Genomic DNA, 115,343 nt, shown 5'->3' with positions numbered 1-115,343 from the left:
ATGTATAGATTGATACAATAGGTTTAGTATACATTGCGTAATGTTCAAGCGAGGATAGGAGATAGGCACCTGTAACAGCGCCTATGATACCGGGAACAACCAATAGTTTAAATAACTTCCAGTTGATATTACCCATGCGGTAATGCATCCAGCCGGCTATGCCGCAGCTCATAATTTCTGAAAGGTGTACCCCCATACTGGCCGAAGCCGGCGGTATCCCCATAGTTAACGAAAACGTGGTTGACGTTACACCGTACGACATGCCTATGGCGCCGTCAATCATAGCAAATACAAAACCGGCCCCTAAAAAGTAATAAAAGATAGGATCAATACCGGTTACAAAGTTTTTAAAGTTGGGCTCTTTAAGATAAAGCGCGGTTATGCCAATGGCCAACGATAAAATAATAGTAGACCAGATCAGCCAGATGAAATTTTTCCGGTTGGGGGCTTTTGGCTCAACCAGTACAGATGTTACGCTGTTTAGTTTTTTTACCTTGTCGGCAAAATCACCTTCAAGGGTATTTCTTAGTTCGCTCATTTGCTGCAAAGTGATATCAAGCTCAGCAGGCAGGCTTTCATTTAATACTTCTTTTAGTCGTTTTGCCACAGTAGGTGATTTTCCGTTGGTAGATATAGCCAGTTTCAAGTCGCCTTTTTGCACTATAGATCCTAAGTAAAAATCGCATAATGCAGGTTTGTCGGCTACATTGATCAGCAGTTTCCTGTCGTGAGCGGCAGTGCGGATATAGTTATTAAGCTCGCTGTCGTTAGTTGCGGCAATAACAATGTCGGCATCATTCAGGTCATCATCCGTAAATGATTTTTGAATAACACGAATGCCTGTATATTGAGATGCAAGATTGTGGATCTCGGGTAAAAACTCACGCGAGATAATAGTTACGCGAGCCTGATTACTGTTGTTGAGTACCGCGGTAAGTTTTTCCAAACCAACATTACCGCCACCGATAAGCACGGTATGCAGGTCATTCAGTTTCAAAAAAACAGGAAAAAGCTGATTGCCTTCCTGTTTTTCGTCCTGAATGTTGGTAAAACTTTTATCCCCTGGCAACAACGTCATAAACCTCTTTTATCAATTGGAATTTTGGATGAAGCGATACAACCTCGCCAAATACAATAAGTGCAGGTGAGGATATCTTATTTTCTTCAACGGCATTAACAATGGTATCAACTGTAGCAACAGCTATTTTTTCTTCTGCTGTTGATCCGTTTTGAATAACGGCAACCGGCAGTTTGTTCTTGCCTTGTAACTTAAATATTTCAGTAATCTCGGCCAGTTTATGGATCCCCATCAAAACTACAACGGTAGCATTTGAACGTGAAGCATCTATAAGATCGTTCGAGATTTTACCATTTGCAGTGGTACCTGTAACTACCCAGAAGCTTTCGCTCAGGCCACGATGTGTAACAGGGATTTGCTGTAATTCGGGCACGGCTATAGAACTTGAAATGCCCGGAATAACCGACGCAGATATTCCATGCTCAGCTGCAATGAGCAGCTCCTCATACCCGCGACCAAATACAAAGGGATCGCCACCTTTTAATCTAACCACGTGTCCGTAGTTTTTAGCATAATCAACCATCAAGTTATTAATGGCTTCCTGCGAAAAGGTATGATCGCCGGAACGTTTACCTACATAAACTTTAGTTGAGCTTTCGGGAGCGTATTCCAATAACTCTTCGTTAACCAAAGCATCATACAAAACAACATCTGCTGTTTTTAAAGCTTTAATGGCTTTAAGTGTTATCAGATCGGCATCACCGGGGCCAGCGCCCACAAGTGTAATGCGCGGTTCTTTTATAGTTTTATTAGTATCGGTCATTATTGTACAAGCGCCTCTCTCTTATCCTTGCTTCTGCTTAAAAATTCGGTTGCCTGGGCTATATAGGCTGTCGCAAACTCTTGTGAAGGTTCGTTTTGATTGATCTGCAACACCAGGTCGTTAAAAGTACCATCCAACTCAAATTCACCTTTTTCAACGTATTGAGCATCAAACTCACGGATAACACCGGCTTGAGTACTGCTGTTAACGCCTTTATCAAGCAACAAAGCTTTTGCCGAACTTACAAATACGTTATAAGCATGGTAGATAGCATCAGCCCAGCGGCCGTCAGCATAAGCGTCATTAGCCCAACCCAGTTTTTCTTCTGATTCAAACAATAGGGTGGCTACCAGATCTATGATAACACCGGCACACTCACCTACACCTATGGCGGTAACAAATGTTTCCTGGTGGCCCCAGTCTATATATTCGTCGTCGGTAAGGGTGGTCAGATCTGCAAGTGGTTTCAACAAGCGGTAAAAATAATCTTTACCCTGCCTGTCGTAATATTCGTGGTAAGTTTCACCCTCTGGCGAAAACTCTTTGTAGTCATTTAATAAATACCTCAATACGTCAGTGGCACGTTTGGTAGGTACTTTGATAACCCTTTCTGCAGCACGGCCAACGCCGTCGCCAACTGTACCACCGCCTAACATCACCTGTACAGATGGCAATACTTTGGTACCCGCTTTCAGTGAGCTGCCGTGGAAACCAATATGCGCCAAACCATGCTGACCGCATGAGTTCATACAGCCGCTTATTTTGATCTTGATTTCGCGGTTATAAATAAAATCTTCGTACTCGGTATAGATCAAGTCTTCCAATACACGAGCCATGGTCATGCTATTCGAGATACCAAGGTTACAGGTATCTGTACCCGGGCAAGTAGTAACATCAGCCAAACTATCAAAGCCCGGTGCTGCCAGTTCAAGCTTAGCCAAGCCTTCGTAAAGCGCAGGCAAAGCTTCTTTTTGAACGTATTTTAATAGCAAGCCTTGATTTTGGGTAATACGGATCTCGTTGCCAACCAACGGCTCTAAAGTTTTAACCAGTGCACGTGCAGTATCAGAAGAGATATCGCCTACGGGTACTTTTATATATACGCCGTAAAAGCCTTCTTGCTTTTGTTCAAAAACGTTGGTTGCCAGCCATTGCTCGTAACGGAGCGGGTTGCTGATAGCTACTTCAGGGTAGCTATCGGTTGGCGGTAAAGCCGGGGCATCAACCGCGTCGCGGTTAATAGGATATGATTTTACCTTGTTGGCCGTACGTTCAATTTTGGTTAAACGCAATACTTCATCCAAGCCTAATTTTTGGATAAGGTATTTCATGCGGGCCTTGTTACGGTTGTTGCGTTCGCCGTAACGGTCAAAAACGCGGATTACCGATTCGATATAAGGGATCAGCTGATCTTCGGGTAAAAATTCTTCTACAATATTTGCCAGTAAAGGTTGCGCGCCCAAGCCACCACCAAGCAGGATTTTAAAACCACGCTCACCATTAGCGTTTATTTTAGGTATAGCACCAATATCATGAATGTAAGAAAAAGCAGTATCCTCGTCGCTTGATGAAAAAGAGATCTTGAATTTACGACCCATTTCCTGGCATATCGGGTTACGCAGAAAATAATCAAATGTAGCGTAAGCGTATGGAGAAACGTCAAAAGGCTCTTTCGGATCAATACCGGCAGCAGGAGAGGCGGTAACATTACGCACGGTATTACCGCAGGCTTCACGCAGTGTAATATCGTCTTGTTCGAGTTTAGCCCAAAGTTGCGGCGTACGGTCAAGACTTACATAATGGATCTGGATATCCTGACGGGTAGTCAGGTGCAGGTTGCTGCTTCCAAACTCATCAGAAATCTCGGCTATTTTCAGTAATTGCTTAAAGCTAACTTTACCAAATGGAAGTTTAATGCGTACCATTTGTACCCCGGGCTGACGCTGGCCATATACACCGCGCGCTAAACGTAAGCTCCTGAACTTTTCATCGTGAATTTTACCTTCACGAAAAGCACGGATCTTTTTTTCAAGATCTATAATATCCTTCTCAATAATCGGGTTCTCCAGTTCCGTTCTGAAGCTCTGCATATTTTATGTATTAATCTTTTATAAAAAAGCCTCTTTAGCTGTGGCGAAAGAGGCAAATATGGTTAAATATTACGTTTACAGCCTCGCTTTACCGTTGCACATGTAGCAACAGTTCTGTTGGTTAAAGGTTGTAGTAATAATGCTCTCACGATTCATTTCCCAAATATATATATAGTATACGGAAAAGGTAGCATTTAATTAAAAAAAACTGCGTTATGACAGTTTTATGAAATTTTGAAATTTAAACGCTGATGAGGGTAGTTTCGCGTTTGATAATATCAGCGATACTGGTTTCGCTTAATATTTTAAGTGTGGCATCTCTTACATCAACAAACACATCCCTTATGCCGCAAGTGCTTTCCTGGTGGCACTCATCACATTTGTGGTAAAAATTTAAGCTTGCGCAAGGCACCATGGCGATAGGGCCATCAGTGATACGCATGATACTTACCAGGAAAATTTCTTTCGGATCCCGGTTGAGGCTGTAGCCGCCACCAGCACCTTTTTTACTGTATAAGAAACCCGCGTTACGCAGATCGAGCAGGATTTGCTCAAGGAATTTTTTCGGAATTCGCTCAAGCTCGGCGATTTTTGATATTTGCATAGGTGGCTGATCCATGTTTTTGCCCAGCACAACCAATGCTTTTATAGCATACTTAGTTTTTTTCGAAAGCATTTTCTATAATAAAACTTACAAAGTTAAATAAAGATATTACTAAATTAACTATTTTTTCGAGTAATATTATAGATTATATAGAAAGGATATTTTATACAGACTTTATTTTATTAAAATCGCAATTGCTAACGATCTGAATGACCGAGGCTTTTCTCAGGATTTACCTTGTCGCGAACAGCTTTTTTTAGCTCTTTAATTTCAGGAAAATGGCCGTCCCGCTTGCGGTCAAACAAGGTTTCTTCATCAACGCTTATGGTGTATCGCCCGCTCACTTCACTTGGCTTGAGGGTAACGCCGTTTAAATCATCGGTAAAAGTAGTAAGCAGTTCCTGCGCCATATAAGCCGCGCGCATCATCCAGTTACATTTGGGGCAGTATTCGATAGTTATAGTTGGCTTCATGTAGTTAAGCTTGGTTTTTGAGGAATAATAAAGCGCTCATCCTGGTGAATGCTCAATACTTTAAGTTCATCGCCAACGGCGATTGTCCCGGTGTTTTCGTGTACCAGGTTTTGCCCGAACATGATCTTGTTGTTTTTCATACGATATGATGCCAGGGTTTTAAGCGGCTCTTTCGCTTTTACAGCAGTTTGCTGATCTATGGTAGTGAGCACACAACGGGCACAAAGCTTGGCGCCGTAAAAAGTAATGCCGGCTATATTGATTTGGTTCATCAAATCTTCGCTGTAAGCATTACCGCCGGTAAAAACGATATTGGGCCGGAAACGGTTCATGGGCAGTGGCTGTGCCATCCGGGTATTAAGATCATCCAAAGACGACTGGCCGATCAATAAAAAAGGATAAGCATCAGCAAATGAGGTGATCATGCCTGGTTTGGCATAGCGTTGATCAACTTCACGCTCGCTGTCGTCGGGCATATAAACCAGGCGGCATTTCATATTCAACGCGTCGCTAAACCATTGGTCAAATTCATCGCTCACATACTGGCCCATGCATGTATCGTCCCAAACGGCAAATTGCTGTAATGGCTTTCGCTCACAATCAAAGGGGATCAATAATGTTGATTTTGAATGATGATCAACGGCGATACCATTGGGCTCAACCCTCGCCTTTAATAAAGCCATTTGCGGAAACTCTCGCTGGGTTATAAAAAGGCCGTGTTCATTAACCAGCATCCAGCGCCTGTCATGCTGTAAACCACGTGTGGTAACTACGGCGCTTTGTACAGAAATACCGCCAAGGGATTTGATGGGGTAGATAAATAGTTCACTTACCTGGAGCATGGTGTAAAAATAAATAAAAGAACCATGATTTTTAGGATTTGAGGATTTCATGATACTTTAATTGGATACCTCCATCAAGGTAATCCATCAATCTTGAAAATCATGATTCATAAATTTCACAATCGATTGCAATAATTGATTTTAATTGATATACTTGTTTCATCCAATTTCAAACCAATTTATAAACTATGCCATTAAGTAACATAAACGGCAAGGCCAAAGCTGGCAATACTTATGATGCCATTGTAATAGGCTCGGGTATCAGCGGTGGCTGGGCAGCTAAAGAATTAAGCGAACTCGGTTTAAAAACTATCATGCTTGAACGCGGCCGCAACTTTGAGCACATCAAAGATTATAAAACCGCCAGTAAGGATCCCTGGGACTTTCATCATGCCGGAAGGCCAACCCAGGCCGAACGTAAACAACGCCCGGTAATTTCCCGTGGTTGGGGCGCTACTGAACCTATCATGGATTACTGGACCGACGAGCAGGCCGCTCCATATACCGAGATCAAGCCTTTTAACTGGTGGCGTTCATACCAGCTTGGCGGCCGTTCTATTTTGTGGGGAAGGCAGAGTTACCGCTGGAGTGATTTTGATTTTGAAGCTAACGCTAAAGATGGCTGGGCTATTGACTGGCCTATCCGTTATAAAGATCTTGCCCCATGGTATGATCATGTAGAGAAGTTTGCAGGCATCAGCGGCTCTTTAGAAGGCTTGCCACAATTGCCCGACGGTCATTATTTACCGCCGATGGATATGAACGTGGTTGAAAAGGATGTAGCTGCACGCATCAAAAAGAACTATAACGGCACCAGGCATATGATCATCGGTCGTTCGGCTAATTTAACAGCCGCCATTCCCGGCCGTACGGCTTGCCAGTTCAGAAACAGGTGCTGGGAGGGTTGTCCTTTTGGTGGATATTTCAGTACGCAATCATCAACACTGCCTGCTGCTTTAGCTACCGGGAACTTAACGGTAAGGCCATATTCTATAGTTACTAAAATACTATATGATAAAGACACGAAAAAGGCCAAAGGAGTTGAGGTGCTTGATGCGGAAACCAATCAAACCTATGAGTATTATTCAAAAATAGTTTTCGTTAATGCCTCTGCCCTCAATAGTGCCTGGGTATTGATGAATTCGGCTACAGATATCTGGCCTGATGGCTTAGGTAGCAGTAGCGGCGAGCTTGGTCACAACATTATGGATCATCACTATAACCTTGGTGCAAGCGGACTGGTTGATGGCTTTGAGGATAAATATTATTACGGTCGCCGGGCAAATGGTATTTATGTAGTCCGTTTTGCCAACCTCTTTGGTGATAAACGTGATTATCTTCGTGGCTTCGGTTACCAGGGCGCGGCAAGCCGTATGGGCTGGAACCGTGAAATTGCCGAATACAATATTGGAGCCCAATACAAGGACGCGCTTACAGAACCAGGGCCATGGACAATTGGTATTGGTGGTTTTGGCGAGTTGCTGCCTTATCACGAAAATAAAATCACCCTTGATAAAACACGTAAGGATAAATGGGGGTTACCAATATTAGCGATGGACGCGGAGATAAAGGATAACGAAAAGAAAATGCGGGTTGATATCATTAAAGAAGCCAAAGCTATGCTGGAAAGTGCCGGTGTGAAAAACATTGAAACGCACGACCGAGGTCATCATGTTGGCGATGGCATCCACGAGATGGGTACAGCACGTATGGGCCGTGATCCTAAAAGCTCAGTGCTTAATGGCAATAACCAGGTTTGGGATGCCAAAAACGTTTTCGTTACGGATGGTGCCGCCATGACCTCGTCGGCTTGTCAAAATCCGTCGTTAACTTATATGGCTATGACGGCCCGTGCCGCTCATTTTGCTGTTGATGAATTAAAGAAGGGGAATATATAATTTGGTGGGTGGTGAGTAGTTGATTCAGTGAGTGTTTTTTTTCCATGCCCTTACCCCAATTAACTACTCACTTAATCAACCATTCACCGTAAAAAATACAAAAAATGAAAAAACTAATCACCATATGCCTGTTGATAGGCGCATCGATAAGCCAGGTAATTGCAAAGGACAAAGTACTTGTATTTTGCAAAACGGCCGGTTTTCATCATAACTCTATAGCGGTAGGGGTACCTGCCATTATGAAATTAGGTCAGGAAAACAATTTTGACGTGGATAGCACCACCGATGCCACAAAATTTACTGCAAGCAACCTGAAGCAGTACACGGCTGTGATATTTTTAAGTACCACCGGCGATGTCTTGAACGATACGCAACAAACAGCTTTTGAACAATACATTAAAGGCGGTGGAGGCTTTGTTGGCGTACATGCCGCTACAGATACTGAATATGACTGGCCATGGTATGGTAAACTGGTCGGCGCTTATTTTAAGAGTCACCCCAAACAACAGGATGCTACTTTAAACGTTGTCGACCGTAATTTTATCGCTACCAAACATTTGCCGCAGACCTGGAAACGCTGGGACGAATGGTATAACTATAAGTGGATAGGTGACGACCTACACGTATTGATCAAGATAGATGAAAAAAGCTACACCGGCGGCGAGAACGGCGACAACCACCCAATGGCATGGTATCATAACTTTGACGGGGGAAGGGCCTTTTATACAGAATTAGGCCACACAGATGAATCATACGCCGATCCTTTATATTTGAAACATTTGCTTGGCGGAATTAAGTACGCGATGGGATGGAAAAAGTAATTGTCTGAATCAGGATTTTAAGGATTCAAGAATTAACAGCATAAAAAAACGCCTTACGGATTTAGCCCGTAAGGCGTTTTTATTACCGCTCCTTATTAATATCCATCATTCTGGATCAATGCCGGAGCGTTTCTGTCGACTTCTGATTGTGGCAGCGGCCAAAAATCAAAATTGTCTTTATAGATGGTTTTTGTTGCCGGGATCAGCGGATTCTGAATGAACCCGTTCAACTTATCTTTGGCTATGCCCCAGCGGCGCATATCAAAATAACGGAAGCCTTCCAATGCCAATTCTACACGGCGCTCATGCCTGATCTTCGCTCTCATATCAGCCTGAGATAAACCGATAGCAAGCGCAGGCATATTTACACCCGGACGCGCCCTCACCTCGTTAATCTGTTTATAAACACTTGCATCAGGGCCTACAGCCTCGTTCTGAGCTTCGGCATACATCAGTTTAATATCGGCAAACCTTATCCATACATAGTCCTGATCATCAAGCAAGCCCGGCTGCGGGTTAACGATCTTAGGATCGAGCCATTTTTTTGATGGATAGAAACCGGCAGTCCAGTTATTAACACCGGGTTTGCCAACGGTACCCGGATAAGGCCATCCCTGCGCCGGGGTATCACCCGGAAAAAAGAAGGTCATTTTTTTGCGCGGATCATTAGCCTCGTACTCATTGATCATATCCTGTGTGCCTTGCAGATCAACATATCCCGGCAATATCAATATCATGGTAAGCGCGTCGGGGTGCGGAACGGTAGGGGCGCTATACTGCACCGAGAACATAATTTCGGGACTGGTTTGCTGATCGGGCTTGTAAAAGTTTGAAGGATAGTTACTGTTAAGAGAGAACAGGCCGCCATCTATAATAGATTTAGCCATCGCTGCGGCATCGGCATATTTCTTTTCAAATAGTAAAACACGTGTCATCAGCCCCTGGGCAGAGCCTTTAACTGCATGCCCAGTGTTGAATTTCTGATTAGGTAATCCAGAGATAGCGTTGTTAAGATCACTCTCAATCAGTTTTAAAACATCAGCCCTCGATGACTTGCTTACCTTTTGCTTAAAATCCGAGGTTATAGGATCGGCCGTCAATAATGGTACGTTTCCATAAGTTTCGGCTAATAAAAAGTAATTGAAGGCGCGGATAAAGTAAACTTCACCTTTGTATTGTGTGAGCTTATCGCCTGTAAGTACTTTATCAACGTTGGCTAAAAACGTGTTGCAGGCTGCTATGCTTTTGTAAGCGTTGATATAAAGACTGTTGCTGCCATCGGCCACAAAGCCACCGCTTGATGGATTAAGACCAGCAACTAATGCCTGTTGCGCGCCGGCCTGGTTGTTTTGTGTGTAGGTGTTATCGCTGAAATTCTCGTACCACATTGGGGCATAGGTAGAGATTTGCCCGCTTCTTGCGTAAAGGGTACCGTATACGCCGGTGAGCGCCAGATCTGCATCGGCAGGAGTTTTCCAGAAAGTGAGGTTTGATAACTTATCGGGAGGCGTTACATCAAGTTTTTTACATGAAGTAAAACCTGCTAACGCTGCTATAAATATGATGATATATTTTTTCATTGCTAACAAATTAAAATTGAACAGATGCGCCAAATGTGAAAGTTCTGTTTTGCGGATAACCTGCAAAGCCATACCAGGCATCGGGCCTGTAGTTGATGTCCTGCCTTTCCGGGTCAGCCCCTTGTTTTAATGGGGTAAACAGGGCAAGGTTATCAACCGAACCAAAAACACGAAGCGTTTTTACGCCTTTGATCATGTTTTGCGGAAAGGTATAACCCACCTGCACATTCTTGATCCGCATGAAGCTTGCCGCATAAAGGTGATAAGTTGATTGTACACTGGTGATTTTAGGATAGCCGTAAAAGCCCATATAAATTTTAGGCATTGTGGTTGATGGATTTTGCGGAGTCCAGCGGTTTAGCCAATCGGTAGTTGGCATAGCACCTTGTGCAAAAGGATCAACGCCCCATTTGTACAGGTAAAGCTTATTGCCGTACGAGCCATAAAGCTGAACGCTCGCGTCAAAATTACCCCATGTAGCGCCCATGGTATAAGAATACTCAAACTTAGGGTACTGACCGGGGATAATGCTGCGATCATTAGCATCTACCTTACCATCGCCATTGATATCCTTGTACCTGATGTCGCCAGGAGTAGGCACACCGCCAAGGCTTGACTGATCGGGCGCGCTGTTGATCTCGGCCTGGCTTTGGAAAATACCCTGCATGGTATACAGGTAAAACGAGTTGATAGGGTATCCGTTCTGCATAATAGTTTGCTGATCCGGGCCGCCAACTTCAGGAGCTCCAAAAGAAAGTACCTTGTTACGATATAACTGGAAGTTGGCAGTAGCGTAATAGCTGAACTTTTCGGACGGGCGATCCTGGTAATGCAGGCTAAACTCAATACCCTTATTGCTTACCGCGCCATTGTTTACCGTAGGCGCGTTTACACCTAAAGCTAACGGCACCTGCGAATTCCTTAGGATGTCGTAAGTGTATTTATTAAACCAGTCGAAGGTGAACGTAAGTTTATTGTTTAAAGCAACGAGATCAAGACCGATATCTGTCATGCGGGTTGATTCCCAGGTAAGTGCAGGGTCGATGAGCTGATTAGCCTGGAAACCATTGGATATGGTACCGTTGAAAGCATATACACTTTGTACCAATGTGGGTTGATAAGGATAATTGCCGATGTTTTGGTTACCAAGCCTTCCCCATGATCCCCTGATCTTCAGATCGTTTAACCATGATACATCTTTTAAGAAGTTTTCCTTTGAGATCCTCCATCCGGCAGAGAACGATTCGTATAAACCCCATCGACTATTGCTTGGCAGGCGCGAAGTACCGTCATAGCGCATGCTGGCGCCTAAAAGGTATTTATCATCATAGTTGTAGTTGGCGTTACCATAAAACGAGCTGATAGCCCATTGTCCTGATGTACCGTTGTTCTTTAGGCCATTTAATGACCCTGCATCTATTTCTTCCAAATCATTTGTTGGATAATTGGTGCGGAAGGCGCCGAGATTACTGAAGTGATCAACTTCCTGCTGCGCGCCACCTAATATAGTAAGGTCATGCTTGCCAAACAGCTTATGAAAGTTCAACTGGCTATAAATGGTTGAATGCGATTCATCCTGCTCTGTCGCGGTAAGTCCTGGTGTACCCACATCGGCGTTACGATAGTATGACAGGTCACTATATAGGTATTGAGGAATAACAGGAGCAAAGGTTTTATACTTTTGAAGGTTGAAGCTTACGCCGGCACGGTTTTCCCATTTTAAGGCATCAAAGATTTGTACATCAAGCGAGATATTGCCCTGACCATAATAGTTAGGATTATGGGTTAATATAGTAGACGACAACACCGGGTTTTTATTGCCAAGTTCCTTATCATAAGCTTTGGTGATCCATAAGCCATCCTGTGTTTGAGCCGGGTATAGCGGCGATTGGGCAAGCGTTGAAATATAAAGGTCTGTCGCATTATCAAACGGGTAACTACGATCGCCATAGCGGAACTGGAAATTGGTTCCTAATGTTACGCGTTTATTAACCTTTGAGTTTAAACCCACATCAAGCGTGTACTTTTTATAATCGAAACCACGCATAGTTCCGGGTTGATTGGTCAAACCTAAACCGATACTGTAAGTAGTATTGTCATTACCGCCACCCAGGTTAAGGTAATGGTTTTGCACAGTAGCTGTCCTGAACATATCCTTTAGCCAATCGTGATTTGGATATTTGACCCGGTCGGTAGCATTTTTATACAGGTCGATTTGTGCCTGGGTATAAATAGGCGCGTTACCTGAATTTGCTTCAGCTTCGTTTAACAATTCCATATAGGTAGCAGAATTGGTGATCAGTTTGGGAAGCCGTGTGGGTGTAGCAAACCCGATATTGTAATTATAGCTTAATGCAAGACCACCGGAGCCTTTGCCTTTTTTGGTTTTAATCACCAATACACCATTTGCTCCACGCGAACCATAAATAGTTGCTGCCGCAGCATCTTTAAGGACAGTTGCCGATTCGATGTCATTAGGGTTAATAACGCCAAGATCGCCTGGGATACCATCCACTATTACTAATGGATTATTACTGGCGGCACTAAATGTACCCAAACCGCGAATCCGTAACTGTACGTTTTCGTTGCCCGGCTCTGCCGAGTTTTGTATCACCGAGAGGCCCGGTAATTGCCCCTGCAAAAGCGATGTAGGGTCAGTCGCGACCCGTTTAGTCATTTCTTCGCCTTTTACGGATACGATGGCACTGGTTAAGGTATGTTTGCTTTGCGTGCTATAACCGGTAACAACCACTTCGGTAAGAGCCTTTTTATCTTCAACAAGGGTAACATTAATATCGGTTTTATTGCCAACTGATATTTCCTGTTTTACGAAACCTACGAAGCTGAAAATTAATACAGCATTGCCATCGGGAACATTGATGCTATAAGAACCATCGCTTTTACTGGTGGTACCCGTAGTGGTACCCTTTATCTGTATGTTGACTCCCGGTATCGGCAAGCCCTTTTCATCAACAGTTTTACCTTTTACGGGAATAGCCACTGGAGCTTCGGGCTCGGGCCTTATTTTTATAGTTATTGTCTTTTTGTTGATGAGGTACATCAGCGGCAAATCAGCAAAAAGCTTATCCAGCGCTTTATCAATACTGGTGTTTTTGATTGAGAGTGATACTGGAGCCGTATTTTTCAGAAGGTCGGCGCTGTAAATAAAATCGTAACCGCTTTGTTGCTGTAAATTAAAAAGCACATCTTCAAGCGGCACTCGTTTTACGTCTACGCTTACCTTCTGCGCGTAAGTAGTGGCACTCACCTGCATTATGACCAGCATAATCAGGGCACACGATAATTTCATAATCCGGATAATTTTGAGCAGGGCATAGTGATGCCGCCTGAACTTTGATTCAGTAAATATTTTATACATTTGAATGTTAGGTTTTAATTAATAATTGGTTGTCGCTCAATTGATCGTTGATTACCTGGCACTACACCGGAGGCGGGCCAACGCCTCCGGTCTTTTACCTGATAATCGTAAGTACTTGTTAATTCATTACGATTATCCTCCTTTCTTCAATTTTAAAGTGTATTAATCCAGTTAATTCAAGCCCCTTCAATAATTCATTGATATCTTTATTCATGGAGTATATACCACCGAAGGTTTTGCGTGTAATATTGCCTTGGTATTCAACCTCAACATCGTACCAGCGTGAGATCTTTCTCATGATGCTCTGGATATCATCGTCCCTGAAAATAAAATAACCAGTTTTCCAGGCAATAACCTGGTTTACATTTACCGTTTTAGTGGTAATCTGTTGATCGGGCCCGGCAATACCCTGCTGGCCCGGTATCAACAATGTGGATGTTTTATTATTAGATAGGCTTACCGAACCTTCAAGCAAAGTTGCTTTGATGTCTTTTTCATCTTCGTACGCTGTAACATTAAAATGAGTACCCAGCACTTTCACGTCAGCACCATTGGCATGCACAATAAAAGGAAGATGTTTATTTTTAGTTACCTCAAAATAGGCTTCCCCCGTTAGGGTTACGCTTCTGTCAGCCCCGGTAAATGCCACGGGATATGATAAAGACGATGATGAATTAAGCCAAACCATCGTACCATCGGGTAGCTGAATGGAGTATTTTCCGCCCCTTGGTACTGTTACCACATTTTTTGCCGGTTCGCCAGCAGGCTGTGCAGAGCCATCATTGCTGTAAGCTATGAGTCCGTTGGTCAGCTTTTTAACCGATGTCTTGCCCGATTTGGCTAAAACACCATTCTTGGCATCGTCCAACGTTATGTTTGATCCGTTGGCCAGCGTGAGGATAGCAGTATTTCTGCCGGGCTTTATTGGTTTAACATGTGGCTTGCTGGCCGCAATATTATTTTGCGGCTGTTTGGCCTGAAAAATAAAGATGGCTGAAACCAGCAGGATAACCGCAGCTGCAGCCGCCCAACCCCACATCCTGCGATAGTTTCTGTTTTGAGCTTTAGGATTTAATGTTGCACGGATGCGCGCATATATTGCCGAACGTTTCTGCCTGTTTTCAGTATTAAGAGGTAAGTTGCTTTCAGTTTCATGAAACCTGAAGTCATCCTCAAATTCCATAAGGCGTTTTTCCTCCTCAGGGGTACATTGGCCGGCATTAAACTTTTCGTACAGTTTGATGTATTCTTCGGTTGTCATTATTGGTTAGGCCGTATGAGATTGAGGCCGTTGTATATATAGTGTGCTTCTGAAAACGCTAACACACATACTTTAGAAAAAAAAGTATCAATTTAAATTTATGTAACAGCTGCGGTTACAAATCGCAAATAATTTTTATTTTTAACGCACCAATCATGACCAATAAACTTACTGACAACGAATTATGGGAGGCTGTTGTCTCAGATAGTTCCAGGGCTTTTGTAGTCCTGTACAATAGGTATTGGCATAAACTTTATCAAACGGCCAAAAAGTATTTGAAGGATGATACCGCTGCCGAGGAGATTGTTCACGATGTTTTTGTGGCACTGTGGCAAAAAAGACATAGCTCAAAGATTATTGATTTTCAGAAGTATATACTGGTGACCGCAAGGTATCACGTATACAAACAGCTTCGGGCAATAGCTGCTGAAAAGGTTGAATTTTATGAGCAAATACCGGAACAACCTGCACTTGCTTTAGTTAGTGAGGCCGATGTTAAGCTTGGATATGAAGACCTGCAAACCGAGTTAACTAACGTACTTAAACAATTGCCGCGCCGCTGCCAGGAAATTTTTTGGCTTAGCCGGGTAGAGAACCTGAGCAACGACGAAATAGCGGACAGACTGAATATTTCCAAGCGTACGGTAGAAAACCAGATTACCATCGCGCTGAAGTTCCTGAGATCGTTGTACCCTCACTTCAGTGGCGCAGCGGTATCCCTTCTTTTTATTTTTATCCTGTAGGCAACTAAACCACATTTTTATTTTGTGAAAGCTGTGTGTAAATGTTATGACATCTACACTATATATTAGTAACCTGATATATACCATGAGAAACTTAACAGCAAAATACTTGTTGCTTTCGGGCTTGTTAATGATATGCCATTTGTTAAAAGCTCAGGATAAGCCTGTTGAATATTTGGCATTATCGGCCAGGCATATTTCTCCTGGTCATAAAACCTATTACATCGACCCTGTTAAGGGTAATGACAACAATGCAGGCCTTACCGCTACAAAACCATGGAAAACGTTTAATGGCGTTAATAAGCTTATTTTATCGGCAGGGGACAATGTAAAAGTATTGGCACCCGGTCAATTTCACGAAACACTGTCAATTGTAGCGCGTGGAACAAAAGAGAATCCGGTTACCATCACTTTCGCTACCGGTAAATATGATTTTTTTCCTGACGGCGCTTTCAAAACACAGCTTCAGATCTCCAATACCAATGATGTTCCGTATGGATTAAAAGCAATTGCACTCATGGTTGATAGCAGTCGGTTTATAAATATAACAGGCAATAACTCACTGATTAATTTAAGGGGAAAAATGATCGAAACCTTTATTGATCATAGTAACAATATCAGGTTGAGTGGGTTGAATTTCGATTATCACCGGCCAACGGTCTCAGAATTCAAGATCAAGGCGTTAACGGAAAACCATGCGGATGCAATAGTTAATGCCGAATCAGAATATAGTATTAAGGATAGCACATTAACCTGGATAGGCGAGGGCTGGCGTTATCAGCCCGATTCATACTGGCAGCAATATGATCCCGCAACACGCATGCTGGAAAGGCTGGATATCCCGCAGCAAAACCTGAAATATGCCGCTCTGAATGCACACCAGATCCGGATATTTTTTAAACAGAACCCCGGTTTTAAAAAAGGAATGGTATATCAAAACCGCAATGTTACGCGTGATTGTGCCGGCTTATTTATACAAAAAAGCGCCAATATTAATTTAGATCATATCCGTATTTACTTTATGCATGGCATGGGTGTGGTAAGTCAGTTTAGTAAAGATTTAAATTTTAATCACGTTATAGTGAAAGCCAGAGATGGCCGTACCTGTGCCGCATGGGCGGATATTTTGCACTTTTCGGGCTGTAGCGGTAAAATAGAGATTGCTAATTCATACCTGTCGGGAGCCAATGATGATGCCATTAATGTACACGGCACTTTTTTAAAAATAACAGAAAAGCTTTCGTCAACACAGGTTAAAGTTAAGTTCATGCACGATCAAACTTATGGCTTCGACGCTTTTTCGACCGGTGACAGCATTGGCCTTGTACATCCGGCAAGTTTGCTTACTTATCAGAGTAATAAATTGACCAATGTCAAAAAATTGAACAATAAAGAGTTTCTGCTAACCCTGAGTAAGCCATTACCGGCCGCCATGGAAACCGGTGATGTAGTTGAAAATATTACGGCCACGCCCGAAGTTTGGATTCATAATAACATGATTGAAAAAATCCCGACAAGGGGAATCCTGGTAACCACAAGAAAAAAAGTACTTATTGAAAATAATATAGTTAACCGAACTCATAATAGTGCCATCATGATTAATGATGATGCTTCAAGCTGGTACGAATCTGGCGCGGTGAAGGACGTTACCATCAGGTACAATACCTTTTTTGAGTGTGGTGGGCCTGTGATTGGTTTATTGCCGGAAAATAAGGTAACATCACCGAAGCCTGTTCATACTGGTATTAAAATTATCGAGAATAAAGCCACATTGAAAGGTACCCACTTTTTTGATGCTTCAAGTACCGGTGGAATAACAATTATTGGTAATCAGATAACTTCATCCGGCAATATTAAAGACATCAATAAGTTGATAAGTTTAAAGGATTGTAAGGACGTTAAAATCAATAACAACCGGGTCACAAATCGATAACATCTTATCGCAAAGAAGTTCCTATTTGAAAGCAAGTGCAGAATAAATTACGCCTCCAAATCTTGAGGGCATTTCTGCCAACTTATCTACTCTATATCCCAACAGACTAAATTCGTGATTTAGTTTTTGATAGGATATAGGATACGGAACCCATGGATTGGCTTTAGTGGCATCATATTCTACAATCAGGAACCTGGGATTACCTTTAAAAGTATGTTCTAACTGGTTGATCAATTTCGTCTTGCTGGCTACAAAATGAAAAGAGTTTGCCATCAGGATAGTATCTAACGGGCTGACAACTATTGGTTCATCTACAAAATTAGCTTTAATAAAATCTATTTTGATGCCATCACTAAGGGCCGGTAAACGTTGGTTGTTTTTGTCGATAGCAGTAATGCGACTTTTCGGAGGAAGGAGGCTTGCGAGGGCAATGGTAAACGTACCGCTACCGCAGCCCAGATCGGCCCAATGCTGAGGAAGATCGCTTGTTATGCCTTTTTGAATCAGCGCTATGGCTTCAGCTTGTTGCATGCAACTAAAATTCGTCGGCAGTTGAACGGCTATCGATGTATGGCGAACTGAAGAAACTTGCGATTGATAGCTTATGATCAATAAGAAAAGTCCACTCCGAGGTTTGATCTTTTTTGTAGGTTACAACATCTTCGCAGCCAAAGGAGTAATTGACATCCAATACGATACGAAAACTTCCATGGCCTGCCTGTTGATCAAATTTGATCCGGTCAAAATTTAAACGGAGTACCTCGGGCGACCCCTCTGGTCTGAACTCACGCTCAAGCGCATATTTAAGCTGTTCGTAATTTGCTGAAAAAGGCTCAAATAAAACATTCAGGAACTTTAATAAGCTCGCAGGTTCATCCCTTAGCTCTTCAAGCTGCCCGTTAAGAAGTTTAAATTGTAAGCTGTTCATCATTGATACAAAATTAAAAACAAAAAATTGATTAAATCAAGTAAGAAATGCGGTAGCTTTTCTTCAGTTTTTGTCAAATCAAAAACTACAAATCAAATATCAAATAAGTGCTGTTAAATAAAACGTAATTAAGATAGATTTGAATTACCCATAGTTTATTTACCTTTTAAAATGTACAGACTTTTCACCATCTGGTTTATCGGCCTTTTATGTTTTCAGTTTGTGTCCCAGGCACAGGTGAGCAAATTAAAAATGGGCTTTCTTAATCCGCCCGATAGCGCAAAACCAGGTGTATATTGGTATTTTATGGATGGAAATATGTCGGCGAAATCAATTACGGCCGATCTCGAATCCATGAGAAAAGCAGGCATTAGCAATCTTATCTTTTTAGAGGTAAACGTTGGCATCCCGCGCGGTTCCGTTGATTTTTTAAGCGAAGAGTGGCAAAATATGTTTGCTCACGCGGTAAAGGAAGCCAAACGCCTGGGTATTGAAATAACCCTTGGCGTAGGACCTGGGTGGACTGGTAGCGGTGGCCCCTGGGTACCCGTATCGCAATCCATGCAGCATTTGGTAAGCGATACAGTTAACATTACAGGCGGAACAGCGCAACAAATAAAATTGCCTGTTCCGCAACCAAAAGCCCCGTATTTTGGCGAAGGTGCATTTACACCTGAATTAAAAAAGCAATGGAATGATTTTTACGAGGACGTTGCCGTAATAGCTTATCCAACACCGGCTGCAACCCCCGGCCAAAATAACTGATATAGATGAAAAAGCCTTGTATTACCGCGCTCCTTATTCATCAGTAAAAGGTGTAAAACAATATCTTCCATATATGACCACATATCCGGAAGCGGCCAAGAATGCTGTAATCGACAAAAGTAAGATCATTGATTTAACAGATAAGCTCCGTGCAGATGGCTCACTTGATTGGAACGCTCCAAACGGAAATTGGACAATTATGCGTTTCGGTAAACGGAACAACGGCGCTATCACGCGTCCGGCACCTGTACCCGGCCTTGGCTTTGAAGCCGACAAATTTGACACTGTGGCGTTGCATGCGCATCTGGAAAATTACATTGGTAAACTCCTGCATAAAACCGGAAAGCCTGATGCTGCTTTACAAGGAGGTTTAAAAAGACTGCCTATAGACAGCTGGGAAATGGGTGCACAAAATTGGACGGGAAATTTCAGGGCCGAATTTATAAAAAGAAGAGGTTATGATCCTTTACCTTATTACCCGGTTTATGCGGGCAATATAGTTGAAAGTAATGAAGTAAGCGAACGTTTTTTGTGGGACCTGCGGCAAACCGCGCAGGAACTGGTTTTGGAAAATCATGCTGGTTACGTGAAACGCTATGCACATAAACTCGGGCTTAAATTATCAATCGAACCTTATGATATGAACCCGACGGCAGATCTTGAATTGGGTAATATCGCGGATGTGCCAATGTGCGAGTTTTGGAGCAAGGGATATGGCTTTAACTCATCGTTCAGCTGCACAGAAGCTACTTCTATAGGGCATGTAAATGGAAAATCATTAATTCCAGCCGAGGCTTTTACAGCTCAGGATGATATGTGGAAACAATACCCTGGGTCGATGAAAAATCAGGGGGACTGGGCTTTTGCTACCGGCATTAACCGTTTTGTTTACCATACTTTTCAAAACCAGTTTCTGGCAGATTCCTTGAAGCCGGGTGCCACCATGGGGCCTTACGGCGTGCATTGGGACAGAAACCAAACCTGGTGGCCCATGGTAAGCGGATATCATGACTATGTATCGCGCTGCCAATATCTGCTGCAGCAGGGAAGGGCAGTGGCCGATGTACTCTATCTTACTCCCGAAGGTTCTCCGCACGTATTCAGGCCGCCATCATCAGCAATGGATGGAGATGTGGTAATTCCTGACAGAAAAGGTTATAATTTTGATGGCTGTTCGCCAGGTCAACTGTATAAGGCTACTGTCCGAAAAGGACAGATTATGTTTCCGGGAGGTGCAAGTTATAGGTTACTTGTTTTACCGGCTGTGAAAACCATGACGCCGGCGCTGTTGCAAAAAATTACCAAATTGGTAAATGAAGGTGCGGTGGTTGTTGGTTCGCCTCCTTTAAAATCTCCGGGCCTTTCCAACTATCCTACGTGTGATGAACAACTTACGGGTATGGCCAAAAAACTGTGGGGTACTTTGCAGGAACAAGATCACCAGACCGAACATCGTTTTGGAAAAGGAATAGTTATATGGGGAGGTGATTTGAATAAAAATATTGACGATCTCTACCCGGCATATGACCTTACTGCCAGCATTCTGGAGAAAATGAATATTCAACAGGATTTCACTGCCAACGGGCAATTGAGATATACTCATCGTGTTGTTGGCGATGATGATGTATATTTTGTATCTAACAGAACTGATCAGCAGGTTGCTACCACTGCAACATTCCGAAGTACTAACAGCACTATACAACTTTGGGACCCTATGACAGCTAAGCTTAGGGTACTTCCTGACTACTCAAGAAATGGTGAACTGATTACCGTGCCGTTGAAATTTGAGCCATTCCAAAGTTATTTTTTAGTGTTCTCCAAAGCTGTTTCTGCTATAGCAAACCATAAAAATTTTGCCGAATACAAGACGATAAAAGCGTTAAGCGGACCGTGGCAGGTAAGTTTCGATCCTAAATGGGGAGGGCCTAAATCTGTAAAGTTTGACAAGCTAAAAGATTGGACCAAGCGTCCGGAAGATGGCATCAAATACTATTCGGGTATCGCGCTGTATCGTAAAACCTTTGAGTTGTCTGCAAGCATATCTCAGCAAAAAAACAAAAAGATCAGCCTTGATCTGGGCGAAGTAAATAATATGGCAAGGGTAAAGGTAAATGGAAAGATTGTAGGCATATTATGGACTGCACCCTGGCGCATCGACATTAGCGCCGCTGATTTAAAAAGATATAACCAATTGGAAATAGAAGTGGCAAACCTCTGGCCTAACAGGTTAATTGGCGACGAAAAACTACCTGACGACGGGATTCAGAACGATAATACATGGCCAGAATGGTTAATAAAGGACACGCGCAGGAAAAGCAAACGGTTTACATTTACTACTCATAAATTCTACACAAAAGACGCTCCATTATTAAAATCGGGTTTAATTGGCCCGGTTACCCTTCAGCAAAGCGACTTCTGATAATTAAATAAAATGCGCTCGTTAGCATTGATACTCTTCTTTCAAATCTGAGAGCGCTTGAGAACCGTTTTTATGTATTTAATTGTTTTTATTACATTAATTATAGATGTAATCGATTGCTTTTTATGTATTCCATTCTAAACGGGTGTTATTTTATAAGCGTAAGTTTTTGACTTCGTTTACTCTATAGACGTACATTGATCGAGGGCAAAAAGTAACTAAGTTGATCCACCAGCTGCTTCCGTTTTTTATAAAAATGAGATTTCTAATAATTTTTTAATAATTGTTGTTTTGACAATAAAAGTTTTTACATTTAGCTTTCTTTAGATAGCCCAACCTATTTAGTTATAAACCGATTAAGACCAATTCATGGAAATTTTGAACGATTCTCAACTTATTGAGCAATTAAAGGCAGGGGACAAGGAGGCCTTTGAAGCAGTATTTAAAAAATACTACAAGTTGCTTAATATATCAGCCTTTTACATTTTGCAGGATGAAATCGAAGCTGAAGACACTGTTCAGGGTTTTTTTGTTGATCTTTGGGAAAAGCAATTATTTACCAATATCAATTCGTCATTAAAAGCCTATTTAACTACAGCAATACGTAACCGTTGCCTGAAAAAAGTTGAAAGCGAAACACGCACGCAAAAGAAATTGGCTGACTATAAATATACGCTTACTGAGGTAGAGGAGGAAGAAACGCCTGCACCCGAAATTTATCCTGAGAAAATGCTGGCTGATCTGTCAATACAGCGGATGCAGGCTTTTACCCTGGTGCACTATGAAAATAAAAAATATAAGGATGCAGCCCTTGAAATGGGAATCAGCATAAATTCATTGAAAACTCACTTGAAACTGGCCATAAAAACTTTAAAAGAGGGGTTAAAAAGTGCCAAATAAGTTCACCCATTTATCCATAATGAGGTCTTACAAATAATGACATACAATAAAGCGTATTTTCAGGAACTAATAATTGAGCAAATAGCGGGCACGATAGACGAGGAAGAAAGCCATTTGCTTAACGAGGCTATACAAAATGATCCCCAGGTTAAACAGCTTTGGGATGAAATGCAGCGGAAGTTATCTTCAGATAAAGCTCAAAACTTTTTTGATAACATAGATGAAAACAAAGCCTGGGATAAAATTGAGCTCGAAATAAAACAAGTTAGGCCTATCAATACCCGTCGCATACAGATCACAAAATGGCTGTCTATGGCTGCTTTGTTATGTATTGCTTTTACTGCCGGGTATTACTGGCGAAAAATGCCCGTTAATGAGACCGTTGCTGCAAAAAAGCATAACAAAGCTCCAGCCATCGAACTCCGGATGGCTAACGGACAACATATCGATCTTTCGGATACAAGCAAAAAGATGATCAATGTACCTTTCGCGCATTTAAAGAAAGGCGCTAACGGGCTAAGTTATCAGCTTGATAACAATAAAACGGCTGAATGGAGTACGCTTGTTATTCCTTCAAAATTAAATTACCGGATAGTACTATCAGATGGTACCGAAGTTTGGTTAAATTCGGTATCAAGCCTGCGCTTTCCTTTTGCATTTTCAGGTAAAACGAGGGAGGTATATTTAACCGGCGAAGCCTTTTTTAAAGTAGCTAAAAACGCCGCCCGACCATTCATTGTACATACAGACCAAACTGATGTAAGGGTTTTAGGTACCGAGTTTAATGTAAACACTTATCAGACCGATAAAACAGTGACTTCATTGGTGGAGGGTTCGGTATCAACAAGCGGCCAGGATAAGCGAAAAATGCTTTTAAAGCCGGGTTATCAGGCTGTTTACACACCGGCCTTGGGGTTTACCTCGCAAACGTTTGATCCCGCGATTGAACTGGCCTGGATGAATGATATCTATTATTTCCACGATACTAAACTTCATGATATAAGCGATGTACTGCTTCGATGGTTTGATGTCAAAGTTGTTTTTGATGATCCGGCCAAAGCCGATGAAGCATTTAGCGGTGCTATTCAAAAGAATAAATCGGTTGATGTTTTCATTCAAAATATCAAGGCATCTGCAGGTGTCAACGCCGTTTTGAGGGAAGGAGTTTTGCACATCAGATAGTGTAACATACTCAATCAATTCACCTCATATTTTCTGTAGTGCTTAATGCCTGGTTTATGACCAGATCGGGAAACCCTTGCCTAAATAATTGAATTTCACTTAACTACAACTCATTGAATTATTGCTAATTGACGCCTATGTAATAAAAAAAATACATTTTTTTCCTGTTCCCGTTCACCCGTTTCGTCAGGATGCGGTCTTAAAGAAAACCAAATCATAAACCCAATAATATGGAGAGAATTTTATTCAGCCGGCGGCTTATACTGCCCTTTATTTTTATTTTATTGGTAACCCGGTACAGTGCTGTACAGGCACAGGCAACGGGGCCAATAACACTCAAAAAGTCTAACATCAGTTTAGCCGAAGTATTTAAATCAATCAAAAAGCAAACTGGCCTGACTGTTTTTTACAGTAACAATTTGTTGAATGACAAAGAGCTTGTTTCCGTAGATTTTAAGAAAGCCGAGTTAAAAGAAGTATTCGGCGTGCTTTTAAAAGGGAAAGACCTCAACTATGTAGTGCGCGACCAGCTCATCGTAATTGAAAAAAACGAACCCGCACCTGTTATAGCCCCACAGAAAAAAGAACCGGCAAAAGCTGTTGTACCCAAAAAAGTGCAGGGCGTTGTTACCGATGATAAGGGTCTCACCTTACCGGGCGTAAGTGTTAAAGTTAAAGGAACCATGAACGGCACACAATCAGACATGGATGGCCGGTACACGCTTAATTTAAAAGAAGGAGGGATTTCAATCATCGTTTTTTCATTTGTAGGCTCAAAATCGCAGGAGTTTGATCTTTCAAATTATCCATTATCCGCAGCAGGCACATACAAAATTGACGTACAAATGGGGGCCGACAAAAATGCGCTTGAAGAAGTTGCCGTGGTTGCCTATGGTACGCAAAAAAAGACAAGCCTTGTTAGTTCCATTACTACTATAAACCCAAAACAGTTAAAAGGTCCGTCAAGTAACCTTACAACCATGTTGGCGGGTGTTGTACCCGGCATGATCTCATACCAGCGAAGCGGTGAGCCTGGTGCTGATAACGCCCAGTTCTTTATCAGGGGTGTGGGTACTTTCGGCGCAGGTAAGGTTGATCCCTTGATACTGATCGATGGTATAGAATCAGGTACTACTGATCTGGCAAGACTTCAGCCGGATGATATTTCGGGTTTTTCGGTACTAAAAGATGCTACTGCTTCATCGCTATACGGCGCAAGGGGTGCTAATGGTGTAATCCTGGTAACTACCAAACGTGGCGATGTTGGTGCTGTAAAATTCAATATTCGCGGTGAAAATTCAACATCGTCAAACATCAGGAACATTGATCTGGCCGATAATATAACTTATATGACGCTGGCCAATGAAGCGGTACTTACCCGCAACCCGCTGGGCATCTTACCTTACTCGCAAAACAAAATAGATCATACCGCAAAAGGCGATGACCCGCTACTGTACCCAAGTAATAACTGGATCAAACAGTTGATAAAGAACAAAACCAGCAATCAACGCTTCAACATGAACGCCAGTGGTGGGTCTGAGAAAGCTAAGTACTATTTGGCCATGACCTACAATATTGACAACGGCAACCTGGCAGAAAACAGCCTTAACAATTTCAGCAATAACATTAAGCTGCAATCATACTCTATTTTATCAAACACCACCTTAAACCTCACTAAAACCACCGAAGCGGTAGTGAGTTTAAAAGGTCAGTTCGACAGTTATCATGGCCCTGTAGGTGGTGGCGGTTACACTTTCTTAAACGCCTTATGGAGTAATCCGGTAGCTTTTCCGGCTATTTACCCTGGTAACCTGTTACCTTATGTAAATCATCCACTTTTCGGTAACGCTATTATACCAGGTGGCGGCTTATACATGAACCCATACGCGCAATCGTTATCTGGTTTTCAAAGCTCAAATACCAGTACACTAACCGCGCAATTAAACTTAAGTCAAAAGCTTGATTTTATTACCCAGGGGTTATCCGCAAGGGCAATGGCCTATACTACACGTTATTCATACTTTACCGTTTCGCGTCAGTATAGTCCTTATTACTATCAATCAGACGTACTTAACGGAACGTTTAACGGTTTAACATTGCTTAACAACGGGTTAGTGGGCAGCAGCGTTGGCAATACCCCAACCGAGTATTTAACTTATAATCAAGATCCCGGATCAAATATTTCTAACGCGATAACTTATATTGAAACAGCGGTAACCTACAATCGCACCTTCGCCCAAAAACATGCAGTTAGCGGGTTGTTGATCGGTACTCTGCGCAATTACCTTACCGGCAACGCCAAAACACTACAATTATCGCTGCCCTCGCGCAACCAGGGAGTATCGGGCAGGTTTACTTACGGTTATGATAACCGCTACCTGTTTGAGTTTAATTTTGGCTACAATGGGTCCGAGCGTTTTGCAAGCAATCACCGCTTTGGTTTTTTTCCGTCAGTAGGCGCCGGCTGGGTAGTATCAAACGAAAAGTTTTTTGAACCACTGCTGTCAACTATTGATAACCTTAAATTCAGGTTTACCTATGGTTTAGTTGGTAACGATCAAATTGGAAAAGCAACAGACCGTTTCTTTTATCTCTCTGATGTTAATTTAAATAACGGCTCTTACGGCCAGTTTGGCACCAACTATCTGTATAGCAGGCCGGGCGTAGTTACCAATCGTTATGAAAATCAAAATATTACCTGGGAGCAATCAAGGCAAACCAACATAGGTATGGATTTAACAGTTGCCAAAAACTTTACCTTAACGGTTGATGCCTATCAACAAAAGCGTGATAATATTTTGATGGTGCGCAGTACCATTCCTACCTCTATGGGTTTACAGGCTGATATATCCTCAAACGCGGGCAAGTCATCCAGTAAAGGGGTGGATATTGCTATGGATTATAAGAAAAGCTTCAACAACTCTTTCTGGATCCAATCGCGCGGTACGCTTACTTATGCTAAAAGCAAGTTGCTAAAAAATGAAGAACCGGTATATCCAGGCAACCTGCAGTATTTGAGTAAAGTAGGTAACTCTCTGAGCCAGATATATGGCCTTATTGCCGAGCGGTTATTTATTGACAATGTGGATGTAGCCAACTCGCCCGTACAAAGTTTTGGTGATTACAAAGCCGGCGACATTAAATACCGCGATATGAATGGCGACGGAAAAATAACCAGCTCGGATGTTGTGCCGATTGGCTACCCGCAGGTTCCGGAAATTATATACGGATTTGGTTTTTCTGTTGGCTATAAAAACTTTGATATCAGTGCATTCTTCCAGGGATCGGCAAGGTCTTCTTTTGTGATCAATTCGGCGGATATTTCCCCTTTTACCTTAGTGAGTGGCTTGCAGGATAACGGCCTCAATACCGGCAACCAAAGTGGCTTGTTAAAGTCAATTGCCGATGATCACTGGTCTGAAGATAATCGTAACCCTTACGCGTTCTGGCCGCGTTTAAGCAACACTGTACAAGCAAACAACAGCCAGACCCTAACATCGCCAACATCAACTTGGTGGTTAAGAAACGGCTCGTTCCTGCGCCTGAAGTCGGCAGAGTTTGGATACAATTTCACGAAAAGCCAACTTAAAAGTATCCATCTGAATAGTGCACGCATCTATATAAACGGCTTAAACCTATTAACTGTAAGCAGTTTTAAGCTGTGGGATCCTGAAATGGGAACTTCTGGTTTGGGCTATCCAATTCAAAAAGTATTTAACATAGGGCTGAGGGTAGAATTTTAAAGCTTTCAAATTAATTATATGAAAAGTAATTTTATACAAAAAATTAATCATTCCGTATTAAGTCGCGTACCTAAAGGGAACATCTTCCTGGTAACAATGATCTTAATATTGATTGTGCCGGTATCATCCTGTAAAAAGTCTTTTTTGGATGTTGTCCCCGATAACGTATCAACGATAGCTAATGCTTTTGTTTCGCAAACAGAGGCCGAAAAGTATTTGTTTACCTGTTATTCTTACCTGCCTACAGAAACAGATCCTACTTATAACGTCGGGCTTACAGCAGGCGACGAAGTTTGGGTTGAAGACCCTGCAAATCACATACGGTCAACCAACGTACTGCAGTTGCCAAGAGGCTTCCAAACCTCGTCAGATCCTATTGCTAATTATATGAATGGCACCAGGGATGCGGCTGCAAATTATAAAGCCATACGTGATTGTAATGTTTTTATTGAAAATGTAAGCGACCAAACCAAAGTACGCGACCTTAATATCGATACACGTGAACGCTGGATAGCCGAAGCGCAGTTTTTAAAAGCTTTTTATCATTTTCAATTGTTCAGGGCCTATGGGCCGATACCTATTATTGATAAAAATCTGCCTATCGATGCATCAATTGATGATATAAGGGTAAAACGCCGTCCTGTTGATGAAGTAGTGAGTTATATAGCCGGGTTATATGATCAGGCAGCAGCAAAACTACCTCTAACAATCCGGAACGAAGGAAGTGAGCTTGGACGCGTTACCAAAGCAGCAGCTTTGAGTATGAAAGCTAAATTATTGGTAACAGCGGCAAGCCCCTTGTTTAATGGTAACCCGGATTATAGCTCATTTAAAAATAAAGATGGAGAACAACTGTTTAACCTGGCTTTTAGTGCCGAAAAATGGCAGCGTGCGGCCGATGCCTGTAAAGAGGCAATAGATTTTTGCGAATCGCAAAATATACGGTTGTATACTTTTCCTACGCCAACAAACCCGCTTAGCCAAACTACCATGACGCAAATGGGCATCAGGAACGCGATGAGTGAAAAATGGAATGAAGAGTTGATCTGGGGTTTAACTGCTAATAATAACATCAACTTCAATTCATTTTTCCAGTCGATGTGCGCGGGGCAGTATGATTTTAACAATGCAGATGCTGCTAAATCAGCCAATCGCCCATTGCTTGGCCCTACTATAAAAATGGCCAAAATGTTCTATACTAAAAACGGCGTGCCTATTAATGAAGATAAAACGCTCGATTTTAGTGATATAGCTCAATTAAGGGTTGGTACTCATGATGAGCGTTTTAACATCAAAGAAGGCGAAACAACAGCAAGGCTTAATTTTGACCGTGAACCTCGTTATTATGCCGATCTTGGATTTGACCGAGGTGTGTGGTATATGGCTAATAGCGCAACCAAAACCGATGAAGATACCTGGTGGATGAAGGCCCGTGGTGCTGAAGTTGGTCAATCGTCGCCGATACCAATTGCTGGTTTCTATATGAAAAAAGCCCTTAACTGGCATTACGAGTGGGCCACGGTTACCTATATCAATTACCCTTGGCCAGAAATGCGTTTATCCGATCTGTATTTGCTTTATTCTGAAGCATTAAATGAAGCACAAGGGCCTGTGGCAGATGTATACACCTACATAAACCGGGTAAGGGCCGGCCTGCCTACAGTCCAAGATTCATGGTCTAAATACAGCATTAATCCAACCAAGTACACTACAAAAGAAGGGATGCGCTCAATCATTCAGCGAGAGCGTAGTCTTGAGCTTTGTTTTGAAGGTCACCGTTTTTGGGATCTTTTACGCTGGAAAACAGCCGGTATTGAACTCAATGGCAACGTAACAGGATGGACAATAAGTGAAAATTCACCAGAATTGTATTACCGCGAAAGGTTAATTTTTTCAAGACATTTTGTGATTCCGCGCGATTACTTATGGCCAATTAAAGAAAGTGATTTACTGGTTAACCAAAATCTGGTTCAAAACCCTAACTGGTAAATATATAGCAATAACATGTTTGACAATAAAAACATTCACATGGAAACAATAAAACTACGAATTGCTTTCTGGCTCTGGTTGTTAGCAATAATAATAACAGGCTGTAAGCAGGAAACACTTAATAAACCCACTATAACCAATAATAACGCCCCCGGGGTTGTTACCAATGTGCAAATACAAAACGAACACGGTAAAGCCAGCTTAACATATACGCTTCCCGGCGATAATGATGTATTTTACGTAAAAGCTGTTTACGAAACATCTCCAGGTAAAACACGCGAAGTAATAGCATCGCGCTATACCAATACCTTAACGGTTGATGGTTTTGGTGATACACTGGCACACGTGATAAAGCTTTACGCAGTAAATTCAAGCGAAAAAGTTTCGGCACCCGTTAGTGTTACAGCCAACCCATTAACTCCACCGTATCTTCTTGCTTACCGGTCACTTAAAATAACCGCTACTTTTGGTGGTTTTAATATTGCCTGTGATAATATCAGTCAGGATAACCTGGTTATTGTGCCAATGGTTGATACTGCCAGCAACGGATTATATGTGCAGACAAAAGGAATGGACAATGTGTACAGCAACAGCCTCTCAATAAAGGCTGCTGTTAGAGGCCAGCCGGCTATTGAGCGCAAGTACGCGTTTCTTGTACGGGATAGGTTTTTAAATAAATCGGACACTTTATTTTTAAAGCTTACGCCGTTTTATGAGGAACAATTTTCAAAGTCAGATTGGTCGGCCTATGTGTTGCCTGGTGATGCTACCAACCTGTATTCATATACCGATGTAACTAAAATTTTTGACGGAAACTTTACCGGGGGATGGCCAAATTGCCTCTTTACAGTTGAGAGTGCCGGTAGCCCGCAAATGGTAACCATCGATCTTGGTAAGCAGCGGGTACTTAGTCGTTTTATCCTCAATCCTTTCATTGAGATTGGTAATGTGTACTATGTAAGGGGCAATCTGCGTGATTTTGAAATATGGGGATCAAACTCACCAAACGTGAATGGTGCACTTGATGCTTCGTGGACAAAACTGTTAACCTGTAATATAGTAAAACCATCTGGTTCACCGTCGGGTACAGAAACGGCCGCCGATTACAAATATGCACATGATGGTTGGGGCTTTGATTTTCCGGCCGGATTAAGTGGTTACAGGTACATCAGGATCAGGAGCTTACGTAACTGGACAGGTTCGTACTTCATGAGTATCAGTGAGTTTACCCTGTTTGGAAAGTAGTAGAATCAATGCATTCATCAATTTAATTACCATCATGAAATTATATAAAATAACATCATATTATCTGTTGATGCTGGCTGCTTTCATTCTAAGCTCCTGCACTAAAATGGATGACTATAAAAAGAAATATGAGCCTAACGGACCAATTATATATCCTGGCAAACTGGATTCGGTACAAGTATTTTCGGGCAAGAACCGGGTTTTTTTGACGGGACTTTTTACGTCAGATCCAAAAATTGTAAAATACAGGGTTTATTGGAACAGTAAGCAGGATTCTATAGAAACACTGGTTACCCGCAGTTCCGGAATTGATACCGCGAAATTGTTCATTCCCAATTTACCAGAAGGTACCATGACTTTCGAGGTCCGCACTTTCGATAATGGTGGGCATATTTCGGTGCCGGTTACATTGGCTGCCAACGTATATGGCAGCCTTTATCAAAGTTCGCTTATTAACAGGGGTATCGCCAAGGCAGAACTGCAATCAGATGGTTCGGCTCTGATTAACTGGGCTGATGTAAATGTCGATGACGGTTTAATTTCCATGGAGATTAAGTACACTGATGTTTCAAACAAACAGCACGATACGCTGATCACTTCTTTGGCAACCGGGTTAAGCACATCATTGCCAAAGTTTAAAGCAGGAAGCATGATCAGCTACCGTACGGCTTTTAAACCTAACCCAACAGCCATCGATACTTTTTATGTAGACTATCAGGATCATAATGTTAAGGCAGATGTAACCAGTATTTACCTCACCAACACCGGGCCTTTCCAAAGAAACACCTTTGACGGGCGCTGGGGAACGCTCGCCGCACCATGGATAACAAATGCGGCAGCTAAGAATAAGGACGGCGGCACTAATGGCGGTTACAGTTCTGATGGTGGTGGTACACTTAACTGGGAAACATGGAATAATACGCCTGTGGTTAACGGTATTGTTTATCAGTCCACTTCGTCACCATTGCCGGCCGGAAATTATATTGTTTCCTTTGACGCATATTCGGAAGTGCAATCAAATTCATCGGTTTATTGCATCGCAGCTGCTGGAGGTAATGGCATACCGGTGCTTGCAAACCTTTCAACAGCCTTAGGATATGTGAATTTGTTTAACGGTGCTAACGTAGGCAGCACAAGTCCAAATTCAAGAGAGGTGAAGACTTTTACCTTTACGCTTGCTTCGCCACAGGTAGTATCAATTGGATTTTTAGGAAATATTGTAGGGAACGGCAATCCGGGCAGTTACTTTACGGTGTTTAATATTAAACTCTTCAAAAATTAAAGAAAAAAAAGTCCCTGGTTAATGCCAGGGACTTTTTTGCTTTTATAGGCAACATTTTACTCTTATTCACAAATAGCTACTTGTACGGGTTCGGGCTCTTGTATTTCTTCAATAGCTGCGAATGTTACTTTTTGTGTAACGTTTGATTTTATAAAGCTCATACCAAATGCAAGCAAAAGCAACGGTACTGTCATCCAGATTACCTGGTGAATACCATAATGAGCAATCACAAAACCACCCAGTAAAGTACCCAGCGTTATACCGGCATTAAAAAAGGAGGGGAGCAGGCTGTTTACAAAGTCGAGCGCAGGTTCTTCAATACCGTGTGTAAGTTGTATGTTGGCTGCAAGGAATCCCCCGGTATGTATAAAACCCCAAACCGAAAGGATAACGACCATGGGAATAAAATATCCGCCAAACTGATAGGCCAGTATATGGGTTGCTACCAATGAAAGTAAAAACAGGCGAACAGTAAGCGTTACGTTTTTACTTAGCGCAATGCCCATTAACCAGTTCCCGGCTATACCTGTACCACCAAACACCAGCAGCATAATACTGATCTGCGCTCCGCTCATACGTGATACCTTATCCAGGTATTCGGCAAGGTAACCATAAGTGGCAAACATACCTGCCAGTATAATAGTTGAAGCCAATAGCTTAACCCATAAATGAACATTTCGCAATAATTGCAGTTGGCTTTTAGGGCTTGCTTGTTCTTCGTTAACCGGCATTGAAGGAGCAAATAGTGTTAAAGCGCCAAACGCCAACAAGTTGACAATCGCTGATACAATAAATGAAGCTCTCCAGCTAAACAGATCGGCCATGTAGGTAGTCAGGGGAACGCCAAGCACTGTGGCAACACTCAGCCCGGCCATAACTATCGAAATAGCCTTAGGCGCATCTTTCGGGCCTGCCTGCTTTGCTGCCGCTGTCATAGACACCGCCCAGAATACCGGGTGCAAAAAGGCGGGCAATATGCGGGCTATCATCAGTACGGTAAAGTTTGGCGCCACTGCCGATAACAGGTTGGAGATAACGAAGATTCCCAATACAAGGCACATTACAAATTTGCGGTTAAGGCGTGCGGTAAGCATATTGGTAAAAGGCCCGGCAAGTGCCACTGTTAACGCAAAAGCACTTAGTAGCCAACCTGCCGTGTCAATTGATATATGAAATTCTTTTACCAGGTCGGGGAGGATGCCGATAACTCCAAACTCGGTAGTTATGATGCCAAAAGCACCCAGGGCCATAATATAAATTGATTTATTCATGAGTAGAAATATTTAAATATTTAAAAGTTTCGATATTTTAAATCTGCAAAATCATGCTTGCTTCAGAAAACTAATACTTAATTTTTCAATTCGTTCAGGCAGGCAATGTACTCGTCAAGTACTTCCTGGTTCAGTACGTATTTAAGATTACGGCCTTCTTTTTGGGGCAAAAGCAAATCGGCATCAACCAGTTGTTTTAAGTGATGCGATACAGAAGGCTGTGTAAGATCAAGTAAATCATTTACCTCTGCGCAGTAAAGGCAATCCTTCTTCTTTTTAAACTGCTGTAAAATAGCTATCCTGTTCGCATCGCTTAACGCCCTGGATATTTTCTCTATTTTTTTGTTGTCCATTATTTTGTTTTGCTGATTACTTAATCAGCTTTAATAATACAAAGGTATAATAATATTAACACATAGAAATGTTTCTATCTATTTTAAACATAGAAATGACAATGAAAAACAGCACTGCTCGAAAATTAATACGTGGGAGGACTATTGCTGGTTATAATATGGCGCAAATCCCCCTGTTTGTTGGCACATTTGCCTGTTTTGTACTTATGGTATATGCTTTAGCTTTATGATATGAAAGTAGTAAGAGTACAATACACCACACGCCCGGAGTTCGCGGCCACCAATCAACGTAACATCGCTGCCATTGTTGAAGAATTAAAAACTTTAAACCACCCCGGCATCAAATATACAGCCTGGTTATTACCCGACGGCAAAACATTCATGCATTTTGATCAGCTGGAGAATGAGGAAGCGCACCTGGTTTTACAAAGCTTGGCATCATTCCATAAATTCGCAACTGAGCTTGAAGCCAGCGATTTAGAAGTAGAGCCAAAGCTCGAGCTACTTACACTTGTTGCATCAACAGAGGGCTATTTTTGATAATTTGATCTTAATGCTTTCTGATGGGTAACGCGGTTTCCGTTTTTGCCGCTTTCATCACCAATTTGGTTTCTACTTTGCCAATAGCAATGATGGCAAAAAGCCGGTTCATCAAAAAATCGTGATATTCTTTACGATCTTTCACCGTTACCTTTAAAATAAAGTCAAAATCACCTGTAAGGTGATAACATTCTAATACCTCCGGAAGTTTAATGATCTCACTTTCAAAATGACTTAGGCTGTGCTGGCTATGGTCTTTCAATTGTACGTGGGTAAAGGTCATGAAATCAAGCTCCAGTTTTTCATGATCAAGTACGGCTACATATTTTTTAATATAGCCCCGTTCCTGCAACGAGCGGATGCGGTTATTAATAGGAGTAGTGGTTTTATTGAGCTTCAGTCCTATTTCCTGACCGGTAAGGCGGGCATTTTCCTGCAGTAATTGAAGTATGCGGATATCGGTATCGTCGAGTTGATCAAGCATAAGAGTTACAAAAACTAAAAGATATTCGTCAAATATTTATCAAAAGTTTCAAAACCTGTTTTGAATTGTATTTTCGGTTCTAAAAGCCAATTTTTATGTTCTGTATGGATTATAAGGTTGTGAATATACAATTTTACATCATAATACTATGGAACACGATACAAATCAATCATCGCCGGTAATCCTTGTTACCGGTGCCCGCGGGCAGATCGGTACTGAACTGGTAGCCGCCTTAAGAAACGTTTACGGCAGAAAACAAGTCATCGCTACCGACCTACATGATGCCGCTTCAATATCTGAATCAAACCGCCCATACCATCAGCTTAATGTATTGGATAAAAATGAGTTGGAGAACCTGGTTATTACCTATGGTGTAACTCAGATCTATCACCTCGCAGCCACTTTATCTGCAAAAGGAGAAGAAGCCCCACTAAAGGCCTGGCACCTGAATATGCAAAGCCTGCTGAATATCCTGGAGGTTGCTAAAGATCATAAATTGGATAAGGTATTTTGGCCAAGCAGTATTGCCGTGTTTGGGCCATCAACAGCGCGCAAGATCAGTCCGCAGGATGCTCTGCTTGACCCACAAACCGTTTATGGTATTAGCAAAGAGGCCGGCGAGCAATGGTGTGCCTATTACCGTGAGCACTATGGGCTTGATGTACGCAGTATCCGTTATCCCGGATTAATTAGTTATAGCGCTCCGGCCGGTGGCGGTACTACTGATTATGCGGTAGCTATATTCCACGAAGCTTTGCAGAACGGAAGTTACAATTGCTACCTGAACCCCGACACGGCATTGCCTATGATGTACATGGACGATGCCGTAAGGGCCACCCTTGAACTGATGGATGCCCCGGCCGACGTGCTTAAAGAACGTGGCGCTTATAATATAGGTGCTTTAAGTTTCACACCTGCCGAGCTTGCAACCGAATTGCAAAAACACCTTCCCGGTTTTACCATCAGTTATGATGCCGACAAGCGTCAGTCTATAGCAAACTCGTGGCCGGCCGGTGTTGATGACAATGCAGCAAAGCTCGATTGGAACTGGACGCCAAAATATGATCTTGTCGCCATGACGACTGATATGCTACTGCATCTGGCTCCGGTTTATAAGAATACCAATATTGCAACTGTGAGCTAAACAAGGTTGTAATGAGAGACCTGAATATTACCCAATCTATTACCGCCCGTGACGCTGCTTCGCTGGAGATGTATTTCAGCGACATTGCACGTGAGCCAATAATAAACGCCGAAGAAGAAGTTGTGTTAGCCGGAAAGATCAGGCAGGGTGACCTATCTGCTTTGCATAAGCTTGTGAAGGCTAATCTACGCTTCGTGGTTTCGGTGGCAAAAAAATATCAACACCAGGGCATGCCCATGGGCGATTTAATTAGCGAGGGTAATTTAGGCTTGCTTGAAGCCGCTAAACGGTTTGATGAAACCCGTGGCTTCAAGTTCATTTCGTATGCTGTATGGTGGATCAGGCAGCGTATAATGGAGGCACTTCTTGATAAAACACGGATGATACGCCTGCCTGCTAACCAGGTGGATATGATTGTCCATGTTAACAGGGCAACCGGAGTTTTAGAACAACAGCTTGAGCGGTTGCCGGCCCAGGATGAAATAGCTGAGTTTCTGGAAACCGCCGAATGGAAAGTAAAAGAAGCGCTGTATGTAGCCCCCTTTACACATTCATATGATAAGGCAGATGCGACTGGCGATGACGGATATAGCTTGCTCGATCGTCTAAACAACGACGAACCCGGAGTCGAAAGTTTTCTGGAGGCATCCCAATTGAAACAACAGCTTGATGATTTACTTGGCAAGCTAAACACTGCCGAGCGATCAGTTATATTTTATCATTATGGTCTCGACGGGCACAGCGAACTCTCCGCTCCTGAAATCGGTAGCCGACTTGGGGTTAGCGCGGAGCGGGTGAGGCAACTAAGAAACCGGGCTATTGATAAGCTAAGGGAAAAAGCCAGCCTGCAAAAACTTGAAGTTTAATTTTTGCGTTTGGCAAACGTTTGCGTTGAATAAATACGGCCCGAAATTAGGCGTTACTATTTTAGGTTTATAACTTAGGAGCTCATAACTATTATGACAGGCATACTTGCCGGGTTTATCATAATAAATGCTTAAAAACGCAAATGAAAAAAATACTACTCTCTTTATTGCTGCTAACCTTTATTACTTCACAGGTTTTTAGTCAGGCTAAGCACAGTTTTAAAATTGCTGACGGCAATTTTATTTACGACGGAAAACCTATCCAGATCCATTCGGGCGAAATGCATTTTGCACGAATCCCAAAGGCGTATTGGAAACAACGTTTACAAATGCTAAGGGCAATGGGCATGAACGCGGTTGCAACATACGTTTTTTGGAACCATCATGAAGTTAGTCCGGGTGTTTGGGATTTTAAAACAGATAACCGCGATATCCGTGAGTTTATAAAAACAGCGCAACAGGAGGGCCTAATGGTAATATTAAGACCAGGACCTTATGCCTGTGCCGAATGGGAATTTGGCGGCTATCCGTGGTGGCTTCAAAACGATAAGCAATTGGTTATTCGTAGCAAGAACGACCGCTTTTTGGACTCATGCAAAACTTACATTAACCAGTTAATGGCCCAGGTTAAGGATTTGCAAATTACACATGGCGGACCTATTATTATGGTACAGGCCGAAAATGAATTTGGATCATACGTAGCCCAGCGTAAGGATGTGCCACTTGCCGATCACAAAATTTATAGCGCGGCTATAAAGAACCTGCTGCTAAAAGCCGGCGTTGATGTGCCATTGTTTACTTCGGATGGCGATTGGTTATTTCAGGGTGGTGTAATCAGCGGGGCTTTGCCAACTGCCAACGGCGAGGGTGATACCAAAAATCTGAAAAAACTCATCAATCAATTCAACGACGGAAAAGGCCCTTATATGGTGGCCGAATATTATCCAGGCTGGCTTGATCACTGGGGCGAAAAATTTGAAAAAGTATCTGAAACTTCAGTAATTAAAGACCTGGAAAAGTATTTGAAGGATACCGTATCATTTAATATCTACATGGCACATGGCGGTACCAATTTTGGCTTTACAAGCGGGGCTAACTATGATAAAGAGCATCAGATTCAGCCAGACATTACCAGTTACGATTATGATGCCCCAATAAGTGAAGCGGGTTGGGTAACACCTAAATTTACTGCTATCCGTAACCTGATGAAAAAATATGCGGCATACGCTATTCCGGAAGTGCCCGCCCAAATTCCCGTAATCCAGATCCCGGCGATAAAACTAACTAAAACGGCAGATCTGCTTGAGCTTGCGAAAAATCAGCAGGCAGTAGAAAGCGATACCCCTCAAACATTTGAGGCGCTTAACCAAGGACATGGCTACGTATTGTACAGCCGCAAATTTACACAGCCAATTAACGGTACCTTAAACCTGGAAGGCTTGCGCGACTATGCTACGATATATGTAAATGGTGAAAAAGTTGGCGAGCTTAACAGGCAAGGCAACAAATTCAGCTGCCCTATAAACATTCCGTTTAATGCCCGTTTAGATATTTTGGTTGAGAACCTTGGCCGTATTAATTATGGCGGCGAGATCATTCATAACCTTAAAGGTATCATTAGTCCTGTTAAGATTGATGACCATGAAATTACCGGTAACTGGCAAATGTACAGGCTGCCTATGGATAAAGCCCCGACGCTTGCATCAGGATCTGCAAATACAGTTGGCCGCCCGACAATTTACCAGGGAACCTTTGAGCTAAATAAAGTTGGAGATACTTTTTTAGATATGAAGAACTGGGGTAAAGGGATTGTATTTGTAAATGGCATTAACATCGGCCGCTACTGGAAGATAGGTCCTCAGCAAACGCTTTATTTGCCTGGATGCTGGCTAAAAAAAGGCGCGAACAGTATCTTGGTATTTGATCAACTGAATGACATTCAACAAACAGAGATCACTACCGTAACGGTGCCGGTTTTAGACGGGGCGATTAGTAAATAATATTCATTAATTTAACTTGACCAAGGCGGCAGGAATCTACCTGCCGCCTTTTTTTATTGCCCCGTTCGATGTTAAATATTAACTAATATTACTTGTCAGGAGATGGGATTTAACCCAGTGTTTAAGTGAGCTATTAAGCATCAATAAATACTTCAAAATATTTATGGGGGTTACTATATTCACACTTTATTATAAAAATTCCGGGCTTAATTATGGTAGATGAATTTTTGCCATAACATATAACAAACAAATTTATAAGCTTTTGATTTTATGATAAGTGCCCCCAGCCGATGAGAGTTTTTAAGGTTATTTATTTAGTATTAATTCTGTTAACAGTTACCTGTATAAAAGTAACTGCACAAACTAATTATGTAGCCGCGGTACATGGCGTATTAGACCTTCGCAATAAACCCATCAATGATAAAATTGAACTAACGGGAAACTGGTTATTTTACTGGAACCAGTTGGTCAACCCCAATGACGACACAGTTGGTATTAAAGATAGGTTGTTAGTGGAATTTCCGTTTAAATGGAACGGTTATACCTGGCGGGGAAAAAAGCTACCGGCCTTTGGCTACGGAACTTACCTGCTTAAAATTTTGCTTCCCGCTAAACACCCTGAATTGAAGCTTGGCATGCCCGATGTTTACAGTGCTTACAGGCTTTATGTAAACGGTAAATTAGCATCATCAAACGGCAACGTTACCACTATCGCAAAAGGTTTTGAAGCTCATTGGGAATATCACGCCATTAATCTGCCTAATGCCGATACCATCAATATCACTTTACAGATATCCAACTTTATACACAGTAAAGGAGGGATCGGTAAACCAATATTTATAGGCCCTGCCGATAAGATTGACCTCGCCCGGCACCAAGCTGAAGGTATTGATCTGATGCTGACAGGTTGTTTACTGATGGGCGGTTTATTTTTCCTCGGCTTATACCTGTTAGGCAGCCGAGATAAAGCCATTTTGCTTTTTGCCCTGTTTTCGATGGTTTACAGTTATCGCATTATTGGAACGGATAACTACGTGTTACATACGCTGTTGCCAGATATTAACTGGTATATAACAGCGCGTATGGAGTACATAAGCCTCTTTTTGGGAATCGGTTTATTTGGGCTTTACACATTATATCTATATCCAATTGATGTAAATAACAGGATTGTTAATATCATTAATGGCGTTAGTTTTTCGTTTGCTTTAATAACACTGTTTAGCCCAGCGTTAATTTTCACACAACTGGTTAATCCATTTCTAATGGTCATGCTTTTTTGCCTGATCTATATCCCATATGTGTATTCGAGGGCCTGGCGTAACAACAGGCCGGGATCTGTTTACGCGTTAATGAGCGCGTTCGCCTTAATGTCGGTATTTGGCATCTCGCTGTTTCATTACTGGGCGCTTATACCGCCATTGCAATTAGTTAGCTTTTTAGGATATCTGGCGTTTTTTTTCCTGCAATCTTTAGTGCTGGCCCACCGGGTATCGTTTGTATTGAAAAAGGCAAGGGTTGAAGCGGAGCAGGGCTTAAAGGCCAAAAGTGAGTTTTTGAGTACTATGAGCCACGAGATCCGTACACCGCTCAATTCGGTAATAGGGATGAGCCATTTGTTGCTTAAGAACGAACCTCGTAAAGATCAGATTGAGCATCTTGATGTTATGCTTTTTTCCGCAAATAACCTGTTGGCAATAGTGAACGATGTGCTTGATTACAATAAGATTGAGGCCGGGAAAATAACATTTGAGCATATTGAAATGGACCTGGCTGCAATAGCCCGGAACGTTGTAGGCGGCTTGCAAACCGCAGCCCATGATAAGGATATTACGCTACGGCTTGATTTTGATAAAAAGCTGCAGCATAAACTGCTCGGCGACCCGACCCGCTTGTCGCAGGTGATCACTAACCTGGTTCATAACGCAATCAAATTTACGCCGAGCGGTGAGGTGGTTTTAGGAGTAGAAGTGAAGGAACAAACGGAAACAACTGCCACGTTAATGATCTTTGTGAAGGATACGGGGATCGGCATACCCAGGGGCAAGCAGAAACTCATATTTGAACGCTTTACCCAGGCCGATTCGTCCATATCACGCAGTTTTGGTGGTACAGGTTTAGGTCTTGCTATCAGTAAAAAAATATTAGAGTTACAAAACTCATCCCTGCAACTGATCAGCGAAGAAGGCGTTGGATCGATATTCTATTTTATTCAAACCTTTGACAAGGCAGCAAAGCAACAGGAGCAAATCGATGTAAAAGCTAAACCCGACGAAACAGATAAACTTCTTAACGGAATTTCTATTTTATTGGTTGATGATAACCCGATGAATGTAATGGTAGCCCAAACTTATTTAAAACGCTGGGGAGCCGTTACGGATGTGGCCACAAACGGATTAGAAGCTTTGGATAAGCTTGACACATCAAAACATAGGCTCATATTGATGGATTTACAGATGCCTGTAATGGATGGATATGAATCGACAAAAAAGATAAGGGCTAATGGCGTAAATATTCCAATCATAGCGCTTACCGCCAACTTACCTAAAGACGTTGAAGAAGAAGCCTTTAAGATCGGATTTAATGATATCGTCATGAAACCGTTTTTGCCCGACGAACTGCATAGTAAAGTGCTGCATTATGTTTTTAAACAAGAGCATGTATAAAAACTCCTGCGTACATAAATTCTTTTCTACATCTCCATAAAAAATTTCATCTGCTCATAGGGGTAAAATGATCCTGGCGTGTTTCAGGAGAAATTTTACTAAAATGAACAGGTTATCTTCCTTATTACTATTACTTATTTTGCTGATAACGGGTTTAAAAGGTACGGCTCAGGTTAAGTCCAGTGAAACAACCTTTACCCAAACTATAAAAGGTACCATTATTGAGAAAAGCTCGAAACTCACGATGCCGGGTGTTACTGTAAAAGTTGTTTCTGTACACCCCGAACGAGCAGGTATTACCAATGCTAATGGAGTTTTTCATATAACACAGGTACCCATTGGCAGGCAGACAGTTGAAATTAGCTACGCCGGCTTTAATAAAGTGGTTTTATCAGATGTATTGGTAACAACCGGTAAAGAAATAGAACTGAATATTGAACTGGAAGCTGCCAATACACAACTTAATGAGGTTGTTGTAAGCGCGACATCAAACAAACGCCCCATCAATTCAATGGCAATGGCCAGCGGCAGATCATTCTCTCCCGAGGAAACCAATCGTTATGCAGGTGCGCTTTTTGATCCGGCACGCATGGCGCAGGGATTTGCCGGTGTGGTAGCAGGCGGCGACAACAATGAAATTATTGTTCGGGGCAATTCGCCAAAGAGCCTGCAATGGCGGCTGGAAGGAATTGAAATTATCAGCCCCAATCATTTTAATAACGAGGGCTCAGCAGGAGGTGGGGTAAGTATGCTTAACTCAACCGTAATAGGCACTTCAGATTTTTATACTGGAGCTCTCGCCGCCGAGTATAACAATGCCACGGCAGGTGTTTTTGATCTTCGTTTTAGAAAAGGCAATACAGATAGGCGTGAGTATACCTTCACTGCAGGCGTATTGGGGCTTGGTGCAACTATGGAAGGGCCGTTTACCAGGGGCGGCAATGCTTCTTATTTGGTGAGCTATCGTTATTCAACACTTGGTTTACTTAAAGCTGTAGGGGTTAATGTGTCCGATTCAGGCGTCCCTCAATATCAGGACCTGTCCTTTAACCTTGTTTTTCCCACAAAAAGTACCGGTGCCTTTTCTGTATTTGGTGTAGGCGGGGCTGGCAATGTAAATACCGATGCTAAACGTGACACCACCAAGTGGGACGAGCGGATGGATTCGTACGATCTTCGCTATAATTACAAAGCCGGAAGCGTTGGGTTAAAGAATATTTACATTGCTAATAACAGGCTTAATTTCAGTAATATCGTGTCTTTCTCCGGGAGCCGTAATGCTTCAAGGGTTGATAGTCTTACATCTAAATTTCAACCAAGCCTGTTGCAGAAAAACCACTATGATAATACGGCTGTTCGTTATGCAGGTGTAGTAAATTACAGAACGGGCGAAAACAACAATATCCGTGCTGGCTTAAATGCAGGCTTTCTTACCTATAACTTATATGATCTGGAATATCAACGTGACACCCATAATCTTAAAGAACTTTTAAATCAAAAAGGTGATGCAGCAACCTATGATGGCTTTATACAAAACAAACACGAGTTTGGCAATAAGCTGAGTTTGAATACAGGGATCCATGTTAATTATTTCGACCTGAGCAAAACGTGGAGCTATGAACCAAGAGCCGGTCTAAACTGGCATGTAACACCAGATCAGGAGGTATCTTTAGCGGGTGGCGTTTACAGCAGACTTGAACCATTATCTTTTTATTTTGCTAAAAGTGCCGAATCAAATGACGCTGTAAGCACCAAACTTTCACCAACTAAATCAGCGCAATTGGTGCTTGGTTATGAAAAGCTGTTTTCCGGTCACCTCAAGTTTAAAACGGAAGCATATTACCAGCATCTGTATGACGTACCTGTATCCAGCGACCCAGCCAATAATTTCTCGGTGCTAAACGTATCTGATAATTCAGCTATCAGCGGTACAGATTATCATTCATTGGTAAATAAAGGAACGGGTAAAAACTATGGAATTGAGTTTTCGGTAGAGCGGTCATTAAACAAAGGATATTATTTCATGATCACCTCATCAGTGTTCAATTCAAAATACAAAGCCCTGAGTGGACAAGAGTTTAATACCACCTTTAATACTCAGTACGTAACTAACCTGGTGGCAGGCAAGGAATGGGCTACTGGCCCCAATCATAAAAACCTGTTTGGCTTAAACGGAAAAATCATTTATGCGGGCGGCCGAAAGTACACACCGATTTTAGTTGACGAAACCTTTCAGCGTGATGAGCAGGTGATCGATCAGTCCAAAACCAACACATTAACGGCCGATCCCTATATTCGTGTCGATTTTTCGGCCAGTTACAGGATCAACAGTAAAAAAGTATCGCACTTTTTACTGCTTGATATTCAGAACCTGCTTAACAGACGTAATAACGTTGGTTTATTTTATAACCAGAGCAAGCGGATAATTGAAAAAAATAAATGGATAGGCATACTTCCAACCATTAATTATCGCATTGAGATTTAATAAAATGTTAACCCAAACTGATCATATTTTGGATTTAAATAGCGAACAAGTAATCCCGCTGCTGCTCTCGGGCGATGAAGCCACCTTCGAAAAGGTGTATAAGCACTTCATCAGGCCATTGCACGTGTATGCCATCTCCATTTTAAGAGATGAAGATACTGCGAAAGGGATGGTGCAAAACGTTTTCATGCGGCTTTGGGAACGTAAAGAGCGGTTGAATATCTCCGGCTCGATAAAGGCGTACCTGTACGGAGCCGTGTACAACGAATGCCTTAATAACCTCAGGCATCAAAAAGTAAAAATCAATCACCAGCAACATGTAGTGTATATGACGAAGGATAAAGTGGACGAAGGCACAGGCATGGAGCTGCTTGACCTCAAAGAGAAATTACAACAGGCCCTTAACGACCTGCCAGAGAAATGTCGCACGGTATTTCAGTTAAGCAGATTTGAGGATTTAAAATACCAGGAAATTGCTGATGAGTTAGGCATCTCCATAAAAACAGTAGAAAACCAAATGGGCAAGGCGCTTAAAACATTACGGCTCAAATTAGTTGATTACCTGCCGTTATTTATTTGGATTATTAGCAGGGCTTTTAATATTATTTAAGATGATGGACGAATTATTAACCAAATACATGCTGAACGAAACCACGCCGGTTGAAAATGAAACCATCAACCGCTGGCTTAGCGAAAATGACGATAACAGGAAGTACTTCGATCATTTTAAACTGATCTGGAATACAAGCCGCGAACTTAAGATAGAGAGCAAGCTTGATCCCGAAACCTCATGGGTCGAATTTAAACAGTTGGCACAAAGCAGGAGCGAGGCCTCTGTAAAAATTAAAACGCTGAATCCCGTAAACCGCTGGCTTAAAATTGCCGCTGTATGGCTGGTAATATTAGGGAGCGCGGGGATACTATACACTGTATTTAAACCTGCTAAAGCCAATATGCTTACGCTGCAAAGCGGCAACGTAGTACGTAAGGTTACTTTATCAGATGGTTCGCTCATCACTATGAACAAAAATTCGGTACTAAATTACCCAGACAGGTTTACAGGCGATACCAGGGAAATCTCGCTTATAGGGGAAGCCTTTTTTGATGTAGCCCATGATAAATCAAAACCATTTATGATTCACGTGAATGATGTGGTTGTAAAAGTGGTTGGTACGTCATTCAATATCAAGGCTACAGGCCCAAACACGGAAGTTATAGTTGAAACCGGCGTGGTACAGGTAATTCAACAAGAGATCGTAGTGAAGCTAAAACCTAAGGAGAAAGCATCAGTCCAAAACGGCCGTATGCAAAAAGGTAGCAGCCAGGACGAGTTGTATAATTACTACCGTACGCAAAAGTTTGTGGCTAATAAAACACCGCTATGGCGCCTGGTTGATGTGCTTAACGAGGTCTACAAGGTGAATATCGTGATAGATAATAAAAAACTGGCTAACAGAACAATAACAACCACATTCAAAGCAGATTCGCTCGATGGAATATTAGATATCGTAAGCAAAACCCTTGGCGATGTTAAAGTGATCAAAAAACCTCATCTCATCATAATAAAAAACTGATGGAAAAGAAACTAAACATATTATTTTATATCATGCTGGTATTGGCAGGCTGTCTGCTCATTACCAATGCACTTGCACAGGATAACCTGAACCGTACAGTAGCGCTTAATGTTAAGCAAAAAAAGATAGCCGAGATCCTGACCATTATCGGCGAAAAAGGAAAGTTCTATTTCTCATACAGCAATGATGTTATTAAAACGGATAGCGTGGTTAGCATGACATCTTCAGGTCAAACTATCAAAAGCCTGCTTGATGAACTGTTTCACGGCAAGGTTGATTACAAAGAATCGCCGGGGTATATTATACTCCGGCCTACACCGTACAGGTTGAGCCTTGTACCAGATACTTTGGCTGGCCCTGGTAATATTTATTATATAAGTGGGTATGTGTATGATGATATAACCGGGAAAAAGCTTTACAATGCCAGCGTGTATGAAAGAAATTCCCTTGAATCAACACTTACCGATCAGAACGGACATTTTCAGCTTAAAATAAAAGCCAATGGCGTGATCACACTTAACGTAAGCAAGGAACTTTATCGTGATACCAGTATCAACCTGTTAAGCAATGTAAATGTATCTATAAAGCCGCGCGAGTACTATTATAGTGCGGATGCAGCCAATTCGAAATCAGACAGGAGTTGGCTCGGCAGGATATTTCTTTCATCAGGGCAAAAAATACAGAATCTTAACCTGGGCGGATACCTTTCAACAGTTCCGGTACAGGCTTCGCTTGTGCCGAGTTTGGGAAGCCACGGTATCATGAGCGGGCAAATAGTTAATAACTTTTCGTTCAATCTTTTGGGGGGATATAACGGAGGCGTTAATGGCGTTGAGTTTGGCGGGCTATTTAATATTAACAAACAGGATGTTAAATATGTACAAGCTGCCGGGCTTTTCAATGTTGTGGGAGGTAATATCAAAGGAGTTCAACTGGCCGCCGTAAGTAACAATGATCAAAAAAATATGACCGGTATTCAGGCAGGGGGTATTTATAATATGGTTAAGGATAGCCTTAAAGGTGTACAGCTTGCCGGGGTCTTTAATCATGTAAACGGCAATACCAAAGGTTTCCAGGCAGCCGGTATTTATAATTACACTCATAAAAACAGTAAAGGGTTTAGTATTGCCGGAATAGCAAACGTTACCGGCAATGAAGCAAGCGGGATGCAGGTAGCTGGAATTTTTAATAAAGCTCGTGTAATAAAAGGCGCTTCATTTGCGCTGGTGAACATCGCCGACACTCTTGATGGCTATGGTATGGGCTTGATAAATATATCCCGTAATGGTTATGCTAAAATTCAGGTGTACAGCAATGAAATTACCACTGCCAACATCGCTTTTAAATCCGGTAATGCCAAGCTGTATTCTGTATTATCCGGAGGCGTTAATTTTACTGATAAGCATACATTTTACAGCGCGGGCTGGGGTTTAGGGCACGATTTTATTTTTAGCAACAGCCTGCTTTTATCTGCCGAAGGCTCAACACACTTATTGTTTGCCAAAGGTTGGAAAAATCAAAATCAAATAAACCGGGTGAGCGCTTTATTGAATTTTAAAGCGGGTTCAAAAGTTGGCTTTTTTGCAGGCCCGTCCTTTAACCTTTATACCAACTATGGCGATCATCCCGGGGATAGTGATATTCAGCAGATCATCAAAAATAAGCCGGGCTTGATTGATTGGGGTAACCGTACAAAAGGATGGATTGGCTGGTCGGCAGGTATTACCATATTGTAAGTTTGCGGCAAGATGTCCAATTTTGTGTGATAAAAATCACCGTATGAAAAAACTCCTGTTCCTCATTTTATTATGTGTTTCGTCAGCTTGCTTTGCCCAGGAAGCCAACAAAGACGTGACTTTTTTAAACCCGGTTACAGTCGGCAAGCCCTTCGGATATTCACACGCAGCAATTATCGACTTAGGTAAAAACAAGATGGTCATCATGTCGGGCCAGGTTGGTTTGGATAAAGATGGCAAACTTGCCGGCAACGGCGATTTGGCCAGCCAGACAGAACAGGTATTTACCAATATCAAAAACATAGTTGAAGCCGCCGGCGGCTCCATGAATGATCTGGTTGAGTTGAATTACTACCTGATGGATGCATCACAAGTTAAACTTGTACGTAGTATCAGAGATAAGTTTGTAAACACCAAACAGCCACCGGCGAGTACCTTGGTGCAGGTGAGTAAGCTTTTTAGAGATGATATTTTAATTGAAATAAAAGCGACCGCAATTATCAAAAAGAAATGAGGTAACGGTAAAAGCCTTACGAAGTTTCCAAAACTTCGTAAGGCTGAATAGTCGGCTATTTTTTATTAGTTGTCCTTATAGTTTTTACCTGGGCAGCGGTAATAGCACTTGCCTTATTACCAAAGCTGTTGCGCACGTACGTTAACACATCGGCAATTTCCTGATCTTTCATAAAATCATGAGCAGCCATAGTATTTGAATAGGTTTCACCGTTTATTTCCACATCCTCGTCAAAACCATTAAGCACTATTTTGATAAGCTTACTTTTATCACCCAAAACATAAGTGGTTTTAACTAATGGCGGGTTCATGTGGGGTACGCCCAAACCATCTGCCTGGTGACAAGCCACGCAATATTGAGTAAAAAGCGCTTGTCCCCTGGTCATGGATGTTTTAAAACCGGCAGCGGGTTTCCTGGCTGCCGGTTTTTTATGTTTGGTTTGCGCTTGCGAAGCAAGGCTTGTAAATACTGTGATGAATAATAGCAGAAGGGCTTTTTTAAAGTCCATTGTTATTTTTTATAAGTGATTTTGTAAATATTTCCAGCTACATCATCAGTAACATATAGCGAACCATCAGGGCCTTGTGCTAAACCGCATGGACGGTGAGCAGCAGCACCAGAGGCGGTATTAGCTGCGGAACCCGAAAATCCATCAGCAAAAACTTCCCACTTGCCATCAGGTTTACCATCTTTAAATGGCTGAAATACTACAAAGTAACCTGCCTGTGGTTCAGGTGCACGGTTCCATGAACCATGGAAAGCTATGAAAGCACCATTTTTATATTTCGCCGGAAACTGATCGCCGGTGTAAAACAACAAGCCATTAGGAGCGAGGTGACCTGGATAAGCTGCAGCCGGATCAATGGCATCTTTTCCACCTTCAATTTTGCCATCGCCACCATACTCAGGCATTAACATTTTTTTATGCTGTTCCTGGTCATAATACATGTAAGGCCAACCGGCATTATCTCCTTTTTTCAAAGCGTACATACATTCGGCAGGTAAAATAGACGATTGTTTTGCAGTAAAATACTGAGGATAAAATTCATAAAGCTGATCGCGGCCATGCTGCATTACAAAAAGCTGGTTGTTTTGTTGGTTCCAGGTGATGCCTACAACATTACGTAATCCCGTAGCATAACGCACGCCATCACCATAATGTTGGTTCAATTTATCGGCTTTAAACTGCCAGATACCACCAGCCGAATCTAAAATAGGGCAACCCTTTTGTCCCGGAGAACCTTTTTTACGGTCTTCAACCTGACAGGCGTTTGAATATGCGCCAATATTAACGTAGATGTTGCCATCATTATCAAGCGTAATGGCTTTTGCTTCGTGCTCATGACGGCTGATAAGACCAGTTACAATTTTTTCAGGCTGATCGGGGTTGATCACCTCGCTTTTATCGTTCAGTTTATAACGAAAAACCTCTTCATCTGATGACGCGTACAGGTATCCATTTTTGATTGACATACCGGTACCGCTATAAGCACCAAAGCTGTTTTTAACAGAAGCTTTGCCGCCTTCTTCGTGCAGCATTAATATGCCTTTACTGTTCTTAACGTTGGTGAGCTTCACGTAAATATCGCCTTGCGGGGTAATAGCAATGTGGCGTGTACCTCCAAGTTTTTCGGCAATAATGCTGGCGCTAAAGCCCGCAGGAGTCTTAAGGCCGGCGTTTTCTGTTGTCGAAGCAGGAGTAGAGGTGCTGTCGCCGGTCTTCTTTGAGTCGCTATTGCTTTTACAGGCTGTAAAAAACATAAAGCTTCCCATAACTGCTATAGGCAGCATGGAACGTAATAAGTTGCGGTTTTTCATGGTAACTGATTAAAGATTATCAAATTAAGTAAATATACCGATAATCCTAAAATCTGTTTTGTAGTATTAAAGTGACAGTGTGAAATTTTATTTCAGCATCATTCCTTAATAAAATTTGGCAACAATAGATTGTGATACCAGTTTTTCAAAATAAAATTTCATAGAAATGGCTGCTGGCAAAAGATAGTATCAATCAACTAATGTTTTAACACATAAAGCAACGTTTGATTAAACCATCGTTTAAATCTATCGTCCTAACTGTATAAAATTTACAATTATGAAAAAGTTAGTCATATTATCAGCAATAGCAGCCGGAAGCTTATTTATCAGCAAAGCCAACGCTCAGGTATCTATACAATTTGGCATCAATGTTCCTGCGCACCGCGTTTATGTACCAACTCCTCCTCCGCCACCTCCACCAGTAATTGAAGACGAGCCCGTTTACGATGATAACGTAAATGTTAGCGACGATGATGATTACTACTATTTACCAGAGGTTGAGGCTTATTACAATGTAGGCGCAGGATGTTACTATTATAATGACGGTAGTCGTTGGGTAAGCTGTGCTTACCTACCTGGCGCTTACAGAGATTACAACTGGCGTACCGCTGTACGTTACGAAGTGAGGGCTCCTCGTCCGTTTATGCATCACGATTATTACAGGCAACGGTGGGGCGGTTACATGGGCGACCGTGGTAACTGGGGCCATCGCTTTGACAGAAGACCTGCTAACGGTTATGCTTATCGCCCCGGCTGGGGTGGTGACCGTGGCGGATGGGGTAGAAGGCCTAATCCGTATGATAGCCGTGGTAACTGGGACAACAATGGCAGAGATAATCGTGGTTGGGGCAATCGTGATAACCGTGGCAACTGGGGTAATGGCAACAACAACCATGACAACCGCGGCAACTGGGGCAATGGTCAACAACCTAATAATGGCAATCATGATAATCATGGCGGTTGGGGCAACGGCCAACAACAGCAACAACAAAATAATGGCGACCACGGTAATCATGGCAACTGGGGTGGCCGTCAATCAAACGGCGGTGGCGGATTTGACAGGGGTAATGGCGGCGAACGCTTTACCCAAAACGGAAACTCAGGAAGAGGTATGCGCAGGTTTTAATATTCTAACTCCCTATATATTAACTGAAGAGTCGCCCGTTATGGGCGGCTTTTTTGTTTTATAAGCATTTACGGCATTCAGAGCTTGTTCTGTCTCCATTAAACTAATAAGCAAAATAAACCATTTATTATCTACTAAACCTGTTTAGCATTACCATTAATATTATATATTTGGTTTAAAATACTAAGCTCTTGAAGAAAAAATTATCTATAGTTGACATTGCCAATAGCCTGAATATATCTAAAACCACGGTTTCTTTTATCCTTAATGGTCGTGCACAGGAAAAACGTATTAGCGATGAATTGGTAAAGCGCGTACTGCAATATGTAAAAGAGGTTGGCTATAAGCCAAATTCGTTGGCCAAAAGCTTGCGTACGGGAAAATCAAATATTATTGGTTTATTGGTGCAGGATATTTCCAATCATTTCTTTGCTACCATAGCCCGCCGCATCGAGGACCTGGCTTATCAAAGCGGTTACAAGATCATTTACAGCAGTACAGATAATGACACGCAAAAAACCCAGGAGCTGATAGCCATGTTTCGTGACAGGCATGTTGACGGTTACATTATTACTCCCCCCGATAATATTGAAGAAGATATCAGTGACCTGATAAAAGATGGTTTCCCGGTTGTGCTTTTTGACAGGTATCTGCCTAAAGTAGCTACCGATTATGTGGTGGTTGACAACCTCTTCAGCACGTTTAATGCTACACAATACCTGATTGATAAAGGGCATAAAAACATTGCTTTCATAACTTATAGTTCAATCCAAACCCAAATGATAGAAAGGCTTGAGGGGTATGACAAAGCCATACGGCAAAGTAAACTTAAACCGCATATTATTGAGGTTGATTTTCATGCCACCGACCAGGAGATCCTTAAGCTGATACTTGATTTTTTTGAAAGCCATAAAGATGTTGATGCTATACTATTCGCCAATAATCACTTAGGTAAATGCGGATTAAAGGCTACCAGGAAAGCAGGCAAAAACGTTCCGGGCGATATCGCCTTGATCGCTTTTGATGATTATGAACTTTTTGAACTGTACACTCCGGCCGTTACCGCTATAGCCCAGCCAATTGATGAAATAGCAGATAACGTGATCAAACTTTTGATGGAAAGGCTAAACGCCACAACTCCCGAAGAAAAAAATCAACACATAACACTTGCTACTGAGCTAATTGAGCGGGATTCATCAAGGTAAATAACTATTTTGCATCACCAATAAACCCAGATTTCGCGTGATGAAAAGAACCTTTACTTTTTTATTGTTGGCTGCATTTGCAGCCAACGTATTTGCCCAGGGCAGTGTTTTGAAAAATGCCGACCCGGTATCTGCAAAGTTTTCGCCCGAAAGGCTAAAACGGATAGATGCCATGATTGAGCAGAATATCGACTCAGGGTATGTAAAGGGGGCAGTTGGCTTCATAGCACGCGATGGCAAAATAGCTTACAATAAGTCATTCGGACTGGCTGATGAAGATCAAAAGCGGTTAATGACCAGCGATGCTATCTTTCGCATAGCATCGCAAACAAAGGCCATTACCAGCGTTGCCGTCATGATGCTTTTTGAAGAAGGGAAATTTCTACTGGATGATCCGATCTCCAAATATCTCCCTGCGTTCTCGCATCCTACAGTGGTAGATCAGTTTAATGGTAAAGACAGCACGTATACAACCGTCCCTGCAAAAAGGGAGATAACCATTCGCGATCTGTTAACCCATACCTCGGGTATCGAATATGCGCAGATCGGCTCGCCGAAAATGAAAGCTATTTATGACAAGGCAAGTATCCCGGCAGGTTTTGTGGCAGATAAGATATTATTAGCCGATGTGATGAACAAATTGGGCCATTTACCTTTATTACATCAGCCCGGCGAACGCTGGACATACGGAATGAACATTGACGTACTGGGTTACCTGGTAGAAAAGGTATCCGGCAAAAGTCTCGACCAGTTTTTTAAAGAGCGGATTTTTACGCCGCTGGGCATGAATGACACTTACTTTTACATCCCCTCCGCTAAGCAAAACAGGTTGGTTGCAGCTTATACCTTTGATAAAAATGGTCATATCGCCAACTGGAGTAAAGCTACTTTTCCGGCGTTTGATGTGAACTATCCAAAGGCCAATGGCACTTATTACGCTGGTGGCGCGGGCTTAAGTTCAACTGTAAAAGACTACGCAATTTTTTTGCAGATGTTACTTAACGGAGGCATTTATAATGATCAGCGTTTACTGGCCCGCCACACGGTTGAACTGATGACTACCAATCAAATAGGTGATCTGAATATCAACCCTGACAAGGACAAATTTGGCTTAGGCTTCGGTTTAACATCTCAAAACAGCTCTGCAAAATTAGGTATTAGCGAAGGTTCATTTGCGTGGGGCGGTTTTTATGGCACGTTGTATTGGGTTGATCCGAAAGAACACCTTGTTTGCTTACTGTTTGTACAGAACTGGCCTTTTCCTCACAACCAGATTCAGGATAAATTCAGGGCCATGGTATATCAGGCTCTGAATGATTGATCATTTCAAATCATCTTTTAAAACCGCCCAAACATTGTCGGCCACAATTTTGGCGCCCTGAGCTGTAGGATGGATGCCGTCGCCCTGGTTGAGTGACGGTATCCCTGCTACATCCTTCAGCAGAAAGGGAACCAGTTCCATTTTATTTTTAGCGGCGAGGGTTGGAAATACACTTTTAAATTTATTGGAGTAATCCGCACCCATGTTTGGCGGTACTTGCATACCCAACAAAACAAGTTTAGCATCTGGATATTTCGCTTTTACTTTATCAACTATAGATTGCAGGTTCTTAGCCGTTTCGGTCACAGGGATTCCACGGAGACCATCGTTTGCACCAAGCTCCAATACAAAAACATCAATCTTTTGCTTCAATAACCAGTTGATCCGGCCATTGCCTCCTGCAGTAGTTTCCCCGCTGAGGCCCGCATTTATAACCTTATATGGTAGTTTCAACGAGTCAACCCGCTTACCAATCACTCCCGGAAAAGCATCCGCAGGATCATCAAGACCATAACCTGCAGTAAGGCTATCGCCAAAAAACAAAACTATTTTCTTTGATGCCGAATCAGTTTTTACAACTTCGGTAGCTGCCTGGCTTTGATCGTTGTTTGATGATTTAGCACCGTTACCACAGCCTGCAATAGTGAAGGCAGTAAGCAAAATGCCGGATAATGTAACTCTGTTCATACAAAATAAATACAACGCACTTAGGCGTTTGTTCTTAAAATTTCCAATGGCGGTTTGTTTAACACGCCGCGGCTATTCAATAAGCCAATAATAACGGTTAACAAACTCACAATCAAAAATAGCACAAGAGCCGGTAATACGTTAACACTATATGGTATTTCAAAACTATACTTTGCAAGGAAATAGGTACCCGCAAAAGCTATCAGAATACCGGTTAATGCAGACAGGCTACCTAAAAACCAATACTCCAACGCCGTTATAGTGAATATTTGCTTACGGCTGGCCCCAAGGGTACGCAAGAGCACACTTTCCTGGATACGCTGATATTTACTGATACGTACCGATGCTATCAGCACTACAATACCCGTTATAATACTAAACGCGCTCATGAAGCGGATAACGTAACTGATTTTACTCAACAGTTCATCAACAACACTTAAAATTAAACCCAGATCGATGATTGAGACGTTGGGATAAGTCTTTACAACCAGCTGCTGAAAAGCAGCCGATACTTTGTTTGACGGCACATGCGTCATCAATACATGAAATTGTGGCGCGTCTTCCAGTACTCCTTTGGGGAAAACAACCTGGAAATTAGTCTGCACCTTGCCCCAGTTAACCTTGCGGATACTGGCTACATAAGCCGGCATTTGTACGCCTTGCACATTAAATACTATTTTATCGCCAATTTTCAGGTTACCCCGTTTGGACAGGTTTTCTTCAACAGATACAGGGATTTCCTTTGAAGGATCTGCCTGGCCAATCCATTTACCATCCAATAATTTTTCTGACGAGGTTAATGAATCCCTGAATGTTACCCGGTATTCCCAGGCAAAAACACCGTGTTGTATCTTGATAGTAGTATCTTTAGTGAGATCTGCAGCGGTTTTGCCGTTAATCTGTTCAATCCGCATGGTAACAATAGGCACTTGTTGTAATACAGGGAGTCCTTGCTGTTTGGTTAATTGAACAACACCTTTTTCCTGACTGCTCTGGATATCAAACAAAATCATGTTTGATTGATTGCCGCTGCTTGAAAGATTTACCTGCTGAACCAAAAGTGTTTGCACAAAATAAAGTGTGCAAATGAACATGGTGCTTAAGCCGATGGATACTATAAGTATAATGGTTTGGTTATTGGGGCGATATAAATTGGCAAAGCCTTGTCGCCACAAATAACTCCATGACCCTTTAACGATCGCTTTGGTGATCCGCATTAACAACCAGGCTGTTATAGCAAGGATCATAAACGCGATGAGGATCCCCAACGTAAACAGGATACTGCCCATAATGCTATCCAATTGCAAATAACTAAAAGCTATTACAAAGATCAGTATCAGCAAATATACCAGCCAGCGTAATGGATCACGCCGGCTACCGCTTTCATCTACCGACATACGGAGCGTGTTAAGCGGCGAAATATTCCTTACAGATATTAAGGGCAATAGAGCAAACAGGATAGAGATGATTAAACCCAGCAAAATACCCTGGCCTATGGCCATCCATGATATTTGCACCGAAATGGTAAAAGGTAGAAAGTCCTTAAATACCAGCGGCAATAAATGCTGAATGACCGTACCTAAGATAGCTCCCGAAACAGAGCCGATGATCCCGATTCCAATAATTTGTATAAGGTAGATCAAAAATGCTTCGGACGATTTTACACCCAGGCAGCGCATAATGGCTATTGACGCAATCTTTTCCTTTATATAAATATGAATAGCACTGGCTACGCCCACGCAACCCAGTAGTAAAGCCACAAAACCAACTAATGACAAGAAACGGCTCAGATCGCCAAAGGCACGGCCGGTGTTGTCTTTTTTTGTTTCGATGGTTTCAAAGCGCATCCCGGCTTTATCAAGTACAGGGTCGAGATTTTTGCTGAGCTTGTTTACGTTTACCGATGAATTGAACTTATAATAAAAGCTATAGTTAACCCTGCTGCCAATTTTTATAAGCCCTGTTTGCTCTAGGTATTGCATCGGAATATAAACTACAGGCGCGATTCCCGCCATAACACCACTTTGTCCGGGTGCTTTATTTAGGATGCCGGCAATCTGGAAATTCAGGTTACCTACTTTAACCGAGTCGCCCACACGGGCATTAAACTGCAACATCAGGGTTTTATCAACCAAAGCCATCCGTCCTTTCTTGAAAGTAAGCCCGGCTGCTTCCGGAGTAGTTTCTAAGGTACCATAGTAGGGGAAACCTCCCTGTAAAGCCCTGATCTGTACAAGCCGGGTACCGTTGGTACGCGGGAAATAGAGCATTGATGCAAAGCTCCGTTCCTGCGAGCGCTCGTCGCCCATGGAATCGAGCATGTGCTTTAACTTATCATCTACAGGTTTATTGCCGGAGATTGCCAAATCTGCACCAATCAGTGTAGCTGCCTGATCGTTAATATCATTTTGCACGTTGTATTTAAAGGAGTAAATAGCTACCAATGCAGCTATCCCAAACACAATGGCTGATATAAAGAGGAATAACCTTGATCGATTACGTCTGCTATCGCGCAGGGCCATCCGAAACAACCAGGGAATATTTATCTTTCTTTTAAAATCAATATTATTATCCATTAGCTTATGCGTTAATGGTTTTTTCGTCGGAGATTAGTTTGCCACCTTTGATCCGGATAATGCGTTGGGTTCTGGCTGCCAGTTCAGGGTCATGAGTCACCACCACAAGCGTGGTGCCAGCTTCCTTATTCAGATCGAATATTAGTTTGATCACTTTATCGCTGGTTTCGGCATCGAGGTTTCCGGTAGGTTCATCTGCAAAAAGGATGCGTGGCGCGTTTGAAAAAGCGCGGGCCAGTGATACCCGCTGTTGCTCGCCGCCGGAAAGCTGAAGCGGGTAATGATGCCCCCGCTCTGAAAGGCCTACTTTATCTAAAAGATCCAAAGCCCTTGTTCTGATATTTTTTTCCCCTCTCAACTCAAGTGGCACCATCACATTCTCAAGGGCGGTTAGGGTAGGGAGCAACTGAAAATTCTGAAATATGAAACCGACATGCTGGTTCCGCACCTGCGCGCGCTGATCTTCTGTTAGATTGCTGAGGTTGATTCCGTTGAGTTCAACCGTACCTGAGGTTGATCGGTCGAGCCCGGCACACAGACCAAGCAAGGTGGTTTTTCCGCTGCCAGAAGGGCCAACTATAGCATTGGTTGAGCCTGCCGCCACTGAAAAGTTTATTTGATCGAGCACGGTAAGGGTACGACCGGCACTTTGGTATGTTTTACTCAGATTGGAGATATTGAGGATATTGTCCACAGATGTTTTTTTATGGTATAGATACGAAAAAGCCGGGGTTGTTACCAAGCCCGGCCATTGAATGTTCAAGTATTATGCCATCTTTACTTTTAGCTGACATTGGGTTTAGAGGCGGTTATTACCAATTCAGAATTCGATCACCATACTCTTTAAATTTATACTTTATCGGCCATTATATGATCATACATCTGGTCGAAGGGTTTATTTTTCAGCTCGATTGCTAATGATGAGTTACGTTGTTCGCAATATTTAAGCATCTCGTAGCAATCAATTAAAATTTCATCGTCGATGCCTTTAAAGGTCATTTCAACTACTTTGCCCGAAATTTTATAATATTCATCCAATGCCGTAAGTCCTTTCTGGTTTACTTTGATAAGCTTGGCGCGCTTATCATCAGGCGACGTGCGTTCATCTATTTTCTCTTCACGGATAAGCCTGTTTATAACTTCCATGCCGGTAGTCGTTTCGGCGAACATATAGTTAATCAGGTCGCTTTTTCTTACTTCTCCCAAATGGAGTAAGCCATTCAGGTAATAAAAGCTTTCGGCAGGAGGGATGCCAATATAATTTACGGCAGACCGGAAATAAAGTGAGTATGCACTCAAAATACGACCAAGCGTTTTAAGCAAGTAGGCGCCGTTCATAATGCGTTCGCCTTTTTTACCGGCTTGTTTGGGCTTAGGACGTTGTTTTTGCAGATAATACCTGCAAAATGCCTCAACGGTAGGTTGCTCGCTTACTTCTTCAAAAGCTGTCCATTCTTCAACTAATTGTACAACTGGTTTCATTTTATTCCGGTTTAGATGTAAAATTAAAAATTTATTTCTAAAATGTTTTAATTATTCCTAAATAGAAATATATTTGTTGAGATATGTCGAAATAGAAATATATAGAAAATATACGGAGCTTGCAAATCCTTCTGATTTATTTCGATAATTTTAAATTGAATAAAAATGTTTTCACTGGCCAATCGTCAACCATAATAATGGCTCGAAACACATCCGCGAAAAAGAATTATAAATTATAAGATCAATATGCAACCCGATCATACTAAAAAAACAAACAGCAAGCCACCAGGTGTATTCAGTTTGCTAAAACCGTACAAAGGGCTTGTAGCGCTATTGCTGCTCTTTGCCTTATTGGGTAACAGCATGAACCTTTGGCTGCCTAAAATTATAGCTAATGGTATTGATGCCTACTCCAATCACCATTTCGTGATTAATGAGGTTATGGCCAAATTCCTTACAGCTACATTGGTTGTGTTTTTGTTCGCCAGTCTACAGGCCGTTGTTCAAATCTTCGCCTCTGAAAAAGTAGCCCGTGACCTGCGGCAGCAGCTGGCAGATAAAATATCCCGTCAAACTCATGCTTTTATTGAACAGGCTAATCCTTCAAAACTGTTAACAAATCTCACTTCTGATATTGATTCAATTAAGTTGTTTGTATCACAGGCCTTAGTTTCTATTGTATCGTCGCTGTTTATCATTATTGGCTGCAGCGTTATGTTGCTTACCATTAACTGGAAGCTTGCATTGGTTGTTATCACTATCATTCCTATTATAGGAGGTACGTTTTTTTATGTTTTGAAAAATGTGCGCGCCCTGTTTATGAAAAGCCGTGGCGTTATTGATCAGCTTAATAAAGTTATTAACGAGAGTATACTTGGGGCAGCGCTGATCAGGGTAATTAATTCGCAGCAACTGGAGTATAATAAATTCCTGGCGGCCAACACCGAAGCTAAAGATTATGGCTTAAGGATCCTTGGTTTTTTTGCCGGGCTTATCCCGATAGTAACTTTTACAGCCAACATGGCGGCATTTACCATTTTGGTAATGGGCGGGCATTTCGTGATCAGCGGCAGCATGACCCTGGGTAGTTTCGCAGCTTTTAACAGCTACCTTTCATTATTGATATTCCCTATATTCATTTTAGGTTTCATGAGCAACCTGATAGCCCAGGCTACCGCTTCGTTTACCCGTATCAGTGTTGTTTTAAACGCACCGGATGTTACCGACGGCGGTCCGTTGAAAGATACTTTACTCGGCGATGTTGAATTGAAAGATGTTACAGTGAGCTACGGGCAAAAAGCAGCATTGAAAAATGTTTCGTTTAAAGTTAAGGCCGGTTCAAAAATTGCCATCATCGGGCCTACATCTGGAGGTAAAACACAATTATTGTATTTACTTACCGGCCTGATCAATGCCACTTTGGGTGAAGTCTTATTTGATGATAAACCACTATCCGAATATGATAGTGAAACCTTTCACCGACAGGTTGGCTTTGTTTTTCAGGACAGCATCATATTCAATATGAGCATTCGTGAAAATATTGCCTTCAGTGATACGGTAACAGATGAATCGCTTCAAAAAGCTATTGAAACGGCAGAATTAAGCGCGTTCATCGATAACCTGCCCGATAAGTTGAGTACTATCGTTTCTGAACGCGGCTCAAGTCTTTCGGGAGGGCAAAAACAACGCATTATGCTGGCAAGGGCACTTGCTGTTAATCCAAAGGTATTGTTGCTTGACGATTTTACCGCGAGGGTTGACAACAATACCGAAAGAAATATTCTTGCAAATATTCAGAAGAACTATCCGGGCTTAACACTCATATCGGTAACACAAAAAATTGCCTCAGTTGAGCATTATGACCAGATCATCCTATTGATGCAGGGTGAAATTGTAGCTACCGGTGTACACGATGAGCTGATAAAAACCAGTCCGGATTATGTGCAGATCTTTAATTCGCAGCAAAGTACCAGCAATTACGAGCAGGGTATCAACCACTAAATATTAAGTTATTACCCGAAAAAATTATCAATTACAATGAACTACGATCTTAACCATATAGGTAAAAATCAGCAGAAAACGTCAACGTTAGCCGGGTTAAAAAAGCTGTTACAGCTTATTGCCCATGAAAAGCGCACACTTATTATTGCTTTTTTTGCCATCCTTGTTAACTCAACACTTAACCTGCTGGGGCCACTTATTATTGGCCATACTATTGATAAATACGTACAGCATAAGGATTTTAACGGCGTTTTGCATAATGCTGCTATTTTGTTTTGCATGTACCTGTTAGCTTTATTTACCAGTTATAAGCAAACCACGCTGATGGGAGGGGTGGGACAACGGATGTTGTTTACCTTGCGCAACTCTATCTTTAATAAATTACAGCAATTGCCGGTAGCTTTCTTTAATCAAAACAAAGCCGGCGACCTGATATCGAGGGTTAACAACGATACGGATAAACTTAACCAGTTCTTTTCACAATCGCTGATGCAGTTTATAGGCAATATTTCCATCATGATTGGCGCCGGTATTTTTCTGTTGGCCATTAATATTGAGTTAGGAGCAGCGGCTTTATGTCCCGCGCTGTTTATCCTGTTTTTAACATTGGTATTATCGCCATGGATAAAAAAGAAGAACGCTGCTAACCTGAAAAGCACGGGTTCGTTGAGCGGAGAGATCCAGGAAAGCATCAATAATTTCAAAGTGATCATCGCCTTTAACCGTCGCGATTATTTCAGGAAGCGGTTTAATATTGCTAATGATGAAAACTACAAAACGGCTGTAGGATCTGGTATTGCCAATAACGTTTTTGTTCCGGTTTATGGTTTATTTGCAAGTATGGCCCAACTTACGGTATTATGCTTTGGTATTTACCTCATTAGTAAAGGCATGTTTTCTGTGGGTTTGCTGGTGAGCTACCTGTCGTATGCAACAAACTTTTATAACCCTTTAAGGCAACTGGCAGCTCTTTGGACAAACTTCCAACTGGCCATGGCAGGTTGGGACAGGATTTCTCAGATCTTATCCCTCGAAACAGATCTGCCGGTATTGCAAGCGGGAGTTAATGAACCTGATGCTGCTTTGCTGGAATTCCGGCACGTGCATTTTAGCTATGACGAAAGCAGGGAGATATTACACAATATCTGCTTTAAGCTTGAGCGTGGTAAAACCTACGCCCTGGTTGGCCCAACTGGTGGCGGTAAAACAACAACAGCCTCATTAATAGCACGTTTATATGATCCAACTAAAGGTTTGGTATTGCTTAATGGAAAAGATATCCGAAGCCTCACCGCCGAAGAACGGAGCCAAAAAATAGGTTTTATTTTACAGGAACTATTCCTGTTTACCGGTACGGTGAGGGATAACATCCTGTACGGCAATGAGCTTTTTAAAGATCATACCAACGAGGAAATGGAACAGGTGATCAGGAATGCAAACCTGGGCAGCTTGCTGGCAATTTTTGAAGAAGGATTGGAAACCAAAGTTTTATCAGGAGGTGATAGTGTCAGCTTAGGCCAAAAACAATTAATAGCATTTATGCGCGCCGTATTACGGAATCCGGAGATATTGATCCTGGATGAAGCCACAGCCAACATTGATACCATTACCGAAAAGCTATTGAGCGATATTTTAGATAACTTACCGGAAACTACAACACGGGTGATTATAGCGCACCGTTTAAATACAATTGAAAATGCGGATGAAATTTTCTTTGTAAACTCGGGAGAGGTGATCAGGGCCGGATCATTTGATGATGCTATGGATCTGTTACTACAGGGAAAAAGGGTTAGTTAAACAGTTTATAAAATTAGTTGTCCGATTAACACTAAATAATTGCTAAATTATTTTTACCATTGCATATAAACTTAACCTAAGTTATGCATAAGTATAGCGGCGAAACGCGCATTTTAGTAGCAACAGATTGTATCATATTCGGATTTGACGGGGCTAACATCAAATTATTACTTGTTCAGCGTGGTCTTGAGCCCGAAATACACAAGTGGAGCCTTATAGGTGGCTTTATAAAACCCACCGAATCGCCGGAAGATGCCGCAAATCGTGTACTTGAGTTGCGTACAGGGCTTAAGAACGTTTATATGGAGCAATTCCAGGTATTTGGTAAGCCGGAACGTGACCCGGTAGAAAGAACGCTTTCGGTCGCCTATTTCGCACTAATTGATATTCACAAGTATGAAGCCCAGTTAAGCGAAGAATATCATCCCGAATGGTTTTTGCTGGATGAAATGCCCGACCTGATATTTGACCACAACGAAATGGTACGCATGGCTAAAAGACAATTGCGTTACAAAGCGGCACTTCACCCTATATTATTCCAATTACTACCCGAAAAATTCACCATTCCGCAATTACAAGCCCTTTATGAAGGTGTTTATCAAACCAAATTTGATGACAGGAACTTTAGTCGCAAGCTGCTTTCAACCGGTTTATTGGTAAAACTGCCGGAAAAAGATAAGCTGTCGTCAAAAAAAGGGGCGTTTTATTACAAGCTTGATCAATCGCATTACGAAGAAAACTTCGAAAAGTTCCTGAACCTGGTACCTAACCCAGATAAGTTTTTTTAAACCCGCTTTTGTTTTTAAAATTACCAGCTTAAGTTAAAGGTTTTTGTACTTTTAAAGGGCAGTTTAACGCTGCCAGCCAAATTCAACTAAAAACCTTTGAGCAGGATATCTTTTTTGCGATCATTAAGCCTCGCGCTTATTTTTATATGTTTTGCTATTTATACCCGAGCACAAGGTTCAAACCAGGGCACGGAGTTTTACACCGCCTATATCGACCATGTTGATGGTGCAGCCGGCAATCCCGGTGCACTGGGCAGGGGCAGTCAGATGGAGCTTTACATAACCTCCGATGTAAATACTGCTGTCACAGTAGAGATTGCGGACGGAAGCTTCACAAGTACTTACCAGGTTAAAGCTAAAGATATCTTAACTGTAAATATTCCTCCAGGAGCTTTTATAGGAAATCAAGGGCAATTTTTAAAAGGAATTCATATCACATCGTTTAAACCCATCGCGGTTTATGCGCATATTTTTGCTGAGAATGTATCAGGCGCCACCTTGCTGCTCCCGGTTAATACCTTTGGTAAGGATTATCTCTCTATTAACTATCAGCAAGTATCAAACTCAAACAATGGCACAAAAAACACGGAAGGTGTGCCTTCTTATTCAACTTTTGCAGTTATCGCTACTGAAGATAATACCACTGTTGAGATAACGCCATCACAGCCGCTTTTAAACGGCATCCCGGCAAATCACCCATTTACGATAACTTTAAAAAAAGGCGAAGTATACCAGGGGTTATCTGCTGCTGATTTAACCGGCACCCGCATCCGCTCAATTGTGAGCGCTACCGGGGCCTGTAAAAAGATCGCCGTTTTTTCAGGCAGTTCAAAAATAAGTATTGGATGCCAGGGCGATAAAGGATCGTCGGATAACCTTTTTCAGCAGGTTTATCCTTTGGCTGTTTGGGGTAAAAATTATATAACCGCGCCATTAAAAGGGCGTAATTATGATATCATCAGAATAGTACTCAGTTCACCAGAAGCAAATGTCACAGTAAACGGAGCACCAGCACAAGGAGGATTAATCAATGGCTTATATTATGAGTTTACCTCAACCACGCCCAATATCATTACTTCCGATAAGCCAATCCAGGTGGTTCAATACGCCGTTACTCAAGGGGAGGCTTTAAATTGCCAGCTCACATCTAATGATACCGGCGACCCTGAAATGATATATCTAACGCCTATTGAGCAAACGCTTGATCATGTTACATTGAACTCTACAGGCAACTACCGGATCATTGACAATTACATTAATGTAATTATTAAAACCGCCGCGGTGCCAACCTTTTCACTTGACGGGGTTCCTTATACCCAGTTTTCGCCAGTACCCAATAGTATTTATTCTTACGCGCAAATTAGCGTCAACACCGGGGTGCATAATATCAAAGCTTCAGATGGCTTTAATGCAATAGCTTATGGGTTTGGCAAGCTGGAATCTTATGGATATGCTGCCGGAACCAACCTTAAAAACCTGAACGAATTTATAGCCTTACGAAATCCTGCTGATAATACAATACAGACAAATGGCTGTGCCGATACGCATTACAAACTCCAGTTGACATTGCCCTTTCAAACCAATAAAATAACCTGGGATCTAAAAAATGCCAGTCCGGCACTTGTTATGAATAATCCGGTGCCAACAGGTTCAATAGTAAAAGATTCAAAAGTACTTTATACTTACGAATATCCTGGAGACGGAGTAATTTACAGCGATGGTGACTATAGTGTTGTGGCCACTGTGTTTAACCCTATCGCCGATGAATGCGGCACAAATGAAGACATAGAATTTGATTTTAATATCTCAGCCTCGCCGGTTGTAAAATTCAGTTTTGCTGATCCCTGTTTGGGGAGCGATGTTCAGTTTACAGACCAGTCTACATCCGGCACCCGGCAAATTAAAAGCTGGAAATGGGATTTTGGAGATGGCCTGACCGATGTAGTACAGAACCCCAAACATAAATACGCCCAACCAGGGGACTATATGGTGTCATTGTTTATTACAAACGAAAACGGATGTGGCGAGATATCAAATCCAATAAAAGTACACATATCGGAACCTCCGGTTGCTTCATTTAGCTATTCGTCACCAAATTGCGTTGGGCAGGATATTACTTTTACAGATAATTCCACAACGGCAGAAGGGAATATTGTGAGCTGGCAATGGGACTTTAATGATGACACTCCGGTTGAAACCCTTACGAGCAAAAATCCGTTTAACCACTCATATAGCAAACCGGGCAATTATTTGGTTAAACTAACTGTTACAAATAGTAATGGTTGCGCAAGTAATATAGCCCAGTTGCCTGTTAACGTTTATCCTGTGCCAGTAGTTGATTTTTTATTGCCGGAAGCCTGTGAAGAGGATTTTGCTCAGTTCACTGATCAAAGCACAATTGCCGATGCCACAGAAGCTGACTTTACTTATGAATGGAACTTTGGCGATCCAAACGCGACTCCAGGCAACCCTAATATTTCGCACGAGAAAAACCCTAAGCATCATTTTTTAGCCGGCAATTACCAGGTTACACTTAAGGTTACTTCCAAATATGGATGTTCTATTACATCGGCCCCCAAATCTTTAACAATTAATGGGAGCAAGCCTAAGGCTGGTATAGTTGTTCAGAACCCGGCAGGTTTGTGCAGTGCCCAGGAGGTGTTTTTTGAAAATCAGTCTTCTGTTAATTTTGGTGCAATTACCCGGCTCGAGGTTACTTATGACAGCAGCAATCCTTCAACCACGGTAGTCTATGATCACCCTGCATTTGGGTTGCAGCTGAGGCACAAATATCCTTCGTTTACAACAGGGTCCCGGGTTGTTACTTTAAAAGCAGTAGCTTATTCGGGCGCGTTGTGTTCTGACCCTATAGAACTCCCTGTTAATTTGAAAGCGTCACCCTTGGTGAGTTTTGATCCGGCCCCTGTTCTTTGTATAGAATCGCAACCATACCAGTTAGTACCAAAACCTGATGGGCCTGTCGGAGCAGGGACGTTTTCAGGAACGGGTATTAGTGCCGATGGTATATTTAACCCGGCTGTTTCAGGCGCCGGGACTTTTGATATCCGGTATATTTATACAGCTGCAAACGCTTGCGCAGACACGGTTCTTCAGCAAATTAAAGTTGATCCGTCGCCTTTGGTTTCATTAGGCCCGGATTTTACTATGCTTGAAGGAACAAAGCGCGTTTTAAAACCCGTTGTAAATAACGACAACCTAACTTATAAATGGACGCCGGCAACAGGGCTCGATCATGACGATATAGCTACCCCGGTGGCAAGTCCTGCGCAGGATGTTACTTACCAGCTAATGGTTACCTCGGCTCACGGATGTAAGGCGATGGCCAGTGTATCTGTAAAGGTTTTTAAGTTTTTAGTTATTCCCAATACGTTTACTCCCAATGGTGATGGGGTGAATGATTTCTGGAATGTTAAATATTTGGAAAGTTATCCAAATAATAAGGTTGACGTATACAACCGATACGGAGAAAAGGTATATTCGTCTATTGGTTATAGCGTACCTTGGGACGGCAAATACAACGGTTCATATTTGCCTCCCGGAACTTATTATTATATTATTGACCCCAAAAATGGCCGCGAGGTTATTGCAGGTAATGTGACCATTATCAGATAAAAATGAAGCGAATTTTATATACTTTAATAATCATTGCTACGGTAGTTCAGTTAGTAAAAGCTCAGCAACGACCGCAGTACACTCAATACGTATTCAATAACTACCTTTTAAATCCTGCATTAAGTGGTATAGAAAACTATACCGATGTAAAATTAGGTTACCGAAGCCAATGGACTGGCCTTGAAGGGGCACCCGTAACTTCTTACGTTTCGGTGAATGCACCTATAGGCAACAGGTTTTTACAGGGCGATGCTACCGCGTTTCCTGCCGGTGGCGGTTTAAACCCTTCAAGCAGGTCATACACTCAAAATTATATGGCTGCAGAGCCACATCATGGTATTGGTTTAATGGTGGTATCTGATAAAACGGGCCCCATAACACAAACCAATATTGATGCTACATACGCCTACCATCTTGGCCTAACCGAAACATTGAACTTAGCTGTAGGTGTATCGGCTGGTGTTAGCCACAATGTGATTGATGTAAGTAAACTTACTTATGTTGATCCTAACGACCCTACTATCAACAACATTACAGGTTCACAATGGAAACCCGATTTGGGAGTAGGAGTGTGGGCATATTCGTCAAACTACTTCTTTGGAGCGTCAGTACAACAGATCCTGCCTCAAAATTTATACGTAACCACATCTACAACAGCAGTACAAAATAAAACTGTACCACATTATTTTGTAACAGGTGGTGTTAAGCTTTTCGTATCTGATGATATCACATTAATGCCTTCGGCTTTGCTTAAATTTATAGCGCCTGTGCCGGTAACTTTTGATGTGAATATGAAAATGTCGTTCCGGGACAAGTTCTGGATTGGTGGCTCATATCGCCGTAATGACTCGTACGCTGCATTGGTTGGTTTTAATTTGAGTTCATTGATCAACGTTGGCTACTCTTATGATTTTACAACATCTGCCTTAAATACAGTAAGCCATGGCTCGCATGAAATTGTATTAGGCATCCTCCTCAATAATCGTTATAAAGTAACCTGCCCTCAGCATACTTTTTAATTTTTAAAATCGTTTTTAAATTATATGATTAATTCGCTTTAACAGAGCGAATTGTGTTACGCAATAGCATGTTATTATTGGGTTATCTTAAACCGTTGCGGATGCTTCTTCCCTAATTAACAAAAGCAATTTGATAATCATCGCTGTTGAGTTTATATGAAATATTGTTTCTTAAAAAGATAAAAATTAAAACAATACAATTGTTTTGTAGGTTTATTTAATAACAACTAAAATTAAAACCTATGAACACCAATAATGAGAGCTGGGATAACCAGAATAGTAACCGCAACGATTTTGAGAATCATACCAATTCATTTTCAGTGAATGGCGACGAAGCTTATGCTAACCGAAATCTTAAAAACGATGATGATTTGGATGAGGCGGATGACATAGTAGATTATGACGAAAAACCTGAGGTAGAAAATCCTGAAAAAGAAAAGGTAGGGACTCATAGTCAATCCGAGGTTGATCAGCCAAATAAAAGTGCAGACACATCGTTTAGTGAACAAACAGACGTAACACCACCGAATAAAAAAGAATTCCCTTCAGTAGGTCCGGCTAAAACCGATTTTGAAAGCCGTCCGCAAGGCCGTACAACCGGCCGTATGGTGGGTCATGAACCCGGAACCGAAGGGATTTAGGAATAGGAGGAAATAATCATGAGTGATTATCGAGACGATCATTCTGCCTCAAGGCAGGGTAACATTAAAGAGACAAGGGAAAGTGGCACAACCGGCAGTGATAACAATACCACCCGGATCAATCCCTGCCTCGAAACAAAAGGTCCTCAAAAAATGAACTTTAGAGTTCTACATGAGGATGGTAGCCTGGCTGATCTTCCAGATCAGAATGTTGAAGGCGCCGGTGTCGGAGATGGCACCATAGGTCGTTAAAAAGAAAGGTGGCTGATATGGCCACCTTTCTTTTTATGCTGATGTTTATACTATTAGGTAGTATACCCCAGAATTTTTAGTACTTGTTTACTGTTTTGCTCTTCGCCAAATACTTCAAAGTTGAAAGTTTCATCCCTGTTACGGCGAATGATCACGTGCTTAGGTGATGGTAGCAAACAATGGTGAATACCGCCGTAACCGCTTAATACCTCCTGATAAGCTCCTGTATTAAAGAAACCTAAATACTGCACCTTACGGGTTTTAGGCATAAATACGCTGTTCATGTGCGCTTCCTGGTTGTAATAATCCTGACCATCGCAGGTGATGCCGCCAAGGTTTACACGCTCATATTCCGAATCCCAGTTGTTGACCGGCAACAGGATGTACTTTTGATTTAATGCCCAAACATCAGGAAGGTTAGTGATGAATGAACCATCAAGCATCAACCAGCGTTCGCGATCATTTTGTTGCTTGCGGCCTAATACTTTGTAAAGGATACCTGAAGCTTCAGCCACAGTATATTTACCAAATTCGGTAATGATATCCGGTTCCATGGTATCATGCTCGGCACAAATTTCTTTGATACGACTTACAATCTCGTTGATCATGTATTCATAATCAAAATCGAAAACCAGCGAATCTTTAAATGGCATACCACCGCCAATATCAAGCGTATCCAAATGCGGATTTACTTTCTTGAATTTGCAGTAAAGCGTTACATATTTCTCCAGCTCGTTCCAGTAGTATGGTGTATCTGAAATACCCGAGTTAATGAAAAAGTGTAACAGTTTAACCTGGAAGTTGGGGTTGTCCTCAATTTTGTTATGATAAAAATCAATAACATCTTCCATACGTACACCTAAACGCGAAGTATAAAACTGAGAATCAGGCTGCTCTTCGGCTGCTATACGGATGCCCAGGTTACAAGGTGTATCCATCTCAATTTCGTCGTCGTAAAGATTAAATTCTTCTTTATTATCCAATACCGGGATGATGTTTTTGAAACCATCATGCAGCATGTCGATAATGTAAGTTTTGTATTGGAAAGTTTTAAAACCGTTACATATTACGGTAATATCCTTTGTTACGGTGCCTTTTTTCTCTAATGCGTCAATCATTGGCATATCAAAAGCCGACGATGTTTCCAGGTGGATTTCGTTTTTCAGGGCTTCTTCAACAATATGCCTGAAATGCGAGCTCTTGGTGCAATAGCAGTATTTATAGCTGCCGCGATAATTGTTTTTGATGATAGCCTGTTGAAACAACAACTTGGCCTGCTGGATCTTTTTAGAGATCAAAGGCAGATAAGTAAAGCGTAGGGGGGTACCATACGTTTCAATCATCTCCATCAAATTTAGGTCCTGAAAGTATAGCTCATCGTCGATGATCTCAAAACCATCCTGTGGAAAGCCTACACTTAAATCAAGAAATTCCTGGTAACTCTGCATCCTTTAAAATTTTGGGGCAAAAATGTAATTTTTAAACGGAATATTTGGCTATTTGTTAGGATTAATTTTATTGACAGAATGTAATGTTTTTGCAGCAAAAGAGAGCTTGCTCATTATCCACTGTTACACAGTACGTTGCATTCGATAATCCATAGAAATTTTCGATAATAATGAAACTATAATATAGCTCATTAGGAGGGTATATAATCACTAAAAATACCGGCAGGCGTAACTATGCCACCGCAGCCTCTTTATTGTATTTATTTCGGTAATCAATTGGCGATAATCCGGTGATTTTTTTGAAAACCGTACGGAACGCTTTGGCATCGGTATAACCAACATCATACATTACTTCGTTGACGTTTTTCGGGGTGCTTTCCAGTTGCTTTTTTGCGGCTTCAATCTTCACTCGTTGAATATATTCAACCGGGGTATTGTTGGTGGCTTTCTTAAACCGGCGTTCAAAATGCCTGCGGCCTATGGCATATTTCGAAGAAAGGTCTTCAACCGAAATTTTCTCTGTTACATTATTTTCGATGTATTCCTGGGCTTGCTTGATCGGATCATCCTCATGCTTCTTTTGCCCGGTGAACATTGCAAAAGGCGACTGACTTTTCCGGTCAATTTCCAGGGCATAGATCTTGGCTGCCATAATAGCTATATCCCTGCCGGCATACTTCTCTATTAACAATAGTAACAAACTCCAGTAAGATGTAGCGCCTCCACTTGAATATAAGCCTTGCTGTTCGGTAACAATGCGTCCGTCAACCAGTGTTACTTCCGGGAACATGCTTCTAAACTTATCTGCTGTGATCCAGTGGCTGGAACATTCTTTACCATTTAATAACCCAGTAGAGGCCAGTATAAACGAGCCGATACACAAACTAACTATTTCAGCACCGTTTTTGTATTGATTGATGATCCATGGTACAAACTCCTGATTTATCTTTACTGCATTGTCCAGATCGCCGCTTATAGCCGGGATGATCACCATGTCGGTTTTTCCCAATTCACTCATTAAAAGATCGGGGTGAACCGAGAACATGCCACCATGCACTTTAACCTCTTTGGCAAGACCAACCATGTGCACATCAAAAACCGGCTGCCTGCCCACGGATTGTAAAAAGTCATTGGCTCCGGTAAAGATAGTCCGGGCATCTACAATACTGGCCAAAACCGCCTCATTAGGTATCAGGATAGCTACATGTTTCATGCTTGGTAATTGAATAATTGGTTATATTGGATAAAGATAGTAAACGTCAAAGTCGCAATCAACCCCTTAATAAGTCCTTTTTGCGCATTACGTGGCTTTATGCCCAGCGATAACTTTGTATCGTAAACAAATCAGTAATCACACAAAAAACAATATCATCATGAAACCAAAAACAATTAAAATCCTGCATTGGACCTTCACTACTCTTTTTTTATTGGCAATGCTTGGCGACGCTTATGGCGGTATTACCATGCAGCAGGCAGGTAAAGATTCATTAGCAAAACTGGGATATCCTATGTACCTGCTGGTAATTATGGGATCGGCAAAAATCGCAGGCGTGCTGGCCATAGCGCAAACTAAATATAAGGTTATTAAAGAGTGGGCGTATTCTGGCTTTACTATCAGCTTCATAGGCGCGTTTTTATCATGGTTTGCAATTGGTGCCGGAGGTGCAATGCTTGTTCCGCCCGTAGTGATGTTAATCGTCATGTTCTTTACCTATTACTTATGGAAAAAATACGAGCAGGTAAAAGATCTTAATGTAACCAATACCAGGCTTGCAGGCAATACCGAACTCGCTTAATAATACACCATTTACTTAACCCCGGGTTTACCTGTTAAACCCGGTTTACTTGTTTAATATTATGCGTAAACTGACAGTATCCCTGAATATAACACTGGATGGCTTTGTGGCAGCGGAAGATGAGGGGCTTGACTGGCATTCACCCTACTGGTCTGATGAAATAGCCGAAACTACTGCTGAGTTGTTAAGTAAGGCGGATACTATCTTATTAGGTAAAAATACCTACCAGGCTATGGCCGCGTATTGGCCTTTTCAGGCTAAAAGCATGAATTTCCCACGTACGGATATAGCTTATGCCGATATGATGAATACCTATCAAAAAGTTGTTATATCTTCAACAATGAACGCTGCGTGGTGGAATAATTCGTTACTGCTGAAAGGTGATTTAAGACAAATTATTGGAAACCTAAAAAAGCAAAACGGCCGCGATATTCTCACTTACGGAAGTATTAGCGTTGTTAAAAAGCTGGCGGCGGTTGATTTGATTGATGAATACCAGCTTTGGGTACACCCGGTAATTTTAGGTAATGGCCGGCCGCTCTTTAATGGGTTGAAAAGCTCATTGCCTTTAAAATTGCTGTCGCAAAAGGTTTTTTCGTCAGGTGTTATTTTGATGGTTTATCAATCACATGATTGATTATAAAGGATGACCCAATCCGCAGAGTTCATAAAAGGCATTTTTACTACTGACACACTGTTGTCAATAACCATTAGCACATTTGTGTGAATAAATATAATGTGCTATGAATAGGGCCGACAGGTTGCTCAGGGTATTGGTGTTACTGCAAACCAGGGATGTGGTTTCTGTTGAGCTATTGAAAGCACAGTTCCATATCAGCACGCGCACCGCCTATCAGGACCTTGAGGCACTAAAACAACTAAAAATAACAGTAACATTTGAGCCAGAAAAAGGCTGTTTTGTTTTAGTTGGAAGCTGTCCATCACCTGGTAACAACAGCGAAATTCTTTCTCAGCCAATGATGATTATTCCACCCGCTATAAAAAATGAGGTTTTGTCTGTTATTCCCCGCGAGTTTAATAATGATCCTCAAAACTCATCGTCGTAGTTTACCTTTCCATTGCTCAGTCGCACATAATCTACCGCTCCGGTACCCTGGAAGCGATAAACAATCCCGATTATTTTGGCCCGGCCAATACCTTTATCTACCGTGTAAACCAGCCTGTTATCAATAAAAATTTGCGCCTTGCCATTGTGGGATACTATTTTGAGCGGTACATATTTCTCAAAATCAACCCCAAAGGCAGAGAGATCGTGCTTCTTGCCCGATACTTCATACCCGGCAAAGTACATATCCAGATCGGACACACAACCTTTAGCACTCAAGGGAATCCAGATAGCTGTGCCTTTGCATAGGATATAGATAGTGCTCGAGCGACAGGCAGCTGCGCCTTCGTTGTAGTTGTTTTTTACCGATGTTTCAAAAGTAAAATCATCGCTGTAGATCTCTCCGAAGTCTTTCACATTGTTATAAACCACATAGGGAGGAGTTGGCTGCATAGGAATATTCCGCTCCTTGATCTTTTCAGGCGACAAGGAAAGCTTGCCATCTGCCATTGCATCCTTTTTTTCATAATAAATAGGCACTGGCTGCTTTTCAACAACAGGCAACCACCCATTTGATTCAACAAACAATTCATGCTGTTTTACAATTTTACCGCCTACAATGAGCTTGGCGTAATAAAAATCAGGAAAGTAATAGATAGAAGTATGCTGATGATCGTTTTTTGAAACATTAACCCGCAGATGTCTGTCCCATGATTGCTGGATAGCAACTGAATCGTAAGGAGATTTAGTCGCGTCAAAATCAAATACCACCGAATTAGGCAAACCAGAAGTAATCACTTTTTTACTGCTGAAACTATAATCCTTAGCCACTATTGGCGGTGCAGGGCGTTCGGTGCGTGAAGCTATGATCACAACCAACAAAATTCCCATTAAGGTTAAAACACCCAATGCATAGGGCAGGGACCTGAACGTTTTTTTTACCGGTTGTGGTTTAGATTTTTGTTGTTCTCCCGGTTTGCCAACCGGAACAAATTGAGTACTGAAAGCCCTGAAATTTTCGTAACCTAAAAATTGCACCAGGGTATCCATGGTGTAGGTATTTGGCAGGCTATGATATTTAACCTTGCCCCAGATGCGCTTCAGCGTAACATGACTTATAGACGCGCCTGTCTTCTCGCGGATCTTTTCGCTTAGGTTTATGAAATCCTGGTTTTTCCAGTTTGTGCTGTCACCCCAGCCGGTGAAAGTTTCGTATTGTTTTATCAGTTCGATAATCAATAACTCTTGTGCGGGCATATCCATTGGTCAAAAATAGCCGGTAAATAAGTTCAAATATCATTTGTACAGGCTTGTACCAACTTGTATAAGCCATGAATTGCGATAGCCTGACAGGCAAACTAATTTTATAAGCAATTACAAAATATTTAAACCTAAATATACTATAACCTAACCAACAATGAAACAAGTATTAAGCAGGAGTAGCGCATATATTTACGCAACGGTAATGTTCATATTCGGCATTCAGCATTTTATGTATGCCGATTTTGTGGCAACCCTTGTGCCCGGCTGGATCCCTTTCCACCTTTTTTGGGTGTATTTTACCGCCGTGGCGCTAATAGCTGCAGCCGTAAGTATCTATGTTAATTTATACGCTCAATGGGGCTGTTTTTTGCTGGGATGTATGATATGGGTATTTATATTAACCATACATATCCCATTGCTTGTCAATAGTCATTTTGATGCGGGTAAAATAACCAATGCCATGAAAGATACCGGGCTTGCATCATGCGCCTTTATACTTGCAGCATTATATGAACGGGAAGGTTAATTAATACCGAAACGATGTGTAACATAAATGTGTTTGCTGTAGTCTCTTTACTATGAATCTGCACATTATGAAATTGAATTTAAAGTACGGCTTTTTATTCGCGATGCTTGCCTTGGGTACAGGTAAAGCCTTTGGTCAGCAAAGCAAGGTTGCTAATATTGATACCTTAATTCAAAGGGCAAACAGGTTAGGCTTGTTTAGTGGTAATGTTTTAGTTGCCGATCATGGAAAAGTTATTTATAAAACGGCCATCGGTTATGCTGATGCTGCCAAAACCATCAGGCTTACAGACCAGTACCGGTTTCATATAGGATCAATAGCTAAAGAGTTTAATGCGGTTGGCATTATGATGCTTGAAGAACAAGGTAAGTTAAGCCTGGACGACAAAGTATCTAAATACCTGCCCCAACTGCCCGCATGGGCAAGTAAGATCAGGATCATTAACCTGTTACAGTACACCAGTGGTTTACCTGATGTGAAATGGAAAACGGCAAAGAACGACGCCGATAATATGGTCGATTTAATGAAGATCGACTCGCTGGATTTTGAGCCCGGTAAAAAGTATGCCTATAATAATAACAATGTTTTTCTGCAGCGACGCATTATTGAGAAGATAACCGGCATCAGCTTTAAACAATTTGTTGAAGATTATGAATTGAAACCTGCCAGTATGAATACGGCTATTGTTGACCCCACCGAAAACGACAAGCTCATTGCCCGTTCATTTAACAATGACGGCAAAACCGACGACCTTATTTACCCGATATCCGGTTGGACGGCCGTAACGCTCGATGATTTTTATGCATGGGCAAACGCGATAACTAAATTTAAACTGATAAGTCCCGTTGCTACCCGCGAGATCATTAACGGCGTAACCCCTGGAAGGCAGTCGGGTCTTGGCGGTGGCAGCATGGATGGCGATAAAATGATTAGCCATGTTCATGATGGCACCTCTTTAAATTATCAGGCCTTACTGGTAAGTAAGGTTCCCGAGGGTGTTACCATTATTTTGATGACCAACAACAAGCAGGGAAACCTGTATTCAATCGAAAAGTCGATTGAAGCTATTTTAGACGGCAAACCTTACGCTCAGGTGAAAAGATCGTTCCTGGATACATTTAGCGCAAAACTGGATTTAATGAGCGGTGAGCAGATCATCAATTTCTATAACGACCTCAAAACCAAACACAGTGACGAATACAGTTTTGACGATGAAAGCACTTTAAACGAAACCGGTTATTACTTAATGAATAAAAAAAGGCTGGCCGATGCCGTTCGTGTTTTTGAGTACAACACTCAGCTATCCCCAAAATCGGGCAATGTGTTTGATAGCCTCGGCGAGGCGTATTACAATCAGGGTAATAAATCATTGGCCTTATTGAATTATAAGAAGTCGTTACAACTTGATCCGGCAAACGATAATGCCAAAAAGTTCATAACCGAATTGGATAAATAGGGGAGCCTGCAATAAAAGATAAGGGGTTTATTGGCAGGCTAAATTTTCGCAAACACTTACCAACTCCTATATATCCGTCTGTTAATGCCGGTTTGCTCAGGCAAGCCGGCCAACAGGCAGTATTAGACTATTCAATCAATAATCAACTGTTTATCAACACCGATTTGCTGTTTATTAAATCTGCATAAAATGCGATGGTGGTACTCGCATACCACATCTTTCAAAATCTGCAAACTTTATCAATAGAATGTTGTTTTCAGAACAAAATTAAACCGTGCTGTTTAAGTAATATCAGCTCAAAACTTATTCATTTTTGGGCTGGCATATTTAAAAAGATGATTTAACTTTAAAGCGTTCTTCATTGGTTATTTATTGCCATATTTGAAGCAAAACCGAACCAGATAATTTGAAAACATACAACCACTTATGCAGGAATTAGACCCCACCATTCTTCAAAAAGCAAACTCATGGCTTCAAGGAAATTATGATGCTGATGTAAAGCAGGAAATCCAAAAGTTAATTGACGATAAGGCGTACACCGAACTGACTGATTCATTTTATCGTGATCTGGAATTTGGTACAGGCGGCCTTCGCGGCACTATGGGGCCAGGTTCAAACCGTATTAATAAATATACCATAGGTGCGGCAACTCAAGGTTTAGCTAATTACCTTAAAAAAACATACCCGGGCGAAAAGATTAAGGTGGCTATAGCTCATGACAGCCGTAACAATGCTGATTTTTTTTCTACTATCACTGCCGAGGTTTTCTCTGCTAATGATATCCATGTTTATTTTTTCAAGGCGCTTCGCCCAACACCCGAGCTTTCATTTGCCGTACGCCATTTAGGTTGTAAAAGTGGTGTAATGCTTACTGCATCTCACAACCCTAAAGAATATAATGGCTATAAGGCTTATGGCGCCGATGGTGGCCAGTTTGTTTCGCCTCATGATAAAGCCGTCATGGATGAAGTTGCAGCTATCAGCAGTATTGATGAGATAAAATTCAATCGTGTTGATGCTAATATCGAAGAAATAGGAGAGGATATTGATGAGCTTTACCTGAGTAAGATCACCGAACTTTCTGTTTCACCTGATGCTATTGCGCGTCAAAAAGACCTTAAAATAGTCTATTCTCCAATTCATGGTACCGGTATTACCTTGGTGCCACAGGCTTTGGAAAGGTTTGGTTTTGAAAACGTGATCCTGGTTGATGAGCAAATTACTCCCGACGGTAATTTCCCTACAGTAGTATATCCAAACCCGGAAGAAAAAGAAGCTTTAACACTTGCTCTTAAAAAAGCGCAGGAAACCGACGCCGATCTTGTTTTGGCTACAGACCCTGATGCCGACCGTGTTGGTATAGCTGTGAAGGATACCAACGGTGAGTTTATCCTGCTTAACGGTAACCAAACCGGCGCCATGCTTATTAATTATTTATTAAGTGCCTGGGAAGAAAAAGGTAAACTTACCGGTAAAGAATATATAGTTAAAACTATTGTTACCACAAACCTTATCGAGCGCATTGCCGAAGCAAAAAACGTTACTTATTATAACACACTGACCGGCTTTAAATATATCGGTGAGTTGATGACCCATTTTGAAGGTAAACAAACCTTTATTGGTGGCGGCGAGGAAAGCTACGGTTATTTAATAGGCGAATTGGTCAGGGATAAAGATGCCGTTGTTTCAAGCGCGTTCATTGCCGAAATGACTGCTTATTACAAAGATAAAGGCAGCAGCTTGTTTGAAGCTTTAATTGATACTTATGTACAATATGGCTTTTACAAAGAGAAACTGATCTCTTTAACTAAAAAAGGAAAAACCGGTGCTGAAGAGATCAAAGAGATGATGGAGAAATTCCGTACCAATCCTCCGGCTACTCTGGGTGGTTCAAAAGTTACTACGCTTAAAGATTACGAAAAACGTGTTGAAACCGACCTTGTGAACAATACAACCAAGCCAATTGAATTACCGGCGTCTGATGTTTTACAGTTCATTACCGAAGATGGAAGCATTATTTCTGCCCGTCCATCAGGTACAGAGCCTAAAATTAAGTTCTACTGCAGCGTAAACGGAAAGCTTAATAGCAAAGAAGCATATGCTGAAACAGATAAACAGCTTGATACCAAGATTGCCTCTATCATGAAAGACCTTGGTGTTTAAAACTGGTAAACACGCAAAAAAAAAACCGGCTAATTGATATTAGCCGGTTTTTTTATGACTTATTGAAAAGCTTTTACATCGTTTTTCTTGGGCGCCTTGGTCTATCCCCTGATGGCGATTGCTCATTGCTATTGGTATTACTCCGGTAGTTACCCTGGCTGTTATAACTCCTCGGGGCATTGCTGTTGTTCCTGTTACCGCTATTATTGTTCCGGTTATTATTGTTACCGTAGCCAAATGGTTTGCGTGGCGGCGGGGTTTTCTTAACAAAGTCGTCGTTTATTTTTACGCTTAATACCCGGTCGCCAATTTCGGTTCCATCCAAAGCAATTACTGCATTCTCAGCTCCTGTACGGTCTTTCATTTCAAGAAATGCGTATCCCTTGCATATTCTTGTCTTTTTATCACGTACAATTTTTATCGTTTCCACATCACCATGCGGACCTATCATTTTAACAAGTTCCAGCTCTGTCATTTCCAGAGGAAAGCCGCCTACAAATAATTTGACCATTTATAAATTGAGATTAAGATGATAGATAACCACCGTATACAAATTTCGTTTGATTTTTTTTAAATAAAGGATGTTTTTACGCTAAAAGCAAAGTTTATTTTCAATAACTGAGCTTTAGCAGAAAATTATGGGCACAAAGGAGGTGTTTTGCGCCTTAAATAAATCACTACTCGTGATGTACTTAGGTGTGATGTAAATTTCAAATCACCTTTCAAACAGTTTTAAAACTATCAAAAAAACAAAACTAAAACGCATTAGCAATGCTTCAATTCCATATATTTGAGAAGATAAACCAGGGAACAAGTATGCCATTGTTCTCAAAATGACAGCCAGTTAGTTGACGTTTTAATTAACTTATTAAGCATTTGATCTGTTGAGTTTGCGTATTGATTAAATTTCAATTAGTCGGCTGCATTATTTTTAAAAACCTTTACAATAAAAATGAAATACATTTTCTACCTGCTTTTTTCATTCATTAGTCTTTCAGCAAATGCGTTAACTGATACCAACACTTTACTTGAAGAACTAAAAAATGAAATAGCAAAGAAAAGTGTATACGACGGGGCTAAAGATGTAAGGATCCAAAAATTAAAGGCATATCAATCCAAGCTTTCACAAACCGACTACGATGCCAGGTTTGATACCTGGGACAAGCTGTATACCGAATACAAATCATACCAGTTTGATTCGGCCTATGTTTATGTCGATAAAATGATATCGCTGAGCAAGGTAACCGGTAACAAAAAGAAAGAGTATTATAGCTATGTCAGGATGGCTTTCATCCTGCTCTCATCAGGTATGTTTAACGAAACCTTTGATTATTTGCGTAAAGTAGACGTAAAGGTATTAAGCGATGTAGATAAGGTAGACTATTATTTTTTTTTAGGCAGATGTAATTACGACCTGGCAAAATATAGCAACGACAAATATTTCACTCCTGATTACATTTCTGCAGGGAATAAATACATTGATTCGGCGGTTTCGTTTTGTGGTAACGATCATATAATGCATACCTATCTGCTTGCATTGCAGGATTATCAGAAAAAAGACTACAAAGAAGGCCGTATACGGTTCAAAAAACTACTGGAAAGGGACATGCCCATTTCCATGCACCTCCGCGCAATGGCATCTTGTTCGTTAGGTGCCATCTGTCTCGAAGATAATGAGCCGGAAGAGGGTTTAAACCTGATGATCCGCGCCGCGATAGCCGATATAAGATCATCAACCCGTGAAACTGTAGCTTTGTTTACCCTTGCTGAGTTATTGTATAAACAGGATAATATTAAAGATGCCTACAGTTTTATTCAGCTTGCCAAAGCCGACGCCGACTTTTACGGTGCCCGACAGCGTAAAATACAAATAGGGGCCATTTTACCGTTAATAGCCGCTGCCGAACTTAATAATACTGAGCACCAAAAGAATCGCTTTCTGATGTTTTTGTTGATTATTACCGCACTTGCCATACTGGTAGCGTTTTTCCTGGTAATGATCGTTAAACAATTAAAAAAGCTAAAGGTTAAGGAAGCTATTATCGAAGGGAAAAATGTGCAGTTAAACCACATTAACGGCAAATTAATTGAAGATGCCAAAATTAAAGAGGAGTACATTGGACAGTTTTTTAAAGCTATCTCGGGATACATTGTTAAGCTCGAAAATCTCAAGATTTCGATTGATGCCAAACTCTCTATGAAGAAGTATGATGCTATTCATACATTTATAGATAACATAGATATTAAAAAAGAGAGGGAAAACCTGTACTACAGCTTTGACCATATCTTTTTAAAAATCTTCCCCAATTTCATTACGGTATTTAATAGCCTCTTTGCCGAAAAAGACCAGATCTGGCCCGACGAAGATGAAGTATTAAATACGGATCTCCGGATATTCGCGCTTATAAGAATGGGTATTGCAGATAACGAAACCATCGCCAAAATATTGGAGTACTCTGTTAATACAATTTACGTTTACAAAATGAGGATTAAAGCAAAATCCCTGCATCCGGATCAGTTTGAGCAACGCATCATGGATATCAAAGCTTTTGACTATGATTAACTTTTTTGTTACAATTAAGCACAAACGAAACCTGTAAGACCTCAAAATCTTACAGGTTTTTTAGCATAAAAGTATCATAAATGCATAAAAAAGCATTATATTTTTCACTTCGGTTTTTTATATAACTAATTGATTTAAAAGTTTTTAACTTTTAAAAACATCGAAAAAGTTTATAAAAACATTAAAATAAGTCATTTTCACCATTGTTAACCGTCGAAGGTCTTTTTCTGAGTTTATTTATAATTAAATTGCATTAGATTTTAACCAGTAATAATTGTAAACCTTTACATTTTTAAACGATCAGTTATTGTTAACCCTTAACCTGTACTAACCTGCTATCCGCTGGTATGGGCAAAGTTTTCGTAGCATTTATGCGTATGCTCAGGATATTATTTATTATGATACCCCGAACCATATCAGTATAATTTCGTATAAAGTGTTGGTGCTCTTTTTTACGGGTTAAAAACTAAACCCAATAACAAACCAATTTCAACTAAATCTCAAGTTTTATGCAAATTAAACATTTACTCAAAGTATGTTTCTTTGCTGTTTTTCTCTTTTTGATGGAGCCTGCTATGGCCCAAAATAAGATAATAACAGGTAAAGTAACTGACAAAAAAGATGGTTCCCCTTTAATAGGGGTATCGGTGGTAACAGCCGTTGGTGCTTCAGGCGGGGCTATTACCACAGCAGACGGTTCTTATCGTATATCGGTACCTGCAACTGCCAAAAGTCTCACATTTACTTACGTAGGATATTCAAATCTTACTGTTCCTATCAATGGGCAATCGCAAATCAGCGTAAGCATGGAATCGGCCAGCAAGGCCCTTAATGAAGTAGTTGTAGTAGGTTACGGTACCCAACGTGTAAAAGACGCAACCGGTTCTGTAGCTTCATTAAGTACCAAAGATTTTAACAAAGGACAAATAGCAACACCAGATCAGTTGCTTCAGGGCCGTATTGCCGGTGTAACAGTTACTCCGGGCAGTGGTGAGCCAGGAAGCGGTGCTTCTATTAATATAAGGGGTACCGGTTCTATAAGGGCTGGTAATGACCCGTTATATGTAATTGATGGTGTACCTGTATCTAATGACAGCTATGCGGCTTCAAGCGCTGCAAGCCCTATTGGTATGTCATCAGCCCGTAACCCTTTATCTTTCCTAAACCCTGCCGATATCGAAAATATTTCGGTATTAAAAGATGCCTCTGCTTCGGCCATTTATGGTTCAAGAGGCGCTAACGGCGTTGTGTTGATCACAACAAGAAAAGGAAGAAAAGGACAAGGGATACAGTTTTCTGAAAACACTTCATATTCAACAGCTGCAAGCCGTTACAAGTTGCTTAATGCTTCACAATTTCTTCAGGCTGTTGCAGCAACTGGTGCTGATGCAGACGCTATCAATAAAGGGGCCAATACTAACTGGCAGGATGAGATCTTAAGAGGTGCTGTTTCTCAAAATTTCAACCTTGGCTTTGGCGGTGCTACCGGTGGCTTTGTTTATCGCGTATCAGGAAGTTATGATGACCAAAATGGTGTAATTAAGAAATCTGGCTTAAAACGTGGTACAGTAAGAATCAATGCCACTCAATCTTTATTTAAAGATGTGGTAAAGCTTGATCTTAATTTATTAGGATCGAACGTAAAAAACATTTACGCGCCTATCACCAACAACGCCGGCTTTCAGGGCAGCCTTATTGGTGCTACTATCGGTTTAAATCCAACTTATCCGGTTAAAAATCCTGATGGAACTTACTATTATGACGGCAGCAGCCTTAACCCTGTAGATATGCTAAACAATACCTGGGATAGGGATAATGTGAACCGCATATTGGCCAATTTAGGATTGAGCATCAAATTAACCAGGAATTTAACTTACCGCGGTACCTATGGTAATGATTATTCATTGGCTAAACGTTACACTTTCTATGATCCAAGGATCCAGGGTTATACCAGTAGCGGCAATATCAGAGGTAAAACTACCCCGGCTATATCAGGTACCGGTATGGGTGCGCTACAAACGGTTAAACTTGGCAACGCAATTACGGAGCAAACTTTAACTTTTGATAAAAAATGGACTGATAACAGTTCATTGACAGTGTTGGCCGGTTATTCATATCAGGTATTTAATAACAAAAACTTTAATGACATTCGTTTTAAAACATCACAGCCAAATGTTCTTGTTAAAAACGTAAACGACTTCCAAAACCCCTTCCCAATATTTGGTGATACCACCCGCTCACAGTTACAGTCATATTATGGCAGGTTAAATTACTCATATAAAGATAAATACCTGTTAACAGCTACTGTACGTACCGATGGTTCTTCAAAATTTGGTAAGAATAACCGTTACGCAACATTCCCTGCGTTGGCTCTTAAATGGAAGATCATGAATGAGAGCTTTGCTCCAAAAGGCATCTTCGATGATCTTAGCCTTCGCTTAAACTATGGTAAAACAGGTAACCAGGAGTTCCCTGCATACCAGTCGCTTTCAGTTTATCAGTCTGATTTGAACGGCGGTACCAACCAGCTTTATGCACCTAATCCTGATTTGAAATGGGAAACTACCACTAACTACGGTGCAGGTATCGATTTCGCCATCTTTGGTAATAGGGTAACCGGTACTATTGATTACTTCAACAAGAGTACGAAAGACCTCTTATTCTTCCAGTATTTCTCGGCTCCGGCTCCAGCTCCTGGTCAGTGGATAAACCTTCCTGGTAAAGTGTTGAACAAAGGTTTGGAGTTAGGTTTAAGTGTAGCTGCTGTACAGGGACCTAAGTTCACCTGGGATATCAATTACAATATGACCTTTTTGAGCAATAAAGTTCAAGACTTTAAACAAAGGGTTGTACAAACTGGTGCTATCAGCGGTCAGGGCTTATCAGGCGCGTTTTCGCAGGTTATTCAAAATAACTACCCATTGTTTACCTTTAAGGTTACACAATACAATGGCCTTGATAAAGACGGCTTTGCAATCTATCCTAACGGTATAGACGTGCAGACACTGCAAGGCAGCGCTTTACCTAAGTTTACCGCCAGCTTAACCAACAACTTCACTTACGGAAACTGGAATTTAAGTGTTTTCCTGAATGCAGTTACAGGCTTTTACATTTATGACAACACAGCCAACGCATATTTCTATCGTGGAAGTTTGCTAACTGGTCACAATGTTTCAACCGACGTTGCATTTACAAATGAAAACCCACTTAACTCTGGTCAGGTATCTACACGCTGGCTCGAAAAAGGTGACTTTGTTCGTCTTTCAAACGTAACCTTAGGTTATACATTCCCATTGAAAAATGGTAAATTTATTAAATCGCTGAGGGTAGCTCTTACCGGCCAAAACTTAGCTATCATAACCGGTTATAAAGGATTAGATCCTGAAATAAATGTTAATAAAGATATTAATAGTGTGCCATCGAGAGGTATCGACTATACTGCATACCCTAAAGCCCGTACATATACATTTGGTTTAACAGCAGGATTTTAAAAGTAAATAAATGAAAAAATTAATAGAAAGAACGAGTGTTGCCTGTTTGGCAATGTCGTTACTCACAATAATGAGCTGCGCGAAACTTGATGAAAAAGTTTACGGCTCAAAGGTAATCAGAGAGGGAAGTAATGGTTCTGCATCGGATTTAAAAGGGGTTTATTCTCAATTAAACGGACAAGCCGACCAGGCAAATACTTATGCATTACAGGAGCATCCTACAGACGAGATGATGGGCCCGACAAGGGGAACTGACTGGGGAGATTTTGGAACATGGCGTAAATTGCATACCCACACCTGGGACGCGTTTCACAACCAGGTAAGTGATACCTGGGATCAATTAAATACCGGAGTTTACCGTGCTACACAGGTTATTAATTCGTCGCAATCAAGCGCTCAAATCAAAGCTGAAGCAAGTTTCTTGAGGGCATATTTCATGTTTCAGGTTGTCGACTTGTACGGTCAGGCGCCATTCAGGGATCCGGATGCAGCATCAAGTGAAAATCCTAAAGTTTATTCTCGCAGCGCTGCCACAGATTTTATAATTAAAGACCTGCTATTTGCTGAAGCAAATCTTGGGGCTTCTGCATCAGCTGGAACTGCAAGCAAAGCATCTGCCGAAGCGTTGTTAGCTAAAGTATACCTCAATAAAGCTGTATACAAAGCAACAACCGTTGGTGGTCCGTTTACTTTCGCTAAAACCGATATGGACAGCGTAATAGTATTTGCTAACAGGGTTGCGGATGCTGGTTATCAGCTGGAACCTGCAGGTAAATACTTCCAGGAGTTTGCCTGGGATAACAGCGACAAATCCAAAGGTATAATTTTCGGTATCATAAATACCACTACGAATGCTCCGGGTAACACACATAACCGTTGGAGAATGGGCATGCACTACAATCAATCGCCAAGCGGCTGGAATGGTTTTACCACACTTGCTGATTTCTACAATGCATTTGATGCAAAAGACGAAAGGCGCGGTGGCTCATATACAGAACTAACAGATCGTAATGGTTTAAATACAGGTTTCTTAGTTGGTCAGCAATATGGCCCGGGTCACGTTGCCTTGAAACAACGCGGTGGTTCTCCATTGGTTTTTACACCTGATGTGAACCTTAATTATTCTACAGAAGCACAGGGTATTCGCGTTATTAAATACTTCCCTCATCCGGCACCAGACGGCTCTGTTAATGATGATTACGCTACAAACACGTACATCTTTTTACGGTTTGCCGATGTTAGGTTAATGAAAGCAGAGGCTATATTAAGAGGTGGTACTGATCCGAATGGCGAATCTGCTCTTGCGATAGTAAACGGCATAAGAACCCCTCGCGGAGCCACAGCCCTTGCAACTTTAGATTTAAAAGCAATGCTTGCTGAGCGTGGTTTTGAGCTGTATTACGAAGGATGGAGGCGAAATGACCTTATCAGGTTTGAGAAATTTAACGATCCGGTTGATCAGCGCCCTAACAAAAGTGATAAAACCAGAACAGTTTATCCAATACCGGCACGTGCTGTTGACTCTAACCCCAACCTTAAACAAAACGCAGGTTATTAATATTTGAGATTTATTTGATTGAAAGGAACGTAGCGGAAAATTCCGCTACGTTTGTTTTTTCGCAAAGTATATGCATCCAAAAACGCCCCTGTTTCTAATTTTCATAGCTTTTACTACCCTTTGCGCCTGTAACAGCGGTAATAAACAAACGCTGTTCACCCTGCAAAATAATGATGCCCTTGGGATAAATTTTGCCAACACCCTAAACGATCAGGATCGGACAAATGTGTTTACCTTTCGTAATTACTATAACGGCGGTGGTGTTGCCATAGGCGATGTTAACAACGACGGATTAAACGATGTTTACCTTACCTCAAACATGGGCGGCAACCAGCTTTATATCAACAAAGGGAATTGGAAATTTGAGAATATAACGGATAAAGCAGGGGTTAAAGGCACAAAATACTGGAGCACCGGAGCTATTATGGTTGATATCAACGGTGATGGTTGGCTTGACATTTATGTTTGCCATAGCGGTAATGCACATGGCAACGAAAAGGGCAATGAGCTATTTATTAATCAGCATGACGGTACGTTTAAGGAAGAAGCCCAAAAGTATGGCCTGGTAGATAATGGATTATCAACCCAGGCCATATTTTTCGACTATGACAATGACGGCGATCTGGATTGCTTTGTACTTAATAACTCATTCAGGCCCATCGAATCATTTGATTTTAGTAAAAATTTACGGGCTGTAGTTGACGAATTGGGAGGTGCACGCCTGTACCGTAACGATGGCGGCCATTTTACAAATGTTACCAAAGAGGCTGGGATTTATTCAAGCGATATCGGTTTTGGTTTAGGTGTTTCTGTAGCCGATATAAACCAGGACGGCTACCCCGATATTTATGTTTCCAACGATTTTTTTGAACGTGATTATCTCTACATCAATCAAAAAAACGGAACTTTTAAGGAAGATATTCAAAATGAAACCGGGCACTTAAGCCTGGCCTCAATGGGTTCGGATATCGCTGATATCAATAACGACGGACAGTACGATATTTTCACCACCGAAATGTTGCCCGAGGGTGATCTGCGGTTAAAAAAAATGACTGCGTTTGAATCCTATGATGTGATCAAGGCCAAACAGCGCGACGGTTATTATAATCAGTATATGCAAAACTGTCTGCAAGTACGTAATGCAGATGGTACGTTTTCAGAAACGGCATTTTATTCAGGTGTAGCGGCTACAGATTGGAGTTGGGGCGCATTAATGTTTGATATGGATAATGATGGATGGAAAGATATTTTTGTATCAAACGGCATCTACAAGGATCTTACCGATCAGGATTACATCGAATTTTTAGGTAATCGCGATAATATGGCCAAGATCGCCGAGGGCAGAAAGAAATTTGATTATAAAGATTTCACTGATAAAATGGCTTCATCGCCTTTATCCAGCTATGCCTATCTGAATAATCATAACCTTACATTTACCAACAAATCGGCCGATTTTGGTTTGAATAAGCCAGGTTTTAGCAATGGCTCATCCTATGCCGATCTGGATAATGATGGTGATAACGACCTTATTGTCAATAATGAAAACGCACCCGTTTCTATCTATAAAAACAATGCCGAAAAAAACGGCAATCATCATATTCAACTAAAATTAAAAGGAGCGGGGTTAAATACGTTTGGAATTGGGACTACAGTAAAGGTATTTATGAAAGGCAGCTCGCTGATTTATTATAACCAGCCTACACGGGGCTTCCAAAGCTGCACATCACCTAATTTGCTTACTATCGGTATCGGGAAATACAAAACGATTGATTCAGTGCAAGTGATATGGCCAGGTAACAATTACCAGCTGCTGAAGAATGTAGCTGCTGATCGGGTTTACACTATTAAACAGACCGATGCTAAGTTGACGTACAACTGGACAAAACCATTTGTTAAAACGATTTTTGCCGACGTTACCAAATCAATATTTGATAGCATTCCGAAGCATAAGGAGGATGATTTTATCGATTTTGACAATGAGCGCCTGATGCTGCAAATGTTATCGACAGAAAATCCTTACATGGCAACCGGCGACGTTAACGGCGACGGACTTACAGATTTTTACTTCGGCAGTTCAAAAAACAATTTCGCAGCCATCTATATTCAGCAAAAAGACGGGCGGTTCAAACAAACCATTCCAGACGATTTTAAAAAGCAGGAATACCTGGAAAATGCAGGAGCTGTTTTTGGCGACTTTGATGGCGATGGCGACCAGGACCTGATAGTAGGGGTAGGAGGTAATGCTGATGAAGCCGAAACCCCGGTTTACAATCCGCGTTTTTTTGTGAACGATGGCAAAGGGAACTTCCACCGCGATCCTGACAGAACATTACATGCGGCCGTCAATGCTTCTGTAATTGTTTCGGCAGATTATGATGGCGACGGCAAGCCTGACTTGTTTATAGGCGGAAGAAGTGTACCCGGACTTTATGGATGTTCGCCTCAATCATTTGTTTTTCATAATGATGGTAATGGCCATTTTACAGATGTATCGAAAGCAGTTTTTGGGAATGATACAAAGTTGGGTATGGTAACGGCTGCTAAATGGGCCGATATTGATAATAATGGCTCGCCGGATCTGATAGTTGCCGGAAACTGGATGGGAATCAGGATCTTTAAAAACAATAAAGGGAAATTTACTGAAGATAGGCAGCTTACTAACTACAAAGGTTGGTGGAGCAGCCTCGAAGTAGCCGACGTGGATGGTGATGGCACTCTTGATATTATTGGCGGCAATATAGGCCTTAATTCAAAATTCAGGGCGTCAGCTGAACAACCAATGGAAATTCATATAAAGGATTTTGACAACAACGGCACCAGGGAATGTGTAACTTCCATGTATAAAAGCGATGGTATAAACTATGTTTTTCATATGAAGCCAGATTTGGTTGGCCAGATGCCGATCCTTAAAAAACGGTTCTTACGCTACGTCGACTACGCAGGCAAGCCTTTTACCGAAGTATTTACAGCCGAAATGCTTGACGGTGCCGAAGTGCATCAAATGAACTTTCTTGCCTCTGCAGTGTTTTTAAATAAAGGTGGAAAATTTACATGTAAACCATTGCCTGCAGACGCCCAGCTATCTATGGTAAACACTATTTTATGTGCCGATTTGGATAATACAGGAGTTAAGAAGATTATATTAGGTGGTAACTTCTATGGCTTTAAACCGGAAGTTGGCCGGCTCGATGCTAACCGCGGTCTGGTTTATCAGTACACAAAAAATGGATTTACCTATTTTCCAGCTGCCCAAACAGGCCTCAATTTAAACGGGCAGGTACGTTCATCGGTGGCCATTAAAAACGCAGCAGGCAAAAATTATTATATGTTCGGCATTAATGACGAACCGCTTAAGGCTTATGAACTACGCTAATACCCCAATAATGCTGTTTACCAGATCTGTTTTTAGCTATTGCTTTATTCTGATGAGCGTTGGTGTAGTCAGCCTGTTTTCCTGCAAGCCCAAAAAAGCAGGCGACGGCGTATTTAAACTACTTCCGGCTAATGAAACCGGTGTTACCTTCGTAAATAAGAATATTGTATCCGATTCTGTCAATATTTTAGACTATCTCTATTTCTACAATGGGGCAGGAGTAGCTTCCGCAGATTTTAATAACGATGGTCTGCCCGATCTTTATTTTGTATCAAATCAGGGGCCTAACAAACTGTATATCAACAAAGGGGGGATGAAGTTTGAAGATATTACAGATAGGGCAGGCGTGGCCGGTACGGGCAATTGGAAAACTGGTGTAACAGTAGTTGATATTAACGGCGATGGGTTTAAAGACATTTATGTAAGCGTAGTATCCGGCTATAAAACATTTAAAGGGAAAAACCAGCTTTATATCAACAATGGCAATTTAACCTTTACCGAATGCGCCGCCAAATATGGGCTTGACTTTGCAGGCCTATCTACCCAGGCTTCATTTTTTGATTATGACAAGGATGGTGACCTGGATATGTTCCTGCTTACTTCGTCTGTTCATAGTAATGATACCTACGGTGATTCCACCCAGCGATTCAAATACAGCCATGATGCCGGCGATCACCTTTTCAGGAACGATAATGGACACTTTACGGATGTAACCGCGGGCTCGGGTATTTATTCAGCGCCTATTGGCTACGGGTTGGGGGTAAGCGTAGGCGACTTAAACAATGATGGTTGGGATGATATTTACGTTAGCAACGATTTTTTTGAACAGGACTATTATTACATCAATCAGCATAACGGCACTTTCAAGGAGCAACTAAAAAACGCTTTCGGGCATACCAGCCTGTTTTCGATGGGTAATACTATCAGCGATATTAATAAAGATGGCCACCTCGATGTGCTCAGTACAGACATGCTTCCCGAAGAAATGAAAGTGCTCCGTTCAACTATAAATGACGAACCATTGGATATTTATAACCAGGAAGTTAACGCGGGGTATTACTATCAATACTCAAAAAACTGTCTGCAATTGAATGTTGGCAATGGAAACAAGTTTGTTGATTTAAGTTTATACAGCGGAGTTTCAGCAACCGACTGGACGTGGTCGCCCCTGGTGCAGGATTTTGATATGGATGGCAGGAAAGATATGTTTTTCTCCAACGGAATCAAGCGCCGCCTGAATGATATGGATTACCTGAAATACCTTGGCGACCCAATGGTGATGCAGGCCTATAAAGAGAACCGTGTTTTTGATAAGGAAAAGATCAATAAAATGCCCGAAGGGGGCGTACACAACTACCTTTATCGTGGTGATGATAAGTTGAAATTTACAGATGTATCATCAACAAATGACATGCAACAACCCTCCATATCGGCTGGTTCGGTGGCGGTTGATTTAGATAATGATGGGGATCTGGATATTGTTACCAACAATATGGACGAGCCCGCATATATCTATAACAATACAACTATAGAAAGCGGTAAGGAAAGTAAACCAACTTATCTTAAGTACACGGTAAAATATAATCTGCTAAATCGTGATGGTATTGGGACTAAATTGTTCCTTAAATCAAAAGATCACATTGATCACCAGGAAATACAAACCAGTAACGCCTATGAAAGCAATTTAAACAATGAGCTGCTTTTCACCTTTGCGCCCGGCGATAAACCTGAATCATTACTGGTAGTATGGCCGGATAATAGCTATGAGGTGATTAAAGATTTCAATCCCAGACAAAAAACTATTCTAAGATATAACCCTCAAACAGTTGATAATCGCAAGCCTGTAACAGAAGTAATAGAGGCGTTCATTAGCGATAGAAAACAATTTGACTATAAACCGGTAAAATCAAAGCTTTTGGCTTCAGTTAAAACTTTCGATACGCCTGATTTTAATTACTACTCCCTTTTACCGCATACCTATTTGGAGCATACACCGGCAGTTGCAGTGGCCGATATCAATAATGATGGCATAGATGACATTTACGTGGGAGGAATTGCTGATGAAGAAAAATATATCCTTGCAGGTGATAAAACGGGCGGATTTACAAAAGTAAAAGTGCCACTGTTTGATCAATACAAAAACACTGCCGACGAACAGGCAACCTGGGCCGATGTCAATAACGATGGCAAGCCTGACTTGATCGTGATCAGCGCCAATCATCCATTTCTGGAAGAAGAGAAGTTTATCCAACCACGCTTATACATAAACAAAGGGAACTTTCAATTTGAATATCAATCATTGCCTAGAATCAATTACCAGGCATCAAAAATTACCTTGTTTGATTTTAACGGCGATGGATTGAACGATATTTTGTTTACCAGCGCTGTTTCATTCAAAGACTATACCGGCGTTGTACCATCCTTAATACTGATAAATAAAGGCAACGGAAAGTTTGAAATTAGCCATAACAAAACTTATGATGAGATCACCAACCTGCAATACGTTACCAGTATAACTACAACCGATATTGATCATAATGGCAAACCCGATCTGCTGATCACCGCCGAATGGCAGCCTGTTTATATTTTCCTGAATAATGGCAAAGGTTTAAAACGCTTTTCTTCGCCGGTTTTGGATAAAGAGAAGGGTTGGTGGCAATCGGCAACAATAGCCGATATAGACGTTGATGGAAAAGCTGATCTCATTGCCGGAAACTGGGGATTGAATAATAAATATAATGTAACTGAAGATCAGCCTCTTTTTGCCTATAACACCGATTTGGATAAAGACGGCAAAAATGATTTGATACTGTCATACTTTTATAAAGGCCTTTATTACCCGTTCCGTCCTAAAAATGATCTGGAGCAGGAGCTGCCGTATCTCAAAAAGGAATGGCTTAGCTATCAAAAAATGGCCGACAAAACCACTTCTGAAATATTTAAAGATAAGCTTGATGACAATAATCGCCTAAGTGTAAATCAGTTCAATAGCATTTTCGTGAGCGATGTGCTTCATGCATCTTCCGTTACAACTCTGCCATACCTATACCAGCAGGCTCCGGTTAAATCGATGCTAAAAGATAGCCACGGTGATATACTGCTGAACGGAAACTTTTGGGGGGTAGTACCTTACGAAGGTAAATACGACGCTCTTGGATTAGTAAATCTGCACTACAATAAGCAAATTAAACAATTTGATCCGCCAACATATTTAGTAAACAGTGCAATCAATTCGGAGGAAATTACCTACCTGGCACCGGTTAAAACAGCAACTAACACAGAAGCTTATATAGCTGTTACCTATGATGGCAGATTAATGCTAATAACCAAATAGCGCAGCGTCAAAATATCGGATAGTAAATTTTGGTTACCCATTTTGATGTATCCTTTTCTACCGATCTATCCGTTACAAGTGATTGATAAGACATCGCCGGAGATACCAGGCGATGATCTTTCATATATATTTTCAGTTGCGACAACGCATTGTTAATAGTGTTTTGCCCACCTTTTACATCTAGCACCAGCAGATTAGCTCCTTTGGGCATTTCATTTATTGTGGTTTTCGGCTGAGTGTGTACCGTTTTATTTATGGGGAGTGCAACAGTTACCTGGTATTGATACTCATTTATTTTGGTAACATTAAGCATCGGGAAAGCAACTTGCTTTACGCCGCCTTTGTCAGCTTCTTGTTTTAAATTATTTACTATCTGATATATCTCATGTACCTCAGGGATGCTATTACGAATCTCTGCGTGAGTTAATAACACGGTATCCTTAATAAGATTAATGTATATTTTATAACCATAAGTATTACGTTCGTCTTGTAAAAAGCGCTTTAACGATAATAAAACCTCCGCCATTTGCGCTCTGATTGCTGCTTTTTCAAAATAGTTAGTCAGCTTGCTATAAAAGTCCTTTGAACTATCTTCCGAAGCATTCCATTTAACGGTTACCGTCCCTTCTTCGCCTGCAAAAACACTGATACTGTTTTTTAAGATGATATCACCTTTTTTTAAATTAAAATATACCGTACTGTTGGTCATCTTTCCGAGATCTATCTCAAGAGATTTGAACCGATACAAATTGTCATTAATAGTGGTTCCGGGCCACCAGCGTTTCCAATTACTTTTATTGTTTAAAAATCTTGCCGCGATAACATCAGATGAGTCTATCGAAATCTCTTCATCTATATAAATTTTTGACGGAATCAGAACATATACAGCTATGACGATGATAATAAGCCCAGTCAGAATAAGAAATATTTTTTTCATTCGGTTTATAAAAGCACAAAAAACTCAGGAAGCTAAATGTAATAATAATGGTGATATATCCCGGTTATAATTTAACCGAATAATCGCGTATTTTTTTAATAAAAGCCCACCAAAACATGTGGCAGAGCGCTAAAAAAAGCCTATATTGGCTGTTGATCAATTGAAAAAAACGACAGATTGCTCCCTATAGATCTGGCTGTTTTTAACCTATTTTTATAATTTATGAGATCCTTTTTATTTTGCCTTACCGGAGTATTGTTTTTATTCGCATCCTGTAAAAAGCCCGACTATGAAAAAGTAATTCACGATCCCGAACTTTACCGTGTAACGGTAAAAAAGCTTAACGACATCGTGCTGGAAAATAACTTCCCGCCGGTTACTGCATCCCGCAATTATGTCTATGCCAATATAGCTGCCTATGAAGTTATAGCCTCCGGCGATCCGGAACATTTTAAATCATTGTCCGGACAGATCAAACATTTGCCCGTAGTGCCTAAAGCGTCAAAAGATACAGCTGTTGACTATCAGTTTGCTTCGCTGCTTGCTTTTTGTACAGTGGGTAACGCGGTAACTTTCCCGGAAGGCAGTATGGATCAATACGTAGATGAACTTAAGAAGAAAGCCAAAGATGCCGGCATGCCATCTGATCTGTTTGAAGGTTCAGTAAATTATGCCAATAAAGTAGCCAAATTTATATTGAAATGGAGCAAAGGCGACCATTATGCGCAAACCCGCTCTGCAAGTAAGTACACCGTAAAACAACAAGACGGGCGCTGGATACCTACACCGCCTATGTACGCACAGGCGCTTGAGGCACACTGGGGCGAGATCAGGCCGATGGTGCTGGATTCAACTACACAATTCATACCACCAGATCCTCCGATTTTTAATATCAAAGACCATAACAGTCCTTTTTATAAGCAGGCGCTTGAGGTAAAGCAAATAGTGGATAGTCTGACTAAAGAAGAAAAGCATCAGGCCGATTTTTGGGATGATAATGCCTTTAAACTCAATGTAGTAGGTCACGCATCATTTGCAACCAAAAAGTTTTCGCCGGGAGGGCATTGGATGAATATTACAGCTATCGGCACCAGGGCTAAAAAGTTTGATTTTGGTACTACCGTAAGCGTTTATACCGAAGCTTCAATTGCCTTGTTTGACGGCTTTATCAATTGCTGGTACCTTAAATACCGATCCAATTATGTGAGGCCCGAAACCATAATCACCAAATACATTGATGCCGATTGGCGTCCGTATATCCAGACGCCGCCATTCCCGGAATATAGCAGTGGGCATGCCGTGATTTCATCTGCCGCTGCCGAGGTACTTACTAATAGGATTGGTGATAATTTTGCCTATACCGATTCTTCAGAAATGGAGTTTGGGATAGATCCGCTATCCTTCAAATCATTTCGCGAAGCCGCGAAATCGGCAGCCATGTCAAGAGTAATGGGTGGTATTCACTTTAAAAATGCATGTATTGTAGGTAATAAACAAGGTGCCGAAATAGGGGAGCTGGTTGTCAAAAAACTACAATTAAAGGTTAAGTAGCGTTTTAGATTTTCATTTTAAAATATTGATTTTGAACAGGATATTAAAGTTTAGTTTACTTGCCGCTTTGCTGATACCCGGGGTATCAAAAGCTCAAAGCATTGATCCCTGGAAAATTAAGGCTGATAAAATTGATCCCGCTAATTATTACGGCATTACCGTAGCTAACGGCATGATCGGTATCGTATCGGCACCGGAACCATTTAAGGTTAAAAATGTAGTGTTGGCAGGTGCGTATGATCTGTACGGTCGCGGCCGTGTAAGCAATTTCCTGAACAGCTTTAACCTGCTCAACATGTACCTTGAAATTGATGGCAAACGTATTGACGCCAAAAACATCAGCAATTTCAGACAAGAGTTGGACATGCAGCACGCGGCATTCACCACTACTTTTGACTATGCGGATAAAGCAACCATAAAATATACTTACTACTCGCTTCGGCAATTACCGTTTACCGTTTTAATGGATGTTGCTGTAACAGCAAAACAAGCCATCAATATCACATCGGCCAGTGTCATGGAAGCGCCGGATGCACTTAAGGAGGTTCAAAATTATTATAATGAAATTGACAGGCCGCACGTTACCATCAGCCTGCTTACCTCAACTGCTAAAAGCCCTACAGGTAAAATGCAACTCTGCGCATCCACGTCATTTTTATTCAATGAGCCTCATGGTCAGGAGCCTCGCATTATTCACGAAATGTGGGATAACAACATGCACCTCATGAAGTTTAGCAAAGCGGTAGCCGTCGGACAGACTTATAGTTATGCGGTGACAGGTTCATCCATAACATCTGCCCATCATGCCGACCCGCTGAATGAAGCAGAGCGCCTGACCATATTTGCTAAGCTGGAAGGCCGCGACAGGCTGATCACATTTCATAACAAAGCCTGGGATGATCTTTGGACAAGCGATATACAGATTGAGGGCGATGATCAATCACAGCAGGATATCCATAGTATGTTGTATCATTTATACTCGTTTTCGAGAGCGGGCGCGGCTTATTCGCCGTCCCCAATGGGCCTTTCGGGTTTAGGATATAACGGTCACGTTTTTTGGGATTGCGATGTTTGGATGTATCCGGCCATGCTGGTTTTACACCCGGAAATCGCGAAATCAATGATTGAATACCGGTTTGAACGCCTGGATGCCGCCCGTAAAAATGCTTTTTCGCACGGTTATAAAGGCGCGATGTTCCCCTGGGAAAGCGCCGACAGTGGGGTAGAAGAAACACCGGTTTGGGCATTAAGCGGGCCATTTGAACACCATATTACCGCTTGTGTCGCGCTTGCGGCCTGGAATTATTATTGCGTAACCCAGGACAAGCAATGGCTAAAAGAAAAAGGCTGGCCAATCCTTTCTGCTACTGCTGATTTTTGGGCAAGCCGTGTAGAGCGCAATGGCTCCGGGCATTATGATATTAAAAACGTGGTGGCTGCCGATGAATGGGCGGAAAACATTGATAATAATGCTTTCACCAATGCCGCGGCAAAAGCCAATTTGCTCAATGCCACAGCTGCTGCAAAAATCTTAGGCGAAAAAGCCGACGCCGATTGGGTAAACGTTGCGCAAAACATTCCCATCCTGAAGCTGGATAATGGTGTTACCCGCGAGCATGCATCTTACAATGGCGAGGGTATTAAACAAGCCGATGTTAACCTGCTGGCCTATCCGCTTAAAACCATTACCGACCCGGCTCAGATAAAAAAAGATCTGGAATACTACGAAACCCGTGTACCAAATGAGGGAACGCCAGCTATGACACAGGCGGTTTTTGCTTTATTGTACTCACGCTTAGGTAATGGCGATAAGGCATTTCATTTTTTTAAGGACGCTTATGAGCCAAACCTTAATCCTCCATTCCGCGTCATTGCAGAAACTAAGGGTGGTACCAATCCATATTTTGCAACGGGAGCAGGAGGGATTATTCAGAGCTTGTTGATGGGTTTTGGTGGCCTGGATATTACACCAACTGGAATTATACAGGTAAAAAGCAAGCTGCCTGCAAATTGGAAATCGCTGAAGATTACCGGCGTTGGAATGAATAAGGCAACTTACACGATTAAATAAATTTAACATCTTTAAAACAGACGATATCTGAAGACTTACGACGTTTTTAAAACTTCGTAAGTCTCAATTCTAAGTCCAAATCCTGATCAATTCTGAACTTCAGCCGGTGTTTTCTCCAATTGTTGAGTATCGATATGATACCGATTCACCAAATGTAAAAGCACTCCATTTGTCCAGCCAAAACCATCCTGTAATGGGTATTCGCCGCCGCCCGCGGTTAATTGGGTATCAACCACATTGTATTTTTCAAGCAGCTTACCTGTTTGTTTAAACACCCTGATGTTAAGCTTAAGCCAGCGTGTAGCAATATCCTTGGCCAACGTGTTGTAGTTATATTTTTCAAGTCCATCTATAGCCATGTATTGCAAAGGGGCCCAGCCGTTCGGCGCATCCCATTGCTGCCCGGAAAAGTTCGGCGTAGTAACCAGGCCACCAGGTTTCAGAAAGTTGTTTTTAAGCCCGTCGGCTATTAAACGGGCCTGTTCATCGCTGGCTATTTTAAATTCCAGTGGAAATTCGCCGGCAAGTGTTTCTACATCTGATTGCTGCTTAAGCTTCCAGTTGTAGTCATCAAACCAGCCGGTTTTCTGGTTCCAGCAATATCTCAGGATGGCATTTTTACGCCTGTTTGCCCTGTACCTGTACATTTTGGCCAACTTGGCATTCTGGATCTGGTTTAAACTCCGGGCAATGGTCATTTCCAGGTTATACAATAAGCAATTCAAATCAACAGGTATAACATCGGTAGTTTGTATCGTTGGTAATTTGCCCGACGAATCAAACCAGCGTGTGCTGAAATCCCACCCCGAAGCAGCAGCAGCCCTAATGTTACGATAGAACTGCGCAGGCGGCTGCTTACTTTCCTTAGCTGCATCAACGTCTTTTATATACGACTCTTCACGGGGCTCATCGCTTTCATCCCAATATCGGTTTAGTAAATCGCCATCTGGCATTTTTACAACCCGATGTGTTGCTCCATCGGCGCCTATTGCCTGCCAGTTATACATCCAGTATTCATACTCCTTAATTAATTGTGGCCTGAAATGCACCAGTACTTTATCCCCCTCAATTTTTGCAAGCAGGTTTACCATCATCGCAAAAAACGGAGGTTGCGAACGGGTTAGGTAATAGCTGCGGTTACCGTTGGGGATAAATCCATATTTATCAATCAGATAGGCAAAGTTTTCAACCATATTGTGGATCACTTTCACCTGGTGGCTTTCCTGTAGGCCCAGCATGGTAAAGTAAGAATCCCAATAATAAATTTCCCTGAACCTGCCGCCGGGTACAATGTACGGATTAGGTAATGCCAGGGTTGAGGAAAAAGGCTTTGCCTCATCAGGACGGCGCTGTAAAACCTGCCACAAGGTGTCGATATGTTTACGGATGCCTGCCGAGATATCGGTTTGGAAATTATTATGTGATACCGGCACATTAAAATTAGCCAGTACAAATGCCTGCAGGTTAAACCCAGGCTTATCTTTTTGCTCGTTATAGGCCTTCATGATCAGGGCCGGATCCTGCTTGGGTACAGCATCAACAAATGTTTTGTTATCAGGGAAAATAGTTGAAGTTTGAACAGCTTCAAACAATCCCGGGAACTGTTGTCGGGGCGTAAGTGTTTGGGAATTTACGCGTAATACAATGAGTAAAAATGCGAGTAAAAAAAGTTTTCTCATCAGCTTAAAATTATACCCAGTTGCAGGATGGGTAAAAGGCTTATACAGTTTATAAATTTACTATTTTTGAGTAGATTATAACTGATACCTACTTTGTTTTCAACGCTTTTTATGCGATATTTTGCAAGAAAACTACTGAGATCAATAAGCCATACCAATAATAAAACTAAATACATAAGCCATTCACTATGATAAACTTTTTGCGTAAGGGGAGTATTATATTTTCGCTGCTGTTTACACAGTTTTGCTACGGACAACCGGCCGTTAACAAATTACCGTATTGGGCGTTAGGCGGATTTACCCGACCTGCAAATATCAACCCAATCATATCGCCGGATACAACTTCCCGCTTTCTTGATCCTATGAGTAAGAAGCAGGTTCAATGGGAAGCCAATGACACTTTCAACCCTGCGGCAACCATAAAAGACAAGAAAATAGTAGTGATGTATCGTGCCGAAGATTTGTACGGCATAGGTATTGGCTTTAGAACATCGCGTGTAGGATATGCCGAAAGTACTGATGGAATTCATTTTAACAGGAAGAATGCCCCGGTGCTTTATCCGGATGAAGATATTGCAAAAAAATACGAATGGCCCGGCGGCTGTGAAGACCCTCGTGTGGCAGTTACCCCCGAGGGTACCTATGTTGTTTTTTATACTGAATGGAACCGCGATTTACCGAGATTAGGTGTAGCTACATCAAAAGACCTGATCCAGTGGAAAAAGCATGGACCGATATTTGAAACCGCTTATAATGGCAAATTCTTCAATATTGCCAGTAAGTCAGCCTCGATATTAACGCAGGTGATTAACGGAAAACAGGTGGTTATAAAAACTAAAGGAAAATATTGGCTGTATTGGGGCGAGCATCATGTGTATGCAGCCACATCTGTAAATTTGGTGGATTGGTCGCCGGTGGTTGATGAAAAAGGAGAATTGAAAGAGCTGATGTCGCCGCGTAATGGCTATTTCGATAGCGATCTTACCGAATGCGGGCCGCCTGCTTTGATGACCAAAAATGGGGTGATCCTGTTTTATAACGGCAAAAACAAACCGGCCGAAGGACGGGATCCTCGCTTTAATGCCAATTCATACTGCGCAGGGCAGGCTTTGTTTGATGCCAAAGATCCATCTAAACTCAAAACCCGGCTTGACGTCCCTTTCCTGCGACCAAGAGAGCCTTTTGAAAAAAGCGGTCAATATGTAAATGGCACCGTATTTATTGAGGGTATGGCTTATTTTAAAAAGAAATGGTTTCTGTATTATGGATGTGCTGATTCGCGGGTTGCGGTCGCAGTATTTGACCCTGCAAAGCCCGCGCCTCCTGATCTGGTTGAATAGCTTACCAACTGTTAAAAATAAAAATATAATTTAAAACGCTTGGTTGTATTATCTAAAGTATTATCTTCAGGATTAAAATATTTAATATGCTTTATATCCTTATTTCAGCTGCAGTTGTCCTATTTATCGCCCACGTAATTTTATTATTTACCTCGTTTTCAAAAGGCACTTTGATCTCGCCACGTTATTTTTACTCACATTTAACCTTATGGCTTACAGGCCTGGCAGTTTTTGCATTGGCGGCATTATATAGCGGCACCAATCAATCAGCCTTTCTTGATTATTTCAATACCTGGACTAAAAAGTCATATATCCTGGTGTTTATCTTCGGCCTATCATTGGTAGCGCATTGTATTGTTACCTTTTTGGTTCTGCCGCTTTTGCGCAAATCAAGAGTATAATATTCCGGGAAAATTTCTATTTAATTTAATACGAGTTCTTCTTTCAGAGCCAGCTCATATTTTTCTTTGTCAAAACAGGATGAAACGCATAGTGCAGCAAGCACCGATACTCTGCATTTCATTCTGTTTTTTTGAGTGGCTTCGTGCAAAATCTATCTCCTGGCCGGCAAGTTTCTGTAAATTTTACAGGGGCTTTTTTATTCCAGCAGATCAAGCAGATCATCTTTTGAGAGCGAGCCGGTAAAAGTTTTATCTGATTTAACCAATTTATCGGCAATATCTTTTTTCGATTGCTGCATCACCATGATCTTCTCTTCAATAGTACCGGGGCAAATCAAGCGCACCGCTACGATCTTTTTATCCTGACCTATACGATGACAACGGTCTATAGCCTGGTTTTCAACAGCTGGGTTCCACCACGGATCAACAAGATAAACGTAATCGGCCTCGGTTAAATTGAGGCCGGTACCGCCTGCCTTAAGACTAATAAGAAAAACCCGGATGCCCGGATCGCTCTGAAATTCATTTACAACCTGCTCACGCTTACGAGTTTGCCCGGTGAGGTAGGAGAAACGGATATCCCGACCACTTAATTCCTTACCAATAAGATCAAGCATAGATACAAACTGTGAAAATATGAGGATCTTATGCTGATGTTTTTTGCTCTCAATCTCTTCCATCAATACGTCCAGTTTGGCTGAGGCATCACCTGGCATTTTTTCGCCCTTCAATAACATCGGCGAATCGCAGATCTGCCGTAGCTTATTCAGCCCCTTTAACACATTCATGGAGCTCTTTCTAAGTTCCTCATTAGTTGTGGCCGAGATATACTCTCTGAATTCTTTCTCGTAAGAGTCATAAATATGACGCTGCTCTTCCTTCATTTCACAATACAGCACCATTTCTGTTTTTTCGGGCAGCTCGGTTGCTACCTGCTGTTTCGTACGCCTGAGTATAAACGGCTTAACTTTTTCCTGGAGTTCAGTCGCGCGTTTATTCCCTTTAAATTTATCAATTGGAATAGCGTAAATATCCTTGAAATACTGTTTGCTTCCCAATAAACCGGGGCAGGCAAATGAAAGCTGCCCATATAAATCGAATGTGTTATTTTCGACAGGCGTACCTGTTATGGTGATCTTATTTCGGGATTTCAGTAATCGTACCGCCTTATAACGTTGCGATTCGGGGTTTTTGATATTCTGCGATTCGTCAAGGAAAACGTAGTTGAAATTAAAATCTTTTAAGAAGTTTATGTCCGATAGTAAGGTGCCATACGAGGTAAGCACAATTTCGTACTGGTGCAGGTGCTTGGTGTGCTTAAGCCGCTCGGCGCCGTAAATGGTATGGATACGAATGGATGGCGCGAATTTTTGCACTTCCTGCTGCCAGTTAAACAGGAGCGAAGTTGGCACTACAATCAGGTTAGTATTGTTTTTAACTTTATGCCGTTGTAAAAGTATAAAAGCAATAACCTGGATACTTTTACCCAAACCCATATCGTCTGCAAGGCACCCGCCAAAATTAAGGCTATCTAAGAAGCTCAGCCAGTTTAAACCCTGATGCTGATAAGTTCGCAGCGTTCCTTTTAATTCCGGAGGTACTTGTACTTCATCAATAGTTTCGGTATCGGTTAACCTTCTGTTATATGTAGCGATCTCATTTCGTACTTCTTCATCCAGCATTTCCTCATCATAGTATTGCTGTATGGCGGTGTAATTACTTTTCGAAGTATGCAAGGTATCATCGTCAGAGATCTCTCCCGAATTAAAATAGTCGGTAAATTTCTCTATCCATTCGGCTGGTAAAATCCCTCGAGTACCGTCATCAAGCCGTACATATTTACTTTTATTTTTTACAGCCTGGTGCACTTGTTTTAGCGAGGCCCTTTTTTTGCCGAATTTTAAATCGATAACAGTATTAAACCAGTTAATGCCACTTACTACATTGATGGTGATCTTTACTTTATGAGCGTTTAGCTTGTTGCCCTCCAGTTCGTTAAAGCCAAGAATCTCGATGTTGTAGTTATGCCATTCATCAAATACGTTTAAAAACCATTCTTCATCTAAAAAATGCCTTTTATGCAGGTAAAAATAATCAAGATCGTTTTCTAACTGCTCGTTAAAATATTGATGCTGTTTTACAAGCAGGGCCGTAAAAGCTATTTCCTCATCATCCCGACGTTTAACTAAAAACTGGTTGCCTTTTTCATCAGTGCCGTAGATCTGTTTTTGCGTACGAATAGGGATCTCGGCCTCGCCATAACGCATTACGGGAATGATCATAACATGAGCGCCAAAATCCGACAAGTAAATGATCTTTTCTTCCGGGCGATCAAACCCTTCTTTTTTTATCTGCTCCTGTGTTGCCGGTTTGATGTAGGTATAATCTATGCGAAGCTTATTTTCCAGTTTATTAAGCAGATGTGATTTTAACTCACCAAATTTACTTTTATGCACCTGCAGGCTACCTTGTTTCTTTTTTAACAGATCGATCACATTTAATACCTGAAGGCTTTCAATCAGGTAAAGCACATCACCTATACCAATAAAATAAGTATACCTGATATCGAGGTCTTTAACATCATACAGCAAGCCATCTACATTAAAAATGCCGCTTATTTGATAAAACTCGTCCCAGGTGTTTACCTTAAGTTCAAGATCACTTTTCAACGTTCTGACCTTTACCGGGCTTATTGAACCGGCCGTCACCTTGTCTGATATGCTATTATCGTGAGCATAAAAATTATAAGCCGATGGATTTTGAACGACAGCCTTTAACGCCGCTATATCTGCAGCCGTTTTTTGCGTATTAATATGATTTTGGAACTTGTGTACTCCGGTAAAAAACTTAACCTGTCTTGTATCATTCGTTTCCCAGATGAGGTCTAAGGGGGCTATGGGCAGCAAAGGGTTCTTAATTTTGCCATCTTTAGTACTTTGCGCAGTGTACAGTTCAACAAAAAGATATTTGTAGTATTTATGCTGTTTCAGGACAATGCAGGTTGTTTTATCAGCATCATCTCCGGGCAACTCAATTGGCTCAGCGTTATCACTCACAATAATATTTTGCAGACTGGCAAGGCTCTCTTTTGTAACCGCTGTTAAAGTAACCGACCGGGGAACAATCTCAAAACTTTTAGATTGGGCCCGTAGTTCAAAAAACTTGTCGAGGTGTGGTTCATCTTCAAGCCCGTAATCAGTAGCCACCTTTTTTAACTTCTCAAATCTTAACCTATCATCAAAAAACACCCGTAACTCATCACGTTGGGTTATGGCCGATAATACCTGGGCCTGATGTTCGCAAAGCTTATAGCCGGAAGCGTGACATCCGCATGAAAGTGCCAGTTGTCCTTCATGACTGCTAACAATCACCTCCGGAAAAGCAACCGTTCCGGATTGATTGGTAAAAGCGCCCTGGTTAATTTCAAGGTGTTTGGCCAGTATTTGTCTGTAACTTTGGGTATCGAAATAAATGCTGACAGCCGCGTGAGCAGCGATAATGCTTTCGCTAAGATCGGCTATGGTTGCGCCTTTGATGATGACATTATGGTTGCTTTCGCCTTCCTGGTAGCTGATTATCCTGATCACTATGCTTTGATGTGTTACCCGGTAAATATCATAACAATTATAGAAAAGAAGGTTATCACCTGTATAATTTCATCCGCTATGTAACAATTATATTCTTCACTAAATATTTACCTTTAGTAAATGTACCTGCTTTAATTTTGCCGTTTAGTTGTATACTATGAAATACCCGAAATCCCTACTACTTATATTCGTTTCTTCCTTTTTCTTTTGCGCATGTCATACCGTTTCCGGCAACAAGCAGGTTTCCGAAAATGAACAGGTTAACATGCACAGCGCCTATGATGACAGCACGCTCAATCGCCACATATTACCGGTTTTAATGCCATATAACCGTATTATAGACCCGGCAGGAACCGTAATATCATTTGGCGACGCTGAAGACGAAAACCATAGCATGGACGTAAGGCTGATACCCAACACTAAGTTTATTGTCGTTGAGGACAGGTATGGGCTTACCATAATTGATACTGTAGCCAAAAAAGTTACTACCCGCTGGACATATAAACAAGATACCCGTTATCGCGGGCTGACCAGCACTTATTCCGGTTTAAAAGTTGTAAATATTGACGGTCAAACTCAAATATACTGGAGCGCGGCTGCGGGGAAAGGCAGGGACTCAAAATCATACGTTTTCCAGGCAATCTGGAAGGATGACAAGATCAGTATACAAAACACCTTCAGTTTTAAGGCCGAAGGTGAATCGCCACTGGCGTTACCTAACGATTTGGCCATTAATAATGAGAATGGGATAAATTATTTATATGTAGTTTTAAACGGCAATAACCAATTGGTGAAAATCAATTTGGCCGATAATAAAACCGTTTGGACAAAATCAACCGGTGTTGCGCCTTACGGACTTACCATTGCAAAAAATAAAATATTCCTGACAAACTGGGCCGGTCCCGAAGCGGTTGATACCTTAAAACGTGAAACAGCCGGCGTGCCTTACGGTAAAGCTTATATCGATCCTAAAACAGGTGCAACCGTACAGGGCACTGTAATGGTTATGGATCTGGCTAAAGGAGACGTGATCAAGGAAATTACAGTAGGCCTGCATCCAAACGCCATCATCAATAGTGTCGACGAAGCTTTTGTTTATGTGGCCAATGGCAACAGCGATATGGTGTCGGTAATTTCAACAAGCTCATTGCAAAACATAGCAGCTATCGATGTAAAATTAAACCCGGGTAAAAAAAGTTATATAGGCGATACACCAAATGCTTTAGCAATAAATGCGGATGGTACCATCCTGTACGTTGCAAACGGTTTGGATAACGCGGTGGCAATGGTAAAATTAGGCAACAAAACATCGCTTAAAGGAACCGGGAGCGACGAAGTGAAAGGCTTTATTCCAACAGAAGCGTACCCGGGTGGGTTAGCTGTTGACGGCAACAATTTATTCGTAACCAACCTGGAAGGAGAGGGCTCAAGGGTAGGTACTGACGAGATTGGTAAAAGCAATTTAAAAGGCGACCTGCCTGGCGCAGATGATGTTGTAGCTTATAACTCGCACCATTTAAAAGCTACTGTATCTATGATAAGCATACCCGATGATGCTACACTGAAACAGTATACCCAAAAGGTACAGAACCTGAACCTCAGCTTCCGCCAGCAAATAGCGCAGTTACTGCCACGTAAAAACGTTGCACCTAAACCAATACCTGAACGTATTGGCGAACCATCTGTTTTTAATCATGTGCTTTATATCATCAAAGAAAACCGTACTTACGACCAGGTTTTAGGCGACATGCCTGAAGGCAATGGCAATAAGTCGCTTTGTATTTATGGCGATAGCGTTACGCCCAATCAGCACAATTTAGCGCGTAACTTTTTGTTGCTTGATAATTATTATGTTTCAGGTAAATGCTCGGCCGAGGGACACCAATGGACGGATGCCGCTATGGTTACCGACTACGTTGAGAAAAGCGTAAGGTCTTGGTTCAGAAGCTATCCGCACGTACAGGAAGATGCACTGGTTTATGATGGCAACGGTTTTATCTGGAATAATGCCGCCGATCATGGTAAATCGGTACGGATTTATGGAGAGGCTTGTGCGGTACACTTTGACAACAAGCTTAGCTGGAGCGACATTTACAATAATTACAACACAGGCAAACCTTTTACTTTTAATAATACCAGCACCATATCGCGTGTAAGGCCAATGCTATCGCAAAACTTTCCGGGATCTGATGAACATAAGATCAATGAGCAGTTAAGGGCCTCGGCTTTTATCAAAGAGCTGCACGAGTACGAGCAAAAGCCCGGCGACCAGCTACCGCAATTAATGGTGATGGCCCTGTCGGCCGATCATACCGTGGGCACCAGACCTGGGTTTCCGACACCTGATGCCATGGTAGCCGATAATGATCTTGCGCTTGGCCGCATTGTTGAAGCAATTTCAAAAAGCCGTTTCTGGAAAAACACGGTAATATTTGTAACCGAAGATGACTCACAGGCAGGCTGGGACCACGTATCAGCGTATCGTACAACCGGGTTCGTGATTAGTCCTTACAGCAGGTTACAGCATAAAGTGAGTAAAAATTACAACCAAACCTGTATAGTACGTTCTATTGAGCAAATATTAGGTTTACCACCTATGAATATTATTGATGCTACTGCGCTACCCATGTTTGAATGTTTTACCGATAAGCCATCTCTGTATACTTATACGAGTTTAAAAAACCAGGTGCCACTTAATAAAATCAGCCTGCCATTTTCTTCGCTCAAAGGCCCGGCTTTACATTTTGCACAATTATCATCAAGACCAGAATATGATCACATAGATGGCGGTAATGATGATGTGATGAATAGGATACTATGGTTTGCAGCAAAAGGAAAAAAAGCCTATCCCGCTAAACTGGCCGGAAAAGATGAAGATGGTGATTAAACAAAGTTAAGTTTACAGATCGACTGAAATATTAAACTTTTCATACTTAGAAACTCGCTAACCTATCAGGTAGCGGTTTTTTTGCTTTTATCCTGCCCATGAACACTTGATCTATAGCGATTTATACGTAAAACTACGGTGACTAACTGTGAAAAATCCGTGAAATTACGCAAACGGTAATACTGCTCATTGCTTTATCTTTATGGTGAACCTCATCCACGCCTGCAAGCGATTAATCAAACAATTTCACAACCTAATCCAAAAATTATGAAAATTTCCGCGCTTGATGAAAATGGCGCCCCAGTTGACTGGTGGTTTATTTACAAGGTTCCGCAACTTGACGGAGGTGTGGGTAATGACAAGGCTACAGGCTACGAGTATGTCTATTACGATTCCACAATTGATGCAAACCCAGATGCACGGCAAAGGACGATAACCAAATCGCCCAATGTTTTGAACAGCGATAAGGGTGCGCTTAACCTTACAATGGACTCGGTTTTTAAAAACTTCAAGTCGCCGGCCCCAACAACCGGGTGGATCCTTTACAACGATGAAATGCCCGAAAGCCTTAACAAGCATGATGATGGTACAAGAGGCCATACCAAAGGCGCATTGGTATTTGATACAGAATCTAAAACCTCGTTCTGGCTGCTTCATTCATGGCCTAAGTTCGCCGACCCGGGAGCCATTAAAGATCCAACTCCAAAATACGGACAAACCTATTTATGTATTTCGCTGGATTTGGATACCGCCAATATGATCGCTAAACAAATGGTAAACCACCAGGAACCGCAGATCTATTTTCATAATACCGCAAATCTTCCTGAAACCTCCGACCTTTATGCGCTGACACAGCCGTTGGCCAACCATCCGGTAGCTTTGGGAGATTCAGTTGATTTAAAGACGATTGGAGGGATGCCTTTTAAAGTTATAGCGAAGAACCGGGAGTGGAATAAAGATTTCTGGAACGAATTGGTAGGCCCTACGCTACAAGATGATCTCGACATTGAAACATGGATCCGTGGCCCAATTCCACCTATTGCCGATAGTGATGGCATTCATAAAACTTTTGATATCAAGTATATCAATTTAGGTTTTATGGGCGCACATTGGGCCTGGCCCGAAACACACGACCATGCTAAATGGGGAGTTACCTTACACGATCCATGGATTTGTGTAGGCGACATCAATCGTATGATATCACAGAGAAAACGCGGCGGTGGTACTATCGCATTTAAGAACCAGACTTTATGGTCGGGCTTGTCAAAAACAAGTTTGCTTTTGGCGCCGCCAGGGCATAACCGGACCGAGGCTCATGTGTTGATTCAAAAAACGCATCACCCTCATGCGGAAGCACCATTGAGGGAGCAACCTGAAGAATAGTTTACTATTTAACAATCTTCGATATACACCGCTAAACAAAAGATCCCGCTTCGGCGGGATTTTTTGTTTAAATATATTACATCTGATTATCAGCAACATATCAGCTGATTTACTTATTTTTAACTGGATATTATAAACCAGTACAACCAATGACTTTAAACCTGAAATACTTTAGCGTCAGAGCAAGTCGGTACGCATTCACGCTAATGGCTCTTTTTGCGATTAATGGCTTTGCGCATGCTCAAAACTCACCTAACGAAGCAAAGCCACGCATTGTTATTACAGCTGATCCGGAATTGGATGATAATAATTCGCTTATCAGGTTCCTACTATACAGCTGTGATGTTGAAATTGAAGGATTGATTTACGCGAGCAGTGCTTTTCATTGGAAAGGCGATGGCAAGGGAACCAAATGGTTTGTACCGGGCCGCGAGTATGCCCGCTTTGGATTAAACTTGTGCCCATGCGAATCCTGGCGATGGGGCGAAGATGAGCATTTTATTCATGATGCAGTATATACATACGCAAATGTTTACCCCAATCTTAAAATACATAATCCAAATTACCCTGCACCGGATGTTCTAAAAGCCAAAATCAGAATTGGAAATATTGAATTTGATGGTGATATTTCAAAAGATTCGCCAGGTTCAGATCTCATCAAAACCCTGATACTTGATGATAAACCAGGGCAATTATTTATTACAGCGTGGGGCGGCCAAAGCACTATCGCGCGTGCTTTAAAAGCTATTCAGGAACAATATGAGTTCACCAACAATTGGGAACAAATAAGATCAAAAATTTACCGGAAGGTGATTTTACTCCCTTCCGGCGATCAGGATGATACTTATGCAAAGTATATTAAACCTAACTGGCCGGGTATTGAATATCGTGAGTTTAGAGGCGGACCAAACTATGGCTATGGCGCTCAACTAAATGCAGCTTCACAGGATTCTGTTTATATGACAGCATCCTGGATGAAGGAAAACATATCGGGCAGAGGCCCCTTGGGAGCGCTGTACAGGGTATGGGGCGATGGAAAACAAATGGTAAAAGGTGATATCATGGACTATTTTGGTGTCAGTGGTCATACCACTGACGAGTTGAAGAAAATGGGTTATGTTGTGTGGATGCCCGTACAGGAGAAAGGCTCATGGTTAGGAGAGGGCGATGACCCTACCTTTATGAACATGCTCGGCAATGGACTGCGTGCATATGAAAATGGCACCTATGGAGGTTGGGGTGGCGCCGGATTCATTGATCCCAAAGCTAAAAACATCTTCTTTCAAAATAGTGATACATCATCAAAAGCAATGGCAACTTCGCTTGCTGCGCCGAAAGATCGAAGTAATACGTATCCTGACTTTTTCCCGGCTGCTCAGCGGGATTTTGCCGCCCGGCTTAAATGGTCGACAACGCCAATATATAAAAGGGCAAACCACGAACCGGTTGCCAAAATTGAGGGGCCATTAAATGTCATGGCAACGGCTGGCGAAACAATAAGATTGAACGGAGCTGTTTCTGATCCTGACGGAGATGTGCTTTCTGTTAGCTGGTGGCAATTTCAACAAGGAACTTTCCCCGGAAAAGTTTCAATATTAAATCCTGAAGCCAAACAAACACAAATCGAGATACCTAAAGACGCCATTTCCGGACAAACCATTCACATTATTTTTCAGGTAACTGATAACGGTTCACCCTCTCTTACAAGATATCAGCGCATAATTATAACGGTACGGTAAGTATAAATTAAGCGTAGACGCGTTATTAGTCTATTTCGACAAAAAAATAAATTTTGTCAAATTTCATTATCTTTGCAATCGAAACAAATAGAAAATGACCAGTCAGGACGATATTATTCGCTCGGAAATCTTACAAGCCGGCTTACATCTGTATAAGGGAGCAGGCCCTGCAAAAATAACTATGGAAAATGTGGCGAAGGCCACAGGGCGTAGCAGAACTTCGCTTTATTATTATTTTAAGGACAAAGACGAGATTTTTCAGGCGGTGCTTGAATGCATTGCACATGATGTTGCCACTGAAATTCGTACTGCAGTTGTTAAAGCGGGAACATTAAACGAAAAGATAACTGTTTTTTGCACTACAAAAATCAAGACTTCGCAAGAATGGAAGCGCGTATTTAATGCTATTGAAGGATTCATAGGTGCAGATGAAAAGTTTAAACACACGCAATCATTAGATACCCTGCACCGAAAACTTATTCATTTGGAAAAAGGCATTTTGATGGACGCATTCGCTGAAGTAGAACATCTGTTTCCCCGCAAGTTAAGCTACTCAGATAAAGATATGCTGGCATTTATTATCTATAGTGGCGTACGTGGCATTAGGCGCGAGGTTTACGATCAGAATGACCCTCATGATGCTAAAATGGCTGTGCAGCTTTTATGCGATATGGTCGCCAAATGGCTTGTTGTTTAATTCAAGATCTATCTTTTGACATTATTTAAAAAATTGTCAATTCAAATGAAAAAGCTTAGTCAACTCAATTTATTTAGGGCCTTATCAAGCCGAAATTTTACACTTTATTTTATTGGCAGAGCAGTATCTCAGTTTGGCACCTGGATGCAGCGCACCGCTGTAATATGGGTAGTATATTCCATGACACACTCCGCCTTTCTGCTTGGCTTAACTGTTTTCGCTGAGCAATTCCCTTCATTCATTTGCTCTATACCCGGTGGAGTAGCGGCTGATCGTTATAACCGCTATACCATAATTAAGATCACCCAGATAACTTCCATGTTGCAGTCGGTGCTGTTGGCGATACTTGTGTTATCGGGTCATATGGTAGTGTGGGCAATCCTTTTATTAAGTGTGATCCTTGGGATTATTAATGCCTTTGATGTGCCGGCAAGACAGGCGCTGATAAATGACGTAGTTGCCAGTCCCACAGATTTGCCTAATGCCCTTTCGCTTTCAACAGCAACGGCAAGCCTTGCGCAGTTGTTAGGCCCTGCATTATCAGGTATTGTGTTAAGCGCATTTGGCGCCGGTGTATGTTTTTTACTGAACGCGGCAAGCTTTGGTGCGGTCATTCTATCTATTTTGCTGATGAAATTACCTGCATATGTGCCTAAAAAAACAAATAAAAAGGTATTGGCCGATTTTTCTGAAGGTTTTACTTATATTAAAAATACTACAGGCATAGCAACTATGGTTATGATGCTTGCTGCTGTAAGCTTACTGGTGCTGCCATTTAATACTGTACTTCCCGTATTTGCTAAAGTGGTTTTCAAAGGGGATGCGTCAACATTCGGTTACATCAATAGTTTTGTTGGTATAGGGGCGGTTGCTGGTACCATTTTCCTCGCATCGCGTAAACCCGGCGCCCATTTAAAACAGATCCTTTTTGTTAGTACGATACTGATGGGTATAGGGCTTATCTGTTTTTCACAATTCAAAAACTTTCCTGCTGCCATGTTTTTTGCTGCCATTGCCGGGTATGGGTCTATAGCACAATTTACTATCAGTAACATTGTAGTACAGTCAGATGCCGCAACCAATATGAGAGGACGCACCATGGGCGTTTTGTTAATGGCTATTTTTGGTATGCTGCCATTGGGTAGTTTGTTAACTGGTGCCATTTCGGAGCACATCGGCGCTCCCGCTACGGTATTGGCGCAAGGCGTAACCGCTTTGGTTATTGCCTTTGTGTTTATGGGCTTTCTAACCAGAAAAGAAACGGTTCTTAAAACAGAATAAGCATATTAACAGGTATTAGCCAGCTAATGACAGACTAAAGGCAAAAGTGTTGCCTTTGTTAAGTCTGCTTTGAAATCACGTTTTTCCATTATACTCCTCAATAATCTCGTACAAAAAAGCCCCGAAATCAATGATCCCGGGGCTTAAATTTCTTGCGGAGAGTTAGGGATTTGTACTTTCGTCTTTTTTTACCCTAACTCCATCTTATATGATGGTTTTGTAAAACAGGTCACTTTTAAGGCCCTCTCAAATCTACTTACTTATCGCAAACTGATACCCAAATATATGAATTTCTTTACTTTTTTAAAGAATGAAAGCATTGCTTTACTAACAAGTAAAGAAAGTCAGCAGAATATGCTAAGGTACACCCGTTTAATATCGATTTCTAACTTCGAGTCAAGAATATGATTGTTCATAACTAGTTTAACATAAGATTAAAAGGCTCGTCAGGCGGTTTAATGATTGGAATTTTTAATAATTAACTTTAATGCATTGATATATAGCTAATTGTATTTAATTATGTAGATTTATCTTAACCAAATCACATATTATGAAACACAAGTTAATTCTGAGATGCAAATTAATCTCCAAAATCCTAAAAAGGAATTTATCAAGCAGTCTATATTTAACGACAGGAGTTTTAATCCTAACCTGCACACAATTAAAGGCTCAAGATTGCTCTGCATGTAACGAAGCGCTTAGAAAAGATGTTTTTAAATATTCGCAGAATGCTTTTACATATTCCAAATACCTCGAGAATATTACCGAGCATGAATATAACGAATTAAAAAGAGACTTGTCTACTTCTGCGACAATACCGATACCGGCAATCTCAGCTATAGTGAAAGGCAGTCTAGATTATTCTGATTTTCTAAAAAAAATACATGATTATAGTTTAAAAATTGAAAAAGAACAATTTGGTTCTTCACAAGTAGACTATGAAGTATATCGCACAGAGCCAGTCGCATACGAGGCCTGGACGAAGTGCATGTTGGAATGTAATGGCAAGTCTGGAGTTTTTTTAATTAAAAGCTATGATACTGAGGCAACGGCGGTTTATACTTTAAAATATCGAGGAGCTGTAGACGAGCCAAATGTTTATTATTGTCGAATTGAAATTGTTTCCGAAGGAAAAAGAGAGATAAAAAATATCATTCTAAAAAAAGGAGGCTGGGCTACTTTTACCTTTGAAAGGAATTACGTCAATAATCGGTCTGAATCTTTGATTACTGTAAACGCTAGGGAAAAGCAAAATAGTAATAGTGTTTCTTACTCCGACAACTCGAAAACTATTTACGTGAAGCCAGCAGGTATAATGATCACGGCCTTAAATTATACCTATCAAGTTCGAGAATCGAAATTGGAAAAAGGGCCGGTGGTGTATAACTGTATGTTGCCAGTTATTGAACCGCGTGAACCTAGGCAAAAATTCTATGTTGTCGCAAAATCAAATGATGATATAAAAATTGATGATAAGGAAGTTGCTATAAATCAAGCCCTATTCAGGTCCGAAAAAAATAAAATGAAAAAGGGAGGGACAATTGAAAGTGATTTTATGAGTACAGATTGCGGTAGGCCTAAGGGTATGAGTTGCGATAATAAGTGGGTTGGCTATTATTCGATTATCGACATCCATCCATCTCCTGGTTATACTTTTGAGACAGGCGAGGATTATATTTCAGAACTCAAATTAGAAGGCCCTATGGCGGGATGGAATGGAGGTCAGCGTTGTCCAAAAAACGATCAATGGTTAATTAATACACCTGAATATAAGCAATTAAAATTATGGATGCACCAAGACGTAAATGCCCATTTGGAAATTCCTTCATACAGGGAAAGTACATATAGTGAGACTGCCTTTGGAACTGTCGACCTAAATGGGAAAATCAGTTTTAAAATTCCTAATAGTAGACTAAGAAACTACAATATTGAAATTCGCTTATCTGATGGTACTATCACCAATATTAATCAGTCAAATGTGAACACATTAGCATATTTAAACCAAGAAGAAGACAATACCATATTTACTCTTAAACGTGAATTAAAATAGTCAGAATGGCAATTAACCTAAATTGAAAATTTCATGACAATTTGAAAATATTTCATTTTCTCCGATTGAATACACGGGCTTCATCATTGGTGCCATTCATTTTCTGGCTATTACCGTTCCAGCGTTCAGGCTTGATATACCTTCGGGTAGTAAACTCGACACGTTCCCCGGCAACAGTAAGCCTGAGATAAATAGGAGCAGTCCTATTGCTCAGGGTTTTGCTTTTTTTTAAAGAAAAGTTTATACAAACAGTTCTGATCATCGCTTTAACAATTAAAGGTTAATAAATAAACATTTAGTGGATTAGCGAGACCTAAAATTAGGAGCCTGAAACAGGTCCCGCAAGAGGTCTCGATCAGATTGAGAAGTATTGGGTTTGGATGCGTTGCCTGTAAACAAGAAACGCCCCAAATCTTATGATTTGAGACGTTATACAAATACTTTGTTTTGATGCGGAGAGTTAGGGATTTGTACTAACGTATTTTTTCTGCCTTACAATCCTCAATATGTCGTTTTTATAAAATAGGTCTCTCATGAGAACCTCTCAAATCAACGTAATGACCACAAACTGATAGCCAAATATACTTATAATTTATTATCGAAAAAATTCGCTAAGGTAAAAACTTAGCTAAATTTTTATTCTTTGATCCGAGCCAAGGAGAACGGACATAGTGATAAATCATTTGGTTTACTAGTACTCACACAATGTAGCTTTTGGGATATTTGACGCGGGACTTACATGATTTTTGTTGAAAGTACAGGACATTCTGTCGAATAACGATATGATTTATAGATAATGATAACGATAAGTATTCATCACACATTTTAGAACAATTTAAAATTGTACCTAATATTCTTCTTTCGATAATAAGGATAGCATATTCAAATCATCCATAAAGTGGTTTGATAAGCACCCATAAGGGTGCAACTTTAGGTGCACCCTTATGGGCTCGAACCTGTAGAAAAAGATTTAACAACTAAAATTACCTTTTCTCCGTTGCTAAAACTGGTCATCAAATTGAACAATGTTTTCAGGTTCGACCCAAAAGGGTTAGATTTTCCGAAATCGGCCTTAATCATCAAATAGAGCCACAAACCGTTTAAGGTCATCTAATGAATTGGTTCGTGTAGACTCCGGTTTAGAGTACAATTTTAGGCAAGTTGTCACCTTCATTGGTAATATTTTTTCAGAAAGAACCTGCGATGTAATTAAATACCATTCATTAAGGGTTTTGAGAGCAAGTTGGCATTTTCTTCATATCCTTTTCCGCTGATTGGGATCAAGGTGGGTAATTCCAGGAAGCTTGGCCAGACTATTCGGTGCGCTTTCGAGCACCAGATTCTGTAAGCAATTAAAACAATCGCGATTAGTAATCAATAAACTACTCTGGTTAAAGCGTTACGAATTTAGCTGTTTGCTGTCGCGTAACAGGTTGATCAATGACTCCGGAATGCCCACTTTACATTTGGGTTTCAAATAGATAACGCAAGCGGCAATTTAAGTGTTGTAGTTTTTATATGATTTCTTTTCTAAATAAAACAATTAGAAAATTTATTTATTAATAATTAATATATCAATAACAAAAACCTATGGAATTAAGTGATAATGAGTTCAGGAGCGATGAGCTTAACCGCCCCGAACAAGAAGAAAACAAACCCAATGCCTATCGGATAGAAGATGATAGCAATGAAGAAGAAAAAGATCTGAAACGCAAGTACCTCTTCGGTAAATCAGAAATGAAAAGCCCCGAAGATGAAGGCATGGAAGGCAAAGGCATGGGGGGCCAAAACTTTGGCCAGAATAATATC

81 protein-coding genes and 1 pseudogene (2 of these 82 only partly in view) are annotated in these 115,343 nt (G+C 41.5%); 54 read left to right on the top strand and 28 right to left on the bottom strand.

Annotated features, from left to right (window positions below):
* The 6 genes from EAH55_RS25050 to EAH55_RS25025 form a co-directional block, all read right to left on the bottom strand.
* Window positions 1-1,078: the 5' portion of a TSUP family transporter gene (locus tag EAH55_RS25050; protein ID WP_121812061.1), read on the bottom strand. It extends 431 nt beyond the left edge of the window; the window shows 1,078 of its 1,509 coding nt (coding positions 1-1,078); it begins with the start codon at window positions 1,076-1,078; the stop codon falls past the left edge of the window.
* Window positions 1,056-1,841 carry a uroporphyrinogen-III C-methyltransferase gene (gene cobA, locus EAH55_RS25045; RefSeq protein WP_121812060.1) on the bottom strand — a complete coding sequence of 262 codons (786 nt, stop codon included), beginning with the start codon at window positions 1,839-1,841 and terminating at the stop codon, window positions 1,056-1,058. Before cobA ends, EAH55_RS25050 begins: the two co-directional genes overlap by 23 nt.
* A complete protein-coding gene (locus tag EAH55_RS25040; protein ID WP_121812059.1) occupies window positions 1,841-3,931 on the bottom strand; it encodes a HEPN domain-containing protein in 2,091 nt (696 codons plus the stop codon). Before EAH55_RS25040 ends, cobA begins: the two co-directional genes overlap by 1 nt.
* Before the next feature lie 241 nt (window positions 3,932-4,172).
* Window positions 4,173-4,607 carry an RrF2 family transcriptional regulator gene (locus EAH55_RS25035; RefSeq protein ID WP_112566532.1) on the bottom strand — a complete coding sequence of 145 codons (435 nt, stop codon included), beginning with the start codon at window positions 4,605-4,607 and terminating at the stop codon, window positions 4,173-4,175.
* 125 nt (window positions 4,608-4,732) lie between these two features.
* Window positions 4,733-5,008, bottom strand: coding sequence for a SelT/SelW/SelH family protein (locus EAH55_RS25030; RefSeq protein WP_112566535.1), 276 nt, complete (start codon window positions 5,006-5,008; stop codon window positions 4,733-4,735).
* Window positions 5,005-5,901 (bottom strand): MOSC domain-containing protein, encoded by an 897-nt coding sequence (locus EAH55_RS25025; RefSeq protein WP_244228350.1) that lies wholly within the window; start codon window positions 5,899-5,901, stop codon window positions 5,005-5,007. The genes EAH55_RS25030 and EAH55_RS25025 overlap by 4 nt, the downstream gene beginning before the upstream one ends.
* 137 nt (window positions 5,902-6,038) lie before the next feature.
* On the opposite strand from EAH55_RS25025, the gene EAH55_RS25020 reads away from it, so the two are divergent.
* Both EAH55_RS25020 and EAH55_RS25015 read left to right on the top strand, forming a co-directional pair.
* On the top strand, window positions 6,039-7,748 hold the full coding sequence (locus tag EAH55_RS25020) for a GMC oxidoreductase (protein ID WP_121812058.1): 1,710 nt from the start codon (window positions 6,039-6,041) through the stop codon (window positions 7,746-7,748).
* Between the two features lie 104 nt (window positions 7,749-7,852).
* The gene (locus tag EAH55_RS25015) at window positions 7,853-8,569 is read left to right on the top strand and encodes a ThuA domain-containing protein (protein WP_121812057.1); all 717 of its coding nucleotides are present in this window, start codon (window positions 7,853-7,855) and stop codon (window positions 8,567-8,569) included.
* A 95-nt stretch (window positions 8,570-8,664) separates the two neighbouring features.
* Here the strand turns inward: EAH55_RS25015 and EAH55_RS25010 are convergent, their stop codons facing one another.
* The 3 genes from EAH55_RS25010 to EAH55_RS25000 all read right to left on the bottom strand — a co-directional run bounded on the left by EAH55_RS25010 (window position 8,665) and on the right by EAH55_RS25000 (window position 14,789).
* The gene (locus EAH55_RS25010; RefSeq protein WP_162997029.1) at window positions 8,665-10,149 is read right to left on the bottom strand and encodes a RagB/SusD family nutrient uptake outer membrane protein; all 1,485 of its coding nucleotides are present in this window, start codon (window positions 10,147-10,149) and stop codon (window positions 8,665-8,667) included.
* Window positions 10,150-10,159: 10 nt separating this feature from the next.
* Entirely contained in the window at window positions 10,160-13,459 is a 3,300-nt protein-coding gene (locus EAH55_RS25005) for a TonB-dependent receptor (RefSeq protein ID WP_162997028.1), read from the bottom strand.
* Between the two features lie 187 nt (window positions 13,460-13,646).
* On the bottom strand, window positions 13,647-14,789 hold the full coding sequence (locus EAH55_RS25000) for a FecR family protein (protein WP_121812054.1): 1,143 nt from the start codon (window positions 14,787-14,789) through the stop codon (window positions 13,647-13,649).
* 155 nt (window positions 14,790-14,944) lie between these two features.
* On the opposite strand from EAH55_RS25000, the gene EAH55_RS24995 reads away from it, so the two are divergent.
* Window positions 14,945-15,532 carry an RNA polymerase sigma-70 factor gene (locus EAH55_RS24995; protein ID WP_121812053.1) on the top strand — a complete coding sequence of 196 codons (588 nt, stop codon included), beginning with the start codon at window positions 14,945-14,947 and terminating at the stop codon, window positions 15,530-15,532.
* Between the two features lie 85 nt (window positions 15,533-15,617).
* A complete protein-coding gene (locus EAH55_RS24990; RefSeq protein WP_162997027.1) occupies window positions 15,618-17,465 on the top strand; it encodes a right-handed parallel beta-helix repeat-containing protein in 1,848 nt (615 codons plus the stop codon).
* Between the two features lie 21 nt (window positions 17,466-17,486).
* On the opposite strand, the gene EAH55_RS24985 is transcribed toward EAH55_RS24990, so the two are convergent.
* Together EAH55_RS24985 and EAH55_RS24980 are read right to left on the bottom strand one after the other, a co-directional pair.
* Window positions 17,487-17,996: a class I SAM-dependent methyltransferase gene (locus EAH55_RS24985; protein WP_121812051.1), complete on the bottom strand. Its 510-nt coding sequence runs from the start codon at window positions 17,994-17,996 to the stop codon at window positions 17,487-17,489.
* 4 nt (window positions 17,997-18,000) lie between these two features.
* Window positions 18,001-18,396, bottom strand: coding sequence for a hypothetical protein (locus tag EAH55_RS24980; protein WP_162997026.1), 396 nt, complete (start codon window positions 18,394-18,396; stop codon window positions 18,001-18,003).
* Between the two features lie 168 nt (window positions 18,397-18,564).
* Between EAH55_RS24980 and EAH55_RS24975 the strand changes: the two are divergent.
* The 8 genes and pseudogenes from EAH55_RS24975 to EAH55_RS24945 all read left to right on the top strand — a co-directional run.
* Window positions 18,565-20,830 (top strand): annotated as a pseudogene (locus tag EAH55_RS24975) (glycosyl hydrolase); the annotation flags it as partial.
* A 42-nt stretch (window positions 20,831-20,872) separates the two neighbouring features.
* A complete protein-coding gene (locus EAH55_RS31570; protein WP_394339805.1) occupies window positions 20,873-21,577 on the top strand; it encodes a glycosylhydrolase-like jelly roll fold domain-containing protein in 705 nt (234 codons plus the stop codon).
* A 369-nt stretch (window positions 21,578-21,946) separates the two neighbouring features.
* Window positions 21,947-22,477, top strand: coding sequence for an RNA polymerase sigma factor (locus EAH55_RS24970; RefSeq protein WP_121812049.1), 531 nt, complete (start codon window positions 21,947-21,949; stop codon window positions 22,475-22,477).
* A gap of 36 nt (window positions 22,478-22,513) precedes the next feature.
* Window positions 22,514-23,659, top strand: coding sequence for a FecR family protein (locus tag EAH55_RS24965; protein WP_121812048.1), 1,146 nt, complete (start codon window positions 22,514-22,516; stop codon window positions 23,657-23,659).
* 230 nt (window positions 23,660-23,889) lie between these two features.
* Window positions 23,890-27,402 carry a TonB-dependent receptor gene (locus tag EAH55_RS24960; RefSeq protein WP_121812047.1) on the top strand — a complete coding sequence of 1,171 codons (3,513 nt, stop codon included), beginning with the start codon at window positions 23,890-23,892 and terminating at the stop codon, window positions 27,400-27,402.
* Window positions 27,403-27,420: 18 nt separating this feature from the next.
* Window positions 27,421-29,391, top strand: coding sequence for a RagB/SusD family nutrient uptake outer membrane protein (locus EAH55_RS24955; RefSeq protein ID WP_121812046.1), 1,971 nt, complete (start codon window positions 27,421-27,423; stop codon window positions 29,389-29,391).
* Window positions 29,392-29,430: 39 nt separating this feature from the next.
* Window positions 29,431-30,636: a DUF5000 domain-containing lipoprotein gene (locus EAH55_RS24950; protein ID WP_121812445.1), complete on the top strand. Its 1,206-nt coding sequence runs from the start codon at window positions 29,431-29,433 to the stop codon at window positions 30,634-30,636.
* 34 nt (window positions 30,637-30,670) lie between these two features.
* Window positions 30,671-31,918, top strand: coding sequence for a DUF4998 domain-containing protein (locus tag EAH55_RS24945; protein ID WP_121812045.1), 1,248 nt, complete (start codon window positions 30,671-30,673; stop codon window positions 31,916-31,918).
* A gap of 62 nt (window positions 31,919-31,980) precedes the next feature.
* Here the strand turns inward: EAH55_RS24945 and EAH55_RS24940 are convergent, their stop codons facing one another.
* Window positions 31,981-33,189, bottom strand: coding sequence for an MFS transporter (locus EAH55_RS24940; protein ID WP_121812044.1), 1,209 nt, complete (start codon window positions 33,187-33,189; stop codon window positions 31,981-31,983).
* Window positions 33,190-33,266: 77 nt separating this feature from the next.
* Window positions 33,267-33,542 carry an ArsR/SmtB family transcription factor gene (locus EAH55_RS24935; protein WP_112566598.1) on the bottom strand — a complete coding sequence of 92 codons (276 nt, stop codon included), beginning with the start codon at window positions 33,540-33,542 and terminating at the stop codon, window positions 33,267-33,269.
* Window positions 33,543-33,773: 231 nt separating this feature from the next.
* On the opposite strand from EAH55_RS24935, the gene EAH55_RS24930 reads away from it, so the two are divergent.
* Window positions 33,774-34,082, top strand: a complete 309-nt coding sequence (locus EAH55_RS24930; protein WP_114937699.1) for a hypothetical protein — start codon at window positions 33,774-33,776, stop codon at window positions 34,080-34,082.
* A gap of 10 nt (window positions 34,083-34,092) precedes the next feature.
* Here EAH55_RS24930 and EAH55_RS24925 read toward each other — a convergent pair whose 3' ends face one another.
* Window positions 34,093-34,566 (bottom strand): Lrp/AsnC family transcriptional regulator, encoded by a 474-nt coding sequence (locus EAH55_RS24925; RefSeq protein ID WP_114937700.1) that lies wholly within the window; start codon window positions 34,564-34,566, stop codon window positions 34,093-34,095.
* 148 nt (window positions 34,567-34,714) lie between these two features.
* Here EAH55_RS24925 and EAH55_RS24920 point away from each other — a divergent pair, with 148 nt between their 5' ends.
* From EAH55_RS24920 to EAH55_RS24880, 9 genes are all read left to right on the top strand, one after another.
* Entirely contained in the window at window positions 34,715-35,710 is a 996-nt protein-coding gene (locus tag EAH55_RS24920) for an NAD-dependent epimerase/dehydratase family protein (RefSeq protein ID WP_121812043.1), read from the top strand.
* An 11-nt stretch (window positions 35,711-35,721) separates the two neighbouring features.
* Window positions 35,722-36,576, top strand: coding sequence for a sigma-70 family RNA polymerase sigma factor (locus EAH55_RS24915; RefSeq protein ID WP_121812042.1), 855 nt, complete (start codon window positions 35,722-35,724; stop codon window positions 36,574-36,576).
* 143 nt (window positions 36,577-36,719) lie between these two features.
* Window positions 36,720-38,576: a beta-galactosidase gene (locus tag EAH55_RS24910; protein ID WP_121812041.1), complete on the top strand. Its 1,857-nt coding sequence runs from the start codon at window positions 36,720-36,722 to the stop codon at window positions 38,574-38,576.
* 290 nt (window positions 38,577-38,866) lie between these two features.
* Window positions 38,867-41,239 carry a response regulator gene (locus EAH55_RS24905; protein ID WP_121812040.1) on the top strand — a complete coding sequence of 791 codons (2,373 nt, stop codon included), beginning with the start codon at window positions 38,867-38,869 and terminating at the stop codon, window positions 41,237-41,239.
* Between the two features lie 103 nt (window positions 41,240-41,342).
* Window positions 41,343-43,724: a TonB-dependent receptor gene (locus tag EAH55_RS24900; RefSeq protein ID WP_121812039.1), complete on the top strand. Its 2,382-nt coding sequence runs from the start codon at window positions 41,343-41,345 to the stop codon at window positions 43,722-43,724.
* 28 nt (window positions 43,725-43,752) lie between these two features.
* Complete coding sequence (locus EAH55_RS24895; protein ID WP_244228348.1) at window positions 43,753-44,334, top strand: RNA polymerase sigma-70 factor; 582 nt, start codon at window positions 43,753-43,755, stop codon at window positions 44,332-44,334.
* A 1-nt stretch (window position 44,335) separates the two neighbouring features.
* Window positions 44,336-45,298 carry a FecR family protein gene (locus EAH55_RS24890; RefSeq protein ID WP_121812037.1) on the top strand — a complete coding sequence of 321 codons (963 nt, stop codon included), beginning with the start codon at window positions 44,336-44,338 and terminating at the stop codon, window positions 45,296-45,298.
* Window positions 45,298-47,034, top strand: coding sequence for a carboxypeptidase-like regulatory domain-containing protein (locus EAH55_RS24885; protein WP_121812036.1), 1,737 nt, complete (start codon window positions 45,298-45,300; stop codon window positions 47,032-47,034). The genes EAH55_RS24890 and EAH55_RS24885 overlap by 1 nt, the downstream gene beginning before the upstream one ends.
* A gap of 43 nt (window positions 47,035-47,077) precedes the next feature.
* The gene (locus EAH55_RS24880; RefSeq protein WP_121812035.1) at window positions 47,078-47,548 is read left to right on the top strand and encodes a RidA family protein; all 471 of its coding nucleotides are present in this window, start codon (window positions 47,078-47,080) and stop codon (window positions 47,546-47,548) included.
* Between the two features lie 55 nt (window positions 47,549-47,603).
* Here EAH55_RS24880 and EAH55_RS24875 read toward each other — a convergent pair whose 3' ends face one another.
* The gene (locus tag EAH55_RS24875) at window positions 47,604-48,056 is read right to left on the bottom strand and encodes a c-type cytochrome (RefSeq protein WP_121812034.1); all 453 of its coding nucleotides are present in this window, start codon (window positions 48,054-48,056) and stop codon (window positions 47,604-47,606) included.
* A gap of 2 nt (window positions 48,057-48,058) precedes the next feature.
* On the bottom strand, window positions 48,059-49,366 hold the full coding sequence (locus EAH55_RS24870) for a PQQ-dependent sugar dehydrogenase (RefSeq protein WP_244228346.1): 1,308 nt from the start codon (window positions 49,364-49,366) through the stop codon (window positions 48,059-48,061).
* Between the two features lie 277 nt (window positions 49,367-49,643).
* Here EAH55_RS24870 and EAH55_RS24865 point away from each other — a divergent pair, with 277 nt between their 5' ends.
* The 3 genes from EAH55_RS24865 (at window position 49,644) to EAH55_RS24855 (ending at window position 53,018) form a co-directional block, all read left to right on the top strand.
* Window positions 49,644-50,492 carry a hypothetical protein gene (locus tag EAH55_RS24865; RefSeq protein WP_121812033.1) on the top strand — a complete coding sequence of 283 codons (849 nt, stop codon included), beginning with the start codon at window positions 49,644-49,646 and terminating at the stop codon, window positions 50,490-50,492.
* A 191-nt stretch (window positions 50,493-50,683) separates the two neighbouring features.
* On the top strand, window positions 50,684-51,697 hold the full coding sequence (locus tag EAH55_RS24860; RefSeq protein ID WP_121812032.1) for a LacI family DNA-binding transcriptional regulator: 1,014 nt from the start codon (window positions 50,684-50,686) through the stop codon (window positions 51,695-51,697).
* A 40-nt stretch (window positions 51,698-51,737) separates the two neighbouring features.
* Window positions 51,738-53,018, top strand: coding sequence for a serine hydrolase domain-containing protein (locus EAH55_RS24855; protein WP_121812031.1), 1,281 nt, complete (start codon window positions 51,738-51,740; stop codon window positions 53,016-53,018).
* On the opposite strand, the gene EAH55_RS24850 is transcribed toward EAH55_RS24855, so the two are convergent.
* From EAH55_RS24850 to EAH55_RS24835, 4 genes are all read right to left on the bottom strand, one after another.
* Window positions 53,019-53,705, bottom strand: a complete 687-nt coding sequence (locus EAH55_RS24850; protein ID WP_121812030.1) for an arylesterase — start codon at window positions 53,703-53,705, stop codon at window positions 53,019-53,021.
* A gap of 20 nt (window positions 53,706-53,725) precedes the next feature.
* The gene (locus tag EAH55_RS24845; protein WP_208644929.1) at window positions 53,726-56,281 is read right to left on the bottom strand and encodes an ABC transporter permease; all 2,556 of its coding nucleotides are present in this window, start codon (window positions 56,279-56,281) and stop codon (window positions 53,726-53,728) included.
* Window positions 56,282-56,285: 4 nt separating this feature from the next.
* Window positions 56,286-56,975 (bottom strand): ABC transporter ATP-binding protein, encoded by a 690-nt coding sequence (locus tag EAH55_RS24840; protein ID WP_121812442.1) that lies wholly within the window; start codon window positions 56,973-56,975, stop codon window positions 56,286-56,288.
* 155 nt (window positions 56,976-57,130) lie between these two features.
* Window positions 57,131-57,763: a MarR family winged helix-turn-helix transcriptional regulator gene (locus EAH55_RS24835; RefSeq protein WP_121812029.1), complete on the bottom strand. Its 633-nt coding sequence runs from the start codon at window positions 57,761-57,763 to the stop codon at window positions 57,131-57,133.
* Between the two features lie 246 nt (window positions 57,764-58,009).
* Between EAH55_RS24835 and EAH55_RS24830 the strand changes: the two genes are divergently transcribed.
* The 7 genes from EAH55_RS24830 (at window position 58,010) to EAH55_RS24800 (ending at window position 67,894) form a co-directional block, all read left to right on the top strand.
* Window positions 58,010-59,764 carry an ABC transporter ATP-binding protein gene (locus EAH55_RS24830; RefSeq protein ID WP_121812028.1) on the top strand — a complete coding sequence of 585 codons (1,755 nt, stop codon included), beginning with the start codon at window positions 58,010-58,012 and terminating at the stop codon, window positions 59,762-59,764.
* Window positions 59,765-59,800: 36 nt separating this feature from the next.
* Window positions 59,801-61,561 carry an ABC transporter ATP-binding protein gene (locus tag EAH55_RS24825; RefSeq protein WP_121812027.1) on the top strand — a complete coding sequence of 587 codons (1,761 nt, stop codon included), beginning with the start codon at window positions 59,801-59,803 and terminating at the stop codon, window positions 61,559-61,561.
* 83 nt (window positions 61,562-61,644) lie between these two features.
* The gene (locus EAH55_RS24820) at window positions 61,645-62,349 is read left to right on the top strand and encodes an NUDIX hydrolase (RefSeq protein ID WP_114937719.1); all 705 of its coding nucleotides are present in this window, start codon (window positions 61,645-61,647) and stop codon (window positions 62,347-62,349) included.
* A 96-nt stretch (window positions 62,350-62,445) separates the two neighbouring features.
* Complete coding sequence (locus EAH55_RS24815; RefSeq protein ID WP_162997025.1) at window positions 62,446-65,982, top strand: PKD domain-containing protein; 3,537 nt, start codon at window positions 62,446-62,448, stop codon at window positions 65,980-65,982.
* Window positions 65,983-65,984: 2 nt separating this feature from the next.
* Window positions 65,985-67,001, top strand: coding sequence for a PorP/SprF family type IX secretion system membrane protein (locus EAH55_RS24810; RefSeq protein ID WP_121812025.1), 1,017 nt, complete (start codon window positions 65,985-65,987; stop codon window positions 66,999-67,001).
* A gap of 242 nt (window positions 67,002-67,243) precedes the next feature.
* Complete coding sequence (locus EAH55_RS24805; RefSeq protein ID WP_121812024.1) at window positions 67,244-67,642, top strand: hypothetical protein; 399 nt, start codon at window positions 67,244-67,246, stop codon at window positions 67,640-67,642.
* Window positions 67,643-67,660: 18 nt separating this feature from the next.
* Entirely contained in the window at window positions 67,661-67,894 is a 234-nt protein-coding gene (locus EAH55_RS24800) for a hypothetical protein (RefSeq protein WP_121812023.1), read from the top strand.
* 53 nt (window positions 67,895-67,947) lie between these two features.
* Here EAH55_RS24800 and EAH55_RS24795 read toward each other — a convergent pair whose 3' ends face one another.
* Entirely contained in the window at window positions 67,948-69,342 is a 1,395-nt protein-coding gene (locus EAH55_RS24795; RefSeq protein ID WP_091206294.1) for an arginine decarboxylase, read from the bottom strand.
* Window positions 69,343-69,574: 232 nt separating this feature from the next.
* Window positions 69,575-70,555: a GlxA family transcriptional regulator gene (locus EAH55_RS24790; RefSeq protein WP_114937724.1), complete on the bottom strand. Its 981-nt coding sequence runs from the start codon at window positions 70,553-70,555 to the stop codon at window positions 69,575-69,577.
* Window positions 70,556-70,715: 160 nt separating this feature from the next.
* On the opposite strand from EAH55_RS24790, the gene EAH55_RS24785 reads away from it, so the two are divergent.
* From EAH55_RS24785 to EAH55_RS24775, 3 genes are all read left to right on the top strand, one after another.
* A complete protein-coding gene (locus EAH55_RS24785) occupies window positions 70,716-71,138 on the top strand; it encodes a DoxX family protein (RefSeq protein WP_121812441.1) in 423 nt (140 codons plus the stop codon).
* A gap of 61 nt (window positions 71,139-71,199) precedes the next feature.
* On the top strand, window positions 71,200-71,775 hold the full coding sequence (locus EAH55_RS24780) for a dihydrofolate reductase family protein (protein ID WP_121812022.1): 576 nt from the start codon (window positions 71,200-71,202) through the stop codon (window positions 71,773-71,775).
* Between the two features lie 106 nt (window positions 71,776-71,881).
* Entirely contained in the window at window positions 71,882-72,205 is a 324-nt protein-coding gene (locus EAH55_RS24775; protein ID WP_112566681.1) for an HTH domain-containing protein, read from the top strand.
* Here the strand turns inward: EAH55_RS24775 and EAH55_RS24770 are convergent.
* Window positions 72,187-73,467, bottom strand: coding sequence for a hypothetical protein (locus EAH55_RS24770; protein ID WP_121812021.1), 1,281 nt, complete (start codon window positions 73,465-73,467; stop codon window positions 72,187-72,189). The genes EAH55_RS24775 and EAH55_RS24770 overlap by 19 nt on opposite strands.
* A gap of 154 nt (window positions 73,468-73,621) precedes the next feature.
* Between EAH55_RS24770 and EAH55_RS24765 the strand changes: the two genes are divergently transcribed.
* From EAH55_RS24765 to EAH55_RS24755, 3 genes are all read left to right on the top strand, one after another.
* Complete coding sequence (locus tag EAH55_RS24765; RefSeq protein ID WP_121812020.1) at window positions 73,622-73,993, top strand: DoxX family protein; 372 nt, start codon at window positions 73,622-73,624, stop codon at window positions 73,991-73,993.
* Window positions 73,994-74,060: 67 nt separating this feature from the next.
* A complete protein-coding gene (locus EAH55_RS24760; RefSeq protein ID WP_162997024.1) occupies window positions 74,061-75,449 on the top strand; it encodes a serine hydrolase in 1,389 nt (462 codons plus the stop codon).
* Between the two features lie 426 nt (window positions 75,450-75,875).
* On the top strand, window positions 75,876-77,612 hold the full coding sequence (locus tag EAH55_RS24755) for a phospho-sugar mutase (protein WP_121812018.1): 1,737 nt from the start codon (window positions 75,876-75,878) through the stop codon (window positions 77,610-77,612).
* A gap of 73 nt (window positions 77,613-77,685) precedes the next feature.
* Here EAH55_RS24755 and EAH55_RS24750 read toward each other — a convergent pair whose 3' ends face one another.
* Window positions 77,686-78,123, bottom strand: coding sequence for an RNA recognition motif domain-containing protein (locus EAH55_RS24750; RefSeq protein WP_121812017.1), 438 nt, complete (start codon window positions 78,121-78,123; stop codon window positions 77,686-77,688).
* A 441-nt stretch (window positions 78,124-78,564) separates the two neighbouring features.
* On the opposite strand from EAH55_RS24750, the gene EAH55_RS24745 reads away from it, so the two are divergent.
* The 5 genes from EAH55_RS24745 to EAH55_RS24725 all read left to right on the top strand — a co-directional run bounded on the left by EAH55_RS24745 (window position 78,565) and on the right by EAH55_RS24725 (window position 91,931).
* Window positions 78,565-80,175: a DUF6377 domain-containing protein gene (locus tag EAH55_RS24745; RefSeq protein WP_121812016.1), complete on the top strand. Its 1,611-nt coding sequence runs from the start codon at window positions 78,565-78,567 to the stop codon at window positions 80,173-80,175.
* Window positions 80,176-80,684: 509 nt separating this feature from the next.
* Window positions 80,685-83,666: a SusC/RagA family TonB-linked outer membrane protein gene (locus EAH55_RS24740; protein WP_121812015.1), complete on the top strand. Its 2,982-nt coding sequence runs from the start codon at window positions 80,685-80,687 to the stop codon at window positions 83,664-83,666.
* A 10-nt stretch (window positions 83,667-83,676) separates the two neighbouring features.
* On the top strand, window positions 83,677-85,224 hold the full coding sequence (locus EAH55_RS24735; protein WP_121812014.1) for a RagB/SusD family nutrient uptake outer membrane protein: 1,548 nt from the start codon (window positions 83,677-83,679) through the stop codon (window positions 85,222-85,224).
* Between the two features lie 70 nt (window positions 85,225-85,294).
* Window positions 85,295-88,597, top strand: a complete 3,303-nt coding sequence (locus EAH55_RS24730) for a VCBS repeat-containing protein (RefSeq protein WP_121812013.1) — start codon at window positions 85,295-85,297, stop codon at window positions 88,595-88,597.
* A complete protein-coding gene (locus tag EAH55_RS24725) occupies window positions 88,584-91,931 on the top strand; it encodes an FG-GAP repeat domain-containing protein (protein WP_162997023.1) in 3,348 nt (1,115 codons plus the stop codon). Before EAH55_RS24730 ends, EAH55_RS24725 begins: the two co-directional genes overlap by 14 nt.
* A 7-nt stretch (window positions 91,932-91,938) precedes the next feature.
* Here the strand turns inward: EAH55_RS24725 and EAH55_RS24720 are convergent, their stop codons facing one another.
* Window positions 91,939-92,868, bottom strand: coding sequence for a hypothetical protein (locus EAH55_RS24720; protein ID WP_121812011.1), 930 nt, complete (start codon window positions 92,866-92,868; stop codon window positions 91,939-91,941).
* Window positions 92,869-93,090: 222 nt separating this feature from the next.
* On the opposite strand from EAH55_RS24720, the gene EAH55_RS24715 reads away from it, so the two are divergent.
* Both EAH55_RS24715 and EAH55_RS24710 read left to right on the top strand, forming a co-directional pair.
* Entirely contained in the window at window positions 93,091-94,419 is a 1,329-nt protein-coding gene (locus EAH55_RS24715) for a vanadium-dependent haloperoxidase (RefSeq protein ID WP_121812010.1), read from the top strand.
* 31 nt (window positions 94,420-94,450) lie between these two features.
* Window positions 94,451-96,490, top strand: coding sequence for a glycoside hydrolase family 65 protein (locus tag EAH55_RS24710; protein WP_244228345.1), 2,040 nt, complete (start codon window positions 94,451-94,453; stop codon window positions 96,488-96,490).
* Between the two features lie 86 nt (window positions 96,491-96,576).
* Here the strand turns inward: EAH55_RS24710 and treF are convergent, their stop codons facing one another.
* Window positions 96,577-98,169: an alpha,alpha-trehalase TreF gene (gene treF / locus EAH55_RS24705; protein ID WP_121812008.1), complete on the bottom strand. Its 1,593-nt coding sequence runs from the start codon at window positions 98,167-98,169 to the stop codon at window positions 96,577-96,579.
* 188 nt (window positions 98,170-98,357) lie between these two features.
* On the opposite strand from treF, the gene EAH55_RS24700 reads away from it, so the two are divergent.
* Together EAH55_RS24700 and EAH55_RS24695 are read left to right on the top strand one after the other, a co-directional pair.
* Window positions 98,358-99,509, top strand: a complete 1,152-nt coding sequence (locus EAH55_RS24700; protein ID WP_121812007.1) for a glycoside hydrolase family 130 protein — start codon at window positions 98,358-98,360, stop codon at window positions 99,507-99,509.
* Window positions 99,510-99,595: 86 nt separating this feature from the next.
* On the top strand, window positions 99,596-99,910 hold the full coding sequence (locus EAH55_RS24695; RefSeq protein WP_121812006.1) for a hypothetical protein: 315 nt from the start codon (window positions 99,596-99,598) through the stop codon (window positions 99,908-99,910).
* Window positions 99,911-100,107: 197 nt separating this feature from the next.
* On the opposite strand, the gene EAH55_RS24690 is transcribed toward EAH55_RS24695, so the two are convergent.
* Window positions 100,108-103,497: a DEAD/DEAH box helicase gene (locus EAH55_RS24690; RefSeq protein WP_244228343.1), complete on the bottom strand. Its 3,390-nt coding sequence runs from the start codon at window positions 103,495-103,497 to the stop codon at window positions 100,108-100,110.
* A 157-nt stretch (window positions 103,498-103,654) separates the two neighbouring features.
* Here EAH55_RS24690 and EAH55_RS24685 point away from each other — a divergent pair, with 157 nt between their 5' ends.
* From EAH55_RS24685 to EAH55_RS24660, 6 genes are all read left to right on the top strand, one after another.
* A complete protein-coding gene (locus EAH55_RS24685) occupies window positions 103,655-106,384 on the top strand; it encodes a bifunctional YncE family protein/alkaline phosphatase family protein (protein ID WP_121812005.1) in 2,730 nt (909 codons plus the stop codon).
* A 267-nt stretch (window positions 106,385-106,651) separates the two neighbouring features.
* On the top strand, window positions 106,652-107,767 hold the full coding sequence (locus EAH55_RS24680; RefSeq protein ID WP_121812004.1) for a deoxyribonuclease II family protein: 1,116 nt from the start codon (window positions 106,652-106,654) through the stop codon (window positions 107,765-107,767).
* Window positions 107,768-107,916: 149 nt separating this feature from the next.
* Window positions 107,917-109,506, top strand: coding sequence for a DUF1593 domain-containing protein (locus EAH55_RS24675; protein ID WP_208644928.1), 1,590 nt, complete (start codon window positions 107,917-107,919; stop codon window positions 109,504-109,506).
* 94 nt (window positions 109,507-109,600) lie between these two features.
* Complete coding sequence (locus EAH55_RS24670; RefSeq protein ID WP_121812002.1) at window positions 109,601-110,203, top strand: TetR/AcrR family transcriptional regulator; 603 nt, start codon at window positions 109,601-109,603, stop codon at window positions 110,201-110,203.
* A 45-nt stretch (window positions 110,204-110,248) separates the two neighbouring features.
* Entirely contained in the window at window positions 110,249-111,484 is a 1,236-nt protein-coding gene (locus tag EAH55_RS24665) for an MFS transporter (RefSeq protein WP_121812001.1), read from the top strand.
* 550 nt (window positions 111,485-112,034) lie between these two features.
* Entirely contained in the window at window positions 112,035-113,534 is a 1,500-nt protein-coding gene (locus tag EAH55_RS24660; protein WP_121812000.1) for a hypothetical protein, read from the top strand.
* Window positions 113,535-113,586: 52 nt separating this feature from the next.
* Here the strand turns inward: EAH55_RS24660 and EAH55_RS24655 are convergent, their stop codons facing one another.
* The gene (locus tag EAH55_RS24655) at window positions 113,587-113,796 is read right to left on the bottom strand and encodes an Arm DNA-binding domain-containing protein (protein ID WP_121811999.1); all 210 of its coding nucleotides are present in this window, start codon (window positions 113,794-113,796) and stop codon (window positions 113,587-113,589) included.
* A gap of 1,328 nt (window positions 113,797-115,124) precedes the next feature.
* On the opposite strand from EAH55_RS24655, the gene EAH55_RS24650 reads away from it, so the two are divergent.
* Window positions 115,125-115,343 carry the beginning of a hypothetical protein gene (locus EAH55_RS24650; RefSeq protein WP_121811998.1) on the top strand. 339 nt of this gene lie beyond the right edge of the window, so only the first 219 of its 558 coding nucleotides appear in the window; it begins with the start codon at window positions 115,125-115,127; its stop codon lies off the right edge, out of view.

The sequence above is a fragment of the Mucilaginibacter kameinonensis genome (assembly GCF_003675385.1).
GTDB lineage: Bacteria > Bacteroidota > Bacteroidia > Sphingobacteriales > Sphingobacteriaceae > Mucilaginibacter > Mucilaginibacter kameinonensis.
This window is presented reverse-complemented; position numbering and strand designations above follow the sequence as displayed.

Coding starts and splice junctions, on each gene's coding strand:
- cobA (WP_121812060.1), bottom strand. CDS start 1,841: ATGACCGATACTAATAAAACTATAAAAGAACCGCGCATTACACTTGTG.
- EAH55_RS25040 (WP_121812059.1), bottom strand. CDS start 3,931: ATGCAGAGCTTCAGAACGGAACTGGAGAACCCGATTATTGAGAAGGAT.
- EAH55_RS25035 (WP_112566532.1), bottom strand. CDS start 4,607: ATGCTTTCGAAAAAAACTAAGTATGCTATAAAAGCATTGGTTGTGCTG.
- EAH55_RS25030 (WP_112566535.1), bottom strand. CDS start 5,008: ATGAAGCCAACTATAACTATCGAATACTGCCCCAAATGTAACTGGATG.
- EAH55_RS25025 (WP_244228350.1), bottom strand. CDS start 5,901: ATGAAATCCTCAAATCCTAAAAATCATGGTTCTTTTATTTATTTTTAC.
- EAH55_RS25020 (WP_121812058.1), top strand. CDS start 6,039: ATGCCATTAAGTAACATAAACGGCAAGGCCAAAGCTGGCAATACTTAT.
- EAH55_RS25015 (WP_121812057.1), top strand. CDS start 7,853: ATGAAAAAACTAATCACCATATGCCTGTTGATAGGCGCATCGATAAGC.
- EAH55_RS25010 (WP_162997029.1), bottom strand. CDS start 10,149: ATGAAAAAATATATCATCATATTTATAGCAGCGTTAGCAGGTTTTACT.
- EAH55_RS25005 (WP_162997028.1), bottom strand. CDS start 13,459: ATGAAATTATCGTGTGCCCTGATTATGCTGGTCATAATGCAGGTGAGT.
- EAH55_RS25000 (WP_121812054.1), bottom strand. CDS start 14,789: ATGACAACCGAAGAATACATCAAACTGTACGAAAAGTTTAATGCCGGC.
- EAH55_RS24995 (WP_121812053.1), top strand. CDS start 14,945: ATGACCAATAAACTTACTGACAACGAATTATGGGAGGCTGTTGTCTCA.
- EAH55_RS24990 (WP_162997027.1), top strand. CDS start 15,618: ATGAGAAACTTAACAGCAAAATACTTGTTGCTTTCGGGCTTGTTAATG.
- EAH55_RS24985 (WP_121812051.1), bottom strand. CDS start 17,996: ATGCAACAAGCTGAAGCCATAGCGCTGATTCAAAAAGGCATAACAAGC.
- EAH55_RS24980 (WP_162997026.1), bottom strand. CDS start 18,396: ATGATGAACAGCTTACAATTTAAACTTCTTAACGGGCAGCTTGAAGAG.
- EAH55_RS31570 (WP_394339805.1), top strand. CDS start 20,873: ATGACAGCTAAGCTTAGGGTACTTCCTGACTACTCAAGAAATGGTGAA.
- EAH55_RS24970 (WP_121812049.1), top strand. CDS start 21,947: ATGGAAATTTTGAACGATTCTCAACTTATTGAGCAATTAAAGGCAGGG.
- EAH55_RS24965 (WP_121812048.1), top strand. CDS start 22,514: ATGACATACAATAAAGCGTATTTTCAGGAACTAATAATTGAGCAAATA.
- EAH55_RS24960 (WP_121812047.1), top strand. CDS start 23,890: ATGGAGAGAATTTTATTCAGCCGGCGGCTTATACTGCCCTTTATTTTT.
- EAH55_RS24955 (WP_121812046.1), top strand. CDS start 27,421: ATGAAAAGTAATTTTATACAAAAAATTAATCATTCCGTATTAAGTCGC.
- EAH55_RS24950 (WP_121812445.1), top strand. CDS start 29,431: ATGGAAACAATAAAACTACGAATTGCTTTCTGGCTCTGGTTGTTAGCA.
- EAH55_RS24945 (WP_121812045.1), top strand. CDS start 30,671: ATGAAATTATATAAAATAACATCATATTATCTGTTGATGCTGGCTGCT.
- EAH55_RS24940 (WP_121812044.1), bottom strand. CDS start 33,189: ATGAATAAATCAATTTATATTATGGCCCTGGGTGCTTTTGGCATCATA.
- EAH55_RS24935 (WP_112566598.1), bottom strand. CDS start 33,542: ATGGACAACAAAAAAATAGAGAAAATATCCAGGGCGTTAAGCGATGCG.
- EAH55_RS24930 (WP_114937699.1), top strand. CDS start 33,774: ATGAAAGTAGTAAGAGTACAATACACCACACGCCCGGAGTTCGCGGCC.
- EAH55_RS24925 (WP_114937700.1), bottom strand. CDS start 34,566: ATGCTTGATCAACTCGACGATACCGATATCCGCATACTTCAATTACTG.
- EAH55_RS24920 (WP_121812043.1), top strand. CDS start 34,715: ATGGAACACGATACAAATCAATCATCGCCGGTAATCCTTGTTACCGGT.
- EAH55_RS24915 (WP_121812042.1), top strand. CDS start 35,722: ATGAGAGACCTGAATATTACCCAATCTATTACCGCCCGTGACGCTGCT.
- EAH55_RS24910 (WP_121812041.1), top strand. CDS start 36,720: ATGAAAAAAATACTACTCTCTTTATTGCTGCTAACCTTTATTACTTCA.
- EAH55_RS24905 (WP_121812040.1), top strand. CDS start 38,867: ATGAGAGTTTTTAAGGTTATTTATTTAGTATTAATTCTGTTAACAGTT.
- EAH55_RS24900 (WP_121812039.1), top strand. CDS start 41,343: ATGAACAGGTTATCTTCCTTATTACTATTACTTATTTTGCTGATAACG.
- EAH55_RS24890 (WP_121812037.1), top strand. CDS start 44,336: ATGATGGACGAATTATTAACCAAATACATGCTGAACGAAACCACGCCG.
- EAH55_RS24885 (WP_121812036.1), top strand. CDS start 45,298: ATGGAAAAGAAACTAAACATATTATTTTATATCATGCTGGTATTGGCA.
- EAH55_RS24880 (WP_121812035.1), top strand. CDS start 47,078: ATGAAAAAACTCCTGTTCCTCATTTTATTATGTGTTTCGTCAGCTTGC.
- EAH55_RS24875 (WP_121812034.1), bottom strand. CDS start 48,056: ATGGACTTTAAAAAAGCCCTTCTGCTATTATTCATCACAGTATTTACA.
- EAH55_RS24870 (WP_244228346.1), bottom strand. CDS start 49,366: ATGAAAAACCGCAACTTATTACGTTCCATGCTGCCTATAGCAGTTATG.
- EAH55_RS24865 (WP_121812033.1), top strand. CDS start 49,644: ATGAAAAAGTTAGTCATATTATCAGCAATAGCAGCCGGAAGCTTATTT.
- EAH55_RS24855 (WP_121812031.1), top strand. CDS start 51,738: ATGAAAAGAACCTTTACTTTTTTATTGTTGGCTGCATTTGCAGCCAAC.
- EAH55_RS24850 (WP_121812030.1), bottom strand. CDS start 53,705: ATGAACAGAGTTACATTATCCGGCATTTTGCTTACTGCCTTCACTATT.
- EAH55_RS24845 (WP_208644929.1), bottom strand. CDS start 56,281: ATGGATAATAATATTGATTTTAAAAGAAAGATAAATATTCCCTGGTTG.
- EAH55_RS24835 (WP_121812029.1), bottom strand. CDS start 57,763: ATGAAACCAGTTGTACAATTAGTTGAAGAATGGACAGCTTTTGAAGAA.
- EAH55_RS24830 (WP_121812028.1), top strand. CDS start 58,010: ATGCAACCCGATCATACTAAAAAAACAAACAGCAAGCCACCAGGTGTA.
- EAH55_RS24825 (WP_121812027.1), top strand. CDS start 59,801: ATGAACTACGATCTTAACCATATAGGTAAAAATCAGCAGAAAACGTCA.
- EAH55_RS24820 (WP_114937719.1), top strand. CDS start 61,645: ATGCATAAGTATAGCGGCGAAACGCGCATTTTAGTAGCAACAGATTGT.
- EAH55_RS24810 (WP_121812025.1), top strand. CDS start 65,985: ATGAAGCGAATTTTATATACTTTAATAATCATTGCTACGGTAGTTCAG.
- EAH55_RS24805 (WP_121812024.1), top strand. CDS start 67,244: ATGAACACCAATAATGAGAGCTGGGATAACCAGAATAGTAACCGCAAC.
- EAH55_RS24800 (WP_121812023.1), top strand. CDS start 67,661: ATGAGTGATTATCGAGACGATCATTCTGCCTCAAGGCAGGGTAACATT.
- EAH55_RS24795 (WP_091206294.1), bottom strand. CDS start 69,342: ATGCAGAGTTACCAGGAATTTCTTGATTTAAGTGTAGGCTTTCCACAG.
- EAH55_RS24790 (WP_114937724.1), bottom strand. CDS start 70,555: ATGAAACATGTAGCTATCCTGATACCTAATGAGGCGGTTTTGGCCAGT.
- EAH55_RS24785 (WP_121812441.1), top strand. CDS start 70,716: ATGAAACCAAAAACAATTAAAATCCTGCATTGGACCTTCACTACTCTT.
- EAH55_RS24780 (WP_121812022.1), top strand. CDS start 71,200: ATGCGTAAACTGACAGTATCCCTGAATATAACACTGGATGGCTTTGTG.
- EAH55_RS24775 (WP_112566681.1), top strand. CDS start 71,882: ATGAATAGGGCCGACAGGTTGCTCAGGGTATTGGTGTTACTGCAAACC.
- EAH55_RS24770 (WP_121812021.1), bottom strand. CDS start 73,467: ATGGATATGCCCGCACAAGAGTTATTGATTATCGAACTGATAAAACAA.
- EAH55_RS24765 (WP_121812020.1), top strand. CDS start 73,622: ATGAAACAAGTATTAAGCAGGAGTAGCGCATATATTTACGCAACGGTA.
- EAH55_RS24760 (WP_162997024.1), top strand. CDS start 74,061: ATGAAATTGAATTTAAAGTACGGCTTTTTATTCGCGATGCTTGCCTTG.
- EAH55_RS24755 (WP_121812018.1), top strand. CDS start 75,876: ATGCAGGAATTAGACCCCACCATTCTTCAAAAAGCAAACTCATGGCTT.
- EAH55_RS24750 (WP_121812017.1), bottom strand. CDS start 78,123: ATGGTCAAATTATTTGTAGGCGGCTTTCCTCTGGAAATGACAGAGCTG.
- EAH55_RS24745 (WP_121812016.1), top strand. CDS start 78,565: ATGAAATACATTTTCTACCTGCTTTTTTCATTCATTAGTCTTTCAGCA.
- EAH55_RS24740 (WP_121812015.1), top strand. CDS start 80,685: ATGCAAATTAAACATTTACTCAAAGTATGTTTCTTTGCTGTTTTTCTC.
- EAH55_RS24735 (WP_121812014.1), top strand. CDS start 83,677: ATGAAAAAATTAATAGAAAGAACGAGTGTTGCCTGTTTGGCAATGTCG.
- EAH55_RS24730 (WP_121812013.1), top strand. CDS start 85,295: ATGCATCCAAAAACGCCCCTGTTTCTAATTTTCATAGCTTTTACTACC.
- EAH55_RS24725 (WP_162997023.1), top strand. CDS start 88,584: ATGAACTACGCTAATACCCCAATAATGCTGTTTACCAGATCTGTTTTT.
- EAH55_RS24720 (WP_121812011.1), bottom strand. CDS start 92,868: ATGAAAAAAATATTTCTTATTCTGACTGGGCTTATTATCATCGTCATA.
- EAH55_RS24715 (WP_121812010.1), top strand. CDS start 93,091: ATGAGATCCTTTTTATTTTGCCTTACCGGAGTATTGTTTTTATTCGCA.
- treF (WP_121812008.1), bottom strand. CDS start 98,169: ATGAGAAAACTTTTTTTACTCGCATTTTTACTCATTGTATTACGCGTA.
- EAH55_RS24700 (WP_121812007.1), top strand. CDS start 98,358: ATGATAAACTTTTTGCGTAAGGGGAGTATTATATTTTCGCTGCTGTTT.
- EAH55_RS24695 (WP_121812006.1), top strand. CDS start 99,596: ATGCTTTATATCCTTATTTCAGCTGCAGTTGTCCTATTTATCGCCCAC.
- EAH55_RS24685 (WP_121812005.1), top strand. CDS start 103,655: ATGAAATACCCGAAATCCCTACTACTTATATTCGTTTCTTCCTTTTTC.
- EAH55_RS24680 (WP_121812004.1), top strand. CDS start 106,652: ATGAAAATTTCCGCGCTTGATGAAAATGGCGCCCCAGTTGACTGGTGG.
- EAH55_RS24675 (WP_208644928.1), top strand. CDS start 107,917: ATGACTTTAAACCTGAAATACTTTAGCGTCAGAGCAAGTCGGTACGCA.
- EAH55_RS24670 (WP_121812002.1), top strand. CDS start 109,601: ATGACCAGTCAGGACGATATTATTCGCTCGGAAATCTTACAAGCCGGC.
- EAH55_RS24665 (WP_121812001.1), top strand. CDS start 110,249: ATGAAAAAGCTTAGTCAACTCAATTTATTTAGGGCCTTATCAAGCCGA.
- EAH55_RS24660 (WP_121812000.1), top strand. CDS start 112,035: ATGAAACACAAGTTAATTCTGAGATGCAAATTAATCTCCAAAATCCTA.
- EAH55_RS24655 (WP_121811999.1), bottom strand. CDS start 113,796: ATGATCAGAACTGTTTGTATAAACTTTTCTTTAAAAAAAAGCAAAACC.